The 110,749-nt window shown below is 59.5% G+C and carries 118 protein-coding genes and 1 tRNA gene (1 of these 119 cut by a window edge); 46 read left to right on the forward strand and 73 right to left on the reverse strand.

Features of this window, described 5'->3' with window-relative positions; all coding sequences use genetic code 11:
- Positions 1-281 precede the first annotated feature (281 nt).
- A complete protein-coding gene (msrQ, locus tag ACR0J5_RS19555; RefSeq protein ID WP_480656400.1) occupies positions 282-896 on the reverse strand; it encodes a protein-methionine-sulfoxide reductase heme-binding subunit MsrQ in 615 nt (204 codons plus the stop codon).
- A 3-nt stretch (positions 897-899) separates the two neighbouring features.
- A complete protein-coding gene (gene msrP, locus ACR0J5_RS19560) occupies positions 900-1,802 on the reverse strand; it encodes a protein-methionine-sulfoxide reductase catalytic subunit MsrP (protein ID WP_480656401.1) in 903 nt (300 codons plus the stop codon).
- Positions 1,803-2,174: 372 nt separating this feature from the next.
- Here msrP and ACR0J5_RS19565 point away from each other — a divergent pair, with 372 nt between their 5' ends.
- From ACR0J5_RS19565 to ACR0J5_RS19580, 4 genes are all read left to right on the forward strand, one after another.
- Positions 2,175-2,369 carry a hypothetical protein gene (locus tag ACR0J5_RS19565; RefSeq protein ID WP_480656403.1) on the forward strand — a complete coding sequence of 65 codons (195 nt, stop codon included), beginning with the start codon at positions 2,175-2,177 and terminating at the stop codon, positions 2,367-2,369.
- A gap of 231 nt (positions 2,370-2,600) precedes the next feature.
- Positions 2,601-3,569, forward strand: a complete 969-nt coding sequence (locus ACR0J5_RS19570) for a hypothetical protein (RefSeq protein WP_480656405.1) — start codon at positions 2,601-2,603, stop codon at positions 3,567-3,569.
- A 149-nt stretch (positions 3,570-3,718) separates the two neighbouring features.
- A complete protein-coding gene (locus ACR0J5_RS19575; RefSeq protein ID WP_480656407.1) occupies positions 3,719-4,243 on the forward strand; it encodes a DUF4142 domain-containing protein in 525 nt (174 codons plus the stop codon).
- Positions 4,243-4,578, forward strand: coding sequence for a cupredoxin domain-containing protein (locus tag ACR0J5_RS19580; RefSeq protein ID WP_480656408.1), 336 nt, complete (start codon positions 4,243-4,245; stop codon positions 4,576-4,578). Before ACR0J5_RS19575 ends, ACR0J5_RS19580 begins: the two co-directional genes overlap by 1 nt.
- Positions 4,579-4,632: 54 nt before the next feature.
- Here ACR0J5_RS19580 and clpB read toward each other — a convergent pair whose 3' ends face one another.
- The gene (gene clpB / locus ACR0J5_RS19585; RefSeq protein WP_480656410.1) at positions 4,633-7,251 is read right to left on the reverse strand and encodes an ATP-dependent chaperone ClpB; all 2,619 of its coding nucleotides are present in this window, start codon (positions 7,249-7,251) and stop codon (positions 4,633-4,635) included.
- Positions 7,252-7,378: 127 nt separating this feature from the next.
- Entirely contained in the window at positions 7,379-7,684 is a 306-nt protein-coding gene (locus ACR0J5_RS19590; RefSeq protein ID WP_480656412.1) for a hypothetical protein, read from the reverse strand.
- Positions 7,685-7,795: 111 nt separating this feature from the next.
- Between ACR0J5_RS19590 and pyrF the strand changes: the two genes are divergently transcribed.
- Together pyrF and ACR0J5_RS19600 are read left to right on the forward strand one after the other, a co-directional pair.
- Complete coding sequence (pyrF, locus tag ACR0J5_RS19595) at positions 7,796-8,500, forward strand: orotidine-5'-phosphate decarboxylase (protein WP_480656414.1); 705 nt, start codon at positions 7,796-7,798, stop codon at positions 8,498-8,500.
- A 351-nt stretch (positions 8,501-8,851) separates the two neighbouring features.
- Entirely contained in the window at positions 8,852-10,105 is a 1,254-nt protein-coding gene (locus ACR0J5_RS19600; RefSeq protein WP_480656415.1) for a DNA polymerase IV, read from the forward strand.
- A 2-nt stretch (positions 10,106-10,107) separates the two neighbouring features.
- Here ACR0J5_RS19600 and ACR0J5_RS19605 read toward each other — a convergent pair whose 3' ends face one another.
- Complete coding sequence (locus tag ACR0J5_RS19605) at positions 10,108-10,968, reverse strand: N-formylglutamate amidohydrolase (protein ID WP_480656417.1); 861 nt, start codon at positions 10,966-10,968, stop codon at positions 10,108-10,110.
- 149 nt (positions 10,969-11,117) lie between these two features.
- Here ACR0J5_RS19605 and ACR0J5_RS19610 point away from each other — a divergent pair.
- Together ACR0J5_RS19610 and ykgO are read left to right on the forward strand one after the other, a co-directional pair.
- Positions 11,118-11,192, forward strand: a tRNA-Val gene (locus ACR0J5_RS19610).
- A gap of 91 nt (positions 11,193-11,283) precedes the next feature.
- Positions 11,284-11,409, forward strand: a complete 126-nt coding sequence (gene ykgO, locus ACR0J5_RS19615) for a type B 50S ribosomal protein L36 (RefSeq protein WP_008755722.1) — start codon at positions 11,284-11,286, stop codon at positions 11,407-11,409.
- A 48-nt stretch (positions 11,410-11,457) separates the two neighbouring features.
- On the opposite strand, the gene ACR0J5_RS19620 is transcribed toward ykgO, so the two are convergent.
- Entirely contained in the window at positions 11,458-11,901 is a 444-nt protein-coding gene (locus ACR0J5_RS19620) for a hypothetical protein (RefSeq protein WP_480656419.1), read from the reverse strand.
- A gap of 158 nt (positions 11,902-12,059) precedes the next feature.
- Complete coding sequence (locus ACR0J5_RS19625) at positions 12,060-12,383, reverse strand: SemiSWEET transporter (protein WP_480656421.1); 324 nt, start codon at positions 12,381-12,383, stop codon at positions 12,060-12,062.
- Between the two features lie 243 nt (positions 12,384-12,626).
- Here ACR0J5_RS19625 and ACR0J5_RS19630 point away from each other — a divergent pair, with 243 nt between their 5' ends.
- The 3 genes from ACR0J5_RS19630 (at position 12,627) to ACR0J5_RS19640 (ending at position 14,826) form a co-directional block, all read left to right on the forward strand.
- Positions 12,627-13,643, forward strand: a complete 1,017-nt coding sequence (locus ACR0J5_RS19630) for a Fe(3+) ABC transporter substrate-binding protein (protein WP_480656423.1) — start codon at positions 12,627-12,629, stop codon at positions 13,641-13,643.
- A 119-nt stretch (positions 13,644-13,762) separates the two neighbouring features.
- A complete protein-coding gene (locus tag ACR0J5_RS19635; RefSeq protein ID WP_480656425.1) occupies positions 13,763-14,317 on the forward strand; it encodes a helix-turn-helix domain-containing protein in 555 nt (184 codons plus the stop codon).
- Positions 14,314-14,826 carry an N-acetyltransferase family protein gene (locus ACR0J5_RS19640; RefSeq protein WP_480656427.1) on the forward strand — a complete coding sequence of 171 codons (513 nt, stop codon included), beginning with the start codon at positions 14,314-14,316 and terminating at the stop codon, positions 14,824-14,826. The genes ACR0J5_RS19635 and ACR0J5_RS19640 overlap by 4 nt, the downstream gene beginning before the upstream one ends.
- Here ACR0J5_RS19640 and ACR0J5_RS19645 read toward each other — a convergent pair.
- From ACR0J5_RS19645 to ACR0J5_RS19685, 9 genes are all read right to left on the reverse strand, one after another.
- Positions 14,823-15,545: a response regulator gene (locus ACR0J5_RS19645; protein WP_480656429.1), complete on the reverse strand. Its 723-nt coding sequence runs from the start codon at positions 15,543-15,545 to the stop codon at positions 14,823-14,825. The genes ACR0J5_RS19640 and ACR0J5_RS19645 overlap by 4 nt on opposite strands.
- 89 nt (positions 15,546-15,634) lie before the next feature.
- Positions 15,635-16,879, reverse strand: a complete 1,245-nt coding sequence (locus ACR0J5_RS19650) for a molybdopterin molybdotransferase MoeA (RefSeq protein WP_480656431.1) — start codon at positions 16,877-16,879, stop codon at positions 15,635-15,637.
- Entirely contained in the window at positions 16,872-17,357 is a 486-nt protein-coding gene (locus ACR0J5_RS19655) for a plastocyanin/azurin family copper-binding protein (protein WP_480656433.1), read from the reverse strand. The genes ACR0J5_RS19650 and ACR0J5_RS19655 overlap by 8 nt, the downstream gene beginning before the upstream one ends.
- Before the next feature lie 15 nt (positions 17,358-17,372).
- Positions 17,373-19,571 carry a HEAT repeat domain-containing protein gene (locus ACR0J5_RS19660; protein WP_480656435.1) on the reverse strand — a complete coding sequence of 733 codons (2,199 nt, stop codon included), beginning with the start codon at positions 19,569-19,571 and terminating at the stop codon, positions 17,373-17,375.
- Positions 19,572-19,740: 169 nt separating this feature from the next.
- Complete coding sequence (locus tag ACR0J5_RS19665; RefSeq protein WP_480656437.1) at positions 19,741-22,422, reverse strand: arsenate reductase (azurin) large subunit; 2,682 nt, start codon at positions 22,420-22,422, stop codon at positions 19,741-19,743.
- A 13-nt stretch (positions 22,423-22,435) separates the two neighbouring features.
- A complete protein-coding gene (locus ACR0J5_RS19670; RefSeq protein ID WP_480532654.1) occupies positions 22,436-23,005 on the reverse strand; it encodes an arsenate reductase (azurin) small subunit in 570 nt (189 codons plus the stop codon).
- A gap of 5 nt (positions 23,006-23,010) precedes the next feature.
- The gene (locus ACR0J5_RS19675; RefSeq protein WP_480656439.1) at positions 23,011-24,198 is read right to left on the reverse strand and encodes a cytochrome-c peroxidase; all 1,188 of its coding nucleotides are present in this window, start codon (positions 24,196-24,198) and stop codon (positions 23,011-23,013) included.
- Between the two features lie 11 nt (positions 24,199-24,209).
- Positions 24,210-25,313 (reverse strand): cytochrome-c peroxidase, encoded by a 1,104-nt coding sequence (locus tag ACR0J5_RS19680; RefSeq protein WP_480656441.1) that lies wholly within the window; start codon positions 25,311-25,313, stop codon positions 24,210-24,212.
- 138 nt (positions 25,314-25,451) lie between these two features.
- Entirely contained in the window at positions 25,452-27,665 is a 2,214-nt protein-coding gene (locus ACR0J5_RS19685) for a two-component system sensor histidine kinase NtrB (protein ID WP_480656443.1), read from the reverse strand.
- Positions 27,666-27,852: 187 nt separating this feature from the next.
- On the opposite strand from ACR0J5_RS19685, the gene ACR0J5_RS19690 reads away from it, so the two are divergent.
- A complete protein-coding gene (locus tag ACR0J5_RS19690) occupies positions 27,853-28,839 on the forward strand; it encodes a DMT family transporter (RefSeq protein WP_480656445.1) in 987 nt (328 codons plus the stop codon).
- Between the two features lie 130 nt (positions 28,840-28,969).
- On the opposite strand, the gene gyrB is transcribed toward ACR0J5_RS19690, so the two are convergent.
- Both gyrB and ACR0J5_RS19700 read right to left on the reverse strand, forming a co-directional pair.
- Positions 28,970-31,387: a DNA topoisomerase (ATP-hydrolyzing) subunit B gene (gene gyrB / locus ACR0J5_RS19695; protein ID WP_480656447.1), complete on the reverse strand. Its 2,418-nt coding sequence runs from the start codon at positions 31,385-31,387 to the stop codon at positions 28,970-28,972.
- Between the two features lie 102 nt (positions 31,388-31,489).
- The gene (locus tag ACR0J5_RS19700; protein WP_480656449.1) at positions 31,490-32,062 is read right to left on the reverse strand and encodes a TetR/AcrR family transcriptional regulator; all 573 of its coding nucleotides are present in this window, start codon (positions 32,060-32,062) and stop codon (positions 31,490-31,492) included.
- A 99-nt stretch (positions 32,063-32,161) separates the two neighbouring features.
- Here ACR0J5_RS19700 and ACR0J5_RS19705 point away from each other — a divergent pair, with 99 nt between their 5' ends.
- Positions 32,162-32,728 carry a carboxymuconolactone decarboxylase family protein gene (locus ACR0J5_RS19705; RefSeq protein WP_480656451.1) on the forward strand — a complete coding sequence of 189 codons (567 nt, stop codon included), beginning with the start codon at positions 32,162-32,164 and terminating at the stop codon, positions 32,726-32,728.
- Here ACR0J5_RS19705 and recF read toward each other — a convergent pair.
- The 7 genes from recF to ACR0J5_RS19740 all read right to left on the reverse strand — a co-directional run bounded on the left by recF (position 32,725) and on the right by ACR0J5_RS19740 (position 39,967).
- Complete coding sequence (gene recF / locus ACR0J5_RS19710) at positions 32,725-33,819, reverse strand: DNA replication/repair protein RecF (RefSeq protein WP_480656453.1); 1,095 nt, start codon at positions 33,817-33,819, stop codon at positions 32,725-32,727. The genes ACR0J5_RS19705 and recF overlap by 4 nt on opposite strands.
- A 59-nt stretch (positions 33,820-33,878) precedes the next feature.
- Positions 33,879-35,000: a DNA polymerase III subunit beta gene (gene dnaN, locus ACR0J5_RS19715; protein WP_170491164.1), complete on the reverse strand. Its 1,122-nt coding sequence runs from the start codon at positions 34,998-35,000 to the stop codon at positions 33,879-33,881.
- A gap of 224 nt (positions 35,001-35,224) precedes the next feature.
- Positions 35,225-36,619, reverse strand: a complete 1,395-nt coding sequence (gene dnaA, locus ACR0J5_RS19720) for a chromosomal replication initiator protein DnaA (RefSeq protein ID WP_480656455.1) — start codon at positions 36,617-36,619, stop codon at positions 35,225-35,227.
- A 554-nt stretch (positions 36,620-37,173) separates the two neighbouring features.
- Entirely contained in the window at positions 37,174-37,437 is a 264-nt protein-coding gene (rpsT, locus tag ACR0J5_RS19725; RefSeq protein ID WP_480656457.1) for a 30S ribosomal protein S20, read from the reverse strand.
- 221 nt (positions 37,438-37,658) lie between these two features.
- Entirely contained in the window at positions 37,659-38,435 is a 777-nt protein-coding gene (locus ACR0J5_RS19730) for an enoyl-CoA hydratase (RefSeq protein ID WP_480656459.1), read from the reverse strand.
- A 66-nt stretch (positions 38,436-38,501) separates the two neighbouring features.
- Positions 38,502-39,353 carry a bifunctional DNA-formamidopyrimidine glycosylase/DNA-(apurinic or apyrimidinic site) lyase gene (mutM, locus tag ACR0J5_RS19735; RefSeq protein WP_480656461.1) on the reverse strand — a complete coding sequence of 284 codons (852 nt, stop codon included), beginning with the start codon at positions 39,351-39,353 and terminating at the stop codon, positions 38,502-38,504.
- Positions 39,311-39,967, reverse strand: coding sequence for a hypothetical protein (locus tag ACR0J5_RS19740; RefSeq protein WP_480656462.1), 657 nt, complete (start codon positions 39,965-39,967; stop codon positions 39,311-39,313). Before ACR0J5_RS19740 ends, mutM begins: the two co-directional genes overlap by 43 nt.
- A gap of 191 nt (positions 39,968-40,158) precedes the next feature.
- Between ACR0J5_RS19740 and ubiE the strand changes: the two genes are divergently transcribed.
- On the forward strand, positions 40,159-40,911 hold the full coding sequence (gene ubiE / locus ACR0J5_RS19745) for a bifunctional demethylmenaquinone methyltransferase/2-methoxy-6-polyprenyl-1,4-benzoquinol methylase UbiE (protein WP_480656464.1): 753 nt from the start codon (positions 40,159-40,161) through the stop codon (positions 40,909-40,911).
- Positions 40,912-42,441 (forward strand): 2-polyprenylphenol 6-hydroxylase, encoded by a 1,530-nt coding sequence (gene ubiB, locus ACR0J5_RS19750; protein WP_480656466.1) that lies wholly within the window; start codon positions 40,912-40,914, stop codon positions 42,439-42,441.
- 97 nt (positions 42,442-42,538) lie between these two features.
- Here ubiB and ACR0J5_RS19755 read toward each other — a convergent pair whose 3' ends face one another.
- On the reverse strand, positions 42,539-43,714 hold the full coding sequence (locus ACR0J5_RS19755; protein ID WP_480656467.1) for an acetyl-CoA C-acyltransferase family protein: 1,176 nt from the start codon (positions 43,712-43,714) through the stop codon (positions 42,539-42,541).
- A gap of 115 nt (positions 43,715-43,829) precedes the next feature.
- Between ACR0J5_RS19755 and ACR0J5_RS19760 the strand changes: the two genes are divergently transcribed.
- From ACR0J5_RS19760 to ACR0J5_RS19785, 6 genes are all read left to right on the forward strand, one after another.
- A complete protein-coding gene (locus tag ACR0J5_RS19760) occupies positions 43,830-44,393 on the forward strand; it encodes a helix-turn-helix domain-containing protein (RefSeq protein ID WP_480656469.1) in 564 nt (187 codons plus the stop codon).
- A 111-nt stretch (positions 44,394-44,504) separates the two neighbouring features.
- Entirely contained in the window at positions 44,505-45,689 is a 1,185-nt protein-coding gene (locus ACR0J5_RS19765; protein ID WP_480656471.1) for a glycine C-acetyltransferase, read from the forward strand.
- A gap of 14 nt (positions 45,690-45,703) precedes the next feature.
- A complete protein-coding gene (tdh, locus tag ACR0J5_RS19770) occupies positions 45,704-46,732 on the forward strand; it encodes an L-threonine 3-dehydrogenase (protein WP_480656674.1) in 1,029 nt (342 codons plus the stop codon).
- Positions 46,733-46,795: 63 nt separating this feature from the next.
- Entirely contained in the window at positions 46,796-47,674 is an 879-nt protein-coding gene (locus ACR0J5_RS19775) for a tryptophan 2,3-dioxygenase (RefSeq protein ID WP_480656473.1), read from the forward strand.
- 3 nt (positions 47,675-47,677) lie between these two features.
- Positions 47,678-48,505: an alpha/beta hydrolase gene (locus ACR0J5_RS19780; RefSeq protein WP_480656475.1), complete on the forward strand. Its 828-nt coding sequence runs from the start codon at positions 47,678-47,680 to the stop codon at positions 48,503-48,505.
- 75 nt (positions 48,506-48,580) lie between these two features.
- Positions 48,581-49,210 carry a hypothetical protein gene (locus ACR0J5_RS19785; protein WP_480656477.1) on the forward strand — a complete coding sequence of 210 codons (630 nt, stop codon included), beginning with the start codon at positions 48,581-48,583 and terminating at the stop codon, positions 49,208-49,210.
- A gap of 209 nt (positions 49,211-49,419) precedes the next feature.
- Here ACR0J5_RS19785 and infB read toward each other — a convergent pair whose 3' ends face one another.
- From infB to pip, 6 genes are all read right to left on the reverse strand, one after another.
- A complete protein-coding gene (infB, locus tag ACR0J5_RS19790; protein WP_480656479.1) occupies positions 49,420-51,894 on the reverse strand; it encodes a translation initiation factor IF-2 in 2,475 nt (824 codons plus the stop codon).
- A gap of 8 nt (positions 51,895-51,902) precedes the next feature.
- Entirely contained in the window at positions 51,903-52,526 is a 624-nt protein-coding gene (locus tag ACR0J5_RS19795) for an RNA-binding protein (RefSeq protein WP_480656481.1), read from the reverse strand.
- 23 nt (positions 52,527-52,549) lie between these two features.
- Entirely contained in the window at positions 52,550-54,163 is a 1,614-nt protein-coding gene (nusA, locus tag ACR0J5_RS19800) for a transcription termination factor NusA (RefSeq protein WP_480656483.1), read from the reverse strand.
- Positions 54,163-54,753: a ribosome maturation factor RimP gene (gene rimP, locus ACR0J5_RS19805; RefSeq protein WP_480656485.1), complete on the reverse strand. Its 591-nt coding sequence runs from the start codon at positions 54,751-54,753 to the stop codon at positions 54,163-54,165. Before rimP ends, nusA begins: the two co-directional genes overlap by 1 nt.
- A 158-nt stretch (positions 54,754-54,911) precedes the next feature.
- The gene (locus ACR0J5_RS19810) at positions 54,912-55,733 is read right to left on the reverse strand and encodes an ABC transporter substrate-binding protein (protein ID WP_480656487.1); all 822 of its coding nucleotides are present in this window, start codon (positions 55,731-55,733) and stop codon (positions 54,912-54,914) included.
- Positions 55,730-56,707 (reverse strand): prolyl aminopeptidase, encoded by a 978-nt coding sequence (pip, locus tag ACR0J5_RS19815; protein WP_480656488.1) that lies wholly within the window; start codon positions 56,705-56,707, stop codon positions 55,730-55,732. The genes ACR0J5_RS19810 and pip overlap by 4 nt, the downstream gene beginning before the upstream one ends.
- Before the next feature lie 48 nt (positions 56,708-56,755).
- Between pip and ubiG the strand changes: the two genes are divergently transcribed.
- On the forward strand, positions 56,756-57,502 hold the full coding sequence (gene ubiG / locus ACR0J5_RS19820) for a bifunctional 2-polyprenyl-6-hydroxyphenol methylase/3-demethylubiquinol 3-O-methyltransferase UbiG (protein ID WP_480656490.1): 747 nt from the start codon (positions 56,756-56,758) through the stop codon (positions 57,500-57,502).
- Between the two features lie 87 nt (positions 57,503-57,589).
- Here ubiG and ACR0J5_RS19825 read toward each other — a convergent pair whose 3' ends face one another.
- The 5 genes from ACR0J5_RS19825 to ACR0J5_RS19845 all read right to left on the reverse strand — a co-directional run bounded on the left by ACR0J5_RS19825 (position 57,590) and on the right by ACR0J5_RS19845 (position 60,572).
- Positions 57,590-58,186: an imm11 family protein gene (locus ACR0J5_RS19825; RefSeq protein WP_480656492.1), complete on the reverse strand. Its 597-nt coding sequence runs from the start codon at positions 58,184-58,186 to the stop codon at positions 57,590-57,592.
- A gap of 109 nt (positions 58,187-58,295) precedes the next feature.
- A complete protein-coding gene (locus ACR0J5_RS19830) occupies positions 58,296-58,736 on the reverse strand; it encodes a MarR family winged helix-turn-helix transcriptional regulator (RefSeq protein WP_170334681.1) in 441 nt (146 codons plus the stop codon).
- Between the two features lie 15 nt (positions 58,737-58,751).
- Positions 58,752-59,582 carry a carbon-nitrogen hydrolase family protein gene (locus ACR0J5_RS19835; RefSeq protein ID WP_480656494.1) on the reverse strand — a complete coding sequence of 277 codons (831 nt, stop codon included), beginning with the start codon at positions 59,580-59,582 and terminating at the stop codon, positions 58,752-58,754.
- Positions 59,579-59,836 (reverse strand): glutaredoxin 3, encoded by a 258-nt coding sequence (gene grxC, locus ACR0J5_RS19840; protein ID WP_480656496.1) that lies wholly within the window; start codon positions 59,834-59,836, stop codon positions 59,579-59,581. Before grxC ends, ACR0J5_RS19835 begins: the two co-directional genes overlap by 4 nt.
- A 37-nt stretch (positions 59,837-59,873) precedes the next feature.
- Positions 59,874-60,572 carry a double zinc ribbon domain-containing protein gene (locus ACR0J5_RS19845; RefSeq protein WP_480656498.1) on the reverse strand — a complete coding sequence of 233 codons (699 nt, stop codon included), beginning with the start codon at positions 60,570-60,572 and terminating at the stop codon, positions 59,874-59,876.
- 46 nt (positions 60,573-60,618) lie between these two features.
- On the opposite strand from ACR0J5_RS19845, the gene ACR0J5_RS19850 reads away from it, so the two are divergent.
- Complete coding sequence (locus ACR0J5_RS19850; RefSeq protein WP_480656500.1) at positions 60,619-61,449, forward strand: methyltransferase domain-containing protein; 831 nt, start codon at positions 60,619-60,621, stop codon at positions 61,447-61,449.
- 56 nt (positions 61,450-61,505) lie between these two features.
- A complete protein-coding gene (gene hemH / locus ACR0J5_RS19855; RefSeq protein WP_480656502.1) occupies positions 61,506-62,555 on the forward strand; it encodes a ferrochelatase in 1,050 nt (349 codons plus the stop codon).
- An 83-nt stretch (positions 62,556-62,638) separates the two neighbouring features.
- Here the strand turns inward: hemH and ACR0J5_RS19860 are convergent, their stop codons facing one another.
- Both ACR0J5_RS19860 and ACR0J5_RS19865 read right to left on the reverse strand, forming a co-directional pair.
- On the reverse strand, positions 62,639-62,821 hold the full coding sequence (locus ACR0J5_RS19860) for a hypothetical protein (RefSeq protein WP_480656504.1): 183 nt from the start codon (positions 62,819-62,821) through the stop codon (positions 62,639-62,641).
- Between the two features lie 140 nt (positions 62,822-62,961).
- Positions 62,962-63,561 (reverse strand): L,D-transpeptidase, encoded by a 600-nt coding sequence (locus tag ACR0J5_RS19865; protein ID WP_480656506.1) that lies wholly within the window; start codon positions 63,559-63,561, stop codon positions 62,962-62,964.
- Positions 63,562-63,729: 168 nt separating this feature from the next.
- On the opposite strand from ACR0J5_RS19865, the gene dalA reads away from it, so the two are divergent.
- Complete coding sequence (dalA, locus tag ACR0J5_RS19870; RefSeq protein ID WP_480656507.1) at positions 63,730-64,245, forward strand: divisome-associated lipoprotein DalA; 516 nt, start codon at positions 63,730-63,732, stop codon at positions 64,243-64,245.
- Between the two features lie 49 nt (positions 64,246-64,294).
- Here the strand turns inward: dalA and ACR0J5_RS19875 are convergent, their stop codons facing one another.
- The 7 genes from ACR0J5_RS19875 to ACR0J5_RS19905 form a co-directional block, all read right to left on the reverse strand.
- Positions 64,295-64,759, reverse strand: coding sequence for a PTS sugar transporter subunit IIA (locus tag ACR0J5_RS19875; protein WP_480656509.1), 465 nt, complete (start codon positions 64,757-64,759; stop codon positions 64,295-64,297).
- Between the two features lie 58 nt (positions 64,760-64,817).
- Positions 64,818-65,381: a ribosome hibernation-promoting factor, HPF/YfiA family gene (hpf, locus tag ACR0J5_RS19880; protein WP_480656511.1), complete on the reverse strand. Its 564-nt coding sequence runs from the start codon at positions 65,379-65,381 to the stop codon at positions 64,818-64,820.
- Positions 65,382-65,633: 252 nt separating this feature from the next.
- On the reverse strand, positions 65,634-66,392 hold the full coding sequence (gene lptB, locus ACR0J5_RS19885; protein WP_480656513.1) for an LPS export ABC transporter ATP-binding protein: 759 nt from the start codon (positions 66,390-66,392) through the stop codon (positions 65,634-65,636).
- Positions 66,392-66,844, reverse strand: a complete 453-nt coding sequence (locus tag ACR0J5_RS19890; RefSeq protein ID WP_480656515.1) for an LptA/OstA family protein — start codon at positions 66,842-66,844, stop codon at positions 66,392-66,394. The genes lptB and ACR0J5_RS19890 overlap by 1 nt, the downstream gene beginning before the upstream one ends.
- A gap of 42 nt (positions 66,845-66,886) precedes the next feature.
- Complete coding sequence (lptC, locus tag ACR0J5_RS19895) at positions 66,887-67,468, reverse strand: LPS export ABC transporter periplasmic protein LptC (RefSeq protein ID WP_480656517.1); 582 nt, start codon at positions 67,466-67,468, stop codon at positions 66,887-66,889.
- A 33-nt stretch (positions 67,469-67,501) separates the two neighbouring features.
- Positions 67,502-68,464, reverse strand: a complete 963-nt coding sequence (locus tag ACR0J5_RS19900; RefSeq protein ID WP_480656518.1) for a KpsF/GutQ family sugar-phosphate isomerase — start codon at positions 68,462-68,464, stop codon at positions 67,502-67,504.
- Positions 68,461-69,075, reverse strand: a complete 615-nt coding sequence (locus tag ACR0J5_RS19905; RefSeq protein WP_480656520.1) for a ribonuclease D — start codon at positions 69,073-69,075, stop codon at positions 68,461-68,463. Before ACR0J5_RS19905 ends, ACR0J5_RS19900 begins: the two co-directional genes overlap by 4 nt.
- A 164-nt stretch (positions 69,076-69,239) precedes the next feature.
- Between ACR0J5_RS19905 and ACR0J5_RS19910 the strand changes: the two genes are divergently transcribed.
- The 7 genes from ACR0J5_RS19910 (at position 69,240) to ACR0J5_RS19940 (ending at position 76,013) form a co-directional block, all read left to right on the forward strand.
- Positions 69,240-70,454 carry an MFS transporter gene (locus tag ACR0J5_RS19910; protein ID WP_480656522.1) on the forward strand — a complete coding sequence of 405 codons (1,215 nt, stop codon included), beginning with the start codon at positions 69,240-69,242 and terminating at the stop codon, positions 70,452-70,454.
- On the forward strand, positions 70,451-70,918 hold the full coding sequence (locus tag ACR0J5_RS19915) for an Lrp/AsnC family transcriptional regulator (RefSeq protein ID WP_480656524.1): 468 nt from the start codon (positions 70,451-70,453) through the stop codon (positions 70,916-70,918). The genes ACR0J5_RS19910 and ACR0J5_RS19915 overlap by 4 nt, the downstream gene beginning before the upstream one ends.
- Positions 70,919-70,991: 73 nt before the next feature.
- On the forward strand, positions 70,992-71,681 hold the full coding sequence (locus ACR0J5_RS19920; protein WP_480656526.1) for a lytic transglycosylase domain-containing protein: 690 nt from the start codon (positions 70,992-70,994) through the stop codon (positions 71,679-71,681).
- Positions 71,682-71,690: 9 nt separating this feature from the next.
- Positions 71,691-73,778, forward strand: coding sequence for a flagellar biosynthesis protein FlhA (gene flhA / locus ACR0J5_RS19925; protein WP_480656528.1), 2,088 nt, complete (start codon positions 71,691-71,693; stop codon positions 73,776-73,778).
- Entirely contained in the window at positions 73,775-74,548 is a 774-nt protein-coding gene (locus tag ACR0J5_RS19930) for a flagellar biosynthetic protein FliR (RefSeq protein WP_480656530.1), read from the forward strand. The genes flhA and ACR0J5_RS19930 overlap by 4 nt, the downstream gene beginning before the upstream one ends.
- The gene (gene flhB, locus ACR0J5_RS19935) at positions 74,545-75,633 is read left to right on the forward strand and encodes a flagellar type III secretion system protein FlhB (protein WP_480656532.1); all 1,089 of its coding nucleotides are present in this window, start codon (positions 74,545-74,547) and stop codon (positions 75,631-75,633) included. Before ACR0J5_RS19930 ends, flhB begins: the two co-directional genes overlap by 4 nt.
- The gene (locus ACR0J5_RS19940; protein WP_480656534.1) at positions 75,630-76,013 is read left to right on the forward strand and encodes a hypothetical protein; all 384 of its coding nucleotides are present in this window, start codon (positions 75,630-75,632) and stop codon (positions 76,011-76,013) included. Before flhB ends, ACR0J5_RS19940 begins: the two co-directional genes overlap by 4 nt.
- On the opposite strand, the gene ACR0J5_RS19945 is transcribed toward ACR0J5_RS19940, so the two are convergent.
- Genes ACR0J5_RS19945 through ACR0J5_RS19985 form a run of 9 tightly spaced genes read right to left on the reverse strand, consistent with a single transcriptional unit; the run spans position 76,010 to position 80,549 of the window.
- A complete protein-coding gene (locus tag ACR0J5_RS19945) occupies positions 76,010-76,513 on the reverse strand; it encodes a flagellar basal body-associated protein FliL (protein WP_480656536.1) in 504 nt (167 codons plus the stop codon). The genes ACR0J5_RS19940 and ACR0J5_RS19945 overlap by 4 nt on opposite strands.
- 12 nt (positions 76,514-76,525) lie before the next feature.
- Entirely contained in the window at positions 76,526-77,257 is a 732-nt protein-coding gene (gene flgH / locus ACR0J5_RS19950; protein ID WP_480656538.1) for a flagellar basal body L-ring protein FlgH, read from the reverse strand.
- Positions 77,257-77,667: a flagellar basal body P-ring formation chaperone FlgA gene (gene flgA / locus ACR0J5_RS19955; protein WP_480656540.1), complete on the reverse strand. Its 411-nt coding sequence runs from the start codon at positions 77,665-77,667 to the stop codon at positions 77,257-77,259. The genes flgH and flgA overlap by 1 nt, the downstream gene beginning before the upstream one ends.
- Positions 77,667-78,452, reverse strand: coding sequence for a flagellar basal-body rod protein FlgG (gene flgG, locus ACR0J5_RS19960; RefSeq protein ID WP_480656542.1), 786 nt, complete (start codon positions 78,450-78,452; stop codon positions 77,667-77,669). Before flgG ends, flgA begins: the two co-directional genes overlap by 1 nt.
- A gap of 22 nt (positions 78,453-78,474) precedes the next feature.
- A complete protein-coding gene (locus ACR0J5_RS19965) occupies positions 78,475-79,185 on the reverse strand; it encodes a flagellar hook-basal body complex protein (RefSeq protein ID WP_480656544.1) in 711 nt (236 codons plus the stop codon).
- Positions 79,185-79,457 carry a flagellar biosynthetic protein FliQ gene (locus tag ACR0J5_RS19970; RefSeq protein WP_480656546.1) on the reverse strand — a complete coding sequence of 91 codons (273 nt, stop codon included), beginning with the start codon at positions 79,455-79,457 and terminating at the stop codon, positions 79,185-79,187. Before ACR0J5_RS19970 ends, ACR0J5_RS19965 begins: the two co-directional genes overlap by 1 nt.
- Positions 79,458-79,461: 4 nt before the next feature.
- The gene (gene fliE, locus ACR0J5_RS19975) at positions 79,462-79,752 is read right to left on the reverse strand and encodes a flagellar hook-basal body complex protein FliE (RefSeq protein ID WP_366553739.1); all 291 of its coding nucleotides are present in this window, start codon (positions 79,750-79,752) and stop codon (positions 79,462-79,464) included.
- A gap of 11 nt (positions 79,753-79,763) precedes the next feature.
- Positions 79,764-80,150 (reverse strand): flagellar basal body rod protein FlgC, encoded by a 387-nt coding sequence (gene flgC / locus ACR0J5_RS19980; protein ID WP_480656548.1) that lies wholly within the window; start codon positions 80,148-80,150, stop codon positions 79,764-79,766.
- A 12-nt stretch (positions 80,151-80,162) separates the two neighbouring features.
- On the reverse strand, positions 80,163-80,549 hold the full coding sequence (locus ACR0J5_RS19985; protein ID WP_480656676.1) for a FlgB family protein: 387 nt from the start codon (positions 80,547-80,549) through the stop codon (positions 80,163-80,165).
- A gap of 87 nt (positions 80,550-80,636) precedes the next feature.
- Here ACR0J5_RS19985 and ACR0J5_RS19990 point away from each other — a divergent pair, with 87 nt between their 5' ends.
- From ACR0J5_RS19990 to ACR0J5_RS20015, 6 genes are all read left to right on the forward strand, one after another.
- Positions 80,637-81,974, forward strand: a complete 1,338-nt coding sequence (locus tag ACR0J5_RS19990; RefSeq protein ID WP_480656550.1) for a FliI/YscN family ATPase — start codon at positions 80,637-80,639, stop codon at positions 81,972-81,974.
- Between the two features lie 84 nt (positions 81,975-82,058).
- The gene (locus ACR0J5_RS19995; protein WP_480656552.1) at positions 82,059-82,895 is read left to right on the forward strand and encodes a flagellar motor protein MotB; all 837 of its coding nucleotides are present in this window, start codon (positions 82,059-82,061) and stop codon (positions 82,893-82,895) included.
- A 98-nt stretch (positions 82,896-82,993) separates the two neighbouring features.
- Entirely contained in the window at positions 82,994-84,289 is a 1,296-nt protein-coding gene (locus tag ACR0J5_RS20000) for a flagellar hook protein FlgE (RefSeq protein ID WP_480656554.1), read from the forward strand.
- Positions 84,290-84,322: 33 nt separating this feature from the next.
- Entirely contained in the window at positions 84,323-85,774 is a 1,452-nt protein-coding gene (flgK, locus tag ACR0J5_RS20005; RefSeq protein ID WP_480656556.1) for a flagellar hook-associated protein FlgK, read from the forward strand.
- Between the two features lie 2 nt (positions 85,775-85,776).
- Positions 85,777-86,784 carry a flagellin gene (locus tag ACR0J5_RS20010; RefSeq protein ID WP_480656557.1) on the forward strand — a complete coding sequence of 336 codons (1,008 nt, stop codon included), beginning with the start codon at positions 85,777-85,779 and terminating at the stop codon, positions 86,782-86,784.
- Positions 86,781-87,875 carry a flagellar basal body P-ring protein FlgI gene (locus ACR0J5_RS20015; RefSeq protein ID WP_480656559.1) on the forward strand — a complete coding sequence of 365 codons (1,095 nt, stop codon included), beginning with the start codon at positions 86,781-86,783 and terminating at the stop codon, positions 87,873-87,875. The genes ACR0J5_RS20010 and ACR0J5_RS20015 overlap by 4 nt, the downstream gene beginning before the upstream one ends.
- A gap of 15 nt (positions 87,876-87,890) precedes the next feature.
- Here ACR0J5_RS20015 and ACR0J5_RS20020 read toward each other — a convergent pair whose 3' ends face one another.
- The 10 genes from ACR0J5_RS20020 to ACR0J5_RS20065 form a co-directional block, all read right to left on the reverse strand.
- Positions 87,891-88,538 carry a DUF1523 family protein gene (locus tag ACR0J5_RS20020; protein WP_480656561.1) on the reverse strand — a complete coding sequence of 216 codons (648 nt, stop codon included), beginning with the start codon at positions 88,536-88,538 and terminating at the stop codon, positions 87,891-87,893.
- A gap of 11 nt (positions 88,539-88,549) precedes the next feature.
- Complete coding sequence (locus tag ACR0J5_RS20025; RefSeq protein ID WP_480656562.1) at positions 88,550-88,816, reverse strand: hypothetical protein; 267 nt, start codon at positions 88,814-88,816, stop codon at positions 88,550-88,552.
- Positions 88,817-90,154: a DUF6638 family protein gene (locus tag ACR0J5_RS20030; protein ID WP_480656564.1), complete on the reverse strand. Its 1,338-nt coding sequence runs from the start codon at positions 90,152-90,154 to the stop codon at positions 88,817-88,819.
- 64 nt (positions 90,155-90,218) lie between these two features.
- Entirely contained in the window at positions 90,219-90,518 is a 300-nt protein-coding gene (locus ACR0J5_RS20035) for a hypothetical protein (RefSeq protein ID WP_480656566.1), read from the reverse strand.
- Positions 90,519-90,659: 141 nt separating this feature from the next.
- On the reverse strand, positions 90,660-90,953 hold the full coding sequence (locus ACR0J5_RS20040; protein WP_480656567.1) for a hypothetical protein: 294 nt from the start codon (positions 90,951-90,953) through the stop codon (positions 90,660-90,662).
- The gene (locus tag ACR0J5_RS20045) at positions 90,950-91,285 is read right to left on the reverse strand and encodes a hypothetical protein (protein WP_480656569.1); all 336 of its coding nucleotides are present in this window, start codon (positions 91,283-91,285) and stop codon (positions 90,950-90,952) included. Before ACR0J5_RS20045 ends, ACR0J5_RS20040 begins: the two co-directional genes overlap by 4 nt.
- Positions 91,282-93,213 carry an AAA family ATPase gene (locus tag ACR0J5_RS20050; protein ID WP_480656571.1) on the reverse strand — a complete coding sequence of 644 codons (1,932 nt, stop codon included), beginning with the start codon at positions 93,211-93,213 and terminating at the stop codon, positions 91,282-91,284. The genes ACR0J5_RS20045 and ACR0J5_RS20050 overlap by 4 nt, the downstream gene beginning before the upstream one ends.
- Positions 93,214-93,300: 87 nt before the next feature.
- Positions 93,301-94,419 carry a hypothetical protein gene (locus ACR0J5_RS20055; RefSeq protein ID WP_480656573.1) on the reverse strand — a complete coding sequence of 373 codons (1,119 nt, stop codon included), beginning with the start codon at positions 94,417-94,419 and terminating at the stop codon, positions 93,301-93,303.
- Position 94,420: 1 nt separating this feature from the next.
- Positions 94,421-94,756, reverse strand: coding sequence for a hypothetical protein (locus ACR0J5_RS20060; RefSeq protein ID WP_480656575.1), 336 nt, complete (start codon positions 94,754-94,756; stop codon positions 94,421-94,423).
- A complete protein-coding gene (locus ACR0J5_RS20065) occupies positions 94,756-95,835 on the reverse strand; it encodes a hypothetical protein (RefSeq protein WP_480656577.1) in 1,080 nt (359 codons plus the stop codon). Before ACR0J5_RS20065 ends, ACR0J5_RS20060 begins: the two co-directional genes overlap by 1 nt.
- Positions 95,836-96,083: 248 nt before the next feature.
- Between ACR0J5_RS20065 and ACR0J5_RS20070 the strand changes: the two genes are divergently transcribed.
- The 3 genes from ACR0J5_RS20070 (at position 96,084) to ACR0J5_RS20080 (ending at position 101,152) form a co-directional block, all read left to right on the forward strand.
- Positions 96,084-97,559 (forward strand): NAD-dependent succinate-semialdehyde dehydrogenase, encoded by a 1,476-nt coding sequence (locus ACR0J5_RS20070; RefSeq protein ID WP_480656579.1) that lies wholly within the window; start codon positions 96,084-96,086, stop codon positions 97,557-97,559.
- A 123-nt stretch (positions 97,560-97,682) separates the two neighbouring features.
- Entirely contained in the window at positions 97,683-99,866 is a 2,184-nt protein-coding gene (locus ACR0J5_RS20075) for an esterase-like activity of phytase family protein (RefSeq protein ID WP_480656581.1), read from the forward strand.
- A 287-nt stretch (positions 99,867-100,153) separates the two neighbouring features.
- The gene (locus tag ACR0J5_RS20080) at positions 100,154-101,152 is read left to right on the forward strand and encodes an isopenicillin N synthase family dioxygenase (RefSeq protein WP_480656583.1); all 999 of its coding nucleotides are present in this window, start codon (positions 100,154-100,156) and stop codon (positions 101,150-101,152) included.
- A gap of 94 nt (positions 101,153-101,246) precedes the next feature.
- On the opposite strand, the gene ACR0J5_RS20085 is transcribed toward ACR0J5_RS20080, so the two are convergent.
- A complete protein-coding gene (locus ACR0J5_RS20085; protein WP_480656585.1) occupies positions 101,247-101,459 on the reverse strand; it encodes a hypothetical protein in 213 nt (70 codons plus the stop codon).
- A 546-nt stretch (positions 101,460-102,005) separates the two neighbouring features.
- Here ACR0J5_RS20085 and ACR0J5_RS20090 point away from each other — a divergent pair.
- Positions 102,006-102,764 carry a hypothetical protein gene (locus ACR0J5_RS20090; protein WP_480656586.1) on the forward strand — a complete coding sequence of 253 codons (759 nt, stop codon included), beginning with the start codon at positions 102,006-102,008 and terminating at the stop codon, positions 102,762-102,764.
- 100 nt (positions 102,765-102,864) lie between these two features.
- On the opposite strand, the gene ACR0J5_RS20095 is transcribed toward ACR0J5_RS20090, so the two are convergent.
- The 3 genes from ACR0J5_RS20095 to ACR0J5_RS20105 all read right to left on the reverse strand — a co-directional run bounded on the left by ACR0J5_RS20095 (position 102,865) and on the right by ACR0J5_RS20105 (position 105,056).
- A complete protein-coding gene (locus ACR0J5_RS20095) occupies positions 102,865-103,332 on the reverse strand; it encodes an Hsp20 family protein (protein ID WP_480656588.1) in 468 nt (155 codons plus the stop codon).
- Positions 103,333-103,452: 120 nt separating this feature from the next.
- Positions 103,453-104,268 carry a trypsin-like serine peptidase gene (locus tag ACR0J5_RS20100; protein ID WP_480656590.1) on the reverse strand — a complete coding sequence of 272 codons (816 nt, stop codon included), beginning with the start codon at positions 104,266-104,268 and terminating at the stop codon, positions 103,453-103,455.
- On the reverse strand, positions 104,265-105,056 hold the full coding sequence (locus ACR0J5_RS20105) for a trypsin-like serine peptidase (protein WP_480656592.1): 792 nt from the start codon (positions 105,054-105,056) through the stop codon (positions 104,265-104,267). The genes ACR0J5_RS20100 and ACR0J5_RS20105 overlap by 4 nt, the downstream gene beginning before the upstream one ends.
- Before the next feature lie 154 nt (positions 105,057-105,210).
- Between ACR0J5_RS20105 and ACR0J5_RS20110 the strand changes: the two genes are divergently transcribed.
- Positions 105,211-105,921: a DUF599 domain-containing protein gene (locus ACR0J5_RS20110; protein WP_480656594.1), complete on the forward strand. Its 711-nt coding sequence runs from the start codon at positions 105,211-105,213 to the stop codon at positions 105,919-105,921.
- 35 nt (positions 105,922-105,956) lie between these two features.
- Entirely contained in the window at positions 105,957-106,304 is a 348-nt protein-coding gene (locus tag ACR0J5_RS20115) for a hypothetical protein (RefSeq protein ID WP_480656595.1), read from the forward strand.
- Positions 106,305-106,307: 3 nt separating this feature from the next.
- Here the strand turns inward: ACR0J5_RS20115 and ACR0J5_RS20120 are convergent, their stop codons facing one another.
- The 4 genes from ACR0J5_RS20120 to ACR0J5_RS20135 form a co-directional block, all read right to left on the reverse strand.
- Positions 106,308-106,793 (reverse strand): flavodoxin family protein, encoded by a 486-nt coding sequence (locus tag ACR0J5_RS20120; RefSeq protein WP_480656597.1) that lies wholly within the window; start codon positions 106,791-106,793, stop codon positions 106,308-106,310.
- A gap of 1 nt (position 106,794) precedes the next feature.
- Positions 106,795-107,265, reverse strand: coding sequence for a 23S rRNA (pseudouridine(1915)-N(3))-methyltransferase RlmH (gene rlmH / locus ACR0J5_RS20125; protein WP_480656599.1), 471 nt, complete (start codon positions 107,263-107,265; stop codon positions 106,795-106,797).
- 44 nt (positions 107,266-107,309) lie between these two features.
- Positions 107,310-107,669: a ribosome silencing factor gene (rsfS, locus tag ACR0J5_RS20130; protein WP_170327847.1), complete on the reverse strand. Its 360-nt coding sequence runs from the start codon at positions 107,667-107,669 to the stop codon at positions 107,310-107,312.
- Positions 107,670-107,824: 155 nt separating this feature from the next.
- The gene (locus ACR0J5_RS20135) at positions 107,825-109,174 is read right to left on the reverse strand and encodes a mechanosensitive ion channel family protein (protein WP_480656601.1); all 1,350 of its coding nucleotides are present in this window, start codon (positions 109,172-109,174) and stop codon (positions 107,825-107,827) included.
- Positions 109,175-109,276: 102 nt separating this feature from the next.
- Between ACR0J5_RS20135 and ACR0J5_RS20140 the strand changes: the two genes are divergently transcribed.
- Together ACR0J5_RS20140 and leuC are read left to right on the forward strand one after the other, a co-directional pair.
- The gene (locus ACR0J5_RS20140; protein ID WP_480656603.1) at positions 109,277-109,384 is read left to right on the forward strand and encodes an isopropylmalate isomerase; all 108 of its coding nucleotides are present in this window, start codon (positions 109,277-109,279) and stop codon (positions 109,382-109,384) included.
- A gap of 43 nt (positions 109,385-109,427) precedes the next feature.
- Positions 109,428-110,749: the 5' portion of a 3-isopropylmalate dehydratase large subunit gene (leuC, locus tag ACR0J5_RS20145; protein WP_480656604.1), read on the forward strand. Its footprint extends 82 nt past the window's final position; only the first 1,322 of its 1,404 coding nucleotides appear in the window; the start codon lies at positions 109,428-109,430; its stop codon lies off the right edge, out of view.

Genomic DNA, 110,749 nt, shown 5'->3' on the forward strand with positions numbered 1-110,749 from the left:
CCAGTCTCTCCCGAGTGTCCCGCCGTCTCTCCAGCACGTCCGACCGTCTCTCCGATCCGTCAGCACCGCCTCAGCAGCGCCGGTGAAGGGGGTTCTAAGGTTTACCCCCAAAAGCCGCAAGCAGAAAATTCGAGAAACTTACAAAAAACCGCAAAAATTCATTTTTTAAATTAAAAACAAATACTTAATTAAGCTTCTGTGATCCCTAAAAGGCCCTGAACCAGCAAGGCCAAGCCGAATCCCACCTTTTGCACAGGGTTACCCACAGACTCGCCTACGGGTCAGGCGGAATCGGCCTGACGAAACCGAGTCAGCACCGCGGGGACCGGAATACGGAGCAGCAGAAGCCCGATGATGAGGGCCAGATACACCAGCGGTTCAATCTGAAATCCCTTGGCCAGCATGACATAGTGCAAACCACCCAGAATCGCGGCGGGAAAGACAAGCCGCTGCAGGCTGCGCCAACGCGGGCCCATCTTCCGGACGGACAGATTGTTTGAGGTGATTACCAAAGGCAGCATCAGGATAAATGCGCCCATGCCCACAGTTATATAGGGGCGCTTTACGATATCGGCCCAGATCTGGCTGGGGATCTGAACGTCCAGCACCAGCCAGACCAGAAGATGCAGGCTGACATAGGCAAAGGTCAGAACACCAAGCGCGCGGCGAAACTTGAGCAGGTTCAGACCAAAAAACCGTCTGAGAGGTGAAATCGCAAGCACCGCAATCAAGAGCTGCAGCGCCAGCTCTCCGTAGCGATGTTCAAGCGCCTCGATCGGGTCCACGCCCAATCCACCCGTCAGCCCCTGATAGAACAGCCAGGGGGCGGGAAGCGCCCCCAACAGATAGACCGCCCAGACAGGTATACGGCGTATTATCTGATTCACTTGCTGCATCGTTTAATAATACTGAGTCAGGTCCATACCTTCATACAGGCTTGCGACCTCACTCTCATAGCCATTGAACATCTGCGTGGGGATGCGTTTGGCAAACAGCCCACCACCGATGGTCCGCTCGGACGCCTGCGACCAGCGCGGGTGATCCACATTCGGATTCACGTTACTATAGAAACCATATTCACGCGGGTTGGCCATGTTCCAGCTGGTGGGTGGCTCAACATCGGTCAGGGTAATCCGCACAATCGACTTGATCGACTTGAAGCCATATTTCCAAGGCACAACCAAACGGAGCGGCGCGCCGTTCTGGTTCGGGATCGGGCGATCATAGATACCCGTCGCCATGATGGTCAGCGGGTGCATCGCCTCGTCCAGACGCAGCCCTTCACGATAGGGCCATTCGAGCACTGGAAACTGCACGCCCGGCATCTCATCCGGGATCAGGGCGGTTTCAAAGGCCACGTATTTCGCGCCCTCTTGCACACCGGCCATGTTCAGCAGATCGGCCAGCTCGAACCCGTTCCATGGAATCACCATCGACCAGGCTTCGACACAGCGGAACCGATAGATGCGCTCTTCAACCGTCATCTCGGACATGATGTCCTTGAAGTCATACTCACCCGGATTGTCGACCATCCCATCGATCTTGATGCTCCAGGGTTCAGTCGTCAGCGCGCCTGCATATTTCGCAGGGTCATCCTTGCGGGTCCCAAATTCGTAGAAGTTGTTGTACGAGGTGATCTCTTCCCACGTGTTGGGCTCCAACACCTCTTCAGCTTGTGCGCCCTGCGCCATCCCCGCCAGCCCGACACCTGCCAGCCCGGCCATAACCTGCCGTCTGTTCAAAAACGCCGCCCGTGGGGTGACGTCGGCATGTGTCAGTGTATTGGTCCAGCGATGCGCCATGTAGGTCTCCGTAATGCTTACCCTCTGAACTGAGGTAGTCCGCTCTTAGCACAGGACCAAGGCAACATGCGTCACGATTGGGAGAAGTGGTTGTAACGTATTCCACAGCCCCGGCGCTGCCCCCTGGCACGCGGATGCGCGGGGCAACTCGGTCGAAAATGGAAAAAGTGCATAGAAAATGCATAAATTGCCTGAGTTTCCGCCACTTTTCCCGGTATAACCTCGCGTCATTTCTACCATTCAAACTGGCCAACACCCCACCTGCAGGCGTAGACTTTGGCAGGCGCACAGGGACAGAGCCCAGATAGATTCAGGCTGATCATGCACACAGCGCCACCATTCCAACCAATCCATGATCAAAGAGGAACAGATATGAAAACGAAACTGGTTTCAGGCCTTGCACTGGTGCTTTTCATTGCAGCATGCAGTGAAAAAGACACGTACCCCATTTCAGGCTGCGACTCGAATGAGACATTCCCGGTCACCTGCGAAGAGATCGGTGAAGACGAGACCGGGCTGAACAACAGCAAGGCGCAGGACCTGAACGCGCTGCCGACCGGGACCTGAGCCCGTCAAACAGACCGGCATCCGACGTCGTTCACGCATGAGCCCGCCCGCAAGGCGGGCTCTTCGTTTTTTGGCAGCAGGCGTCTGCAGGACGCCCCTAAAGTCATCGACGCGATTCCAAAATGACACATCGCGACATGGCGTTTTCCGGAAAGACGCAAAACAACTGGTGCCAGTCATAGGGCTTGAGTAACCGGACTATTAAACGTGTTTTAGTCCGAGATTGCACCCGTGCTGTTTGTCCAAGCCTTTCCACTGTCCCTGTCCATCACCTGGCGGCTGGCCGTCGTCTTGCCGGTCATGTTCCTTGTGCTGACGCTGTATTCCATTTTCGGGACCCTGATCGGCTTTTTGCTCGGGCTGATCTTTCCCCCTTTTGCGTTCATCATCACCTTTTTGATGATGGCGGCCTCCAGTGTTGTGCCGACCCTGATCGGGACACGGATGGGGCTGCAGGTCAAAGGCCTCCAACCCAGCATGAAGATATGGAGCCTGTTCGCCCCGGCAGTGATCTATGGCGCCGTTGAGGGGGTAAGCATCACGCTGATCCTGGGTCTGGTCATCGTGCTGTCGCTGGTCGTGATTTCGCCTGACATCCTGCAGCGCAGTCAGATCGCCGATCTGGCGCTTCAATATGCGGATACGCCCCTGCTCATCCCGGGGTTGATCTGTGGGTTTGCCGTGTTTCTGTCCATCTGCTCGATCCGGGCCAGTCTGCTTGTGCCCATCGCCTCGGCAGCGATCGGACGGGACCCGGATGGGCTGCACTATACGCCGTTCCGGCATTTTCGCGCCTCGTTCGTGCCTTTGTTTTCGCTGACCATCTTCAGCTATGTGGGCATGATCGCGCTACATGCGCTGTTGATCACCGTCATGATCTTTATGGATTTCATCCCAACGCTGCAGGCCGACCTGCAGGAAGTCGATAACATGGTGAATGGCTTTGCTCGGGTCCGTCCGATCTGGTCGCTGATCGGCCTGTTCGTGGTCTATATGCTAATCGGTACATGGGCTTTCGGTCTGCAATGTGCCGGTGGCGCGCTGGCCTATTTGCGACTGCGCGAAAACACCCCTTCGCTGCCGGAAATGATCGAAGCCAACCAAAGACCCATAGAAGAACCCGAAGAGGACGCGTCCCCAAGGATGAGCGCCGAAGACCTGCGCGCCCTGCGCAAGAGCCGTCAATCAGGCAACCGCTAGGCACGGGCGCAGTCACTTTCTTCACACCGCTCGCTCTGCGCGTTCCGTTTTTTGAACGATCTGAATCCTTTTGCGGACGCTGCGGACTGTGCGCCAATCGCAGGTGCTGAATACTGAACTTCCCGAGATGACCTCCAAGGAGTATGAAGATGTTCAGACTTGCCTCCGCAGTTGCTTTTGCCCTCAGCCTGATTGGCGCACAGGCTTCGGCCCAGGAAATCTCTGATATGAGTGACCTGGAATTTGCCCATATTGCCTATACGGCTGACAATATCGACATTCGATACGCCCATCTGGCATTGGCGCTGTCGGAAAACCCCGACATTCATGAATTTGCACGCACCATGATCCGCGACCACACGGCGGTGAACGAAGCCGCGCTGGGCTTGTTGGACAAGCTGGGCGCCAAGGCACAGGATAACGCGTTCAGCCAGACCCTGAACGCCAATGCCGAAGAGATCATCAACACCTTGTCCCAGCTGCGCGGGGCCGAGTTTGATTCCGCCTATGCCGCCAACGAACTGGCCTATCATCAGGCGGTGAACGATTTGGTGGAAACCACGATGATCCCCAATATCGACAATGCCGAGGTCAAAGCCCTGTTCGAACAGGGGCTGGAGATCTTCAAGGCGCATGAAACCCATGCCGAAGTGATGGTCGAGTCGCTGAACTGATGGCGCGCAGCCTGTCACGGCGACGGGTTCTTGCCGGGGCGGCAGCCGCCGCTCTGGCCGGGCGCAGCACGGCGCAGGTCGCGCCCACAACCCATGAGATCGTGATCAAACGCTTTTCCTATGACCCTGCAATGATCCGGGTTCGGGTCGGTGATGTGATCCGCTGGACCAACAAGGACATCGCGCCCCACACGGCCTCGGCCGATGACCTGAGCTGGGATACAGGGGAGTTACAGCGAAACGACAGCGCCGAGATCACCGTGACCGGAACGATGGGGTCGACCTATTTCTGCGTCTTTCATCCGCACATGAAGGGCGCAATTGAGATACTTTGATCCGTCAAACGTAAAAAGACCCGCCGAAAGGGCGGGTCTTTCAGGTCTTTTGGCTTAGTGCACGACCGCATCATCCGGGCGGGGCCGGTCTGACGTGCCCAGCCGGTCCCCGATGATCAGCCCATCGGACCCGGCGGTCACGGGAACGGTCTCACCATCCTTGATCTCACCGGCCAGCAACGCCTCGGCCAGCGGGTTCTGCAAGGCGCGCTGGATCACACGTTTCAGCGGGCGCGCGCCAAAGACCGGATCATAGCCTTCATCGGCCAGCCATTCTTTAGCTCCCTCATCCAGCGACAGCTCGATCTTGCGGGCGGCCAGACGTTTTTGCAGACGCGCCATCTGGATATCGACGATGCCATCCATATCCGCCCGTTTGAGGCGGTCAAAGATGATCGTCTCGTCCAGACGGTTGAGGAATTCGGGCCGGAAATGCGCCCGAACCGCATCCATCACATCGCGCCGCGCCTGCGCGCTGTCGGCCCCTTCGGGCAGTTGGCTCAGCGCCTGAGACCCAAGGTTCGACGTGAGGATAATCAGCGTCTGCTTGAAGTCCACGGTTCGACCCTGACCATCGGTCAGCACGCCATCGTCCAGAACCTGCAACAGCACGTTGAACACATCTGGGTGCGCTTTTTCGACCTCATCAAACAGAACAACCTGATAGGGTCTGCGCCGCACGGCCTCAGTGAGCACACCGCCTTCGTCATAGCCGACATAGCCCGGAGGGGCACCGATCAGACGGGCAACCGCGTGTTTCTCCATGAACTCGGACATATCGATGCGCACCATCGCGTTGTCGTCATCGAACAGGAAGTTCGCCACGGCCTTGGTTAGTTCGGTCTTACCCACGCCGGTGGGCCCGAGGAACAGGAACGAGCCCAGCGGACGGTTCTCATCATTCAGGCCCGCACGCGCACGACGTACGGCGTTGGCAACGGCCGTCACTGCAGCATCCTGACCGATGACCCGCGAATGCAGCTCATCTTCCATCCGCAACAGCTTCTCGCGCTCACCTTCCAGCATTTTCGAGGTCGGGATACCGGTCCAGCGTTCGACAACGCTGGCGATCTGTTCCGGGCGCACCGTTTCCTCGGCCATCATGGCGTTGCTTTCGGCGTTTTCGGCCTCAGTCAGCTTTTTCTCAAGCTCGGGGATGACGCCATAGGACAGCTCACCGGCCTTGGCCAGATTGCCCTCGCGCTTGGCGATTTCCAGATCAGCACGCGCTTTGTCGAGCTGTTCTTTCAGATCACGCGCGCCTGCGAGTTTATCGCGCTCGGCCTGCCATTGGGCGGTCATCTCGGCAGATTGCTCTTGCAGATCGGCCAGATCCTTTTGCAAGGTTTCCAGACGGTCCTTCGAGGCCGCATCGTCCTCAAGCTTCAGCGCCTCTTCCTCGATCTGCATCTGCAGGATCTGACGGTCGAGTTGGTCCAATTCTTCTGGCTTGGAATCGACCTCCATCCGCAGACGTGACGCCGCCTCATCGACAAGGTCGATGGCTTTGTCGGGCAGGAAGCGGTCCGTGATATAGCGATGCGAGAGCGTCGCCGCCGAAACCAGCGCCGAGTCGGAAATCCGCACGCCGTGGTGCAGCTCGTACTTCTCTTTGATGCCGCGCAGAATGCTGATCGTGTCCTCAACGGTCGGCTCAGCCACAACAACGGGCTGGAACCGGCGCGCAAGGGCCGCGTCTTTTTCGACATATTTGCGATACTCATCCAACGTGGTCGCGCCGATACAATGCAGCTCACCCCGCGCCAAAGCAGGCTTGATCAGGTTGGCCGCATCCATCGCGCCGTCGGACTTCCCGGCACCGACCAGCGTGTGCATCTCATCGATGAACAGGATGATTTCACCGGCCGCCTCAGTTACCTCGGTCAGAACGGCCTTGAGGCGTTCTTCGAACTCACCCCGGTACTTCGCGCCAGCGATCAGCGCGCCCATGTCGAGCGCAAGCAGTTTCTTGTCTTTCAGCGATTCCGGCACGTCACCGTTGACGATGCGCAGGGCCATGCCCTCGGCAATCGCGGTTTTACCAACGCCGGGCTCCCCGATCAGAACCGGGTTGTTCTTGGTCCGGCGCGACAGAACCTGCATCGAGCGGCGGATTTCCTCGTCCCGCCCGATGATCGGATCGATCTTGCCTTCAGCCGCCGCCTCGGTCAGATCGCGCGCGTATTTCTTGAGGGCGTCATAGCCCTCTTCCGCCGACGCGCTGTCAGCGGTACGACCCTTGCGGATGTCGTTGATCGCCTCATTCAGTTTCTGGGCAGAGACGGCGCCGGCCTCCAAGGCGTCCTTGGCCTTGGACTTCACCATGCACAGCGCCATCAGCACACGTTCGACCGGGACAAAGCTGTCACCCGCCTTGGTGGCAATCTTTGCAGCCTCGTCCAGAACCTTGGCGGTCTGGCCGTCCATGTAAATCTGGCTGTTATCGCCGCTGACCTTGGGGATTTTCCCCATCGCGGCGTCCAACGCCTCAACCACGCGGTTCGGCGCGCCGCCCGCGCGGGTGATCAGGTTGCTGGCCAGCCCCTGATCGTCATCCATCAATGCCTTGAGTATATGTGTGGGCTCCAGGCGCTGGTGCCCTTCGCGCAGTGCAATGGTCTGCGCCGCCTGCACGAAACCCCGTGCCCGCTCGGTGAACTTGTTCAAGTCCATGCTATTCTCCTTTTCCAAGCGCCCTGAATGTGATGCGCCCGCCTGGCGGCACGCATCGGTCTGGGCCTCACATTCAATCTGGGAAATATCTCTGCCCGTTCAAGGGGCTGAGACGCAGAATCCGGCCCTATCTGCGCGGCACAGTATAGACAGTGTACCCACCGGTTTCGGCAACCACGCGCGCGCTATACATATCGACCAGAGATTGCGCGGCATCGCTGCCCGTCGGGCAGGAAACAAGGTCGGCGGCATCGTCCAGAAATTCGATGGTAAAGGCGGTTTCTCCGGTCAGTTGGCAATCGTCATCCGTGGACCGATAGCCGCCCACAAACCTCAGGTCGTCATTTGGCGCGGCAGCAGGCGGCACTGGCGTCTCTGACGGCGTTTCCTGACAGGCAGCCAAGGCGAAGCAGCACAATAATATCTTTCTCATCACAGTCCCTTTCAAAGAATGCCGCAATAGTAACACAGGAATCGCGCCCCGCATGGACAGACGCGCCACAACCCGCTAGGACGCAGACGTTTGCCAAACAGGAGCGCCCAAATGTCCGATGACCGCCTGATCGTTGCCCTTGATGTCCCCAACGCTCTGCAAGGACTGGCCATGGCCGAGCGTCTGGGCGATGCCGTGTCCTTTTACAAGATCGGGCTGGGCATGCTGACCGGCGGCGGGCTGGCGCTGGCCAATGAGCTGAAACAGGATCATGGCAAGCGCATCTTTCTGGACATGAAACTGTTCGACATCGGTAACACGGTGGAAAACGCTGTGCGCGGGCTGGCGCAGTTCGATCTGGACTTTCTGACCGTCCATGGTGACCCCCACGTGGTGCGCGCCGCGAAAGAAGGGGCCTCGGGGAAAGACCTGAAAATCCTCGCTGTGACGATCCTGACCTCGCTGAACCGCGACGATCTGGATGCCAGCCTGCTGAAGCAGGGCGACGTGCAGGATCTGGTGGTCGAACGCGCGGCAAAGGCGTTGGAGGCCGGGGCGGATGGTGTCATTGCCAGCCCGCAAGAAGCCGCCCTGATCCGCGCCCTGCCCCAGGCCGAAGGCCGCCTGATCGTCACCCCCGGCGTGCGTCCGGCGGGTGCCGCATTGGGTGATCAGAAACGCGTGGCCACCCCGGCCAGCGCCATCGGTGACGGCGCGGACCACATCGTTGTTGGCCGTCCGATCTATCAGGCGGACGACCCAAAAGCGGCCGCGCAAGCGGTTCTTGCTGAGTTAAACTCCTTGACACGCCACTAAGCGGCCCCTCGAAACCGGGGTGTTTTTGCACCCCAAACTTCACCAAGTGATTGACCCGGCGTCACTTTCCTGCCGGACCGCGCCAAATCGCCCCTGTGCCCCAAAACACACATGAAAAACACCAGTTTTGCATGTGTGATCTAGGTCCTATCGAAAACGAGGATTTTAGGCGATTCTAGGGATGTGATACTCCCCGCGGACCGTTTCTTCCTGAGGTCCGTCACCTCCCCCCGCCACATGCGGGGGGTCTTCTTTCAAAACTGATGACCGTGGCGGCTGACCCTTTTCCGGGGCATCATGGCTGCTATAAACCTGTCTCTGACTGGATTCTAAGGATAACGGAACAACGGAATGCCCGGTCTTTGCCGAGACTGCCTGACCACATTGACCGACGAACGGCGCTGTCCATCCTGCGGCAGCCCGCGGATCAAGACGCATCCCGAACTGTTCGATCTGTCCATCGCGCATATGGATTGCGACGCTTTTTACGCCTCGGTCGAAAAACGCGACAATCCCGACCTGGCCGACAAGCCGGTGATCATCGGCGGCGGTAAGCGCGGTGTGGTCTCGACCGCCTGCTATGTGGCCCGCATTCGGGGGGTGCGGTCTGCAATGCCGATGTTCAAGGCATTGCAACTCTGCCCCGATGCAGTGGTGATCAAACCGCGCATGTCTGTCTATGCCGAGGTGTCGCGCGAGATTCGCAAGATGATGAATGAACTGACCCCGGTGGTAGAGCCGCTGTCGCTGGACGAGGCCTTTATGGACTTGTCCGGGACTGAACGCCTGCACGGCGCACCCCCTGCGGTGATGCTGGCGCGACTGGTGAAACGCATGAAGGCTGAATTGGGCGTGACCGGCTCAATCGGGCTGTCCCACAACAAGTTTCTGGCCAAGGTCGCGTCAGACCTCGACAAACCACGCGGGTTTTCGGTGATCGGGCAGGCCGAGACGGCCGCGTTTCTGCACGACAAGCCTGTGCGTTTGATCTGGGGCATCGGCCCCGCCGCGCAGGAATCGCTGGATCGTGCCGGTATCCGCACCTTTTCGGACCTGTTGCGCTGGGACCAAGAGGCGCTGACGGCCCGGTTCGGATCGATGGGCTATCGTCTGTGGCATCTGGCGCGCGGGCAGGACAAGCGGCGCGTGTCGGCCCATGAGCCGATGAAATCCATCAGCAATGAAACAACCTTTTTCGAAGACACCGCCAGCCTGGACATTCTGGACGGCCACCTGTGGCGCATGTCCGAAAAAGTGGCAGACCGTGCCAAAGCCAAAGCGCTGGCAGGGCGGGTGGTGACGCTGAAGCTCAAACGCGCCAATCACAAGATCATCACCCGCCGCGTGTCACTGCGGGACGCAACGCAGATCGCCGATCGCATCTATCGCACGGCCCGGGGGTTGTTCGATCAAGTCGGAGATCAGGGCCCCTATCGCCTGCTGGGTGTCGGCCTGTCCGATCTGTGCCCCGAGACGCAGGCGGATATCTCCGGCGACTTGTTAGACCCGGGTGCCACCCAAAGATCACAAGCCGAACGCGCCACCGATGAAATCAGGCAGCGTTTCGGCACCGATGCGATTGTAAAGGGCCGTGCTTTGCGCTGACCTCACTCGGCTGCGAGCCGCAAAGGTCCATCGCAGATGCGGGTGATCTCGTGGATAATGTCGCGCAGAACCGATTGGAACGCGGCGAAATTCCCGTTCGGCTCGATTCTGTCTTCGTCCATATACAGCGCCCGGTCGATTTCTATCTGCACAGCATGCTGATCGCGCGCCGGGCGGCCATAGGTCTGGGTCACGTAGGCCCCGGCAAAGGGCGTATTACGCGCGACGTTCAGACCCGCAGCAGCAAAGGCCGCCTCAATCTGGTCCACGATATCGATCGAGGCCGACGCCCCGAACCGATCCCCCAACACCACATCGGGGCGCTTGGACTGGGTATTGCTGACCATCGCAACCGCCTCATGCGGCATAGAGTGGCAATCGATCAAAATCGCCTGCCCGAACACCTCATGCGACTCGGCCAGCAACGACTTGATGCGCGCATGGTAGGGCCGCCAGCAGGTATCGATGCGCAGGCGGGCCTCATCCATCGTAAGCTTGCCACGATAAATCGCGCGGCCATTCGCCACCACGCGGGGAATCACTCCCAGCCCCGAGGCCACGCGCGGGTTATGTCCGTGGCGGCGCGCGCCTTGAATCAGCGCCGGGTCCAGTTCCTCGGCACTGCGGTTGAGATCCAGATAGGCCCGCGGCATCACCGCCGATATCATCGGTGCCCCATAATCCGGCGCCGCCGCAAACAGCTGGTCGACAAACGCGTCCTCCGAGGACCGAATCGTGTTCTCGCTCAGAATCGTGCGGCTGAGCATCGTTTCGGGATAGTTCCGTCCACTATGAGGCGAGGAAAACACCACGCAGGACGTGCGGTCGGCGGGCATATCCAGTACATAGGGGGCGTTGTTCATGGCGACTCCTTGTTCGGTTTCAACATAGACCGGAAAATAGTTCTGCCAAACCCCTTGAACCCCTGTGCGACTCCTTTTATAGACCCCGCTACCGGCGCGGGGATCCGCGCCCCATTTCGTTATGGGGCAGGGCAACGCAAAGGTTACGTGGGCGGTTAGCTCAGCGGTAGAGCACTTCGTTGACATCGAAGGGGTCACAAGTTCGATCCTTGTACCGCCCACCATGATTTCACTGTTCCGGTTTTCCGGGACACCCGAGTAACCCAGGCGCTGGCCACGTCTTTGATGAAGGCGCCGCAGATTGGAGACAGACCCATGAAGGTCAAGAACTCGCTCCGCTCGCTCAAGAACCGGCACCGCGACTGCCGGATTGTGCGTCGCAAAGGCCGCGTCTACGTGATCAACAAGACGCAGCGCAAGTTCAAAGCTCGCCAGGGCTAAGAACTACGCAAATAGTTTAAAGAAACCGCGCCTTCGGGTGCGGTTTTTTTATTGATGATTTCCGTTCCGCGCGCGTTCGACCACCTTGCTGAGAACCTGCTTCAGAACCCAAACGACGACGCAGACAATCCCCGCATAGGGAAGGGTCAGGAACAGAGAAAACCCTGCCTTTATCGGCCAACCAACACCCAGCCTTTCCGGTGCAAACACCCGCGCTTCGGCATAATCCCAAAGTTCAGGATCAACATTGCGCATCCTGTCTTCGGTTGTGAGCCCCTGCAGGTCGACCCCCAAAGCGATCAACTCAAGATCAAACGATACATCCCGCCACCATGCGTAAAAGACGGTTATCACAGCGGCGAACAAGATGCTGAACGTGAAGCTCTTATAGAAACTGACAAATCGAACTGAGAAGAAGAACGGCATCACCAAAGTCACCACCGTCAGCAGGATCGTAAACGCCTCGATCAAAAACCAGATAACATCTGACACAGCTGAGCTCCGACCTCACGCCCTTCGCAATAGAGACCGACAATCAATGAAAGTGAGTTAAAGAACCATTAAGCACCAAAACAACGCTTCACATCGGAAGGGCCGGTTGCCCCACGCACCAGCACCGCGTATTTGGGTGCCGTTTCCTAGATTGCGCCTTAGAACGTAAAGCCTGCGTGTATCAGGATACCCAACACCATCAAAAGGTTCAGGATCAATGAAAGCCCGTTGCCCACATAGATGGGAAGCTTTCCAACAATCAAACCATAGATGAACCAAAGCATCGACAAGGCCGCATACAAAGACCATGACAGCAAGGACTGGCCGGATGCGTGTTGGGAATGGGTGAAATAAAGCTTCACAAGCTGCGGCAGGGTGGCAAACGGACCGACCACGCCCACGATCACCATGAAGCTCTCGAACTTGGCCATCCAATGTCCAAAGTTTGATTTTTCAAGTTTTTCGGCAAACGTCTCGGGCATTGGTTTCCTCGTTCAGGCCGCAATAGTCTTGTCGTCTCTGTTGCCGCAGAGCTGTTTTTTAAGGTTATGCCTTTCTGCAGCGGCAACCAAGGTTTTCGGGACAATACGCTAAACTGATAAAGGGTTGAGCGACAATTTGGCCAACTAAATCACTCGGATTTCCTTGCATCCCCCGGCGAATCCCTTAATTGACAATATCAGTCGGGTTTACACCCATCACCACTTTCAAAGTTGGGAGATACGATGCTGAAATCCTCTACCTGCGTTGCCGCCGCGCTGACGGCCCTGATCGCAACCTCTGCCGCCGCCGAGGGAGAGCTGAACCTCTATTCCTCGCGCCATTATGATACCGACGAAAACCTCTATAGCGATTTCGAAGAGGCCACCGGCATCACCATCAACCGCATCGAGGGCAAAGCCGATGAGCTGATCGCGCGGATGGAGGCCGAGGGCGCGAACTCTCCGGCGGATATCCTGCTGACAGTCGACACCTCGCGTCTGGCCCGCGCGAAGAACGCCGGTATCCTTCAGCCGGTGGAAAGCGCAATTCTGGAAGAGCGTATCCCCGCCAACCTGCAGGACGCCGACAATGAATGGTTCGGCTTTTCCCAGCGTGGCCGCATCATCTTTTACGACAAGGAAAACCTGGCCAACCCGCCGGCCACCTATGCCGATCTGGCCAAACCGGAATACAAGGGGCTGATCTGTATCCGGTCTTCGAGCAACACCTATAACCAGACCTTGCTGGCGTCGATCGTCACCCATGACGGGTCCGAGGCCGCCAAAACCTGGGCCGAAGGCATCGTTGCCAACATGGCGCGCGAACCGCAGGGCGGTGACACGGACCAGCTGCGCGGCCTCGTGTCGGGCGAATGCGATATCGCGGTGTCGAACACCTATTACTTTGCCCGCGCCATCCGCAAAGATGTCAAAGGCGTGTCGGATCATCTTGAGTCGATCGGCTGGGTCTTTCCCAATCAGGACAGCACGGGCGCACATATGAACCTGTCGGGCGCAGGTGTTGCCGCAAACGCCCCGAACAAGGAAAACGCGATCCTGTTCCTTGAGTATCTGGCAAGCGAGTCAGCGCAGGAGTATTTCTCGGCGGGTAATGACGAATTCCCGGCTGTCGAAGGCGTGGCACTGGTCGACTCGGTCAAATCACTGGGCGAGTTCAAGGCAGATGAGGTGAACCTGTCCAAGGTCGCCAAGAACCTGCCCGAGGCGCAGAAAATCTTTAACGAGGTCGGCTGGAAGTAATCCAGGTTAAAACTCGAGCAGTTGAAGGGGCGCAGAGGTTTCTGCGTCCCTTTTTTGTTGAAATACTATTTCTTTATGCCAATACTCCCATATATGCTCTTTCTTCTCATATTTGGACGATGCCCGATACTCTCACAAACCGCCTTGCCACCCGCCTGACTGAACTGCGCCGCGCGCGCAGGTGGTCTTTGGACCAGCTGGCCGAACAGAGCGGCATTAGCCGCGCCACCCTGTCGCGCATGGAGAAAGGTGACGTCAGTCCGACCGCTGACTCTCTGGGCCGACTCTGTGCAGCCTACGGCCTGCCGATGTCGCGCCTTTTGATGATGATCGAAGACAGTTTCGACCCCCGTGTGCCGTTTGAACGTCAACCTGAATGGCGTGACCCCGAGACCGGATTTACCCGCAGGTCTGTGTCTCCGCCTGCGGCCGACCTGAGTGCCGAAGTGCTTGAGGGGCATCTGCCCCCCGATACAGTCATCAGCTACGACTCACCCCCCAAACCCGGCCAAGAGCATCATCTGATCATGCTGGATGGTGCGCTGACGCTGACGGTCGACGGGGTTGCACATGACCTGAATGGCGGGGATTGCCTGCGCTACCATTTGTCCGGTCCGACACGATTTGAAACCGCGCCCGCACGCGGCGCACGGTATCTGCTGGTGCTGATATGATCCTACGTCTGAATGCGAATGGCTTTGATGATGCGCTGGCTGATCTGACAGACATCCTGCATGCTTGCGTACAGGATGGGGCAAGCATCGGGTTCATCCTGCCCTTTTCTCAAGATCAGGCCTGTGCTTATTGGCAAGACCGTGTGCGTCCCGATCTGGAGCAGTTGGACCTTTTCGTCGCGAAGGATCAGGGCCGCATTCTGGGCACGGTACAATTGATCCCGGCCAACATGCCCAATCAACCGCATCGCGCAGATGTGGCCAAGCTGCTGGTTCATCCAAAAGCACGGCGCAAGGGATTGGGACGCGCTTTGATGGCGGCGCTTGAACAGCGTGCAGCGCAGTTGGGACGAAGTGTGCTGGTACTGGATACGCGCAGTTCGGACCCATCGCGCATCCTGTATCAAAGCCTTGGCTTTCAGATTGCCGGAGATATCCCGAACTATTGCCGCAACCCATTTGAAGATCGTCTGGAACCGACAACCATAATGTACAAACAACTCAGCTAGGCTGAGCTTTTGCGCACATTGGCGGCAAAGCAATATCCGATACCATGTACGGTTTTGATAAAGACCGGAGCAGCGGGGTCAGGCTCGATCTTCTTCCTGAGACGGGCCACATGCACGTCTATGGTGCGATCGCCCACGATGGTTTCCCGCCCGCGCGCCTGATCCAGCAACTGATCGCGGGAAAACACCATATGAGGGTTGGTAACAAAGGCCAGCAGCACGTCGAATTCGGTTGTTGTCAACGGCGTGGGTTCAGCGGCCCCTGTGGCGGTCAGGCTACGCTCATTCACGTTCAGAACCCAATCGCCAAACGAGATTGAGGGCGCAGCTCCGTTCGCGGTCTTTTCCTCGGGGCGGACCCGTCGCAGAACCGTGCGGATGCGGGCCAGAACCTCGCGGGCCTCAAAGGGTTTGGTGATGTAGTCATCGGCCCCAAACTCCAACCCAACAACCCGGTCAAAGATTTCATCCCGACCCGACAGGACAATTATGGGAATGTCAGACTGCGTCCGCAGCTCACGCGTGATGTCAAAACCGTTGCGGCCGGGCAGGCCAATATCCAGCAAGATCAGATCGATCTGTGCCGTTTGCAGAACCGCGTCCATTGCGTCCCCATCCGCAGCGCAGGTGACCTGGCACCCCTGCTTTTCAAGGTAGCGCTGCAAAAACGACGTAATCTGTGGGTCGTCATCGACGACAAGGATATGTTCTTTAGACATTTTTGGGTCCGCGCGGGCATGTTGGGCTGGCTCGGGACAGTTGTAGCCGCTGCCGTGCGGCCCTTGCAAGAACACGGGTTGTACTGACATCAGAACCGCAGGAACGGCAGCGGATGATCTTTTGGCAGTGTTTCGGTGTCGGCTGAGATAACTGCCAGACCATCGGCCTGAGCAAGCAAAGCAACCTTACCGCTATAAGACGAGTCCATTAGGTGTAGACGCGGGGTGCCGTTGGGCGTCACGCCTTCGATCACAACGGGACGGTATTCCTGACGACCAGCGCGACGGGCCAGAGGTTCGGCCAGCACCGCCTGTTCCGTTCTGGATGGCTCTTGATGCAACCCGGCACGGCGCGCCATCATCTGCGATCCGATGATCTGCCACGTGACATAGGCCGAAACCGGATTCCCTGGCAGCCCAACGTAAAGCGCATTGCCCCGGCGACCGAACATAATCGGTTTGCCCGGCTTCATCGCCACTTTCATGACATCGGTCTGCCCGCCGATTTCGGCAAAAAGGCGTGGCATGTGATCTTCGTCTCCCACCGAGACACCACCAGTGGTGATGATCAGGTCTGAGCTGTCACAGGCATCACGCAGCACCTGTTCCAACAGCGCGGGGTCGTCCTGAACCGGGCCACGGTCGGTCAACTCGATCCATGGCTTGTCCAGCAGCGCCAGCAGCATATAGCGGTTGGAGTTGTAGATCTGACCGGGGCCAAGATCTTCGCCGGGCTGGCGCAATTCACTGCCTGTCGAGAAAATCGTAACCTGCAGCTTGCGATAGACAGTGACCTCTCCAAACCCCGAAGAGGCCAGCGCCGCCGCTTCGCGCGCGGTGATCTCGCACCCCCGGCGCAGGATGGGGGCTCCGGCCTTCAGATCCTCGCCCGCGCGGCGGATGTGCTGGCCGGGTTTGGGTCGGCGGCTGAACCGGATCGAGTCGATCAGCGCATCGCAGTCTTCCTGCATCAGAACCGCGTCGAATTCAGGCGGCACAGGCGCGCCGGTAAAGATGCGCAGCGCGCTGCCTTGCGGGGCATCATGCGCGCCGCTGTCGCCTGCGGCCACACGACCTGCGACGGGGAGCTCGAACACAGGCCCCTCGCCCAGATCACAGGTACGGATCGCATAGCCATCCATGGCCGAGTTATCAAAGGCGGGCATATCGACCTTGCTGGTGCAATCCTGCGCCAGAACCCGGCCGATTGCCTGTGCCAGCGGCAGCGTTTCGGTATCCTTCAACGGATCCGCCACGGACAATCCCCTCCGCAGCGCATCGTCAACGGTCAGGTACATATGAGCGTGGCGGTCGCAGGCGCATCCATCAGCCATTTTGTGCCTCCATATATGCAAAAAGCTCTTTGAAACCGGCCCGCTCGGCCTCACCGAGTTTCGGTAAATAGGCTTTGGCCTCTTCCAGATTTGAACTGGGATCACCCACCACCAGCAGCATGACCATCCCGTGGCGGCCATGCACGCGGCAGCGGATGCCATAGACGCCTTCTGTGTCAAAGGTCAGGTCCAGCTCGGGCTTGCCGCGAATCTCAAACGCGCGCGCGCCAACCGGAATCATGCGGAGGATCGACGTCACCGTATGCCGGCCGGTCGATCCCTTGAACCGGACCGTGGCCCCGGCGGGAACCTGCAGGAACTTAGGCTCGAACCGAAAGGCGTGGGCCGGGATGTCCGCGTTCAGGTCGATGATCTGATGCACTACCGCTATCTCGGGGATGTCCTCGGCCTGTGCGGCGGGGCCAAAGATCATGGCCGCCGCCAATATCGCTTCGCTCAGTTTCAGCGAAATGCTCATCCGTCCCTCCGGGTGTCAGACCGCCCGCGATGGTTCCCCCAGCAAGTCAGCCAATGCGCCTATCATCACCGGCCATTGCGCGCGGCGATCTTCGTCGCGCAACTCGGTCAGCAACTGGCGGCCAATGGACACCACTGCGGGCGTGCTGTCCTTGACATAGGTCACGATCCGCTGCTCGGGGTTGGCCAGAAGGAAGGGCACGATGGCGGCCCCGGCCTGATCAGGCGCGGTTTCCGACAACAGGCGCATCGCTGCCTGCCGCACGGGGGCAGAAACATCGTCCAGCAGGCTGCGCGCCACATCGGGGGTGCCGTCCCATCTGGTCAGGATGTGCATGGCGTCGATGCGAAATGCGGTATCGCCGGTTTTCAGCATCGCGCGCAGCTTGCCGCGCAGCGCGTCCTGCGGCGGCAAATCGGCCTGTTGCAGCAGTTTCAGTGCTTGCAGGGAAAGGGCGGAATCCGTGTGCGAGAGGCCCTTGGTGATGAGATCAACCAATTGCTCCTGTTCCAGCTCCGCGCGGTTGCGGGTGACCGCTGCGGCCAGTGCCGAGAAGCCCTGCTGCGCAATCTCGGTCTCGGGGTCCTGTGCGATCTGGGCGAGCATGATCTGCATGCCCTTCACCTCGCCCAGCAAGCGGATGGCGGACATGCGGGTTTCGCGCTGCAGCGCATCAGCATCGTCGTCCAGTGCCACGCGACGGCGTTTGGGGTGGCGGGTCGCCTTGGCCAGCAGTGCCTGTTCGCGCGGGGTCAGGGGCAGAACCTCATCCTCTTGCGCTTCCTGCGTCATCTCGGCGGCGATGGCGTCATGGCCAAGGATCGCGCCAAGGCTGGAGGTCGGTCCGTTCTCGCCCCCGTCCGAGACATCCAGCCCGGCCTCTTCCAGCGCGGCGATGTCGGTTTGTGGGGTGTCTGCGGGTTCCTCGTCGGTCGCCAAGGGCATCGGGGCCAGTGCGAAGGACAGCAGCAATTCGCGGCCCTGTTGCTGGTTCACATGCAGGCGGTCCGTATCGGTGACGATCATCGCCAGCGACGCGATGGCCTTCAGCCGCACCGACCGGAAGGGCGATCGGCAGGCGCGTTGCAGCCACTCCGCCGCTTCGCGCAGGGGCGAGGTCGCCAGCGCATCGACGATGGCCCATTGGATACGCTCGGCCTTGAGGTCATCCGCATCGACCGAGAACAGCGCGTTCAGGCGGTCGGCCACCAGTTCCGGGGCCAGCGCCGCCAGCAGGCCCAGCGCCTGAGCAGACACTTCGGGTTGTTGGCCGGTGGCCAGGAAATCCAGCACCTGCCAGCGCAGGTCTTCTTGGTCCGTTATCGGCGTGGCGCGATCCAGCCGGTCAAGCAATGCCAACTGAACCTTGGCACCGGGGTCGCGCATCATGCGGTCCAGCAGTTCGGGTTCCGAGAAACCGGCCTGTTCCAGCGCCGCAATGCGAATGCCCTCGACCCCGTCGGTCAGCGCCTGTTCGACCAGGGCTGCATCACCCGGCATCAGCGCCTCATAAGCGATCAGGCGTACCGCGCCGTCCTTGTCGGTGGTGGCTTTGCGCAGGATGGCTTCGGCCTCCGCTCCACCAATTGAAGCCAAGGTACGTAACGCGCGGTGGCGCAGGCGGCGGTTCGAGGATTGGGTGAACACACCCAGCGTCGGCACGGCGGGCTGGCCGATCCGGCCCAGCGCCTCACAGGCGACATCGCCCAGCTCCTGCCCGTCTTCGTCCATCAGGGCCATGACGATGGGTTCAATCGCGGCCGCGTCGCCCATGCGACCCAGCGCCTTGATTGCGGCGATCTGCGTGTCCAGCCAGTCGTCCCATTCGTCTTGATGCAGCTCATCCTCATCCCACGTGATGTCCTCGCCGCGTCCTGTGACAAGGGTGCGCAGGTAAGGCGCGGCATCTTCAACTTTCAACTCGGCCAGCGCGGTGACACAGGCCAGCTTCACCTCGCCACAGGGATCGTGGATCAGGTTTTCCAGCAGTTGCGGTGCAGCGCCCTGAACGCCCAGCGCGCCCAGCGCCTGCGCCGCGTCCTGACGGACATCTTCGTCGTCATCCAGCAACGCCTCGACCAGTGCGGGGCTGTTGGCCGCGCCAATGGCGGTCAGGGCCTGAATGGCGCGCAGGCGGATCACATCATAGTCGGATTTTGCGTAGTCCGAGAACAGGCTGGTGGCCTCATCTCGCAGGGCGGTATCGGAATGCATGTTCATATCGGGTCTGCCATGTTTTGCGTTGGGAAAGGTTGGGTGAAAGTGGAAGGCAGGTTTCCCAACCGAAGCCTGCCTTCCAATGAACCGGGGGACCGGCTCGTGACCCCTTCTGCAGTGGGGCCAGACCCGAGGGGCAGCATGGCGATCGCCCCCCGGAAACGCGTCAGGCAATGTCACGCGGCGCGAAGGACATCGTGCGGAACGAGGTCTTGTAGGGGCTCGGCCCCAGTTTGCGCAGCTTGGCAACGCCCATCTTGTAGTTGTAGTTGCCGCTGATCCAGTCGACGATCCGGCCCTCAAGCGCGTTCGCGGGCTGCTGCATGTGCAGGAAGTCCATGTAGACCACGCTTTTCTTGATGGCGGGCGTGACCATGGCCACAGCGGTGATCGCCGCTTTGGTCAATTCGATATGCCCGTTCTCCATCAGTTTCGAGAACTGGAAGTCATCGCCTTCCACACCCAGCAGCGTGGTCTTGTTGCCCGGAACACGTTCCGAATAGACCATCACATAGTCGCCGCTTTCGATGCCACGTTCGGCCGCATCATCGGGGTGGATTTCAACCCAGTTCTCCGGCCAGCGCTGCACGATATACGGGCGGCGGCGGTCGTCGAAGCCGGACTGCCAGCGTTCGTTGATCCGACCAGAGGTCGCCCACAACTCGCCTTCGTCCTTGTTGGGTTTCAACCATTCCCAATAGTCCGAGAACAGGTTCCACGGCGATTTCTGGATGTTGCATTTGCCGGTCTGGCTGTTGAAATGCGTCAGCTTCTTGTTGAACACATCCGCTCCGGCTGCACCGGTATCGGGCAGTTCGCGGGTTGTGTCGTGCAGACGCTTGGTTTCAATCAGCGTGACCCCATCGGCATCCAGCATGACCGGGCATTGCACCCCATCCGTTCCGAATTCACGGACCTTCTGATGCAGGCCCTTGCCTTCGGCCTTGGCCAGACGGAACACCGCGTGGAAGTCCTTGCGCGACCCGCGGGTAAAGCGCACGGCCTCTTCCGCGACTTCGTTCGAGTTCTGCCAGTCGAACCCGTCAAAGCCCATCCGCTGTGCCAGCTGCGCGATGATCCACCAGTCGGGCTTGGCCGCACCGGGGGCATCATAGAACTTCTGGTACAGACGCAGACGACGTTCGCCGTTGGCGCGTAGGAAGTCCTCTTCACCCCAGGTGGCTGCGGGGAACACGATGTCGGCGTAGCGGTTGCCGATCGGGTCCTGCAGATAGATATCCTGGTTGATCACCACCATACCGCCGCTGTCGGCGCGGGCCTTCAGCGTGTCGATCATCTCTTGCTTGTCGAAAGAGGCGATCTGGTGCGGGTTGCGGACGGTCAGTTCCTCGAACTTGTCGGCCAGTTGCTGGCTGCCGCACATGGACTGGATCCAAGTGGTGCCGATCACGTGGGCCATACGGGTATGACCTGCGATCAGATACCGGTCGGTATCCATGGCGCGGCGACGGCGACCGGGCAGTTTCTCGGGCGATTTGTTGCGCGGATATTTCCCGCCTTTCACGCCGCCCCGCTGGTGACCACCGGCCCGGCCAATGACCTGACCCGGACGACCGCCACAGCCACAGATGATGCCCAGAGCCGAGATCGCCTGTGTGTTGCCGGTGTTGTTGGACCAGTAGAACCCTTTCTCGATCATGACCGAGGTTTTGGGCCGGGTGCCATCCGCCTTGGGTTTGGCCAGCCATTCGGCGGCAGTATAGATTTTCTGCACGTCGATTTCGGCCATGGCGGCTGCGTTCTCGGGCGAGAACTCGTCTTGCGACAGCAGCCACTCTTTCCAGTCTTCAAAGCCTTTGGTCTGGAACTTGCCCCAGGTCGTGCGCCACTGCCATGGCGTGTTCCGGGTACCCTGACCGAAGCCCGAGGAGCTTTCCCACTTGTTGTTGACCCATTTCTTGATCCAGTCGCTGTCTTCCCAGCCATTTTCCACGATAACGCGGGCGATGGCGTTGACGACCAGCAGGTCAGTGCCGGGCAGAACGTCGATATGCAGACCGCCCATCTTTTCAGCATGGGCCACACCGGCAGACCGGCGCGGGATCAGGTAGATTTCCTTCTGACCGTTCTGCATCCCCTTCATCATCCACTGGGTATAGAGGATGGTCTTGGTCTCATACGGGTCGGTACCGCAAACCAGAAGGGTTTCCGCATCCCGCCAGTCTTCGTAGGACGGGCCAAAGTTGTCGAAACCCGCATCCCGGAAACCGGGGGTCGAGGTCACGTCAGACGGCGTGTCGTGGAAGGTGAAGTTCGCGGTGTTGATATGGCGCAGCGCGTATTTCGAGATCGCATAGGTGTTCTCGATATACTGATAGCTGAAGGTTTTCACGCCATAGGCATTGGTGCCGTGCTTGGCGATGACGTGGTTGCCCACCTCAGCCGCCACATCCAGCGCCAGATCCCACGGAACAGGCATCAGCGTGCCATAGATCCGCATCAACGGCGTCTTCAGACGGTCACGCGTCGGTGTCTGCGGGTTATAGCATTTCTGCGCGATACACCCGCCCCGCAAGGAACTGTCGCCGTCGGTGTTAACGTATTGCGTGTCCTTGTCAGGAATGATGACGACGTGGTGCGGCTGACCTTTGTGCAGAACGATATTGTGCTGGTTCGGCGCGACCCATGCACCCAAGGGTGCAACGGGGAAATCCTCGCCAAAGGCGTTTTCGTCCGCGGTGGGGCCACCGGGCTTGGCCGTCACGGGCCAGCGGTAGACTTTGTAACCACAGGCCACGATGCAGTAGTCGCAGGCGGTCGAGATGACCTCGGCCCCTTTGGGCGGCAGCGGGACGTTGGTTTCGGGTACGTAATACGGGGTTGCCATGATTCCGTTTCCCTTATGCAATGAGGTTGTCGTAGCGGCCGTAGATCAGGCCGAACATGCCAACGGCATAGATGTCATCGCCGTCCAGTTCCAAAAGGACCTGCGGCAGTGACTGATAGGCTTGCCCCGAAACGAGGATGCCGTGCCGTGTCACGTCATAGGTGGACAGGTGCAGCGGGCACGGGCCCAGCACCTTATGTTCCGGCTTGTAGCTGTCATACATCGACCCGCCCTGGTGGGTGCAGGTGAGGTTGAAGGCCACAACATCCTTTTGCGGACCAATGCCGCCGCCGCTTTCCACGCCGGTTTTCACAAGGATCGAGTCCGAATAGTCGCCTTCATCCGGGTAGTAGAACTCGACCGGGACATCCTGTTCCAGTTCGGACAGTTTGCCGATCAGCTTGCGCGGATAGGTCGATACCAATGCGGGCACCTGTTCGGCCTGACCGTGGCGGGTGGGCATGGCCACCATCACGGCAAAGGTCGTGGCACCCGAGGCAAACAGGAACTGGCGGCGGTTCACGGTGCAGGCCTTCTTGGCCTCACCCGTACAACTGCATCCGGTTGCGTTATGATCTTTCATGACGCTTACTCCTCTGCTGCAACCGCAGAAAGCGGCTGGTAATCCGGCAGATCAGGTTCTTCGACCAGAATCTCGTCACCGGACAGGGATTTCAGGAAGGCCACCAGATCCGCCTTTTCCTGATCGTTCAGGCCAAGCGGCTGGATCAGATCGGATTTGGTTGCTGCGAATTCATTCTCGCCGCCGCCCTGGTTGTAGAACTCGACCACATCCTCAAGCGTCTCCAACATGCCGTTATGCATGTAGGGTTCGGTATAGAGGGTGTAGCGCAGGCTCGGCGTGCGGAACTTGCCCAGATCGGCCTTTTCCTTGGTGCGGAAATAGAAGCCGGGGTCGTCCTTGGTGTGGCGATAGAAATCCTCGGTCGAGCCTTTGGAATACAGCTCATACCGGAAGGTGATCTGCGCCAGACCGTCATCTTCCCAGCCGCTATAGGGCGGAACGCCGGTGTTGTAGTACTTCTCATCCGACAGCAGCGCGCCGTTGTGGCATTCGGAACATTGCGCCTTGCCGGTAAACAGCTCCAACCCGCGTTTCTGTTCGTCGGTCAGCGCCGCATCATCCCCGCGCAGATAGTTGTCGAAGGGCGTGTCGGTCTGAACGATGGTGCGTTCAAACGCAGCGATGGCCCGCCACGCGTTGCTGATGCGCGGCCACTGATCACCGAAGACATCGTTGAACCGTTCGACATATTCGGGGACAAAGGCCAGACGCGCCTCCATCATGTCGGCCTCGCCGTTGCCGGCGACTGCGCCGCCTGCAGCGGATTTGGCCTGGCTTTCAAGGCTTTTGCTGGAACCCGCCCAGAACAGTTTTCCGTAATAGGCCGAGTTCACGATGGTTTGGCTATTGCGCCAGTGGGTCGTGCCCGGATAGCCGAACGAGATCGGCGCTTCGACGTCCCAGCCCACATCGGGCAGGTGACAGGCCGAACAGGGTGTCGTCTCATTCCCACCCAGACGCGGATCGAAGAACAGCATCTTGCCCAGTTCGATCTTGGCCTCGGTCTGCGGGTTGTCCAGCGGGATGGGCGGTTCACCCAACGCCACCAGCGGCGCATCAGGGTCGGGGTCTGCCCCGCCGATACCGGCCTCAATCTCCATGCTGGTTTCTGCAAAGGCATGCGAACCAAGGGCGGCAACCAGAGCAGCGGTGGCGATTGTGCCTGAAAGGTAAGACTTAAGGTCTTTCATGGGTCCACTCCTCAGTTTGTCGTTTCGCGCCAGTTTTCGATCGGCGCATAGTCCGTATCGATCTCTTCGGCGACGAATTCGGGCCCGGTCAGCGGCTCGCCGGACAGCGCCTTAAGGAAGGCCACCAGCTGTGCTTGCTCGGTCTCGGAAAGGTTCAGTGGCTTGATGCGCGGATCCTTGTTCTCATCATCGCCGCCACCGGCGTTGTAGAAAGCCACCACGTCTTCGAGCGTTTCCAGCGTGCCGTTGTGCATATACGGCGCGGTATAGGTCAGCTCGCGCAGGGTGGGGGTCATGAAGGTGCCGAACGTGTCATCCGTATGGGTGCGGATGTAAGCCCCCGGATCGGCGCGCAGGTTCATGTAATTCTCGACGCCCAGGAACTTCATCATGGTCACGAAGGTGATGTGCCGTGTCGGGTCCGCCCAGATGTCGGGGTTGTCGCCCACGCCGATATTGTGCGGCAGGTCATCGGTGAACCGTTCGCCCGAATGGCACGAGTTGCAGCCGCTGGCATTGAACAGCTCATAGCCGGCTTTGGCCTCTTCCGACATTTCGCCGGTGTCAAACGGAGCACCGCGCGAGATCAGCGTTTTCAGATATTCCGGGATCGCGTTGCGGACACCGCCATTCGACGGCTCGCCAAATCCGGCGGCCTCGAACATCTCGACATAGACCGGATCCTGCTTGATGCGTTCCTGCATCAGGCGCATGTCCATGTTCATGGAATAGGTCTCGGTGATGCTTTCGCGGGTCACGTCATTCAGGTTGGTGCCTATGCGCCCGTCATGGAACCATGCCTCGCGCTTGGCGCTGTTGATCAGCGTCGGCACGTTGCGGAAATGCAGGTTGCCGGTATAGGCATCCGACAGGGCCTGCCCGTCGGTGAACCCGTTTTCCGGCTGGTGGCAACTGGCACAGGACAGCGCAGCGTCTCCCGACAGTCGCGGATCAAAGAAAAGTCGTTTGCCAAGGGCCGCCTTGGCTGGATCGAACTCTATGGCTTCTACCGGGCCCGGCTCGTCCGCCTGGGCCTGGTGAACCGGTAACGCAGCGCACATCGTCAGCAATGAAACTGTCGACAGCGCCGAGAACCATGTTCTGGCTTTGGTCATCATCTAAAAGCCCCTTTTTCGCTATTCCGATCTCTCGGTTGGCCGAGGACCGGCTAAGCGAACCGTAAGGGGCAGTTGTTTCGTGATGATTTGATCCAGGTTAAAGAGCGTGAAGAGATGTTAAGAAATGTTACGATCCTACAGGATTGATCTGCGGATAAACCTTGCAAGCTGCTGTATTTCCAAAGGCTTTTGCGCGATGACTAAATTGCTGGCGTTTGACATCTTTTCCATGTCATCGAAATAGCTGCTGATCAGAATCACCGGAACGTCCCCTCGGACGGCCCGGGCCGACTCGATCAATTCGGTGCCCATGAGGCCCGGCATCTTGAGGTCGGTCACGATGACATCATAGCTGTCAGGCGCATCTTGGAATGCCGCCCGCGCCTTGAGAGGGTCGGAATAGGCCTCGACCCGATAGCCATAGCGCGTCAGCAATTTGCGCGTGACGAAAAGGACGTTTTCGTCATCATCCACCAACAAAACATGCTCGGTCCCCGCGACCGAGGCGATCTCGGCCTGTTCCTGCTGGCTCAGTTCGGGCATCAACGGATAGAACAGGCTGAACCGGGTGCCTTTGCCCGGTTCCGAAAACAGTTCGACCCGGCCATGGGATTCCTCGACGCTGTTATGCACGATGGCCAGGCCAAGCCCGGTGCCCTTGCCCACCGGCTTTGTCGAAAAGAACGGCTCGAACACTTTTTGCTGTACTTCTTCGCTCATGCCCGGCCCAGTATCGGTGACATCCAGACGGACCACGCCGATGGCCTCATCCGGCAGATCATCCAGCGCGTCATCCCCGGCCCGGCTGATGCGCAGAACCACCTCGCCCTGAGTATCGCCCATCGCCTCAAACGCGTTGTGGCAAAGGTTCAGCAAAGTCTGAAAATAAAGCGTTCCGTCGAATTCCGAAAAGGCGGCATCTATGTCCACGTCAAACCGCGTTTCTATGCTGGGCGGGGCGGAAACCTTGATCAGGTCCAGCGCCTCTTGCGTGGCTTTCACCAGATCGCTGCGCTGCGGGTTGCGGGGGCGTTGCCGCGCAAAGGTCAGCATTTTGCGCACCAGCGCCTGCGCCCGACGCGCAGCGATGCGGATATGACTGACCGAGGTCTGAATATCCGCGTTGCCCTCGGCATCCAGTTCGATCAGGTCCGCGTTGCCGATAACGCTCATCAGAACGTTGTTGAAATCATGCGCGACCGAACCGGCCAGGATGCTGACCGCCTCCATCTTTTGCACCTGTGCAAATTGTTCGCGGGTGCGGCGGGTTTCAGTGATGTCCTCTCCGATCCCGATGTAATGAGTGACCGACCCATTCTGATCGACCAGCGGAAAAATCGCGGTCGAAACCCAATAATGCGTGCCATCCTTGCGCAGGTTGCGAAACACGCCATACCAGCTTTGACCGCGCTTGAGCCTGTCTTTCAGGTCAGAATACAGCCCCTGCCCCGAATGCCCGGATTGCAGCATCTTCGGTGAGTGTCCATAAACCTCATCTGCACTGTATCCGCTGAGATCAAAGAACTTGCGGTTGGCATATTCGATTTTCAGGTCTGTATCCGTAATCAGGATCGACGCGGGGCTTTGCTCGACCGCGCGGGCCAGCTTGCGCTCAGCCAGTTCGACCTGTTCGCGCAGGGCCAGTTCAGTCTTGAGACTCCGGTTCGTACGCAGAATATTGGAAATCAGCAGCGTGGTCAGAACGGCAATCACACCAACCAGAATGATGAGCCCAACCAACACAACCGAAAAATTCCGCACCAGCCTTCCGCCATCGGAAAACGCCCGGACCATTCCCGATAGGCTGCGATCACGCTCTTCGACCCACAGGCTTTCCAACGTGGCCAAGGCAGCCAGCGCCGCACGATCATCGACACGCACACGGGCATCTATCTGTTCCGCGCTTTGCCCTTCGGCAATCCCGGCCTCAATCAAGGCGATGTTGTTGGTATACTCCAACGCGACGGCTTCGATCTGGTCCAGCGCTTCCAATTCACGCTGAGACGGCGAAGAGTTCCGATAGGCCTGGATGGTCGCCAGCAAGCGGCTGGATTGCTGGCGCAGGATCGGGCTGAAGCCTGTATCCTGCCGCAGCACGTAGTTCTTGAAATTGTGGATCAGGCCACCATAACCGAAATCCGCACGGATATCGGAAATCCAGTATCCTCGGGGCGTGGTGTCTGCGGAATAGCTTTGCCAGGATTGCCGCATGTCACCGATACGGTCGCTGGTTTCGCGCGACAGATACAAAAACACCGAAAGGATGATCATCAAGGCGATTCCGATGGCGAACGCTACGGCAAGCGACCGCCTCGGATAGCCCTCTGCCACGTCAGAGACATCGTTCATGTCTGCACCCCAACCCGAACCATATCTGCCCCAAGGGTGTGTCACGTTTTACAAACGCGCGCCAGACCCAAGGCGAACCGTAAGGAAAGACGGGCGAAATCGGACGCGGGCCAGATTGCCAAGGGTGGAAAAAAAGACATAGGCGCGCTCAATCCTCCGTGTTAGTGGCGATTTGAAAGGGTACGTCATGACCGCGCAACCAAAGCTGCAAAATCCAACTGTCGGCATTGCGTTCGTGCTGATCGCAATGCTGGCGATTTCGATCAACGACATGCTGATCAAATTCCTGTCTGGCGGCTACCCCCTACACCAGATGGTTTTCACAAGATCGCTGATCGGAATTGGGTTCAGCTTAGCCCTGGTACAGGTGGAGGGTGGCTGGCGCATCCTGAAAACGGACCAGCCGGGCCTTCACCTGTTGCGCGGTTTGCTGATTGTTGTGGCAAACCTGACATTTTTCACGGCGCTGGCCGTCTTGCCGCTGGCAGAGGCCACGGCGGTGTTCTTCGTCGCCCCTTTGATGATCACCTTGCTCAGCATCCCTGTACTTGGAGAAAAAGTTGGGCCCATGCGGATAGGTGCCGTGCTGGTCGGGTTTCTGGGCGTCGTGATCATGACCCGACCTTGGGAGGCCGGCGATGCGCGTCAGGTCGGCCTGCTGGTATATGCCTTGCCGGTTCTCGCGGCGTTTACCTATGCGCTCAACAACGTGCTCACACGTTTCCTTGGCGCAAAATCCAAAGCGTCGGCAATGGCCGTTTACATTCAGGCGTGTTTTATCGTGGTCAGTTTGCTGTTCTGGGCAATCGCAGGGGACGGGCGCTTTGCGGTCGACGTGGAAAACGAAAGCCTGATCTTTTTGCTGCGGGCCTGGGTCTGGCCCGAAGGGGCGGATCGCTGGCTGTTTGTGGGCCTCGGTTTCAATTCTGCAGTCATCGGGTACTGCCTTGGTCAGGCCTACCGCATGGCAGATGCCGCCACGGTGGCACCCTTTGAATATGTCGGCCTTCCGCTGGCAATTTTCTGGGGATGGGCGATCTGGGGAGAGTTACCAAACCTGCCGGTCGCAATTGGTATCGCACTGATCCTCGGGGCAGGATTGTTTGTCTTCTTGCGCGAGCGTCGGAAGAAGAGAACCGCAACCATCGGAAAGAGCGTGCACCGCCGGTACTAATCGCGGCCCAAAGGCTTGTGCGAAGCATATGACTGTTAAGCGCACCGCGTGACTATCGAGATCAACTCTCAACCGTCATCGCGGTCCACTTCGCGCCCGCTGCGCTGCGGTGTGAAGACGCAAACGAGCCTTAGAAATCCAGATTCTCAACACTCAACGCATTTTGCTGGATGAATTCACGGCGGGGTTCCACAACGTCGCCCATCAGCTTGGTGAACAAGTCATCCGCTTCAACCATATCGTCCACGCGCACCTGCAACAGCGTACGTGCATCCGGGTCCAGCGTGGTTTCCCAAAGCTGATCGGGGTTCATCTCACCCAGACCTTTGTAGCGTTGCAGCGACAGGCCCTTTTCGCCCTCTTCCAGAATGGCGCGCAACAGGTCCAGCGGGCCGTGGATGGCTTGCATCCGGTCACGGCGAACCAGCGTGGCCGGAGTGTTGTAGACCTCTTGCAGGCTTTGGGTGAAGCTGCCGGTCTTGCGCGCCTCGCCCGAGCGCAGCATGGGGCCATCCAGTGTACGGACCTCTTCGACGCCGCGCAGGATTCGCGCCAGACGGATACCGTGATCCTGAGTGATCCGGCCTTGCCAGCCGCGTTCATATTCCAATGCGATCAGGTCCAGACGGGCGGCGACCTTGTCGGCCACGCCTTGCAGGTCGGCATCCACGGCACCGGGCACGAAGGCCCCGGCGACGGCGGCCTGTTCCAGAATGTGACGCGGGTAATGGGTCGGGAAGGCGTCCAGAACGCGTTTCAACTGACGCGCTTCATCCACCACGCGGGTCAGGTCCTGCCCGATGATTTCCTCGCCCGAACCCAGTTTCAGCACGGCCCCTTCAACCCCCTGATTGATCAGATAGTCATCCAGCGCCGCCTGATCCTTCAGATAAACCTCTGACTTTCCTCGTGAAACCTTATAAAGCGGCGGTTGCGCGATATAGAGGTATCCGCCCTCGATCAGCTCCGGCATCTGGCGGTAGAAGAAGGTCAGCAGCAGGGTCCGGATATGCGCACCGTCCACATCGGCATCGGTCATGATGACGATCTTGTGGTAACGCAGCTTTTCGATATTGAACTCATCCCGGCCAATACCGGTGCCCAGCGCCATCACCAGATTGCCGATTTCCTGGCTCGACAGCATCCGGTCAAACCGCGCGCGCTCAACGTTCAGGATTTTCCCACGCAGAGGCAGAACAGCCTGAGTCAGCCGGTCCCGGCCCGTCTGGGCGGAACCACCTGCCGAGTCCCCCTCGACCAGGAAAACTTCGGTCTTGGACGGGTCCTTCTCAGAACAGTCTTTCAGCTTACCGGCCAGATAGTTCACATCCATCGCCGTCTTGCGGCGGGTCAACTCGCGCGCCTTGCGGGCAGCCTCACGCGCCAGTGCGGCTTCGATGATCTTGCCGACGATCCCCTTGGCCTCGTTCGGGTTCTCCTCGAACCACTCGGCCAGCTTTTCGTTCATCAGACCCTCGACCGCAGGGCGAACTTCGGACGACACCAGCTTGTCCTTGGTCTGCGATGAGAATTTTGGGTCGGGCACTTTGACCGACAGAACACAGGTCAGACCTTCACGCGCGTCATCGCCGGTAAAGCTGACCTTTTCCTTTTTCGCGATCCCACTGGATTGCGCATAGTTGTTGATCGTCCGGGTCAGAGCACCCCGGAAGCCCGCCACATGCGTACCGCCATCCCGCTGCGGGATGTTGTTGGTAAAGGGCAGCACCGTTTCGTGATAGCTGTCATTCCACCACATCGCGATTTCGACACCGATGTCGTCGCGCTCACCCTTGATATAGATCGGCTCGGGCATCGCCGGAGTTTTCGACCGATCAAGGTATTTGACGAATTCCTTGACGCCGCCGTCATAGAACAGCTCGGTTTCCAACCGTTCCGCAGGGCGTTCGTCGATCAGGATGATCCGCACGCCCGAGTTCAGGAAGGCCAACTCGCGCAGGCGTTTCTCCAGCGTCTCAAACGAGTATTCCAGATTCGAGAACGTATCGGTCGAGGCCAGAAAGCGCACCTCGGTTCCCGTACGGTCGCCGCAGTCCTGGACCACCTTCAGGTGTTCCGCCGTCTCACCGCCCTCAAAGCGCGCCACATGCTCCTTGCCGTTGCGCCAGACGCGCAACTCCAGCCAGTCGGACAGGGCGTTCACCACGGAAACACCCACACCGTGCAGACCACCCGATACCTTGTACGAGTTGCTGTCGAACTTACCGCCCGCGTGCAGCTGGGTCATGATGACCTCGGCGGCCGAGACGCCCTCTTCCGGGTGAATATCCACCGGAATCCCGCGTCCATTGTCGCTGACCGAGACACTGGAATCGGCGTGAATTTTCACGGTGACATGGTCGGCGTGACCGGCCAGAGCCTCATCAATTCCGTTGTCCACGACCTCATACACCATGTGGTGCAGACCCGAGCCATCGTCCGTATCCCCGATATACATGCCGGGGCGCTTGCGAACCGCCTCTAAGCCTTTGAGAACTTTGATGGAATCAGCGCCGTATTCCTGGGGTGCCTGTGCGTCTTCGGACATGCCGTTAGTACCTATATTATTTTGGTAACTTATACGTTTTCTGGTGGGGAATGTCACGTGCTCCCCCAACATTTTGTGTCATTCTCCGCCGATTTTGGCCGATCAGAGCCGATCCAGATCAGCCGCGATGTCTTCGGCGATTTGCGCCGCATCCACGTCGTCACGTTCGGCAGACAGACGCAAGCCCAACAGGTCAGACTGATACCGCGCGGCAAGCCGGTCCGCGTCGTGATCCGGGCCGATTTCCCCGGCTGCTTGCGCGCGGCGAAACAGGTCTGCAAAGCATTCCTTCATCTCAACCATATGCGTGCGCGCCTGACCGGCCAGATCGTGATCGCGGGCTTGCAACTCGGCATAGGTCTTGGACAGCATGCAGGCTTTGGTCGGCAATTCCGACGCCTCAATCACCCGAAGCGGCTGCGCCTTGAGCGCCCCAAGGGACCCCAATTCCTGCGCCATTGCCATCATATTGGCCACGCCGTCCTGCGCGTAGCGCTCTAACGCCAGCGCATAAAGTGCGTCCTTGGACCCAAAGGCTGCATAGAAACTGCCCGGCTTCAGCTTCAACTCCCGCTCCAGATCCTTCAGCGACGTCCCGGCCCAGCCATGACGCCAGAAAATGTCGCGGGCCTGCGCGATCAACGCATCACGGTCATACGAGGGTTTGCGGGGCATCATTTCACCAATTCTTGAACGTTCACTCAAATATATACTTGAGTGATCGCTCAAAAAACCCTAAATACGACTCATCGCGCCAGAAACAGGAGTTTTGACATGGCAAACTTCCCGTCCCACGACCTCGAATCCGCCCCGGAAGGATCCAAACCGCTGCTGGAAAAGTCGCAAGCCGCCTTTGGCCGCCTGCCCGGTCTGCACAAAGTGATGTCTGAAAGCCCCCAGCATCTGGAAGCCTACCAGGTTCTGCACGGCCTGTTCCTGCAGACCGATTTCGACAATGATGAGAAAACCGTTGTCTGGCAGACCATCAACGTGGAAAACGAATGCCACTATTGCGTGCCCGCCCATACCGGCATCGCCAAGATGATGAAGGTCTCGGACGAGATCACCGAGGCGCTGCGCAACGAAACCCCGCTGCCGTCCCCCAAGCTTGAGGCGCTGCGCACCTTCACCCTGCAAGTGATGCAAAGCCGCGGAAACCCGACCGAGGAGCAGCTGCAAGCCTTCTTTGACGCCGGTTATTCGCACCGTGCCGTTCTGGACGTGGTGCTGGGTCTGGCGCAGAAAACCATGTCGAACTACGTAAACCACATGGCGCAAACCCCGGTCGACGAGGTGATGCGCGGCTTTCTTTGGGAACGTAAAGTGGGCGAGCCCGCCTAAACGACGACCGAGCCCTCACCGCTGTCATTCACAATCAGCGTCTGGGCCCGGTCCCCAAGCTCTGAAAACAGCTCAGGCCCGGTGCCCGTCATCCAGGCCTGCGCGCCCAGCGCACAAATCTCATCATAGAGCGCTGCCCGCCGTCCGGCATCCAGATGGGCGGCCACCTCATCCAGCAACACGATCGGTGGCGCACCCACCATCCCGGCCAGTGCCCGAGCGTTCGACAGGATTAACGATACCAAAAGGGCTTTCTGCTCACCGGTCGAACAATCCTTGGCCGGAACACCCTTGGCCGCGAAAACACCGTACAGGTCCGACCGGTGCGGCCCGACCAAAGTCCGCCCCGCAGCCAGATCGCGAAACCGGCTTTCGTTCAGCGCCTCGCGCAGATCATCCGCCGTGTCCGGCATGGCCCCTTCAGTCTGTACCAGTTCCAGATCGGCCGATGGGAAAGCCGTTTCAGCCTGGTCCTGCGCAGCTCGCAAATGATCCAGTGCCGCCAAACGCGCCGCGTGGATGCGATAGCCAGTCTCAGCCATCTGCCCTTCTAACGCGGCATACCAATGCGCATCGCGCACCTGCTCTTTCAGCAGACGGTTCCGCTCGCGCATCGCCTTTTCATAGGTCAGCGAGGCCTCAGCGTGAGTGGGGTCAAAACTCAGCGCGATACGATCCAGAAACCGTCGTCGCCCTTCCGCCCCTTCGATCCACAGCCGGTCCATCGAGGGCACCAACCACACAACACGCGCCAGTTTACCCAGATCGATCTGGCTCGAGGCTTTCTCATCAATCCGAACCTGCCGCGCCGCGCCGCCTTCAGACCATGTCTCGATCTCAAAATTTTGCCCCTGCGTAGCCAGCAACCCGGTCAGTTTCCAGCCCAGCGCCTCGGGCCGCCGCGTCATCTCAGCCGCACTGGCCCGCCGCATCCCGCGACCGGGCGAAAACAGCGAGACCGCCTCAAGAATATTGGTCTTCCCCGCCCCATTCGGCCCGTGAATCGCCACCGGCCGCCCGTCCAAAGACAATCGTGCCAGCTTATGAGACCGAAAATGCGAGACCGTAAGCGCAGTCAGGGCCAATCCCATGACCCCACCCTTCTTCTTGTCAAAAATACGGTCGCCGAAGGCATCGCGCGCCAGCGCGATCAGACGCGCATCGGCATAACGACGTAAACCGCGCTGAGATCATTGCCCTCGCGCATCAGGGTCGGATCACCGGCTGAATTGAACAGGAACACCGCGTTTTCACGATCCACCTGCGACGCAATCTCCAGCAGGTATTTCGCGTTGAACCCGATCTCCAACCGCTCATCGCCATAGGCCACAGCCAGCTCTTCCTCAGCCGCGCCGCTATCGGGTGCGTTGACCGACAGAACCAGCTTATCCGCATCCAGCTGCAGTTTCACCGCGCGCGAGCGTTCGGACGAAACCGTCGCCACCCGGTCCACGGCCTGAGCGAATTCGGCGGCGTCCACTTCCAACTGACGTGTGTTGCCCTGCGGAATCACACGGGTGTAATCAGGGAAGGTGCCATCGATCACCTTCGAAGTCAGCGTGATATCCGGCGTGGCAAAGCGCACTTTGGTTTCGCTGACCGAAACTGCGATGTCCATCTCGTCATCATCCAGCAGCTTGCGCAGCTCACCCACCGTCTTGCGGGGCACAATCACGCCCGGCATATCCGCCGCGCCATCGGGCAGGTCCGCATCGATGCGCGCCAGACGGTGCCCGTCGGTGGCCACACAGCGCAGCACTTTACCGCCTTCGGACCCATCGGCCACATGCATGTAGACGCCGTTCAGGTAATACCGCGTCTCTTCGGTCGAGATCGCAAATTTCGACTTGTCGAACAAACGGCGCAGCAAGGCAGCCGAGGCGGTAAAGTTCGACTGATATTCCGAGGACGCCATCACCGGGAAATCCTCTTTCGGCAGGGTCGCGAGTGAGAAGTTCGACCGCCCCGCCTCAACCGTCAGACGCCCCGCGGCACTGTCGGCGGTCAGCGTCACCAGCGCCCCATCCGGCAACTTGCGCACGATCTCATGCAGGGTTGTGGCGGCCACAGTGGTTGCGCCCGCTTTTTCGACCTGCGCCGGGGCCTTGTCGACCACCTCGATATCCAGATCGGTGGCGCGGAACATGGCCTGATCGCCTTCGGCCTCGATCAGCACATTGGCCAGTATCGGAATGGTGTTGCGACGTTCCACAACGGATTGGGCCTGTGAAACGGCCTTGAGAAGGGTGCCGCGTTCGATGCTGATCTTCATACCCTCAATTCCTCTGACTTGCGTGCCGAAATGGGCGGGACTGGCACGTTAGCGGTTCCACCCTGAGGCACAAGGATTTTTTATGATTTTCTGGGTCGGAAAGGCCGTTGCGTCAAGGGGCGCGTGGCCGCGCAACCACAGTTGACGCGCAACCGTGGGGGAAAGCGCACAAAAACGCCCCGGCGTGAGGCACCGGGGCGTTTCTGATCGGCTTGAGGTAAGTCTTAAGCCTCCAGCGCGCGTCTCAGCATTTCCACATCTTCCGCGATCTGACCATCGGTGGTCTTCAGCTCTTCGATACGCTTGACGCCATGCATGACCGTGGTGTGGTCACGCCCGCCAAAACGACGACCGATTTCGGGCAGAGACCGGCTGGTCAATTGCTTGCACAGATACATCGCAACCTGGCGCGGACGCGCATAGGAACGCAGGCGTTTCGGGCCAATGATATCCGACAGGCGGATATTGTAATACTCGGACACCTTACGCTGAATCTCTTCGACGCTGATCTTGCGTTCCGACGCACGCAGCACATCCGCCAGACAATCCTGCGTCAGCTCCATATCGATCTCACGACCGACCAGAGATGCAAAGGCGAACAGACGGGTCAGCGCCCCTTCCAGAACGCGCACATTGGTCGAGATCCGATGGGCCAGAAACTCGAGCACGCCGTCAGCGATGGTCAGGTCGGGATAGGTGCTGCTGTAATGCTGTACCTTGTTTTGCAGAATGCCCAAGCGTAGCTCATAGTCGGTGGGGTGCAGGTCGACAACCAGACCGCATTGCAGGCGCGACTTTACGCGGTCTTCCAGATCCTTGATCTCACCGGGTGCACGGTCGGCCGAGATGATGATCTGTTTGTTCTGATCCACCAGCGCATTGAAGGTGTGAAAGAACTCTTCCTGCGTGGAATCCTTGCCGGCGATGAATTGCACGTCATCCACCATCAACACGTCGACCGAACGGAACAGATGTTTGAAATCCATCATCCGACGTTCACGCAGGGCTTGCACGAAACGGTACATGAACTGTTCTGCGGACAGGTAGAGCACGTTCAGATCAGGGCGTTTGGTCTTCAACTCCCATGCGATGGCGTGCATCAGGTGTGTCTTACCCAGGCCAACGCCACCATACAGAACCAGCGGGTTGAAGGTGACGGGACCACCTTCCGAGACGCGGCGCGCAGCGGCATGGGCCAGTTCGTTGGGCTTACCGACTACGAAACTGTCAAAAGTAAAGCGCGCATCCAGCGGGGCCGCCTGCAGCGAATCCAGCTCATTGCTTGAGGATTCTGCTGACTCGACCAGTTTCGGCTGTGTCGTGCTTGGTGCCGCTGTAGGAGCAGCTTCGGCATCGCCGGTCGGACGCACGGGCGAATTGGCCGCAACGCGAAAGGCCAGACGTTGTACCGATTCCCCGGCGGTGTTCATTTCGTACAGAATCAGATCGGCAAAGTTCTGACTCACATAATTGCCCATGAAATTGGTCGGCACCGAAAAGGTCGCAACACCATCCTGCAGATCCTGGAATTCAAGCGGTTCAATCCAGGTGGTGTAGTTGTTCTTTCCGATCGCCTTGAGCAGCTTGTTACGCAGTAGTCCCCATTTCTCTTGTGTCATTAAGCGCCTCACGCATCCCATTCTTTATTGGCTTTTCAGCCTTATTACCCAATTCCGGTTTCCCGGTTATTCGCGTTCACTCGGCAAAGGGTAGCCATTCGCCAAACCGCAGAGGTCTGGCGGGACTGTCCCAAAAAGGTCAGCACTGCCCGGTCAAAAACGCCTTGTTTCAGGCGCGGTATCGGCCGGGTTGCGCATCGCAAACATATTTTCGACAGGGCTAAGATCTTTGGTCCCCCAAAGACCTGCAGCAGACCGGCAAACAAGCAGTGACTGTTCGCCGACATTCGCTCCATGACCGTCCTGATGCCCGTCAGTCAGATCGTGAAACAGCCTGTCCCCCCAAGCGAGTGAATCGCTGAATTAGTGGTAACAAGAGGCTGCCGTGCACGGCAACGAAACTCTGATGTTGACTCGGGTCTTTGGCAGAAAGAATCTCTCGGCTTCGTGAAGACGCGGCTTTCCGGCAACATCCACAAAAAAAGGCGCCACCGAACGCGACGCCCTCTTTCAGCTTGCAGTCATGTCGGCTGACCAAGGGTCAACCTGCAGGATCAGCCCAGCGCTTTGACGCGGGCCGACAGGCGCGACATTTTCCGCGACGCTGTGTTCTTGTGGAAGACACCTTTGGTGACGCCGCGCATCAGTTCGGGCTGCGCAGCGCGCAGAGCTGCGGTTGCCGCCTCTTTATCGCCGGATGCGATCGCTTCTTCTACCTTGCGCAGGTAGGTGCGGATGCGCGAGCGGCGGGCTTTGTTAACTGCAAAGCGCTTGTCGTTCTGACGGGCGCGTTTTTTTGCCTGGGGCGAATTTGCCATGTGAGTCTGACCTTCGTTCGGTACGTTGAGTTAAGCGCGTCACGGATAAACCGCACCGGATCAGCATCACGAGTGTGAGTCGGGCCAAGCGGGCCGCACGCGCATGTATAGCGGCGCTAGTTATCCAAGTTTGCAGGGTTTGCCAAGCCGATTCTTTTGCGCCGGGCCGCAGACATAAAAAAGGCGGGCCGCGCCCGCCTGTATCGAAAGCCCGGGCTTTCTTATTTGTCGCGGAACTGCGCCGCGCGTTTTTCAAGGAAGGCCGCCATGCCTTCTTTCTGGTCCTCGGTCGCAAACATCGCGTGGAAGACCCGGCGCTCGAACAACAGCCCCTCGCTCAGCGTGACTTCGTAGCTGCGGTTGACAGCTTCTTTCGCGGCCTTTGTGCTGAGTTGTGATTTCTCGGCGATCTTCTGGGCCGCGCCCATCGTCTCTTCCATCAGCTTTTTGGCCGGGACCACGCGGCTGACAAGCCCGGCGCGCTCGGCCTCTTCGGCATCCATGAAGCGGCCGGTCAGGTTCATATCCATCGATTTGGACTTACCGACAAAACGGGTCAGGCGCTGACTGCCGCCAAGGCCCGCGATGACGCCAAGATTGATCTCGGGCTGGCCGAACTTGGCGGTGTCGGCGGCGATGATAAAATCGCACATCATCGCCAGCTCACACCCGCCGCCCAGCGCATATCCGGCGACAGCAGCGATGATCGGCTTGCGGATGGCGTTGAACCGGTCGTTCACATCCCCAAAGAAATTGCCGTCGAACACGTCGACAAAGCTGAGCTCGGACATCTCTTTGATATCGGCGCCTGCGGCAAATGCCTTTTCCGATCCGGTGATGACGATGCAGCGCACCTTGTCATTCGCGTCGGCCTCTTCCAGCGCCGTGCACAATTCCTGGATCAGTTGCGAGTTCAGCGCATTCAGCGCGTCCGGTCTGTCGAGCCTGATCAGCCCAACGTGGTCTTCGATTTCGACGACGATCGTCTCAAAAGCCATGAGGTATAAGCTTCCGGTTGTTCCGTTCAGGTACGATTCATTATCACGCGGGAAAGCTGGATCAAGCTATCTTTGGCATTGCGCACAATAGAAGGATGAGCGACCGGACTGGGTGATTCTCTTGATGGTCGCGCCGCATCCTTCGGTTCTGCAGGGCTGATTTTCGCGCCCGTAAACATCGAAACTGTGCTGAAAATATCCAAGTTCTCCATCGGCTTGGCGGAAATCGCGCAAGGACGAGCCACCCGCCTCAATTGCGTCCTGCAACACCTGCCGGATGATCGGAACCAATGCGGCCACACGCGCCGCAGAAATCTGTCCGGCTTTGCGACGTGGCGACACGCCCGCGCGATAAAGCGCCTCGCAGACGTAGATATTGCCCAATCCGGCAACGATTCCCTGATCCAGAAGCGCCGATTTTACGGGTGTGTTCTTGCCTTTGAACGCATCGATCAGATGCTGTTCGTGAAAATCATTGCCCAAAGGTTCGGGCCCCAGAACCGACAGCAGCTTATGCTGCTCGGCGGTGGCGGTGGGCAGCAGGTCCATCGCCCCGAACCGGCGCGGATCGTTGAACGTGACCCGCGCGCCATTGGCCATATGGAACACCACATGATCATGCTTTTGCGCCGCCGGGTGATCATGCACAAACTGTCCCAGCGGATCGCCCGAGACTGTCATCCGCCCGGACATACCCAGATGGATCAGCAAGGTCTCACCACTGCTGAGATCGGCCAGAATGTACTTCGACCGCCGCCGCAGCCGGTCCACCCGCTGCCCGGTCAGCCGTTCGGCCATGCGGTCGGGGAACGGCCAGCGCAGATCAGGGCGGTTCACATCGGCGCAGTCGATCACCACGCCCTCCATCGCGGGGGTCAGCCCACGGCGGACCGTTTCAACCTCGGGGAGTTCCGGCATGTACCCTCCTGATTGGTGACCAGCCTGCTTTCCAGTACCTGCACCAGTTCGTCATGTCCGGTTACATATTTCAGAATCCGCGCTGTCTTCCCATCGGAAAAACGCAGCACATAGGTCCCGTGATGTCTGAGGCTGATTTTTGTCAGCTTGGTCAAATCATAATAGCGCCGCTGAAACCGCCAACCGGTTGTGACCAATTCGGCGCCATCGATCGTCACCGTGTTCACCAGATGAAAAATCAGGGTGTAGATGACAAGCCCGACCAGCGACAGCTTGATCCAAAGTATCGTCTCGGGCTCCAAACCCGGGAAGACCTGGTCATCGGGCATAAGCTCGGGCTGGAAAAAGCAGACGTTGAATACATTGAACAGCGCAATAGCGATCAGGACAAGCAGACCCGGTGTCGTGCGAAAGGTCAGCCGCGTCAGCGATTGCTGCGCAGGTCGTTCGCTGCCCGCGCGCGAGATCGCCTCATCCACAGGATCATTGGGAAAATGTCGGGCGACGGCGTCCCATTTGTCACCCGCCCCTTCGGCACGATACACGCGCCGGATCGTCCGAAAGACCGCCCTGATGCGCCACCCCATGAAAACAAGCACCAGAAGAATGGACAACAAGACTGCCAAAATGCTTGCCAACGGAAAATCCCCGGTCATCTGAAATACCTGTCTGCCGTCTTACGCGGCGACTAAGGAAAATCTGTGGCGGGCCTGTCAATTCGCCGCCCCCTGCTACCATTTCGCGCGATTGTCTTCCCGGCTGCGCAGCCTATAAGGATGATCAACACAGACAAAGGCGTCCTTTCATGTCCGACACCAATGACAACACCACCCATTTCGGGTTCGAAACCGTGCCCGAGGCGGAAAAAGCGGGCCGTGTTCAAGGCGTGTTCAACTCGGTCGCCTCGAAATACGACGTGATGAACGATGTCATGTCGATGGGCATCCACCGGGTCTGGAAAGACGCGATGATGGATTGGCTGGCCCCGCGCCCCGGTCAGCGCCTGCTGGACGTGGCGGGCGGAACCGGGGACATCTCTTTCCGCTTCCTCAAACGTGCCGGGTACGGCCACGCCACCGTTCTGGACCTGACCGAGCCGATGCTGGTCGAAGGTCGCCAACGCGCCGAGGCTGACCAGATGTCTGACAGCCTGAACTGGGTGGTGGGCGACGCCATGTCCCTGCCGTTCGAAGACAACACCTTTGACGTCTACACCATCTCTTTCGGCATCCGGAACGTGACCCGCCCGCAGGAGGCGCTGAACGAGGCTTACCGTGTGCTGAAACCCGGTGGCCGCCTGATGGTGCTGGAGTTCAGCCAACTGCCCAATGACGGGCTGCAAAAGCTCTATGATCTCTACAGCTTCAACGTCATCCCACGCATGGGCAAGCTGATCGCCAATGATTACGACAGCTACCAGTACCTTGTGGAATCGATCCGCAAATTCCCTGATCAAGAGACCTTCCTGACCATGGTCCGCACTGCCGGATTCGAAAACGCCAAGTATCGCAACCTGAGCATGGGTATCGCCGCGCTGCATTCCGGCTGGAAAATCTAAATGCGCGGTCCTCACAACATCATCCGCCTGATCCGCACAGGCGCGACTCTGGAACGCACGGGCGCCATGAACGTGGTGCTGGACGCGTTCGAGGCCCCGCGTGCCCTGCGGTTCGTGGCTCATGCATTGGGCAAACCGTTTCAATGGCTGGGCTACAAGGGCGACCCCGACATGCCGCCCGCGACCCGCGCGCTGACGGCGCTGGGACCGGCTTACATCAAATTCGGTCAGGTGCTCTCGACCCGCCCGGACGTAGTCGGCGACGAGCTGGCCGCGCAATTGAGGGTGCTGCAGGACAAGCTGCCGCCCTTTCCGCGCGATGAGGCCATGGCCGAGGTTGCCAAGGAACTGGGCCAACCCGTGGATGAGATTTTTTCGGAGTTCAGCGAGCCCATCGCTGCCGCCTCCATCGCCCAGGTCCACAAGGCCAAGCTGACCAGCACAGGCGAAGACGTCGCCGTCAAGGTCCTGCGCCCCGGCATCGAGCGCGCCTTTCGCAAGGATGTAGACGCCTTCTATTTCGCCGCCCGCATCGTGCAGCTCTGCGCCCCCGGTGCGCGCCGCCTGCGCCCGATGGAAGTGATCGAGCATTTCGATGGCGTCGTCCGCGGCGAGCTGGATCTGCGTCTGGAAAGCGCTGCAGCTTCGGAATACGCCGCCAACACCAAGGATGACTCAGGCTTTTGGCTGCCCCCGGTGGTCTGGTCCCTGTCTGCCCGCCGGGTGATGACCCTCAGCTGGGCCGATGGTATCCCGCTGGGCGACAACGACGCGCTGGACGCCGCAGGCCATAACCGCCGCGATCTGGCCGAGCGGGTCCTGCGCCTGTTTCTGCTGCATGCCCTGCGCGATGGCTATTTCCACGCCGACATGCATCAGGGCAACCTCAAGGTCGCCGCCAACGGGGACATCATCGCCTATGACTACGGCATCATGGGCCATATCGATGAATACACCCGCCGGGTCTATGCCGAGATCCTCTTCGGCTTCATTCGCCGCGACTACAAACGCGTGGCCGAGGTGCATTTCGAAGCGGGCTATGTACCCGCAAATCAAGATGTCGACGAATTCGCCCGCGCCCTGCGCGCCGTGGGTGAGCCGATCTTCGGCATGGACGCCACCCATATCTCGATGGGCCGCCTGCTGAATTACCTGTTCGAAGTGACCGAACGTTTCGGCATGGAAACCCGGACCGAGCTGATCCTGCTGCAACGTACAATGGTGGTGGTCGAAGGCGTCGCCCGGTCACTGGACCCGCATATGAACATCTGGGAAGTCGCCCGCCCCGTGGTCGAGGATTATATCAAACAATCCATCGGCCCCCGCGCAGCGCTGCGCGATTTCGGTAAAACCGCGATGGTCCTGGCCCGGTTCGGCCCGCGCCTGCCCGCTTTGGTCGAAAACGCGCTGATCGCCCAAACGCAAAAAGACGAACCACAAGGATCACGCCTCTGGTCCGTTGCCCTGCCCGCCACCATCGGCGCAGCGGCAGGCGCAGCACTGGTCCTGCTGCTCAACGCATTCAGTTAAGCGCAACCCGCCTGCTTCATCTGTCTATAAATATCCTCGGGGGGAATCGCGCCCAAGGCGCGATGGGGGGCAGACAGCCCCCCTGCCCGATCCCGGATCAGAGCCGCTCAATGGCAAGGGCAATGCCCTGTCCGCCGCCAATACACATGGTGATCAACGCTTTGGAGCCACCTGTGCGCTCCAGCTCATACAGCGCCTTCAGGGTGATAATCGCCCCTGTTGCTCCAACCGGGTGACCCAGCGCGATGGCACCACCGTTCGGGTTCACTTTAGACGCGTCCAGCCCAAGCTCTTTGTTCACAGCCAAAGCCTGCGCTGCAAAGGCTTCGTTGCTTTCGATCACGTCAAAATCGCTGATGGACAACCCTGTTTTGGCCATCAGGCTCTGAACCGCAGGGATCGGGCCGATCCCCATCACCTCGGGGCGCACCCCAGCATGAGCATAGCCGATCACACGGGCCTTCGGTTTCAGACCGGCTTTCTCAGCCGCATCAGCCCGCGCCAGAACCATCGCTGCCGCGCCATCATTGATGCCTGAGGCGTTGCCCGCCGTCACACGACCTTCTTTCTTAAAGACCGGTCGCAGACCTGCCAGAACCTCTGCCGTGGTGGCCTTTGGGTGTTCATCAACCATGAAGTCGACCATGTCTCGCTTGACCTTCACCTGAACCGGTGTGATCTGGCTTTGGAAATACCCGGCCTCAATCGCAGCGGCTGCGCGAGTCTGGCTGGTGACAGCAAACTCATCCATCTGCTCACGGGTGATCTGGTGTTCATCCGCCACGTTTTCCGCCGTTACACCCATGTGCCCTGTGCCAAACGGGCAGTTAAGCGCGCCAACCATCATGTCCAGCGACTTGATATCGCCCATCTTGGCGCCCCAACGGGCTTGCTGCATTATGTAGGGCCCACGCGACATGCTTTCCGCACCGCCCGCCAGCGCGAAATCGGCATCACCCAGCATCAGGGACTGCGTTGCCGAAACGATGGCCTGCGCACCCGATCCGCACAGGCGGTTCACGTTCATCGCCGGTGTCTCATCGGGGATACCCGCCTGTTTCGCCGCTGCGCGCGACAGGTACATGTCCCGGGGTTCGGTATTGATGACATGACCAAAAACAACGTGACCGATCTGTGCGCCTTCAACGCCCGACCGCTCCAACGCGGCCTCGGTGGCGACGGTCGCCAGATCAATTGGTGCGGTTGAGGCCAAAGCCCCGCCAAATGTCCCGATGGCCGTGCGCGCACCGTCCAGAATCACTACGTCAGTCATATCTTTCTCCTCCAGAATCCGCGGGCATTATGCACGTGCAGCATAATTTGCAAATCGGACTCTCTGTCACGTGCAGAATTGACATTTCCCCCCGCAATCCCCACTAGATTCCGTCATGACGGAAAACACAGACGATATCCTGACGCGCCTGCCCGCCCGCCTGAAAGAGGCGCGCCGCGCCAAGGGCCTGTCGCTTGAGGCCGTGGCCAATCTCAGCGGCGTGTCCCGATCCATGGTCAGCCAGATCGAGCGGGGCGAAAGCAGCCCCACCATCTCGACCTTGTGGAACCTGACCCGCGCCCTGCAAGTGGATTTCGCGGGCCTGCTGGAAGAGGCCAACGCCACCGACCATATCGAAGTGCTGCGCCGCGCCGAGGTGCCCAGCATCGACAATATGGGCCAGAACTGCCGCATCCGTATCCTGTCCCCACCCGAAGAGGCCGGAGGGCATGAGGTCTATGACATCCAGTTCGACACCGAAGGCGCCCTGACCAGCAAACCCCATGCACGCGGCGCGCGTGAGCAGCTGACAGTGCTTGAAGGCGCCGTCCACGTCACCTCGGGCACCGCCACCCACAGCCTGCACGAGGGCGACACCGCCCGTTACGCCGCAGATGTGGCGCATTCGATTGTGTCAGACGGCCCGGCCCGTGTGTTTCTGATCGTGAAAAACGCCTGATACAGACTCAAATTCCGACTTCACGGATTTTTTTCTCAAATATTGTAATTCCCCCATTTGGGAATTACGTCCGTTATGTTAGATATGCGACTCAGATAACCGGAGGCCGCCATGGCAGATGCATTCTTGTCCCACATCTCGGACACCCTTTCGCAGATCGAATCTGAGGGCCTGTATAAACGCGAACGCATGATCACCTCGCCGCAGGGCGGTGAGATTACGGTGGGCGACAAACAGGTCATCAACCTGTGCGCCAACAATTATCTGGGTCTGGCCGATCACCCCGCGCTGATTGATGCTGCCATTGGCTCGATGGAGCCCAAAGGGTTTGGTATGGCTTCGGTCCGGTTCATCTGCGGCACGCAGGACATTCACCGCGAGCTGGAACAAAAGCTGGCCAAGTTCCTGAACAAGGACGACGCGATCCTGTTTGCCGCCTGTTTCGACGCCAATGGCGGGCTGTTTGAGCCCTTGTTAGGGCCTGAAGACGCCATTATCTCGGACAGTCTGAACCACGCCTCGATCATCGACGGGGTGCGGTTGTGTAAGGCCAAGCGCTATCGCTATCTGAACAACGACATGAACGATCTTGAGGCGTGGCTGAAACAGGCACGCGAAGATGGGGCGCGGCACATCATGATCGCAACCGATGGCGTGTTTTCGATGGATGGTTATCTGGCAAACCTGCCTAAAATTCGCGAGCTGGCCGACAAATATGATGCCATCGTCATGGTTGATGACTGTCACGCCACCGGTTTCATGGGGCCGAACGGGGCCGGAACGCCGGATCATTTCGGCGTCGATGTGGACATTCTGACGGGAACTTTGGGCAAGGCACTTGGGGGGGCAATCGGCGGTTACATCGCCGGGCCGCAGCCAGTGATCGACCTGCTGCGGCAGCGGGCGCGGCCTTATCTGTTCTCAAACTCGCTGCCGCCCTCGATCGTTGCTGCCGGGCTTGAGGCGATCCGTCTGGTGGAAGAGGGCGACATGCTGCGCGCGCAACTGTTCGGCAACGCCAAATACTGGCGCGCGGGGCTGGAAAAGCTGGGGTTCGACCTGCTGCCCGGTGAACACCCGATCATTCCGGTCATGCTGGGCGAGGCGACATTGGCACAGGATATGGCGTCGCGGCTGTTTGACGAAGGCGTCTATGTCTCGGGCTTTTTCTTCCCGGTCGTCCCGCGCGGTCAGGCGCGGATAAGGACGCAGATGAACGCGGCCCTAACACGCGACGAGTTGGACCGCGCCTTGGCGGCCTTTGGGAAAGTTGGCAAAGAACTGGGGGTGATCTGATGCGACCCAACACCATGAAAGCCCTTGAGAAATCAAAACCCCAAGAGGGTCTTTGGATGGTGCAGGCCCCGGTGCCCGAGATCGGCCCGGATGAGGTTCTGGTCCGTGTCAACAAGACCGGCATCTGCGGCACTGACATTCACATATGGAACTGGGATGACTGGGCCTCGGCTACGGTGCCTGTTCCCATGATCACCGGTCACGAATTCGCCGGCGAGATTGTTGAGATGGGGCGCAATGTGACGGGTCTTGAGATCGGCCAGCGCTGTTCAGGCGAGGGTCATCTGATCACCAATGACAGCCGCCAAAGCCGCGCGGGTAAGTTCCACCTCGACCCCGGTACGCGCGGCATCGGCGTGAACGAGCAGGGCGCGTTCGCGCAGTACCTGAAGCTGCCCGCCTTCAACGTGGTTCCCCTGCCCGACGATGTACCCGATGAAATCGGCGCGATCCTCGATCCGCTCGGCAATGCCGTCCACACCGCGCTCAGCTTTGATCTGCTGGGCGAAGATGTTCTGATCACCGGCGCGGGCCCCATTGGTATCATGGCCGCCGCCGTTGCCCGCCATGCAGGCGCGCGGCATGTGGTGATCACCGACATCAACCCTGATCGTCTGAAACTGGCCGAGCACGTTGTGCCAACTGTGCGCACCGTTGATGTGTCGAATGAGGACCTGCAGGACGTCATCACCGAGTTGGGCATGAAGGAAGGGTTCGATGTGGGCCTTGAAATGTCGGGCTCACAAATTGCGCTGGATCAGATGGTCGAGGCACTGGTGATGGGCGGCAAAATCGCTCTGCTGGGAATCCCACCCGGAAAATCCCCCGTTGACTGGTCACGTATCGTGTTCAAGGCCATCACCATCAAGGGCGTTTATGGGCGTGAAATGTTTGAAACCTGGTACAAGATGATCGCCATGCTGCAGAACGGTTTGGACGTCAGCCGGGTGATCACGCATAAAATGAAAGTCGACGACTTTGCCCAAGGGTTTGCCGCGATGAAATCCGGCCAGTCCGGCAAGGTGGTTCTGGACTGGACCTAACGCTCTGGCACCGCGCGGGTTTTGACCCTAAACAGAGGAAAACCCGCGCGTTTGGAGGAGCACATGGGCGATAACGACAGGTATCTGGAACGGGGAATCGAAGAGTCCCTGGTCACCGATTTCACGGAAACCCACCGCAAAAGCTATGGCGACTTTCTGCAGCTCAAGACCCTGCTGAACCTGCAAAATACATTTCAGGACCCCGCCCAACCCGATGAGATGCTGTTCATCATCATCCATCAGGTCAGCGAGCTGTGGCTTAAACTGATGCACCACCAACTGGTCGAGGTGCGCCGGTTCCTGCAACAGGACGGTTTTGGCCCGGCGATGAAGAATCTGGACAGGGTCAAAGCGATCCAACGACAGCTGATCGCTGCGTGGGAGACGCTGTTGACCATGACGCCCGCCGATTACATGACATTCAGGCAGGCGCTGGGCAGCTCATCAGGGTTTCAAAGCTACGGCTACCGCCAGATCGAGTTCATTCTGGGCAACAAGGATGCCGCCACCCTCAAGGTGCACGCGCATGATCCGGAAGTGATAGAGATGTTGACCGCCGCGCTGACGAAACCTTCGCTCTATGACGAGGTGTTGCAGATGATGGCCCGGCAGGGGTTCGATGTGCCTGACGAGCTGCTGAACCGCGACTTCGCCCAGCCCTATTCCGGCGACCCGCGCGTGGTGAAGCTGTGGGTGCAGGTCTTCCGCAACACGGACCGTCATTGGAATCTGTACGCGCTGGCCGAAAAGCTGATGGACGTGGAATCGCTGTTCCAGCGCTGGCGGTTCGATCATGTCACCGCGGTGGAGCGCGTGATCGGCAACCAGCCCGGCACCGGAGGGTCCAGCGGCGTGTCCTTCCTGCGCAAAGCCTTGGATTTGCGGTTCTTTCATGATCTCTACGATGTGCGCACCGAATTGATGTATGCGGATCAGGAGTAGGCTATGCTGTACCGAGGATTCACTCAGGCCGAGTTGGATCAGGAATATTCCCCCCGATCCATGATCGGTGGCGACCTGACCCCCTATGTCGATGCCTATGCCGCGCTCAGCGCCCAACACCGGGCGCAGATGGATTGTCACCAGAACCTCTCTTATGGCGACAGCCCCGAACAGGTCTTGGATTTCTTCCCGGCGAAAGGGGCCGGGGCGCCGCTGCACGTGTTCATCCATGGCGGATATTGGCAGGCGCTCAGCCAGCGTGAGTCGGCCATGATGGCCCCCGCGCTGGTCGAGGCTGAACAGTCCTTTGCCACCCTGAACTACACTCTGGCCCCGGATGCGCGCATCGGGGACATGATCGGGGAATGCCGCGACGCGCTGCTTTGGCTTGCGGCCAATGCAGGCGATCTGGGGTTTGATCCGTCCCGCGTCACCCTGTCTGGCCACAGCGCCGGGGCGCATCTGGCGGCGATGGTCATGGCCACCTCAGCCGACGCGCTGGCCCGCGCCGGGCTGCGCGTGCGCGACGTGATCCTGATCAGCGGGGTTTATGATCTGGAGCCGATCAGCCTGACGCCCGTAAACGACCCGTTGCAACTGACCCCGGTCGAGGTCCACGATCTGTCGCCCATCCTGCACCTCCCCGCCCCCGGCCCGCGCTATCGCGTGACCGTGGCCGAGCGCGACACGCCCGAATTCATCCGCCAAAGCCGGGATTATGCGGAACTGCTGCGCAAGGGCGGGCATTCGGTGAGTTTCGATCTGCAGAAGGGGATGCAGCATTTCGACATCATCATGCATCCGGGGGCGTTTTTGGCGGGGTCGCGGTAGTTAGACAGACGCATTGAGTGACGAACTGACCTAGGACGTACGCCACAAGGACATATAAGTTTTCGATTGTGCTATATGGCTCAGCATGAATCATTTTCCAACCACGAGGCGAGTTTGAGTAATAGCGGCGATAAGCTCTGGCGCAGTATCTTGGCAACGGTTTTGCCTTTTCTAGCTGGCTTGCTCTTCGCGCCATCTGTAGCAGTTTCAGCGACACCTGAGTTGGAAGCGAAGGCGAAGCAATTTCCGATTGTTTCTGGAACTGTTGTTGGAGTCAGATCCGATAGTGCCTTGCTGTTGAACCCGTTTGGCGAAGGCAATCAAACGATCATAGCAGTTCGTCAATGGGGCTACGAAATTGATCCCAAGCTTCTCAGCTTATCTGTTCTTGGTCGCAAGGTTACATGTTCGATATTGTACGATGACGGTGATATACGTAGCGGAAGCTGTTCACTTCAGTTTTTCTCCAGCTTCGAGGCCAGCATGAAATGGCGTGGCGCTGATAGCCTCGACAGCATTTCGATGTACTATGGCGTTCCACTTAGACAATTTCTGAAAACCTTAGGAATAGGCCGATACTGGTGCAGCGATCAGGATTGGCACTTCTTTTCAGAGCTGCCGCAGGAGCCGCCTTTCCGACGTGATCATTATCTAGAGCGCTGCGAGTACTTTATCCAAATTGAAACCGAAGAAGATGATCCGTAAGAATCATCAAAAAAGAGAGATATGCTGAATTTCCGGTAAGCAAATGGTGGTTACATTTCTTTTTTCGGAACAATCCCAACAAGACTTGTCCAATCGACGTTCGCACAAAGTCGTGCAACGCGCGGTCTTCCTTGAAATCAAAAAGCACTAAACAAGACAAAAACGGCGACCCAAAGGGCCGCCGTTTTCTGTTTCATCGCAACACCAGATCAATCCAGCGTACGCGTAACTTCTTCGCGCTCGAAGATTTCGATCACGTCGCCTTGGCGGATATCGTCGTAGTTTTCGAACGCCATACCGCATTCCTGACCCGACTGAACCTCGGCCACTTCGTCTTTGAAGCGCTTCAGCGTCTTCAGCGTGCCTTCGTGGATCACCACGTTGTCGCGCAGCAGGCGGACACCTGCGGAACGCCGCGCCACGCCTTCGGTGACCAGACAGCCGGCAACCTTGCCGACGCCGGTGACCTTGAAGACTTCGCGAATTTCGGCGTAGCCGATGAACTTCTCGCGGATTTCGGCGCTCAACAGGCCGGATGCGGCGGCTTTCACGTCATCCACAAGGTCATAGATCACCGAGTAGTAGCGGATCTCGACGCCCTTCTGGTTCGCCGTGTTCCGCGCCGAGGCATTGGCACGGACGTTGAACCCGAATATCGGTGCGCCCGAGGCTTCGGCCAGACCCACATCGGTCTCGGTGATGGCACCGACGCCCGAGTGCAGCACGCGCACGCGCACCTCGTCGTTGCCGATCTTTTCCATCGCCTGAACGATCGCTTCGGCAGACCCCTGCACATCCGCTTTCATCAGAATGGGCAGTTCGGTGACGTTTTCGTCTTCCTTGGCCTTCTGCATCAGCTGCTCAAGGGTGGTCGCGGCACCAGCGGCGGCGCGTTTGTCCTTGGCAGCTTGCTCACGATAGGCGGCGATCTCACGCGCTTGCGCTTCGGTCTCGGTCACGTTCAGAACGTCGCCCGCTTCGGGCGTTCCATTCAGGCCCAGAACCTCGACCGGAACCGAGGGTCCGGCCTCTTTGACGCGGTCGCCTTTGTCATTGATCAGCGCACGGACCTTACCGTATTGCTCACCCACAACGAAGATATCGCCCTGACGCAGCGTGCCGGTCTGAACCAGAACGGTGGCGACAGGGCCGCGGCCCACATCCAGCTGTGCCTCGATCACGGCACCTTGCGCGGCGCGGTCGGGGTTGGCTTTCAGTTCCAGAATCTCGGCCTGCAGCGCGATGGCTTCCAGCAATTCGTCCAGACCCTGACCGGTGATGGCGGACACTTCGACGTCCTGAACCTCACCCGACATTTTCTCAACGATCACTTCGTGTTGCAGCAGGTCGGTGCGCACCTTGTCCGGGTTTGCATCCGGCTTGTCGACTTTGTTGATCGCCACGATCATCGGCACTTGGGCCGCTTTGGCGTGGTTGATCGCCTCAATGGTCTGCGGCATCACCGCGTCGTCGGCAGCAACCACCAGAACAACGATATCCGTGACCTGAGCACCGCGCGAGCGCATCGATGTAAAGGCCGCGTGGCCCGGTGTATCCAGGAAGGTCAGCGTGGTGCCGCCATCGGTTTTCACCTGATAGGCACCGATATGCTGGGTGATACCACCGGCCTCACCGGCCACAACGCGCGCATCGCGGATCGCGTCCAGCAACGAGGTCTTACCGTGGTCAACGTGACCCATGATGGTGATGACCGGCGGACGCGGTTGCAGATCGTCATCGCTGTCTTCGACCTCTTTGATGACGTCTTCCACATCCGAATCGGAAACGCGGGTGACCTTGTGGCCAAATTCTTCGATAATCAGCTCGGCGGTGTCGGCGTCGATGGTCTGGTTCTGCGTGACCATCATGCCCATGTTCATCAGCGATTTGACAACGTCAGCCACACGCTCGGCCATGCGGTTGGCCAGTTCCGAGACCACAATCGCCTCGGGCAATTGCACGTCGCGGATTACCTTTTCCCGCTCGACCGCGCCACCCATGGCTTTCTGACGCGCACGTTCCTGTTTGCGCTTCATGGCGGCCATCGACCGTTGACGGTTGCCTTCGCCACCTGTGGCCTGACCCAGTGTCAGCTTGCCCGAACGGCGGTTGTCGTCACGGCCCTTGCCACGGCCACGCTGTTCACGCTCACGATCCTGTTTGCGCGGAGCAGCCGCAGGCGCGGGTTTGCTGGCAGGGGCGCGGGCGGCCTTGGGTTCTTCGGGCGCGGGGGTTGCAGCAACGCGCTTGGCGGCTTCTTCTGCCTCTTTGCGCTTGCGCTCTTCGTCTTCTGCCTTCTGGCGTGCACGTTCTTCGGCCTCGCGCTGTTCGCGCTCTTTGGCCTCTTGTTCCGCACGGCGGCGCGCGCGCTCTTCTTCGCGCGCCTTCTCGGCAGCCTCGCGGGCGGCGGCCTCTTCGACCTCACGCGCCTTGGCGGCCTGCAGCGCCTTCATCCGGCGCGCCATTTCCGCATCGGAAATCCCGGCTGGGCGACGCGACGGATCACCCGAGGGCGTTGCACCGCCACCCGGTTTTCCGGCACCCGGCTTGGGGACCACCACGCGTTTGCGTTTGGTTTCCACCACGACATTCTTGGTGCGTCCGTGGCTGAAACTCTGTTTCACATTTCCGGGGCGTGCCCCGCCACGAAGACCCAATGTCTTTTTGCCGTCACTATCGCTCATAAAGCTTCTTACCCTTCCGCGCGGCCCTTGCCGCCGTCATCCGTTTCGCGCAAGCCACGCAGGCGCTGCGCTTCCTCTACAACACGTTTGGCGAGTCCGCCAGAGGCCAGCGCCGCATGAATCACGGTTTGGCGCCCAAATGCCGCTCCTAACTCGTCCGCGGTCAGCCAGCCTATGTATTTTCCGAAGTGCGGCGTGCTGAGTTTCGACTTGCCGCGCCCCGATCCATCGCTGGCCTGAATCAGTACCTGGGCCTCTTCCCGGTCCAGCCACGTCTTGACCTTTTCATATCCGGCAACCGCGTCACCGGATTTGCGCGCCAGGCTGATCAGCTCGATCACCCGCCGCGCGACTTGCTTTTCGACCTCATCGACCAGGTCCGCTTGGGCAGAAACCTGCGCCTTGAACCCGCGCGAGAACAGCTTTTTGCCCACAGCCTTGTCCAGCGCGGCGCGATCCGCCGCCACATAGACCCCGCGCCCCGGCAATTTCGCCGCAACATCGGGAAAGACCTGACCGTCCGGACCCATCACAAAGCGGATCAGCCCGTATTTGGGCTGAACCTCGCCCGTGGCGATGCACTTGCGTTCGGGTCCGTCCGACCGATCCTTATGGACGCCACCGCGACCCATGTCAGCACCCCGAGGCCCTGAGATCAGGCCTCGGCCTCCTCTTCGGTCTCGACTTCTTCGTCTGACGCCTGTTCCAGCTCGGCCGGATCAACCCAGCCCAACATAATACGGGCGGTCATGACCAGATCCTGCGCCTCTTCCAGAGTGACGCCAAAGGGCTCAAGCACACCGTCATCCTTGATGCGCTCGCCGTCGACCGTGGTCCAGCCACCGGCCAGTTCCCAGTCGGCGCAGGTGGCGAAGTCTTCCAAATTCTTCACGTCATCCTTGGCCAGCGCCTCTACCATCTGGGGTGTGAGGCCTTCGAATTCAATAAGGCTGTCCTCGGCACCCAAAGCACGGGCCGCATCCAGCGCCGCTTTGGCTTGTGCTTCCAGGAATTCACGGGCACGGGTTTGCAGTTCCTGCGCCGTGCCTTCGTCCACACCGTCGATAACCAGCAGTTCATCCAGCTCGACATAGGCAACCTCTTCGAGGTTGGTGAAGCCCTCGGACACCAGCAGCTGGGCAAAGAATTCGTCCAGATCCAGGCTTTCCATGAACAGCTGAGTGCGGGCTTCGAACTCTTTCTGACGACGCGCCGATTCTTCGGCTTCGGTCATGATGTCGATGTCCAAATTGGTCAGCTGGCTGGCCAGACGCACGTTCTGACCACGACGACCGATGGCGAGGGAAAGTTGCTCCTCAGGCACCACAACTTCGATCTTGCCGGCTTCTTCGTCCAGAACAACCTTGGAAACCTCGGCGGGCTGCAGAGCGTTCACCAGGAAGGTCGGCTGATCTTCGTTCCACGGGATGATGTCGATCTTTTCGCCCTGCAGCTCGTTCACAACGGCCTGCACGCGGCTGCCGCGCATACCAACGCAGGCACCGACGGGGTCAATCGAGCCGTCATACGAAATCACGGCAATCTTGGCGCGCGAGCCGGGGTCACGGGCCACGGCCTTGACCTCGATGATGCCGTCATAGATTTCCGGCACTTCCATCTTGAACAGCTCGGCCATGAATTCCGGCGCGGTGCGCGACAGGAATATCTGGTGGCCACGAACCTCGCGGCGAACCTCTTTGATATAAGCGCGCACGCGGTCGTTAGGGCGATAGCTTTCGCGGCCGATCTTGTCATTGCGGCGCAGAACGGCCTCGGCACCGCCCAGATCGACGATGACATTACCGAATTCCTCGCGCTTGACGGCACCGTTGATGATGGTGCCTGCGCGATCCTTGAATTCTTCGTACTGACGATCACGTTCCGCTTCACGGACCTTCTGCAGGATCACCTGCTTGGCGGATTGCGCCGCGATCCGGCCCATTTCAACCGGCGGGACTTCCTCGACAAAGACGTCACCAACCTCGGGTGCTTCCATGTACTGCTTCGCCTGCTCGACGGTCATCTCGGCCTGATAGTTCTCAAGCTCTTCATCCTCGACCACGGTGCGGACGCGGGTGAATGTCGCCTTGCCGGTCTTGCGGTCGATCGAGACACGAATGTCCATCTCGGCCCCGTAACGGCTCTTGGCCGCACGGGCGAGCGATTCCTCCATCGCTTCGACAACCAGACCGGGGTCGATCATCTTTTCGCGGGCCACGGCCTCGGCGGTCTGCAGCAGCTCCAGCTGGTTGGCTGAGGTGATTGCCATCAGTTCGTCTCCTCTTCGGACCCTTCGGTCTCAATCTCGTCGAAAGCGTTTTCGTTTAAGGATCCAGCGTCTTTGCGCTGGCGCAGCATTTCCTTGATCAGGTCATCGGTCAGGACCAGCTTGGCGTCGCTCAGCCAGTCGAATTGCAGACCGATGGTGATCGTCTCATCCCCCTCGGGGATGTTGATCAGAACCTCATCCCCTTCGATCCCGGCCAGCTCGCCCTTGAAACGGCGGCGGCCGTCGATCAGCTCTGCGGTCTCGATCTTGGCCTCATACCCTTCGAACATCTCAAAATCCTTGAGACGGGTCAGCGGGCGATCGATGCCGGGGCTGGACACCTCAAGCGTATAAGCGTCAAGGATCGGGTCCTCGACATCCAGCGTGGCGCTGATGGCGTTGGAAATCTCGGCGCAGTCATCCACTTCGATGCCGCCATCGGGCTTGTCGGCCATGATCTGCATCGTGGTGGTCTTGCCGCTCATCAGGCGAATACGGACGAGTTCGTACCCCAGATCTTCGATCACGGGGGTGATGATCTCGGCCAGTCGCCGGTCGATGGCAGCTTTGGCTATCAGGTCGTTTGTCATCAGGTACTTCACCCTTCATCCGGGCACAAAAAAACGGGCGCGCGGCCCGTCGAATTTTCCGGTGGAGCCTTGAACCAGAAGTCCAACGCGCCGCTGTTGCAGATGCATATACGCAGGAGTTGCCGAGTCTGCAACCCCCAGCGTGAAACGTGATCAGGTCAGGCCAGCCACCACCGTTCCGCGATGCGCCCGTCATCCAGTGCGCGGGCGCTGCCGATCTGGCGCGGCATTCCCACATGACCGGCCACGGCCAGCGCCATGTCATCCTGACTGGGGTGATAGCGCAGACCGCGTTGATCCGTCAGTTCATCCCCATCTGGCAGCGCCGCGATATCCACATAAGCATCTCGCAACGCCTCAGCCCGAACTTTGGCGTCAGGGATCACGATGATCTCAAGCGCATCGGCCCATCCGGCCTGCCCGTCCTTGTAGTGACCCGCCACCCGGCGGCCAAGAAAATGCCGATCATCCTCGGCCCGTTCCACCCGGTAGCACCCGGTGCCATTGGCTGTGCGCAAGGGCGTCACGCCTTGTCCGTCGCGTGTGATGACGAACCGGCTGTCTGCCAGCAAAAATGGCAGGCCAGGGTTGGAGTCGGCCAGTTCCAGCCGCACCGAATCCGCCGTCAGCGCCTCGGCCCGTCCAACCTGTTGCAGCACCGAGACCACATCTTTCACATCCAAAGCTGCACCATCATGGAACGCCACATCGCCGCGCAGATCAAAACGCCACACCCGGGCATCTGCTTCTGTGTGCCACCCACGCGCCAACTCTCCGCGCAGGGTGCCATCGGGCGCGATCTCGGTGAGCGTATCGAACACAGCCCCGCGCGCCACCTGCTCCAAACTGTCATCGCGTGGCACGGCCAGACGCAGCGTCCCGCCCTTTTTGGGCGTGTCCGCAAGCGACGCACCCGTCGCCGCCAACAGAGCAGCGGCAGCACCTGAGGCGAATAAGGCACGGCGGTCAATCCGGGTCATGCCACCCCCTCGGCCACGCGGTCCATGATACGGACCAATTCGGCGCTGATGCCGGGTTCGGACAGCGCATGACCCGCTTGACGCACCATCTTGAGCTCGGCGTTTGGCCAGCGTTCGGCCAAAGACCACGCTGCCTGCGGTGGGCAGATCATGTCGTACCGCCCCTGAACTATGTGCCCGGGGATGTGCGCGATCCGGTCGACCTGATCCAGAATCTGGCCGTCTTTCTCAAGGAAAGCCCCATGGGTGAAATAGTGATTCTCAAGTCGGGCAAAGGCACGCGCGTATTCTCCGGGGCTTTCGCCGGTTGCGCCGTGCGAATGAATCGAGGCCAGCGCGTTCTCCCACGCCGACCAAGCCCGCCCATACAGGATTTCCGTCGCCCGGTCGCCCGAGAACAGGCGCTTGTGATAGGCGTTGATCGTATCCGATAGCTCGTCCTTTGAAAGCAGCGCGGTGAATTTCGCCCATTGCTCGGGCCAGAACTTGCCAGCACCGCCGCCATAGAACCAATCCAACTCGGCTTGCGTCGCCAGAAACACGCCGCGCAGCACCAGCCGGTTCACCCGGTCCGGATGCGCCTGCGCATAGACCAGCGCCAGAGTTGCGCCCCAACTGCCGCCAAACACCGTCCAATCGTCAATGTCCAGCAAGGTGCGCAGCCGCTCAATATCATCCACCAGATGCCAGGTCGTGTTATCCACCACCGACGCATGAGGCCGTGACCGACCGCATCCGCGCTGATCAAACAGAATCACCCGGTAAACATTCGGATCGAAATACCGCCGCATCGCCGGGCTGCACCCGCCCCCGGGACCGCCATGCAACACCACGACCGGCAGGCCATTCGGATTGCCGCATTGCTCCATATAAATGCGGTGCCCGTCGCCCACATCGACCATCCGCTGATCGAACGGGTCAATCGGCGGGTACAGATATTGAACTGCGCGCTTTTGGTCCGGGTACTTATCCATTAGGGCCCTATATAGTCTTTAAACGTAAAAGAGCACACGGAGACAGGAATGCAAGCGCATCCGAACACGGTGGACCCGTCCGAGATCGCAAAATTCGAGGCGATGGCCGCCGAATGGTGGGACCCGCATGGGAAATTCAAACCTCTGCACATGCTCAATCCGTGCCGTCTGGACTATATCACACAGCAGATTGCGGGTGAATTTGACCGTGATCTGAAGGCCGAAAAACCGTTTGAGGGCCTGCGCCTGCTGGATATCGGCTGTGGCGGCGGACTGCTGAGCGAACCAATGGCGCGTTTGGGGGCCGAGGTCGTCGGTGCCGACGCCGCCGAGGGCAACCTACCCGTCGCCCGCATCCATGCCGAGCAATCGGGACTTGAGATCGACTACCGCCACACCACAGCCGAGGACATGGCCGCCGCAGGGGAACAGTTCGACGTGGTGCTAAACATGGAGGTGGTCGAGCATGTGGCCGATCCTCTGGGTTTCCTGACCGCCTCGCAGCAGCTGTTGAAACCGGGCGGGTTGCTGATCTGTTCGACCATCAATCGCAACCCGAAATCCTATGCCATGGCCATCTTCGGGGCCGAGGTCGTCATGCGCTGGCTACCCCGCGGCACGCATGAGTGGAACAAGTTCATCACGCCCGACGAACTGTTCGACCTGCTGCGACAGTCCGGGCTGGACCCGGTGGACCGCAAGGGCTTCGTCTTCAACCCGATCCTGTGGAGCTGGTCGATCTCGGACCGGGATTTGAGCGTGAATTATGTGACGGCGAGTGTGAAGACCGGGTAGGGTGGGTTTTCAACCCATCTTGCCTGTGGTTTCCGAGAATTGATGATGGGTTGTAAACCCATCCTACGCTTGTTGGCCTACACGCGGTCAGGAAGCATAACGGATGAAGGCCTCGATTTTTTGGAAACCTTTGAAGCCTTTGTCTTCGGCCGCCTCAAGGAACGCATCAGAAACACAAAAGCGGTCGCGCAAAAAGCTATCCGCAAATACGTGGCGATCCTTGAGTTTATCGCTGCGCCAAACCAGCCTGGGCCAAGCCGAACTGCTGTAAAATCTAATCTTTCCTTTACGCACGACTGGCTGGACATCGGACTCGTCGACTATGACACCGCCGTCGACAAAGTCTGAGAACTTATGAAGAAAATACTCGTCCTTGATAATGCGCCCATCATCGCAATGCAGAACAACTGGATAGTAAAGGCTGTGTCCCGGATCCATTTCTTCGATCAAATCCCGGAACGCTTGACTGACGAGAACAACACCCAAACCTCCGCCCCGCATGAAATCCGTTAGCTCTGTATGCGATGAGGTTTGTTGAAAATCCAAAGGGTATTGATCTTCAGAAATTTCAAATGTCGGCATGTGAATTTTAGGGGTCGTTCTGTCAGCGCCGGTCGTTAGATCCCGCAACGCCCACGTCACGTCTTCTTGGTCTGAAATACTCTCATGCATAATCCATGGCATTCATGCTCATCCCTAAATTGTCAAAAGACAGAATGATTTAACCCGTTCTTTGATCGAACATTTCCAATTGATCGAGTTTTGTTGTCTTGCACTGCACCGCAGCCAAACCCTACTCCCCCTCCAACTGCAACCGCAAATCCCTCAGCACGGGCAACGTACTGCGGACGCGTTCCAGTCCCAGCTCTCCGACCACGCGGTTGATCAGCGGCGCAATCGAGGAAATCGCCTGATCTCTCGCCCTCCGACCGGCGGGACTGATGGCGACCATTTTGCGGCGGGCGTCGTCCCAGTCGGGGCGTATGTGGATGTATCCGGCCCATTCCAGCTTGGCCAAAGTGTTGGTCATCGCCCCGCGCGTCACGTGAAAGGTGCTGGCCAGTTGCGCCGGGGTGCGTTCATCCCCCACGAACACCAAATGGTTCAGCACCGAGAAATGCGAGATTTCCATGCCCTTGGGCAGCACCCGGCTCAGCCGGTTGCGCAATAGCTGGTCGGCGGTCAGGATCTCGCTGAACAGCGTGACCGCGAGGGCATTTTTCTCGTCCGTCATATCTTCGGTTCTGGATCAGGGGCCGGTGAAAGGCCGCACATGGGTCAATGAAGGCACGCGGCGGCGCGCCTCTGTCACAGAACTATCATCCAAATCGAAAATGTGAATGCCTGGATCGGTACCTGCGTCGATGACGACCTCTCCCCACGGGGCAACGACCATGCTGTGACCATGCGTGTACCGCGTTTTGCCACGCGTTTTCCGGTGTTCGCCGGTTTGCGCCGGGGCCAGCACCCAAGCGCCGTTTTCAATCGCCCGCGCCCGCAGCAGCGATTCCCAATGCGCCGCCCCCGTGACCGGCGAAAACGCAGCTGGCACCGTCAGAATCCGCGCCCCGGCCTGTGCCAGAGCGGCAAACAGATGCGGAAACCGGATGTCATAGCAGATGGCCATACCGACCTTGCCAAACGCGGTCTCGGCCACCACGGCGCGGTCGCCGGGGCGGTAATTCTTCGATTCGCGGAAGGTCTCAAAGTCCGAGACCTGCACGTCGAACATGTGGATTTTGTCATAGCGCGCCACGATCTGCCCCTGCGGGTCGATCATGAACGACCGGTTCGCAAAGCGGCCATCGGCATCGTGGGTTTTGATCCCCAACGAGCCGATCAGCAGCCACACGCCCAGCGCGCTGGCCTGTTCGCGCAGGCCAGCCAGCGTTATGTCATCTTCTTCGAACTGAAGAACCTCTTGCTGCCGCGTCGTGCTGTTGGACACGCAATTGGTCACCTCGGGCGTCAGGATGAACCGCGCGCCCTGCCCGGCGGCCTCGGCCATCATGGCGCGCACCGTGGTCAGGTTGTCAGACGGATCATCCGACGAGGTGAGTTGCAGCAGCGCGGTCTTCATGCCGCCAGCAGGCGGTCCAGCTTGCCCTGACGGTCCAGCTCATAAAGCTCATCGCAGCCGCCCACATGCTGCGAACCGATGAAAATCTGCGGAACGGTCCGTTTGCCGCCGGCGCGCTTGATCATCTCGGGCTTGCGCTTGGGGTGCATGAACACATCGACTTCCTTGAACTCGACGCCTTTCTGTTTCAGCAGGCGTTTGGCCGCGTGGCAAAAGCCGCAGAGCGGCGAGGTGTAGATTTCAACCGGTTTCATAAATCGTCCCTTCGGGTTTCGCGTAATCTTCCGCGAATTAGGCATCCTTGGCAACGCGCGCTAGGGTCAACACGAAAATATGATTTGCGCCTGCATCTTTGCAGACACGCGTACAGGCGGCCAGCGTCGCCCCCGAGGTCATGACATCATCCACCAACAGCACATCGCGGCCCTGCATCCTGTTGACCCGTTTGGGATGGGCCGCGATGGCGTTTTCCAGCGTGTCCGCGCGTTCATCGGCGGTTTTCCCATCCAGAACAGGGGTTTTGACGCGGCGGATCAGCAGGTCGGGGCAGGTTTCCAACCCGGTTTGCCGCCCAAGATGCTGCGCCAGCAGGGCCGACTGATTATAGCGCCGTTTGAGCAGCCGCGACCAATGCAAAGGCACCGGGGCGATCAGCATATCCTTGTGAAACAAGTCGCGGCCAGCCTGCGCCATCCACCCGGCGGCGGGCCGTGCCAGTTCCGGCCTGTCGCCATGTTTCAACGCCAGAATCATCGACCGTGCCTTGCCGTCATAAAGCAGCGCGGCGCGCCCGGCCTGCCAGGGGCGCGGCGTTTTCATGCAGTCATCGCATTCGATCCGGTGGCCATCTGCCTCACCGGGCAGGGGAACACCGCAGCTTTCGCACACCGTGCCGCCGATAAAAGGCGTCTCGCGCCAACAGGCACCGCAAAGGCCGAAATCCGTCTCGGTCAACTCACCGCAGCCCATGCAGCGCGGTGGATAGATCATCTGAACGGCGGTTTGAATCCGCGGCCAGATGCGATAATTGCGCCCTATGAAACTGCCTGAGTCCAACGCACCCTCTCTGTTCGATCGCAGGGCTTTGACCCGGCACCGTGCCCGCGCGCGGGAAGACGCCATGTTTTTGCATCACGCCGCGGTGGACGAGGTGCAGGATCGACTCTCCATGGTTAACAAAACCTTTACGGCCCCGGCGATCGTGACCCCGTTTGCGCAAGTCTGGCGGGATGTGTTGCCGGGCGCACATGTCGTTGGTGATGACGAGGTGCTGGACCTGACCCCAGGCGCGCATGATCTGGTGATCCACGCGATGGCGCTGCATTGGGCCAATGATCCGGTGGGGCAACTGATCCAATGCCACCGCGCCCTGCGGCCCGACGGGCTGTTGCTGGTGGTCTGTTTGGGCGGCGAAACCCTGCATGAACTGCGCGCGGCCCTCGGGCAGGCCGAGATTGAGGTGACCGGCGGACTCAGCCCTCGCATTGCGCCCATGGCCGAGCTGCGCGATTTGGGCGGGTTGCTGCAGCGGGCCGGCCTCGCCCTGCCCGTCGCTGACACCGCGCGCCTGACGGCGGAATATCGCGACCTGCCCCACCTGATGCGTGATCTGCGCGCGATGGGCGAAACCAACAGCCTGTCTGATCGGGTGAAACGCCCCACCAGGCGGCAGGTCTTTGCCCGCGCCCAGCAGATCTATGCCGAAAACTTCACAACTCCACAGGGACGTCTGGCCGCCACGTATGAGCTGATCTGCCTGACCGGATGGTCCCCCGATGACAGCCAGCAAAAACCGCTGCGTCCCGGATCGGCCCAAACCCGCCTTGCCGACGCGCTTGGGGCAAAAGAAGGCAAACTGTCCGATTGACGCCCGGGTTTTTCCGGTTATCTCAGCCCGGTACGCAGAAATTCAGGAAGCGACCCATGTTTGACGCCACTCGCCCATCCCACGCCCCCGCCGACCATCCCAAGGTCAAAATGGGCCGTGTCGGCATCCTGCTGGCCAATCTGGGCACCCCGGATGACTATAGCTATTGGCCCATGCGCCGTTACCTGAACGAGTTTCTGTCGGATCAGCGCGTCATCGACTACCCGAAATGGAAGTGGCAGCCGATCCTACAAGGAATCATCCTGACCAAACGGCCCTTCAGCTCGGGCGAGGCGTATAAATCGATCTGGAATCACGACAAGGGCGAAAGCCCGCTGATGACGATCACCAAGGACCAAACCACCAAGATGCGCGATGCGATGCAGGCGCGCTATGGCGATCGGGTGATGGTCGATTTCTGCATGCGTTACGGCAACCCGTCGACCAAATCAAAAGTCCGCGAGATGGTCGCGGCAGGCTGCGACCGCATCCTGTTCTTCCCGCTTTATCCGCAATACGCAGGGGCGACGACCGCCACCGCAAATGACCAGTTCTTCCGCGCATTGATGGAGGAAGCCTGGCAACCCGCCAGCCGCACCGTGCCTGCCTATTTTGATGAGCCCGCCTATATCGACGCTTTGGCCGGGTCGGTGGAACAAGCCTATGCGGCGATGAAGACCAAGCCCGATATTCTGGTCTGTTCCTATCATGGCATGCCGGACCGCTATTTGCAGCAGGGCGATCCCTATCACTGCCAATGCGCCAAAACCTCACGCCTGCTGAAAGAGCGGCTGGGCTGGGCAGATGATCAGCTGGTCTCGACCTTCCAGTCGCGATTCGGGCCCGAGGAATGGCTGAAACCCTATACGGTCGAGCATGTGGCCGAATTGGCGCGGCAAGGTAAGAAGAATATCGCCGTGATTGCGCCCGCGTTTTCCGCCGATTGCATCGAAACGCTGGAAGAGATCAACGAAGAGATCAAGGAAAGCTTTGAAGAGGCCGGCGGCGAGACCTTTACCTACATCCCATGCCTGAACGATGACGACGCGCATATTGCGGCGCTTGGCAAGGTGATCGAAGACAATCTCAAGGGTTGGCTGGACTGACCGGCCATTCAAACCCGATAATCAAGCATGAAAAAAGGCGGTGGAGAACTCCACCGCCTTTTCTCTAGATGGTGCTCGTCAAATTAGCTTGCGGCAACAGCAGCAGCAACAACGACCAGCAGGATCAGCGGCAGGATGATGCCCTGCGACGAACCTTGAGTTTCCTCAACAACAACCGGCGCTTCAACAATCGGCTCTTCCAGGTTGCCCGCGTAGGCGGTCGAAGCAGCAGCAGTCAGTGCAGCGGCGAGAACGAGTTTCTTCATATTAACCTCCAGAATTTGCACGGCTCCAAATAGCGAAACCGCACACCCAAGACTTACCTCGTATGTTTTTACTAATCAGCTATCCGACTGGAATGCAATTACAACTTGAGCGGCAAGCGGGTTCGTGCGCGAAAATGTCGTCAAATAAGCAACACTTGCGTGCCAACATTCGCCATTGAAAACAGTTCCGCAATATCCTCGTTGAACAGACCGATACAGCCGTTCGAAGATCTGCGCCCGATTTTGCGTGTATCGTGGGTGCCGTGGATGCGGTAATATTTCCAGCTCAGGTATAAAGCGTGTGTCCCCAATGGGTTATCAGGACCCGGAGGAATATAGCCCGGCCATTCCGGGTTGCGCTTTTTCATCGACGGAGTCGGCGCCCAGCTTGGCCCTTCGACCTTGCGGATCACACTGGTGCGGCCCCGGCGGGTCAATTCCTCGGTCAAAGGCACCGAGGAGGGGTACAGCTTGTACACGGTCTGATCCTCTGACCAATAATGCAGCGCGCGCGAAACGGTATCGACCAAAATTGCGCCGTTATCGGTATTCGAGAAGTAAGGCTGCCAGTCCAGCGCCCGGAATCCCGAGATGTTGCGGCGAACCTCCGGTTCCGGCTCGGGCGCGGGGCGCAGCGGGTCGCCGGGGATGTACTGGGCAATCGCAGGCGTCGCCAGCAGGGTCGACGCACCGGCCAGGAATCCGCGGCGGGTGGGGGTGTGAAAGTGTTTTTTGACCATGTGTCGCGGTCCTTTGCTAAGGCCAGGCTGAAATTAGATGTATTTTATGGCCAGAATGCTTCAGTCGCAAATCAAACCGGCAGAATCACGCATAAGCGCGGCATTGTGCGTTTGCCCCAGACGGTCTGTCGCGCTATGCCCTAGGTTAAATCAATCACCAGGTCGATCATGACGCGTATATTTTCCTTACTATTTGCCTGTTTTGTTGCACTGGCAGCATGTTCCCCCAGCAGCACCCCAACCTACGGGGCGGACGGACGGCCTCTGCCGACGGTTTACAAGATTCGCGGCAATCCCGAAAAACTGCAATTCCGCATGCTTGATTCGGTCAACGCATTGCGCCAGGCGCAGGGGCTGCAGCCGGTACAGCTGAACGCACAATTGAACGCCGCAGCCGCGACCCATTCCAAGGATATGGCCCGCCAAAACCGGCCGTGGCACTTTGGTTCCGACGGCTCGTCACCGATCGATCGCGCCCAGCGCGTTGGGTATTTCGGGACGTTCCTGGGCGAGGCGATCTCTGAGACCTATGAGACCGAAACAGAAACCCTGGCCGCGTGGATGCAGCAACCCGGCCCACGATCTGTGATCATGGACCCCAAAGCCAGCCAGATGGGCTTTGCCTGGCATCAGGAAGGTGGCGGCAAAATCTGGTGGACGCTGGAAATGGGAACCGGCGGCTAAAACAAAATGCCCCCGGAAAACCGGGGGCTTTTTTGTAACTGACAGCGTCTTAAGCAGCCTGCATCGATTGGGCTTCGGTCAAAATCGCATAGAGTTTGACCGGATCCGGATTGGCCCGCAATTTCGCACAAACAGATGTATCGCGCAGTGTACGCGACACCAAAGCCAGTGCTTTCAGGTGATCAACACCTGCCTCTTCGGGTGCGAACAGGGCAAAGGCCAAATCGACCGGCTGACGATCAACCGAGCCGAAATCAATCGGCTTTTCCAGCATGACAAAGACACCAGAGACAGATTCGAGCTCGGCCACGCGCGCATGCGGCAACGCCACGCCGTGGCCTACACCCGTAGGTCCCAGGCTTTCACGTTCCAACAGGCCGTCAACGACCGTCTGCGCGTCAAGACCCAGCGTCGTGTCAGCCACATCGGCAATTTCCTGAAACAGCCGCTTTTTGCTGGATGCTGCAGATAATACACGTACTGCTTCGGGCTTGAGTATGCTCGAAAGCTCCATTGTCACGCTCCATGGCGGGCCCCCGCTTGCGCAGGGGCGAGCCTAAATCTCTTGCCTGTTACGGATCGATCCAGCCGATATTGCCATCTTCCCGGCGGTAAACGACGTTCAACCCGTCCTTGTTTTCATTCCGGAACACCAGCACCGGGGCACCAGCCAGTTCCATCTGCATAACGGCTTCACCAACACTCAGCGACGGGATCTTGGTTTCCATCTCTGCCACGATCATCGGCTGCAGCGTTTCGGGCTCATCAGCCGATTCAGATTCGTCAGAGGCGAGGATATAAGAGGAAGCCCCAAAGAGTTCAACCGGCTCGGCGCGATCTTTGTGGTGGTCCTTGAGCCGCCGTTTATACCGGCGCAACTGGGTTTCCATCTTGTCGCAGCAGCCCTCAAACGCCGCGTAAATCTCGGTCGCGTGGGCCTTGGCCTGCGCTGTCAGGCCGGTGGACAAATGCACGGTGGTTTCGCAAACATATTCATGCGCAGAACGGGAAAAGACGACATTGGCGTCGGTCGGTCGCTGAGCATATTTGCCAACAACCTCGCCAAGTTCGGTCTGCACATGAGTTTGCAGTGCTTCGCCGATGTCGATCTGTTTTCCGCTGATTTGGTAACGCATGTGATCTCCTTCACAATTCACACCCATTCTGACGTCACGTAACGCGACGCACTTGTTTTTATCGGGTGGGGGATAACGGCAATTCCCCGGGTAGTCCTACCTTTCGCCCTTCCAGGAAGGGGCACCATGATCCAGTCGGGAACCGAAGAAATGCCATACCCCAATTGAGGCAAGAGACGACGGAAGAGTCAATCAAAACAGACGTGTATATACGTGATTTCCGCCATGCGTTCGGCGCATTCCTGCACAAGCTTATGAAATACGGAAATTTTCGCCCAAGTAGACGCGGCGGACGTTTTCGTTCTCGACCACCTCATCCGGACTGCCGGACATCAGAACCTGTCCGTCATGCAGGATATAGGCGCGGTCCACGATTTCCAGCGTTTCCCGCACGTTGTGATCGGTGATCAGAACCCCGATGCCGCGTTTCTTCAGATCGGCCACCAGATGGCGAATATCGCCTACGCTGATCGGATCGACCCCCGCAAAGGGCTCATCCAGCAAAAGATATTTCGGATCGGCGGCCAGACAGCGCGCGATCTCGACCCGGCGGCGCTCACCGCCTGACAGGGCCAGCGCTGGCGCACGGCGCAGATGTTCGATCGAGAAATCCGACAGCAGCTCTTCCAGCCGCTCCTTGCGGCGATGAGCGTGCTGAACTGTGATGTCGAGCACGGCGGCGATATTGTCTTCGACACTCATCCCGCGGAAAATCGACATTTCCTGCGGCAGGTAGCCGATACCCAAACGCGCGCGGCGGTACATCGGAAGGGTCGTCACAACCTGTCCGTCAATGGTGACCGTGCCCGCCTCGGGGAACACCAGTCCGGCGACCGAATAGAACGTTGTGGTCTTACCCGACCCGTTCGGTCCCAGCAGCGCCACAACCTCGGACCGGTCCAGCGTCATCGACACGTCGCGGATCACCGTTTTTTTGCGGTAGGATTTGCGTAGCTTTTCAATCTTGAGACCGGATTTGCCCTGGGCCACGGTCAGTTCGGGACGCGCCATCAGTTGGCGCCCTGCTGCAGAATGGTTTTGACATTGCCGGTCATCGTCGCGGTGCCTGCGGTCAGGTCGGCATTCATCTGATCGCCGCTGATTGTGCTGGGGCCTTGCGTCAGCAGCACATTGCCCTTCATCACGATCTCGCCCGAGTCGATGGTGTATTCGGCCCAATCGCCCTCGGCGGCGTCGGGTGGGCTGACCAGAACCACATCCTCGGTCGCTTCCATCCGTTCGATGCCCGACCGGTCTTCGTTATAGATGACCAGAACCCGTTCGGCCGTCAGACGCATTTCGCCCTGAATGACGATCACGTTGCCCAAGAATTCGGCTGACCCGTCCTCTTGATTGACGTTCAACCGCTCTGACGTCACCTCGACCGGCAGGGTTGGATCAGCTTTGGTCGCGCCAAACGCCACCTGAGTTTCCTGCGCCACAGCAGAACCAGTGCCAAACATCAGAGCAACACATAAGGGGACAAATCGAAAATCGAACACAGGTTATCTTTCTGCTTTTTCAGGCTCGTATATCAGTTTCACGCCATCTGTAAAAATAATATGCACAGGTCCATCGGTTTTTTCGGTACCAAAGCGCATGCGGCCTGCGGTGAAGTTCCCGATAATCCCGGTACCATTGACCTGCCCGGGCGCGTCGCCGCGGATTTCGTCCAGCGCGGTATTCAGCAAATCGGTCGTGATTTCAATGCCATCGGTCGAGGTAATGACAACATCCCCCACGAATGTGGCGGTGTTCTTGTCGGGGCGGATCATGCCCGAATTGGAATCCAGCGTGATCACCCCGCCATCGGACAGGCCCATCCGCCCCCGGAACTCGGCGGCGGTAGGAACCGAGTTCTCGGTGCCCTGCGTGGCCCGGATCGCCTGGATCTGAACCTCTTCACCCTTGCGGGTCGTGCCGCGATAATCGGGCTGCGTGACCACCTGATCTGCCAGCCGTTCCTCGATATCTTTCTGGGTGAACGGCACCTTCACATCGGTTTCAATACTGCGCGACAGAAGGAACACGGTAGACAGCATCAGGATGGCCACCAATGGCAGCACCACCTTGAAGAACTGAACCATGCGTGAATGTCCGTCCACCGCAATACCCTCCGCCTAGCCCAGCCCGACGCGCAGGCAGTCGTGGATATGCAACAGCCCCTGCGCCGGACCGGGAGCGTCGGGGTCTACGACAAAAAGCGAGGTGATCTTGCGGTCATTCATGATCGACACAGCCTCTTCCGCCATGGCGTTTGGCGCGATGGTCAGGGGGTTTTCAGTCATCACCTCGGCGGTGGTCTTGTCCAGCAAACCGTCCATGTTCCGGCGCAAGTCGCCATCGGTGACGATGCCCAGCAGGTTCCCCGCAGCATCGGTCACACCCACCACGCCAAAGCTTTTCTGGCTCATGACCAGCAGCGCCTCGCTCATTGGGGTCTCGATAGAGACCAGGGGCAGATCCTTGTGCATCAGGTCTTGCACAGTCGACAGTTGCGCGCCCAGCTTGCCGCCGGGGTGGAAGGCGCGGAAGTCTTCGGGTTTGAAATCGCGGTGTTTCATCAGCGCAATCGCCAGCGCGTCGCCCATCGCCAGCGTCAGCGTGGTCGAGATCGAGGGCACCATGCCAAACCCGCATGCCTCACCCAGCGACGGGATCAACAGGTGCACATCGGCCTGTTTCATCAGGGTGCTTTCCGGCTTGCTGGACAGGCCGATCAGCGGAATGCCAAAGCGGCGGGTAAAGGCCAGAAGGTTCACCAGTTCCGGCGCCTCGCCCGAGTTCGAGATGGCCAGAACCACATCGCCCTTGGACACCATACCCAGATCACCATGGCTTGCTTCGGCCGGATGCACGAAATAAGCGGGTGTGCCGGTGCTGGCCAGCGTGGCGGCGATCTTGTGACCGATATGGCCTGACTTACCGATACCGCTGATGATGATGCGGCCCGGAGCCTGCAGGATCAGCTGCACCGCTTCGGCAAAGCGGTCATCCAGCCCGTCGGCCAGAACGTCCAGTGCACGGGCTTCATCCGTGACGACCTGTCGGGCGGTTTTCAGAAATGCTTCGGAATCGGTCATGAGTGCGCAAAAATATCCGTTTCGGGCCAACCGGCGAGGTCAAGCTTCGCACGCATCGGCAAGAAGTCAAAACACGCCTGTGCCATCTCGGTCCGACCTTCACGGGCAAGGCGACCATCCAACGCATCACGCAACTGGTGCAGATACAATACGTCCGAGGCTGCATAGTCCAGCTGGGCATCTGTCAGCGTCTCGGCGCCCCAATCGCTCATCTGTTGCTGTTTTGAGATGTCGACACCGATCAGTTCCTGACACAGGTTTTTCAGCCCATGCCGGTCGGTATAGGTGCGCACCAGACGGCTGGCGATCTTGGTGCAATAGACCGGCGCGGCCAGCGCCCCGAACGCGTGGTACATCGCCGCAATATCGAAGCGGCCAAAATGGAACAGCTTCAGGACGTTGGGGTTCTCCAGCATCGCACACAGGTTCGGGGCCTCGGTCTGGCCTATTTCGACCTGCACGATGTGGCTGTTGCCATCGCCGCCCGACATCTGGATCACACACAGGCGGTCGCGATGCGGGTTCAGCCCCATGGTTTCGCAATCAATGGCCACAACAGGGCCCAAATCCAACCCGTCCGGCAGGTCGTTCTTATAAAGGTGGTTCGCCACGCGGGTCTTCCTTTGTCAGGTATCGCCCCCGAGATAGGAGGTTTGGGCCGCAAACTCAACGCTATCAATAGAATGCGACCAAGTTGCGCGGGTTTCTTGACCTTGGCGGTTTTGGGCTGACAATTAGGGCAGGTGCGAATTGCCACAACAGGTCCGACCCCAACATGCTGGATGTACTGCGAAACCGCGTTTACCGCCACTTGCTGGCGGCGCAGATTGTGGCCTTGATGGGCACCGGTCTGGCGACGGTTGCGCTGGGATTGCTGGCTTTCGATCTGGCCGGAGAAGCCGCCGGGCTGGTTCTGGGGACAGCTCTGACGATCAAGATGGTGGCCTATGTCACGGTCGCCCCCATCGCAGCCGCCTTTGCCGACCGTTTTGACCGTCGCCGGATGCTGGTGACTTTGGATCTTGTGCGCGCGGGCGTCGCGATCTGCCTGCCCTTCGTGACCGAGATCTGGCAGATCTATGTGCTGATCTTCTTTCTGCAATCAGCCTCGGCCGGATTCACACCGGCATTTCAGGCCACCATACCGGATGTCCTGACGGACGAGCAGGATTATACCAAGGCTCTGTCGCTGTCGCGTCTTGCCTATGATCTGGAAAGCCTGCTCAGCCCGTCGCTTGCCGCTGCGTTGCTGTTGGCGGTCAGCTTTGACAGCCTGTTCTGGGGCACGGGCCTTGGGTTCGCCGCCTCGGCACTGCTGGTGATTTCGGTGGCGCTGCCCTCACCCAAACCAACTGCGCGGCGCGGGATTTATGACCGAACCACCCGCGGTATCCGCCTGTACCTGCGCACGCCGCGTCTGCGCGGGCTTCTGGCGCTGACCTGGACAGCAGCAGCGCTAAGCGCGATGGTCATCGTCAACACCGTCGTCATCGTGCGCAGCGATCTCGGCCTGGCTGACAGCGCCGTGGCCATCGCGCTTGCCGGGTACGGAGGCGGGTCGATGCTGGCCGCCTTTGCCCTGCCCGGACTGCTGAACAGATACACAGATCGCAGCACTATGTTGACCGGGGCCGTCATCGCATTGGGAACCATGATTGCGGCTGCGGCTGCGTTTGCCCTCGGTCCGGTCTCGCTGTTCGGGCTAGCCTTGCTTTGGGCTTGCGCGGGTTTCGGCTATTCAGCCACGCTGACGCCTTCGGGCCGCCTGTTGACCCGCTCGACCCGCCCCGAGGATCGCCCGGCGATTTTTGCGGCGCAATTCACCCTCTCGCATGTGTGCTGGTTGTTTTTGTATCCGTTTGCAGGGTGGATGATGACGCGCTTTGGGGCCGCCCCCACGCTTGCTGCAATCGCATTGATCGCAGCGCCCGGCATTGTGGCGGCATCCCTGATCTGGCCGCACGCAACCGCGCGCACTGACACGTCTTGAGCCCGGCGCCCTCTCTGGACTACACCTTGCGCACCATGGACCAGTTAGACCGTCGTATCATCACCGCGTTACAACACAACGCCCGCGAATCAACCTCGAAAATCGCGGCAAAGCTGGGCGTGGCCCGGACCACCGTGCACGAACGCATCCGCCGGATGGAGGAAAGCGGTCTGATCGCCGGGTATTCGGTGATTTTGAACAGCTCCGAAGACGCCCCGCGCGTGCAGGTCGTTGTGCTGCTGGAAGTGCAGCAAAAGGAAACCACCCGCATCATCAAACGGATTGAGGCCTACCCCGAGGTAAAACTCTGCCTGTCCATCAATGGTGAGTTCGACCTGCTGCTGTCGGCCGAAGCCCCACGCCTTGAGGATCTGGATATTCTGGTCGACGATCTGGCCAAAATCCCCGGCGTGCTGCGCACCAATACCAGCGTCGTATTCGGGCGGCGGATTGATCGAATCTGATTGGCTGATAACCCTCTGTAAACCCAAGCGGGACTAGCTTGGCCGGGATGGATCAGAATCCCGGACCGGCAGAATGCCCTATCGATTTATCTTTGGACTGAGTTTCCTTGCGCTTGGCTGGGCGCAACAGGGCTTTGCCATGTCCGATGCCCGCGTGGCCGGGATATGCGACGCTGCCGCCCGGCGCGCGGCTTTGGCTGAGGGCGTACCGCTTGATGTGATGCGCGCCATTGCACGGGTTGAAACCGGACGCCTGCGGGATGGGCGGTTAGAGCCCTGGCCCTGGACCATCAATGTTGAAGGACAAGGGTTTTGGTTCACCTCGGAATATGAGGCGAAGACCTATGTCTTCAACATCTTCAAAGCGGGCAAACGCAGCTTTGACATCGGCTGCTTCCAGATCAATTATCGCTGGCACGGCAAAGCGTTCCGGTCCATCGACGCCATGTTCGACCCCGATGAAAACGCCACCTACGCAGCGCGCTTTCTGAACGACCTCTATGCCGAGCTTGGTTCGTGGCAGGCCGCTGTCGGGGCCTATCACTCACGCACGCCGTCGCTGGCCAACGCCTATTCCGGCCGGTTTCAAACCGTTCTTGCGCAGCTGGATCAAACGGTGCCGGTGGCACCGGAACCGCACGATCCCTTCACCGCTGCGGCGACACCCCTGATCCCCGTGACCCTGCCACAATCGGGCGGGGGCGCGTTGGGGTCACTTGTTCCGCCATCCGGCTCCGCCAGCGCCTTCATCTCGTTCAACTAGGAGGCACGCGTGCCCAAGATCGACACTCGTTCCCTGTTCTCACCGACCGTGCTGCTGGCGTTGGCGCTGATGACGGTCATCGTGATGATGATCCTGCCGATGCCCGCCTGGGTGCTGGATGTCGGGTTGGCGGCCTCCTTCGCGCTGGCGATCCTGATCTTTACGCTGACCCTGTTCATTGAGCGGCCACTGGATTTTTCATCCTTCCCGACGATCCTGCTGGCCTCGCTGATGTTGCGGCTGTCGCTGAACGTGTCCTCGACCAAGCTGATCATTGGTGAAGGGCATACCGGCCCCAACGCTGCTGGAGACGTGATCGAAGGGTTCGCCGATTTCGTCATGGGCGGCAGTGTATTCCTGGGTCTGGTGGTGTTCGGTGTGCTGTTGATCGTGAACTTCATGGTCATCACCAAAGGCGCGGCCCGCATGGCCGAGGTTGGCGCGCGATTCGCACTGGATGGCATGCCGGGTAAGCAGCTGGCCATCGACAGCGACATGTCCGCAGGTGCCATCGACCACCAACAGGCCAAAGAGCGGCGCGAGCGGGAACAGCAGGAAACAACCTTTTTCGGCTCGCTCGACGGCGCATCGAAATTCGTCAAAGGCGATGCGGTTGCCGGTTTGCTGATCACACTGCTGAATCTGGTGATGGGCCTGATCATGGGCGTGATCGTGCATGGCATGCCGATTTCCTCGGCGTTTGAGACCTATGCCATCCTGACCGTGGGCGACGGGCTGGTGTCGCAAATCCCGGCGGTGATCATCTCGATCGCGTCTGCGCTGCTGCTGGCGCGGGGCGGCACGCAGGGGGCGACGGATAACGCGATCTTCTCGCAACTAGGCAAACATCCGGCGGCGCTTGGCACCGTTGCGATGTTGATGGTGCTGTTTGCGCTGGTCCCCGGCCTGCCATTTCTGCCCTTCATTCTGGGGGCCAGCGTGCTGGGATATGCCGCCTTCAACGTGCACCGCAAACAAAAGGCCGAGGAAGAGGCCGCGCTGGAACCTGCCCCTCAGGACGAAACGCCGGTATCGCAGGCCATTGGCGACATTCTGGATCTGGACGACGTGCATCTGGAATTTGCCCCCGATCTGGTCAGCATGGTGCTGAACCCCGGCACCGGTCTGGACGCGCGGATCGCCAATATGCGCACCTATGTTGCGTCCAGCTTTGGTCTGATCCTGCCTGACATTCGTCTGACCGACCGCGCCGATCTGCCCATGGGCACCTATGTGGTCAAGGTGCAAGGCGTCGAACAGGCGCGTGGCGTGTTGAACCCCGATCTGGTGCTGGCGCTGGTGCAGGATGACCGTGACATGCTGCCCGAAGGCAATGACGTGACCGAGCCCGTCTATGGCGCCCCCGCCCGCTGGATTCTGCCCAAGGATCAAGAGGCCGCGGCGATGAGCGGGGCCACCATCGTCTCACCGCCCGAGATTCTGGCCACCCATCTGCTTGAGATCATCAAACAGAATTTCTCGCGTCTGCTGACGCTGAAATCCCTGCGCCGCCTGTTGTCCGAGATGACGCGGCTCAGCGATCCGGTCCGGGCCGAGGCAAACCGCAAGCTGCTGGATGAACTGATCCCCGACAAGGTGCCGATCGACACGCTTCATGCGGTGCTGCGGCTTTTGCTGGACGAACGTGTCTCGATCCGCAACATGGCGCTGATCCTCGAAAGCGTGGCCGAAGCGCGGCTGACCACAACACAACCCGAAGGCATCTGCGAACTGGTCCGGCAGCGGCTGGGCTTCCAACTGGTGGCCGAGATGAAGCGCGACGATGGCTCGATCCCGCTGATCCAGCTGGCCCCGGAATGGGAGGATACATTCTCGACCTACCAGATCGACGCGCCCAATGCAGGTCTGGACGTGGCGCTGCCGCCGAATCTGTTCAACAAGCTGGCGGATGGCGTGGTCGACAGCGTGGCGCAATCGGCCGATCACGGGGTGTTTCCCGCCGTCGTCACCTCGACCCGGCGGCGGCGGTTGCTGCGCACGATCATGCACGCGCGCGGCGTCGCCAATCCGGTTCTGTCCTTTGAGGAAATCGGGCTTGAGGCGCGCCCGGCCCTGGTCGGAACGGTGCCCGCGTGATCGCCCTGCCGCCCGAGCTGCTGCCTCAGCTGGGCGAGGGCCTGTGGCACCTGTTTGCCGTGTTTCTGCGCGTATCCGCCATGGTCTCATTGCTGCCTGCCTTTGGCGAACGCAGCATCCCGACCCGTGTCAAACTGGCCATCTCAGCGGCTTTTACACTGATCGTCACGCCCGCCATACAGGCTCAGATCGCGGAGCCCGGCCTGTTCCCGATGGCGCGCCTGATCGTGGTCGAGGTGCTGATCGGCATGGTTCTGGGCCTTGGCCTGCGCCTGTTTGTTCTGGCTCTGCAAACCGCCGGGTCCATCGCGGCGCAGGCAACGTCGCTGTCCCAAATTCTTGGCGGTGCGGCGGCCGATCCGGTTCCCGCAATGGGGTATCTGCTGACACTCGCCGGGCTGACGCTGGCGGTGATCCTCGGGTTGCACATCCGCGTCGCGCAGTTTCTGATCCACAGCTACACCTTGTTTCCCATGGGCACGGCCCCACTGGCGCAAGATCTGTCGCATTGGGGCGTGCAGCACATCGCGCGCAGCTTTGGGCTGGCTTTTGCGCTGGCGATGCCCTTTGTCATCGCCTCGCTGATCTATAACCTTGCCCTTGGCGTCATCAATCGCGCGATGCCACAGCTGATGGTGGCCTTTGTCGGCGCCCCCGCCATCACCTTTGCGGGCCTGTTTCTGCTGTTCGCTGGCACGCCTCTGATCCTGTCGGTGTGGTCCGATGCCCTGTTCGCCTTCATGGTCAACCCGCTTGAGGATTCCAGATGAGCGGCTCGGATGACGACAGCGACAAGTCCTATGAGCCGACGCCACAGAAACTGCAGAAAGCGCGCGAAAAGGGTGAGGTGGCCAAATCCAACGACCTGTCGGTCGTGGCTGCCTATACCGGGTTTGCCATCGCGCTTTTTGCGGCCGGGCAATTCGGCGTTCAGCAGTTGGGCAGCCTGTTTGTGGTCCTGATCGACCAGCCCCACTCGTTCGCGCCTTTGCTGACCGAAGGCCCCGCCGCCAGCCCTGTTGGTGGAATGCTGAAAACCGCTCTGCTGTCAGTGCTGATCCTGTTTGCCTTGCCGGCCAGCGCCGTGCTGCTAAGCCTCATCGCCCAGCGCGCGCTGGTCTTTGCCCCCAGCAAGCTGAAGCCCAAACTCTCACGCATTTCGCTGATATCGAACGCCAAGAACAAATTCGGACGCGGGGGCCTGTTCGAATTTGCCAAAAGCTTTGTGAAACTGGTGATCTACGGCACCTGCCTGGCTCTGTTCCTGCGTGCGAACCTTAGCGATATCCTGTCGGCCAGTGCCGCGCCCGCGCGCTCGTCGGTCATGCTGATGATGAACCTTCTGTTTCGTTTTCTGTTCATCGTCATCGCCGTGGCGCTGGCGATCGGTGTGGTGGACTACCTGTGGCAATATGCCGAGCACATGCGCAAGAACCGCATGTCGCGCAAAGAGATTCAGGACGAAACCAAGGATGCCGAGGGCGATCCGCATGTCAAACAACAACGCCGCCAGCGCGCGCAGGACATTGCCACCAATCAGATGATGTCGGACGTGCCCAAAGCGGATGTGGTGATCGTCAACCCGACCCACTATGCGGTGGCGTTGAAATGGACCCGGACGGCAGGATCGGCCCCGATCTGTGTGGCCAAGGGCGTCGATGAGGTCGCCGCCGCGATCCGCGCCCGCGCCATCGAATCCGGTGTGCCCATCCACTCTGATCCACCTACCGCACGCGCGTTGCATGCGGCGGTCGAGGTCGGCCAGGAAATCGCTGAGGAACATTACCGCCCGGTCGCCGCCGCGATCCGGTTTGCAGAAGCGATGCGCAAACGGGCGAAAGGACAGATCAGATGAAACGAAATGCGTTGTCAGATCTTGGGCATGTAACCGATGCGGCCTTTCAAAAGGAATACAACGCGCTGCGTCCGGTACTAGAGGCCGAAGCCCGCGTGCAGCAACAGCTGGCCCGGCTGGACGCGCAGGTCCGGCAAACGCGTCAGGACAGTGCCGCAACCGACGGGTATCGCGTCACTGGCACGGATGTTTTGTGGAACGGATGGGAATCCGCCACGCGCCGTGAACTGAATATGGAACTGGCCCGGCTGCGGGCCCAAAAGCTGGCGGCAATGGACAAGTTGCGGATGGCATTTAGCCGCCAACAGGCTGTTGCAAACCTGTCGGCGGCCCAAATGCTTGCGCTGAAGCAGGCGCAGGCCAAGAAACAGCTCGGTTAGACGTCCTGGCGGCTGACGCTCATGATCAGCACCTGCGAGACGTCATCCCCCAGATCCTTGCGCGCCATTTCCAGCAGCGCCTTGCGCAGAACCATCATATTGTCGGACTCGGTAAAGGCTCCGTCGAATCCGCCCGTGTTGGCGTGATCGAACATCACCTGTAGGAAGCCGTCACGCAGCTTGGGTTCAACCGCGTAAAAGGCCTCGGTTTTGCCGGGGGTGATCTCAAGGCTCAGCGACATGGTGACCAAAGCCTCAATGCGTTCGGCATCCACGACCGGCACCACGAATTGCTTGGTCAGTTTGAGGTATTCAAACGCGCCCGCATCATCCTTTTTGTCTTTGGTTTTGGCGGATTTCTCTTTGGGTTTGTCGGCTTTGGCCTCCACCTTGTCCTGCTTTTCCATGTCTTTGGCACCGGAGGGCGCCAGAAAAACCCCGGCACCGATCCCGGCACCCAGACCAACCAGAAGCATCAGTACGGGCAAAAGTTTCTTCATCGTATCAACCTCTTAATAGGGCAGAACAGCATCAAGAATCTGCTGGCCATATCGGGGCTGCTGCACATCCGTGATCTGCCCGCGCCCGCCATAGGACACGCGGGCCGATGCGATCTTGTCATAGGTGATCTCATTCCTGCGCGAGATATCCTGCGGGCGCACATAGCCCTGGACCAGCAATTCACGTAGTTCGAAATTCACCCGCAATTCCTGCGAACCCGAGATCGACAGAACCCCGTTTGGCAGCACGTCAACCACGGTCGCAGCGACGCGCAATGTCAGCTTTTCCTTGCGTTTGACCGAACCGTCACCGGTGCTTTCCGACGAGGATTCGATCTCGACCGCTTCGGCCAGGGATGCACCATCAGGCAAATGCTCTGCCGCCCTCTGCGGCAGTCCGAACAGGCCTACAATTCCCAGACTTTCCGATGCCGAACGCGAGCGTTCCGTATCGTTCGAAAATTCAGCCTTTTCATCCAGCTCGATCACGACCGTCAGGATGTCACCCTTCTTGATCGCCCGCTGATCCCCCAGCAATGAGCTCTGCCCCCCGCTCCATAACGAGGATCGGTCGACCGTGCGCTGCGGTTGCGTGTGCAGGGGTAGGCCCGGCCACAGCATGGCGACGTGCTCGGGCGAATCCTCATTGGGGGTAAAGCTTGGCGGCTTGCCCAGATGATCCGCCCGCCCGCAGGCCGATACGGCAAGAACGGCGAACAGCAGTGATTTCGTAAGTCCTGACATCATTTTACCTCGATTTGTCCGTCGGGCCGGATCAGGCCGGTTACGGTGGTGCGGGAAGACAGGTTCATGACCCGGATGCGGTCCCCGGCAGCCCCGCGCCCCAGCGCACGGCCTTCGGCGGTGATCGACAGCGGTTTGCGGTCAAAGATCAGCACCACCAGGTCATTGCGATCCACCAGGGCCGGCGCGCCGACATCCTGTTGGCGGATCGGGCGGCCGGGATAAAGGGCAACACGGGCCTCTTTCCCGATCAGAAACTCGGGGTTGGTCACCGCGCCGGGCACGTTCTGCGCCTTGAATTCCAGATCGGTGGCCGAGATGATTTCCTTGGCGCGAATAGTGCGGGTTGGCACCACGATGTCAGCCAGGGCTGAGATCGGCAGGATCAGCAATAGGATCAGAAACCGCATCACCGCACCTGCGTCGTTGCGCCCATCATCTGATCGACAGCGGAAATGACCTTGGCGTTCATCTCATATCCGCGCTGCGCCTCGATCAGTTCGGTTACTTCGCGCACCGCGTCGACCGAGCTGTCCTCAAGATAACCCTGCCGCAGGGTGCCCAGCCCGTCCTCGCCCGGGGTTCCCACAACCGGCGCGCCCGAGGCTTCGGTTTCCTTGAACAGGTTGCTGCCGATCGCCTCAAGCCCCTTGGCGTTCGAGAAACTGGCCAGCGTCAGTTCCCCCAGCAGCTGGCCGTCGGCGGTGTCATCGAAATAGGCATAAACCTCACCCGCGCTGTTGATCGAGATCGAGCGCGCATCGTCGGGAATTGTGATCTCGGGCGTGACGGCGTATCCGTCGGACGTTACGATCAGCCCCTCGGCCGAACGTTTCAGGCTGCCGTCGCGGGTAAAGCCCGACTGGCCGTTGGGCAGTGTCACCTCAAGATAGCCGCGCCCTTCGATGGCCACGTCCAGATCGTTGCCGGTGGCCGAAATGGCACCTTGCGCCAGCTGCACGGTCACAGCTGCGGGGCGCACACCCAGACCCAGTTGGATACCTGTCGGCAGAACCGTTCCGTCATTGGCATTCACCGTGCCTGCGCGCGCCATCTGTTGATAATGCAGATCCGCAAACTCGGCCCGGCGTGCGTTGTAGCCGGTGGTATTGGTGTTGGCGAGGTTGTTCGAGATCGTCTCAACCCGCATCTGCTGCGCCGTCATGCCCGTTGCTGCGATTTTCAATGCCCGCATGTTCAAATCCTCCGTTCTAAAGTCACCGCATCAGCGCCTTCAGCGCCCCGCGTACACGTTCGTCTTCGGTTTCCAGAAAGCTCTGGCCCAGCTCATAGGCTCGCTGAATCTCGACCAGCCGGGTGACCTGATGCACCGCGTTCACGTTCGAGCCTTCGAGGAACCGGTGCAAAACCACCGGATTGTCCACCGGGTCGATCTGCGCCTCGGCGCGGAACTGGGTGCTGCCCTCACGCACCAGTGTCTTGGGGTCTTCGACCCGGTAGATCCCGATCTGCCCCAAAAGCTGCCCCTCAATGCTGAGCGTGCCATCGCTGCCCACGTCGATTGAGGACGCGTCCGGCGGGATGAATACGGGCGCACCGTTGACGTCCAGCACCCGGTGGCCGTCCATGGTCACCAGATCGCCCTCGGCACTGGGGGAAAACGCCCCCGCCCGGGTCAGCCGATTGCCGCCGGGTGTTTCGACCATAAAGAAACCGTCGCCTTCGATGGCGAAATCGAAATCCCCTCCGGTCTCGGTCAGCAGACCCTGTTGCAGCGATGTATTGCGCACCTCGGCCCGCGCCATCGACAGGGACGGATTGCCCGGCATGTCGCGGACGAACTCGGAAAACACCAGCCCCTGCGCGCGGTAGCCGGTGGTGTTGGCATTGGCGATATTGTTCGCCACCAACCGCATTTCATTCATCAGCCCCGACTGGCGGGACAAGGTGGTATAGGCGGTATCCATCAGCGACCTCCGGCGATCAGCGGGATGAGGGTTGTGGTGAAAAAGGTCACCAGCGTCTGGGTCATGAAGCCCATGGAAATCCAGAACACGATGACGATGGCGATCAGTTTGGGCACGAAGGTCAGCGTCATTTCCTGCACCGAGGTCAGCGCCTGGAACAGGCCCACGACCAGGCCCGAGACCAGCGCCACCGCCAGGATCGGGACCGAGGTGATGACCGCGACCCAAAGCGCCTGACGCACGATGTCATAGAAGAGACCTTCGCTCAGCATCAGGTCAGACCGGCATCCGCAGAATTTCCTGATACGCCTCAACCACCTTGTTGCGGACGATCACGGCGGTTTCCACGGCCAGTTCGGTCTGAGCCAGCGCCTGTACCAGCGCATGCGGATCGGCCTGCCCGGTCATAGCGGCCTGCGACATCTGCTCAGAGTGTTTCAACGTCGCGGTGAAATCCTGAAAGGTGTTGCGCAGACCTTGCGCCATTCCGGCGTGATCGGGATCGGCCTGCGTGGCCGGGCGTGCAACGGCGTAATTCTGCGCCGCGGTCAGGGATCGGATATCCATTCTGGTGTCCTTTATTTTCTGAGAAGTTCCATAAGGCTCGACGACATCTGCCGTGTCTGGTCGAACATCTTGAGATTGGCCTCATAGCTGCGCTGCGCCTCACGGGCGTCGGCGATCTCGATCATCAGATCGACATTCGAGCCGCGATAATGCCCGGTCTCATCCGCCATAGGATGGCCGGGGTCGTAGATGCGCGAACCGTCGCGGCGGTCCAGCTTGACCCGCCCGGTCTGCACCACCTCACGCCCGTCTTTCTGCACGGTTTCGAACGGCACGGTCTTGCGGCGATAACCCGGCGTATCCGCGTTCGAGATATTCTCGGACACATGCCGCAGCCGCGCCGATTGCGCCCGCAGGGCACTGGTCGAGGCGGCAAGGGAATGGGAAAAATCACTCATCTCTCTGCCCCCTTACGCCCGGCCCAAACTGCTGCGCAGGATGTTCATCGAGGATTTGTAGATGGTCAGCGCGCGGTCATGCTGACGTTTGACCTCAACCGCTTTGAACATTTCTTCCTCAACAGAAACGCCGTTGCCATTGGGATCGCCCGAGGGCGCGGCCTCGTACTCGGCCCATGTCTGCGGGGCGCTTGCACCGTTCAGATGTGCAGCGCGGGTGGCGGTCATCGCGACCTCACCCCCCGATTTTTCGAATGCTTTTTGAAAGCCCTCAAGATCGCGGGGCTGGTAGCCCGGCGTATCCGCATTGGCCATGTTGCGCGCGATGACGGCCTGCCGTTGCCCGGCATGGGTTGCCATTGCGTACGCTGTTTTAAAGACGTTCAGGTCATAGAACATCGGGGCTTCTCCCTCGATCAATTTCAATCAAGGCTTAACCCCGATTCCTTTAGAAACCGTTTTCAGAAACCCGTTGGAGAACCCACGATGCCCGATCTCGACCCAAGCTTTCTGAAATGCAAATTCGACCGCCTGTCCGCAGTGCGCCATATGGGTCTTGTGTCCGGTGTGGCGCGCGGAGTCATTGAAATTCAATGGCTTGAGGGGCAGGCACGGATCGGCGACCACCTGACTTTGCGGCGACGCAGCGGCCCGGATCTGGCCGGAGAGGTGCTGCATGTCGAATCGGATCTGATTCACATGATGCCCACGGCGGCACCCGATGGCGTCTGTCTGGGGGATCGGGTGATTCTGGATCAGACCCCGGCTTTTGCGCCCGGGATGCACTGGCTGGGGCGGGTGGTTGATCCGTTCGGCAAACCGCTGGACGGCAAACCGCTGCTGCCCGGCACGCAGGAGCGCGACATCATGCAGGCCCCGCCCCCCGCCGTCGCCCGCAAACCGCTGGGCACCCGGATGGAGACCGGGCTGGCCATGCTCAACACCATGCTGCCGGTGGTTCAGGGCCAGCGAATCGGTCTGTTTGCCGGATCGGGCGTGGGTAAATCGACCCTGCTGGCCACATTGGCCAAGTCGATGCAGGCGGATGCCGTTGTTGTCGCGCTGGTCGGGGAACGCGGGCGCGAGGTGAATGAGTTTGTCGAACACGCGCTGGGGGCCGAGGGGATGAAGCGGTCGATTGTGGTGGCCGCCACGTCAGATCAATCGGCACTGGCGCGCCGGCGCTGCGCGTGGTCGGCGATGTCGGTGGCCGAATATCTGCGCGATCAGGGGCTGAATGTTCTGTTTCTGGCCGATTCGGTGACCCGCTTTGCCGAAGCCCATCGCGAAATCGCCGTCGCCATGGGAGAGGCCCCGTCGCTGCGCGGCTTCCCCCCATCCGTGACGCCGCTGATTGCCAGCCTGTGCGAACGCGCCGGACCCGGCACGTCAGGTCAGGGCGACATCACGGCCGTGTTCAGCGTTCTGGTGGCCGGATCGGATATGGATGAGCCTGTGGCCGACATCCTGCGCGGCGTGCTGGACGGGCATATCGTGCTGAACCGCGACATTGCCGAGCGTGGGCGATTCCCGGCCATTGACCTCAGCCGTTCGGTCTCGCGCAGCCTGCCCGGCGCGGCGTCCGAGGAGGAAAACCGCATGATCGCGGAAACCCGCAAACTGGTCGGCAGCTATGAACAATCCGAGGTGATGATCAAAGCGGGGCTGTATTCCGAAGGCGCCGACCCGCTGCTGGATCAGGCCGTGCGCGTGCATGAGGAACTGGATGCCTTCTTTGGCAAGGCCGAGCCGGATGGGATCAAAAACAGCTTCAACCATCTGCAACTGATTCTGCGGCGGGCCGGGCCCATGGCGCCGCGGTGAAATCTGAACAGTTTTAAGTGTTAAGCCCACCTTAAGACCTGCACGGCTACGCCTGTAGTCGGGTGATAGAAAAAGGTGGTGGAGATGGGTGCGCAAACCAATGCGGCGCCAATCATCATCAAGAAGAAACGTGTGTCCGGTGGCGATGGCCACCATGGTGGCGCGTGGAAAGTCGCATATGCCGACTTTGTCACGGCCATGATGGCGTTCTTCATGTTGATGTGGCTGCTGAATGCAACGACCGAAACGCAACGCAAAGGGCTGGCGGATTACTTCTCGCCGACGATTCCGGTCAATCCGGTGTCGGGGGGCGGCGATGGGGCCTTTGGCGGCAACAACATGTTCTCGGAAGACACGATGGTGATGGACGGATCCGGCGCGGCCAAGCGTCATCCCACGATCGCTCGGCAGGCGCGCGGGTCAATCGGCGTCAATCCCGATGGCGGCAAAGAGGCGTCAGACGATTTCTCGACGCTTGAGGCGCAGCTTTTGGGGCATACCGGCGAAAGCATGGTGTCGGACAAGGTGTTGAAACACATCGTCACGCGCGTCACCGACGAAGGGCTGGTGGTCGAACTGTTCGATACTGACGACCAACCCCTGTTCGAATCGGGCACAGATACGCCCACACCGATGATGCGGGCGCTGGCGCTTTTGGTGGCACGGTCCTCGGACCTGGTAACAAACGATGTGGCGGTCGAAGGTCATGTCCGCGCCTCACCGGTGGTTCTGGCGCGCGATCCGTCCTGGGATGTGTCGACCTCACGCGCGCAGATGGTGCGGCAATTGCTTGAAGATAAGGGGTTTTCGACGCCCCGGCTGGACCGTGTTACCGGCCATGCCGACCGGGAACTGTCCGACGAAAACCCCATGGCAGTGCGCAACAATCGGATCGAGATCATCTTTCTGCGCGACACCTGACAGCGAAAGGATAGGACGCATTTTACCTGTTAGCGCGCTGTTAAGGGGCAGTGCGCTAGCTGTTGCTTCAACGATTGACGCAACAGAAGGGCGTGCCAATGACGATTTCCTCCTCGCTGAATGCCGGTGTGGCCTCATTGAAGGCCAACGCCAACCGGCTGGCCACGATTTCCGACAACATCGCGAACTCTTCGACCTTCGGCTATAAACGGGTCGAGACGGATTTTCATTCGATGGTCACGTCCGGGCAGGGCGGCAGCTATTCGGCGGGCGGTGTCCGCACCACAAGTCAGCGTCTGATTGATCAGCGCGGGTCGCTGGTGACCACGAACAACTCAACCGATCTGGCGGTGCGCGGGCGGGGCATGCTGCCGGTGCGCCCAAGCTCGCAAATCGCGGGCGGCTCGAATGAGATGTTGCTGACCTCGACCGGCTCATTCCGCACCAATGAAGAAGGGTATCTGGTCACCGAATCTGGCCTCGTCCTGCTAGGATGGCGCGCAAACCCGGATGGCTCGATCCCGTCGGTTCCCCGCGATACCCCGGCCGCGCTGGAGCCTGTGCAGCTGAGCGTCAATCAGCTGTCGGGCGCGCCGACCACGCAGATGAACCTGCGCATGAACCTGCCTGCGACAGCAACGGATGCGGGTGCTCCCGGCGATTCTCAGCCCCTGTCGGTTGAGTATTTCGACAACCTCGGCAAATCCGAAAGCGTCGACATTGAACTGGTGCCAACCGTCCCCGCCACCGGGACCAGTAATGAATGGACGATGATCCTGCGCGATTCCGCCTCGGGCGGGGCGGTGATCGGGGAATATACGCTAACCTTCACCGACAGCCGCACTGCCGGGGGGACATTGGCCAGCGTCGCGACCGTTTCGGGCGGGGCCTATGACCCGGCCACCGGCAGCGTCATTGTCAACGTCGCGGGCGGCCCGATGGAGATCAATATTGGCGAGATTAATGACCCGGACGGAATCACGCAATTGTCCGACACATTCGCCCCGGTCTCGATCACACGCGACGGGTCTGCCGTTGGGACAATGACCAGCGTGCAGGTGGATGAAAACGGCTATGTCTACGCCTTCTATGACACTGGTGTCAGCCGTCGCATGTTCCAGATTCCGCTGGCGGATGTGCCCAATCCCAACGGCCTGACGGCACTGGACAGCCAGACCTATGCGCCATCACGCGAAAGCGGCACCTTCTTCCTGTGGAACGCAGGTGAGGGGCCGACCGGCGATCTTGTTTCCTTTGCGCGCGAGGAATCGACCACCGACATCGCAACCGAGCTGACCTCGCTGATCCAGACCCAGCGCGCCTATTCCTCAAGCGCGACGGTGATCCAGACCGTGGATGAGATGTTGCAGGAAACCACCAATATCAAACGCTGATTTGGGCTTTGAGCCGGAAAAGGGGGCTGTCAGATGAATATGACGACCGCATTCAACAACGCCGTCAGCGGTCTGACCGCCGCCAGCCGGGGCACATCGGTGGTTTCGGACAATATCGCCAATGCGCTGACCCCCGGCTTTGCACGCAGGTCGCTGGAATTGACGACGAATGTGATCTCGGGTCAGGGGGTGCGCACGGTTGGCGTGGTGCGCAACCACGACCCGGTCCTGACCGCAAACCGCCGCGCCACCGATGCCGAGCTTGGATATCAGACCGCCCTGTCACAGTTTCACACCGGTGTTGAGCGGGTCGTCGGGTCCGCGGATGACCAGACCTCGCTGGCTGCAAGGCTGGCGGATTTCGACAGCAGCCTGATCACGGCGGCCAGCTTGCCAGATTCCTCGGAACGGCTGGATCAGGTCGCGCGCGCAGGGCGCGATCTGGCGGATCGGATCAATTCCGCCTCGGAGGGCGTCCGACAGATGCGGTCAGACGCGGACCGTACCATCGGAAAACAGGTGGATCGCCTGAATCAGACCCTCAAAGACATTGAGAAACTGAATGCCCGAATCCCCTCGGTCAAACATACGGGCGGGGACGTAGGGGCATTGCTGGATCAACGGCAGGTTCTGATTGATCAGGTCAACGAATTGGTGCCCGTGAATGCGGTGCCACGTGCGAATGATCAGGTCTCGCTTTATTCCGATGGCGGTCTGATCCTGCTGGAGGGAACGGCGGCGCAGTTCTCCTTTACGACCACCGGCGACACCAAACCCCACATGACGGTGGGCAATGGCCTGCTGTCGGGTTTGGAAATGAACGGCAACCCGGTGCGCACCAGCGGCGACGGTGCGCAAATCCGGGGCGGCGCGCTGATGGCGCAGTTCCAGATCCGTGACGAGCTGGCGGTTGAGGTGCAGGCCAATCTGGACTCGGTCGCCCGCGATCTGATCGAACGGTTCGAAACACCGGGCCTGGACCCAACCGCACTGCCGACCGATGCGGGCCTGTTCACCGATGCAGGCAACCGGTTCGACGCGACGGCCCCGGCCGGGCTGGCCTCTCGCATCAGTCTGAATACGGTTGTTGACCCCGACAATGGGGGCGAAAGCTGGCGGTTGCGGGATGGTCTTGGCGCGGCAGCACCCGGAGATCCGGGCAATGCCACACAGTTGCAGGCGCTTGGTGCGGTGCTCAGCGACGCGCGCGCTGTGGCGGGGGCGCCATTTGGAACCGGGGCCATGCGGGCCTCGGACCTGACCGAGGCGCTGATGTCCCGAACCGGGGCCGACGCCCATGCGGCAAGCCAGCGCCTGACCTTTGCCAACAGCGCGCAGCTGGAAATGGCCCGGATCGAGGCCGAAGACGGCGTCGATACGGATCAGGAACTGCAGAACCTGATTGAGATTGAACAAGCCTATGCGGCGAACGCCCGGGTCATCTCGGTCGTGGATGAATTGATGGATACTTTGCTGAGGTTGTGATGATGAATTTGACTTCTATCGGTGATCTGGCGCGCGGCATGACGTTGAAGGCCCGATCGACCGAATTGAAAACCCAGATCGAAACCCTGTCTTACGAAATGTCCACCGGCAAGGTTCAGGATGTCTCGGGGCATCTGGATGGGGACTATTCCTACCTTTTGGATCTGGACCGCAGCCTGTCGCGACTGGACGCCTATCAGGTCTCAACCTCGGAGGCTGGCTTGTTCACCGATGCCATGCAGCTGAGCCTGACGACCATTGACGATGCGGTCAGTGAATTCACCGCCTCGATGCTGTCTTTCGGGACATCGAACCAGGCCGTCAGCCATGAGAACGCATCCGTTCAGGCCCGCAATGAGCTTGATACGATCATCTCGGCGCTGAACACGCGGGCGGGCGGGCGCAGCCTGTATTCCGGTGCGGCCACGGATGTTTCGCCGCTGCCGTCAACCGACACATTGCTGGCCGCGCTGGAGGTTGAGCTGACCGGCCTTGCCACTATCGCGGATATGCGGCAGGCGGCCGAGGATTGGTTCAACGACCCCGCCGGGTTCGATGCTGTGATCTATCAGGGCTCGGGCACGGCCTTGTCGCCCATGCAAATCTCCGAGAATGAAAGCGTGCGTATTCCGATCACTGCGACAGACCCAGCGCTCAAGGACGCGCTGCGCGATATTGCCGTGGCGGCGCTGGTGTCGGATGACAGGCTCAACCTGCCGCGCGATCAGCGCACGGCCTTGTTCACCCAGCTGGGGGTTGATCTGGCCAATACGCAGAATGAGGTGGTCAACCTGCGCGCGCAGGTCGGATCGGCCGAGGCGCGGATCGAACAAGCCGCCACGCGCAACAGCGCGGCCCAAACCAGCCTGGAATACAGCCGTAACAAACTGGTCGCTGCGGACCCTTATCAAACCGCGGCGCAGCTGCAGACCGTTCAGTTCCAGTTAGAGAGCCTCTATTCCGTCACCGTTCGCAATTCAAACCTGTCATTGGTGAATTTCCTCAGATGAGACTTCTTGTTTTCCTTTTGATGCTGCTGCCCGGCATCGCCCAGGCCGGTGCGATCCGCCTCAAGGACCTGGTGGATTTCGACGGGGTGCGCGGCAACGATCTGGTGGGCTATGGCCTTGTGGTCGGGCTGAATGGCACCGGCGACGGGCTGCGCAATTCTCCGTTCACCGAAGAGATCATGTCGAACATCCTCGAACGGCTGGGCGTCAACGTGAATGGCGAGGATTTTCGCCCCAAGAACGTGGCTGCGGTGTTGGTGACGGCCAGCCTGCCGCCATTTGCGCGGGTGGGTGGCCAGATCGACGTAACGGTGTCGGCCATTGGCGATTCCAACAGCCTTTTGGGCGGGACGTTGATCATGACCCCTTTGAACGCCGCGGACGGGCAGATTTACGCCGTGGCGCAAGGCACCGTTCTGGCCGGTGGCGCCTCGGTCGAGGGTGAGGCCGCCTCGGTCGTGCAGGGCGTTCCGACCTCGGGCGTGATCCCGTCTGGCGCGCGGGTCGAGCGTGAGATTGACTTTGACCTCTCGACCCTCACGCAGATGCGCCTTGCTCTGCGTGAGCCGGATTTCACCACCGCCAGCCGCATTGAGATTGCGATCAACACCGAATTCAACCGGGCGGTCGCGATCATGCGCGACTCGGGCACGGTCGAGCTGAACATCGCGGCGACCCAATCGGTTTCAACGGCGCATGCGCTGGGCCGGATTGAGAACATTCTGGTCGAACCCGAAACCAAGGCCCGCGTGGTGGTGGATCAGCGGTCGGGCACCATCGTCATGGGGCAAGAGGTGCGGATCTCGCGCGTGGCAGTGTCACAGGGCAATCTGACCCTGACGGTCGAAGAGGCCCCCATCGCCGTCCAACCCAACCCCTTTGCGCGCGGCGAAACAGTCGTTGTCCCGCGCACCATCGCCGGTATCGAGGAAGAGGAAGGCACCGGACTGGCCGAAATCCCCGAGGCCACCACCCTGTCCGAGGTCGTGGCGGGCCTGAACGCGTTGGGCGTGTCGCCCCGCGACATGATCGACATCCTCAAGACGATCAAGGCCGCCGGGGCGCTGCATGCAGAGTTCATAGTAAGGTAGGGGCGGGCTGCGCCCCTATTTCGATTTCCAGCTGTCCAGCCAGCGCCTGAACCGGTTGCTGCGATCCTCAATCGCGTCTCCGGCCGCGTACAGGCCATCTTCGACATTTTCAAGCATCGGGTCGATGCGCCGCTGGCGGAACCTGCGCCAGCGCACCCAAATCGCCCAGAGGATTGCGAAAAACACGGTCAGGAAGATGATATTGAACCACGGGATCAGCCGCACATCGGGGCTGTCCACCGGGCGTACCGAGACGACGTTGGGGAAGATCGACATCAGCTGATTGCGCCAGCCATAATGGCGCAGCACCACCCATTGCGGATTGTCTGCGGTGGAGACAAGGTTGGTCAGCTCTGCCTGCAGGTTCGAACTGTCGAGCTTGAAATAGGGCGGCCAGCCCCAGCCGGTATCTTCGTTGCGGTACACGCGCGGCTTGCCGTTCGGGCGGAAGGTCTCAACAAACCGCACATCACGGTTCACGGTCTGCGCGCCCTCTTGCCCGGTATCCTGCTGCGCCCAGAAGATCGAGTTTTCACCGAAATCGACCCGGCGCACCTCGGTCTTGACGATCCGGACCACATCCTGCTGCGGCAGCGTGTATTCCAGAACCGAGGCGACCAGACCCCAGAACACAATGATGAACACCCATTTTACATAGACCATCTATTTGGCCCTCACATGAAATTAGTAATATAGATCAGCAGGGCAATTGCCCCCAGCGGAATGACATAGACACCCAGAAGCAGTTTCTTGCGGAACGAGTTATCATACTGCCGCATCCCCCGCTCAAGAAATGCGTCACGATCGCCGTGCAACCCTTTCTTTTCCCAATGCGCAATCAGCTTGCGGCGGCGCACAAGCCGGGAATAGATCGACAACCCGACATAGATCACCGTCAGTATGATCAGCAGCGGGATCAGAAAACGGATTGCGACGAACATTCAGCCTCTCCCTACAGCGCCCCACGGGCCGACGCGCGCGATGATGTCATCGCTGACCCGATCTGCACCGCTCATATCCGGCTCATGCCCGAACAGCGCGGCGCGGGCGCCTGCCTTGTCCACCTGATACTCGCGCGCGAGGAAGTCGGCAACATAGGCTTTCTTGGTATCCGGCCACGTGGAATAGGTGCTGTAGAACAGTTCTTTGTGGCAGATGAACAACTGGCGCGGGTCCAGCGGGGCCAGTTCTGCCAGCAGCATATTCACCAGATCGCGGTTTGGCGTATCCGTCGCGCGTAATGTGTAGAAATAGGCCGGATGGTCCGAGGTGATACGCGGCCACGGCCCGCCATCGCTGGCCCAGCGCAGCAATTGGGCAAGGCCGTGAAACGCCTCGGGCAGGTGATCGGCGTGGTTGCGGGCCAGTCGGCGCATATCGCTGCGGTCCAGCCCCGCCAGATCAACGCCGGCATCTGCTGCGGCGTGAACGGTCAGAAAATCCATCTTTTGCTGCAAAACGGCGGCCGCGTTCACGCCCCGTGCCTCAATGATCGTTTCCACCAGATTATTATCGTTCAGAAAGGCTGCAATCCGATGCCGTTGCGTTGGTTCAAACACATGATCCAGCGGCAGGTCATCGGGCTTTTCGCCCATGCAAATCGCCGCCGGATAGTCCAGATCGGGAAACAGATAGAGCCCGCCGAAATGCGCCGTCCAGAAATTGCGCTGCTCAAACGCGGTGTGGCGCAGGTGGACCGGGTTGCGGGTGACATCGCCGGTTTCTTTGGCCGTCTCGATCATCCGGGCGATCAGCACATCGTCAAACCAGGCGTCCTCGGCGGTTTTGAACTGTTCGACCATGCCCGCCAGTTGTTCGGCCTTGCGCAGGGTGCCGCCGACCGTGTCGGCCTCAATCTCGATCTTGCGCAGGTTCAGCAGATCGGCAGGTGTGGTGAGTTTGAAGACCGAGTTCACCAGCTCTCCGGCCACGGCATCTGTGGCGGTCAGGGCAAACAGCTGCGCCTCGTTCATCTCGATAAATTCGCGCAGAATATCGCGCGAGGTCGAGAATTTGACGTTCAGCAAAGGTGCGCGTTTCTGTTCGGTCGTCAGCAGGATGAACTGCCGGTTCACCCCATTGGGGTTGAGGTAGAACGAGTCGTCCAATTCCTGCCCGATCTCAGGGGAATAGCCCGAGATATCCACGTGGAAATCCAAAAGCTGAGTGGTCCTGCCCGCCAGGTGCTGCAACGCGCGGTTATACCGCTCGATTAAGGCCGGGCTGGAGATGTGGACGAGATTGCCGAACATCAGACCTTTTTCGATTAGGCGGATCATTGCATTTGACCTCTCGCGCATCGCGGCTGCGCTGCATGCTTCGCTAACTTCATTATCGCGCTTGTCATTTTGACATCCATCGCCTGAAACCAAAAAGCGATATTGTAGCTACACTCAAAATACACCCCATCATCAGAAAACTGATAAATACGTCGCTTGGGGGATCTGTCGCCGCGCACAGTCCGTATTTGCCGAAATTCCCGGGCAATAGCGCTTTCCAATTGCAAAATGAAACAGTCGCTAAGATCCCTAAAGAAAATGAAAAAATGGCGACAGCACCAAGAAGTCCCCAAACGCCCCAACGCAACGGCAGGAAATGGCCCAAAAGAATTGCGAGACCAATGATTGCTAGCAACAATATCATGTGTTCGCCTTCCCTAACCGACGGCGCGCAACCGCATGAGCGACTCCGGCCAAAATCATCGCAGGTACGCGCTGTTCAAAGACGCAAAGATGAGGCTCAACCCTGCTGTCACCCCTTCCGCCCTGGATATAGCCACTTGTTCTATCCCATCCTCCTGAACCGCCAAACAACCACAACCGCCAACACCAACAACGGCAAGGCAAACGCCCGCGCCGTGATTTGCAGGTTGAACCCGATGTAGGACACCACGCTGCCCTCAAACAGGATCAGCGACTCTTCCCAAGTGGTGCCCTCGAACCCGCTGCCTGCGTTCACGCCGAATTGGGTCAGAAACAGCACCGCTACGGCGGCCAAAAAGCCGAACACGCCCCAACGCAGGGGCAGGATCAGACCCAAAACAAGGGCCAAACCGGTGATTGCGAGTGTCAATGTCATGTCGTTGCCTCCTTTGACCGACGGCGCGTAAACGCATACGCGCCTCCGGCCAAGATCAGTGCGGGCACGAACCAGAAAAACGCCATCCCAAGGAAATGTGATGGCATTTCAGCGGGACCAAAGGCGTGGAGCAATGAGGCCGGGCGCAGGACAGACGCGCCGTTCATCCAGATCTCGAACAGGGCGCTCCAGATATAGGTGACCGCGAAGATGATCAGCGCCAACAGGGCAAAGGCCCGTCGGGAGGGTGGTCTGCGACGGGCCACCGCGGCGCCAAAATACAAGCACGCGCCGATCAGCGACCCGAAGATCAGGATCAGGCCACCGGTCACCCCTTGCCCTCCAGATACCGCCGCTTGGCCTCTTCCATCCGGCCCATCTCACGCACCGCCTTGTCGATGGCGACCTCGTCGCTTTTGTCGGCATAGCGGAACTCGCTGTCGGCGTAGCGGTTGATCTCCTGCATCACCATGTCCACCGTGATCGGCTGGCGCAGGTCCTCGATCATGGCCTTCTTGGTGTCGTAGTCGCGGAACAGGAACAGGTCGGGGTTCTCCATCCACTCATCAGGCAGTTCGAAGTCCATCGCGCGGACCTTGACCGCGTCGGTGATGTTCTTGATTGCACGGCCCGTAAAGCGCTCATCCGCCTGTTGGATCGCCTTGAGGTAGGTGCCCAGCTTGGCGATTGTGTCCATTTGGCCAATCTCGCCCGAGACCCGATCATAGACCTGTAGCAGAGCATTCTCATGCGGGCGGGAATGGCTTTCGAAACTGGCAGCGACGGCCTTCTTGATCTCCTGCGCGGCATAGGCCTCGTGTTCGCCCAGCGGGATGTCGTGATTGCGGCCCATCAGCAGGTGCAGGATGTCGATGTAGTCTTCGCGCGTCTGCGGCCCGTCCACCAGAAACCGCGCGCCCGCCCGCTGGCGCAGGGCGTCGTCCACGTTCTCGGGGTAGTTCGAGAACATGCCAAAGGTGCAATTGCCGCGCACAACAGTGTTGGCACCCGCAAAGCTCTCCATCAGCACGGCGGTGATTTCCAGTTGGCCCGCGCTGGACTGCCGGTCGCCGCGCTTGCCCGCCAGCTGGTCGATATCGTCGATGGTGCCAAAGCCGATGACCGAGGGGTCGATGATCGTGTTGATAAACGCCTTGGCGTTCTGGCCAGATTTACCCTGATAGCTGTCGATATTGTCGGTGCTCAGGTTCTGATATCGGAACGGATAGCCCGCATTCTGGCAAAAATCGTTGATCAGCCCGGCCATCATCTGGATCAGGGTGGTCTTGCCGGTGCCCGGTTTACCGTCGCCCATGAAGGTAAAGATGAACCCGCCGAGTTCCGCAAACGGGTTCAGGCGTCGATCAAAATCATAGGCCATCAGCATCTTGGCCAGCTTCATCGCTTGGTATTTGGCGATATGGTTGCCCACCACCTCATTCGGTTCCTTGAACGTCATCGTGAGGGTGGTGGATTTCGCCTTTGAGGCCGGTTCAAACCCCCGGATCGTCAGATCGTCGGCCTCGATATGCCAGGCGGCGTTCTGGAACGGGGCCAGATGGCCTGCGGACCCCGCGCGCAAGGCGGCTTTGTCCATCAGCTGTTCGGCATAGGCGCTGGCGGCCGCGATCAGATGCGTGTCATCGGGGGCGTGCTTGGCCAAGGTCTGATCCAGTTCCCACAGCGCACCATGCAGGGCCAACTGGCCGTTATCGGTCAGAACCTCTTCGATCTCGCCAATATCGGCCGTGACCTCGCCCAAATGTGACGACATCAAATAGGCCAACGCATTGCCAAACGTGTGCAGCGTGACCAAAGCCTCAGCCGTCAGCAATTCCGAAAACTCGCCCTTGCGCGCGGCGGGCAAATCCCCGGACAGGTTCGCGCGCTTCAGATCGGCCAAAGGGGTCTGTTCTGCATAGGCTTCGGCCACCGCCAAAGCGATGGCGGCGGCACGGCGAATGGCTTGCTGAACAACCGCCTGCGACGGTGAAACCAGCGTATCGCCCTCGTCCGAGGCTTCAATCCGCTCAACCAGGTGCACCCCATCGGCCCGAACCGTGCGCCGGGTTACCAACCCCGGCGTCGTTGACCGAAATCGCCGCCCCGAGGAAACCCCCGGCGACCGTTCGACTGCCGCTTCAACCGCCTTGGCAACCCGGGGCGCGTGTTCAAAGCCGCTCAGCAAAGCGGTCGCTGCCGGATAGTGCTTACGAATATCGTCTTCGCGCAATTCCATTTGGTCTGACGTCAAACTCATCTGCTCAACCCTGCATCTTCTTCTCGTTCAAAATACGGTCGTCCCGCTGCCCGGCAGGACCCTTGCAGGGTCCGAAAGGGGGCGAAACTAATAGCGCAACACCTGCCCCGTCTTGCTGACCACGAATTTGCGCACATCACCAAAGCCCGGCGGGTTACGCTCGGCCAATACCTGAAACGGACGCTGAGGCAGAATGATCGACCGCTGCGTGCGCGTAGCCCCGGTCTCGGCCCCCTGCCCGCCAAACGGGTCCAGCGCAAAGACCTCGCGCTCGACTGTGGAAAACCAGCCAGCGCGCTCCTCGATCACCTCTTCGCTTTCCAGCTCTTCGGTGGTCCAGGCCAACGCCCAGTCCTGACCTTCGGGCGCCTGCGCGTCCTCCAGCACCTTCCGCAGAGGACCGGACTGCTCGGTAAAGGCCGAGGAATACATGGGCCCCACATGAATGCGGCGCATGTGTTTGGGGTGCAGGTCGTCGAAATCCTGATCGAAGCCTTTGGCGATGGTCACCAGTTTCAACCCACCTAAGGATTGCGCCATCAGATGCGCCTGCACCTCGGGCCAGCGGCGTTGGTCTTTGGGCAGGGCCGTTTTACCGCTGTCCTCCAACTGCATCAGGTAGATGACCGGCAGGTTGATCTGGCTGTCATAGACCGCCCAGTGGATCAGAAACTTCCGCCGATCCCCCTCATTCCCGATCCAGTGGCACTCAGGATCGTTGCGCGCCCAGAACAGCTCTCCCTTCAGCAATTCCTCGTAATAGAGCCTTTGTGACAGCGCAAATTGCAGCTTGGTGGGGATTTCCCGGTCGCCAATGATCGTCCGCACCATGTCGGTTTTCAGATCATCGGCCGAGGGCATATTCGCCAGATGCACCTGCGCCTGCTGCGCGTCATTGGCCATGGTCAGCAACTCGGCCGCCACCGGAAACCCGCTGTCGCGCTTGTCCATGGCAAGACTGCCAAAGAACCGACCCGTATCGCGCCCGACCAGCAGGTATTTCATGGACAGCGCGCGGAAGGTGTAGAGCAGCCCCGAGAGGTAACGCGACACGATCCGCACCTCTTGCTTGCTGATCGCACCTTCCGCCTCCATCGTCGCGGCCACGCGCAGGAGGTGGACGGTGATCACCTCGAATTTGCGGAAATAGCGGCGCGAGGCGAAGGTGTCGGTCAGCCCGACATGGTCTTGGGTGGGGTTATTCATCTCATTTTCTCAAATCCAAATCGTTCTGCAACCATTTATCAAGCTGAGCAGTTTTTAGACCTAGCCAGGGCCACCAATAACTAAGAACGCGAAGGAAAAGCGGTACAAAACGCACGACAAATGGTGTTGCGAAGGCAACGAAAAACCCCAATGCGCCAACCAGTTGTAGCAGCTTCACATTGACGACGTTACCTATCCACACCACGACTAAAAATGGGAAACATGAAAACACTGCCCAAAAACAGATTTTGAACCATCTTGGCTTTGCCTTAGGTTCAAGGTCTTTAAGGCTAATAATTCTAGTAGGCTGATTTGAGTTCTTGAATTCGAACAGCATCACCCACCATACAAATTCTTATCATGCTTCTCGACAATCGACGCAAACCGGCGGGCAAAGCGTTCATCCGCCTTGGCCTTTTTCTCCAGCACGTCGCGGGCAAAGACCATGTGGTCCTCATGCGCCTCAAGCATGTCGGCCATTTTCTGGTTGGTCGCGGTGCCGATTGCGGCCATTGCCGTCTGTGCCTCTTGGTCCGTCTGCACGCCGATCTCGTTGATACGGTGAGCCACGTCCTGCTGCTGCGCGGTTTTCAACGATTTGGTCAGGGCGTCATACAGCACCACGCGCTGTTGCGTGTCTGTCTGCAACTTGTTGATGAGTACCATCTGCGTCGCCGCCTGGTTCTGTAGTGAATCGACCCAGGTCTTGCCCTTTTCGATATACCGCTCCAGCGTTTGGGACTTGGCCAGCTTGACCTGCTCTTCCTGAACCTTGGCGTTGTATTGCTTGTTCAACTCGGCCAATTCAGTCTCTAACTGGGTGCGTGCGGCGGCGTCCTGTTCGACGCTGATCTTGTTTTCCAGCGTAATGATGGTCGGGTCCATGCCCTGAATCTCAGTGCGCAACGCTTCCAGTTCGGCCACCGTCGCCTCGCGATCATCCAGCGTGCCGGTCAGGTTGCTTTCAACCTTCACGCGCTGTTCTTCCAGCACCGACAGCTGACCTTCCAGCAGTTTGACGATCACGTCGGATTTGGCGATCAGATCCTGCAGCTTGTCGTCAATGTTGGCGGTGCGCATGCGCTCTTGCCGCATCGACTCGGACTTGCCCTTGGCGAAGATGCCAACAAAGCTCTCCCATCCGGTTTTCGAGCGCATCTCGTCGAAATCCTTGGAAAACGCGTTGGTGACATCGTCCAGCCCCATGATCAGTTCGGCGATATTGGCGTTCATTACCTCGGTATGGGCGTGTACGTCCTCCAAAGTGGCGTTTTCGATGTCGATATCCGCCTCGGCCGTGCCGATCTTGGCCCGCGCCGCGTCAATCCGCGACGTCAGGCTTTCAATCTGCGACTGGCTTTCACGCACTTTGGTCTGCGTTTCTTCGATCAAGGCGTCAAATTGGTGGTTCGACATCAACACTATCCCTTTTTTGTTCTATTACCCAATAAGATAGGGAATGTTACGATGATTTACATCCCCTGGACTGCTAATTTTCACCAAACTTTGGCAAACTCCGCCCCAAAAAGATAGGCGCGAAGCGCAGGGCAACGGGCAGAGTTTTTGATCAAATCTGGATTGATCCGCGCCGAACAGTGGACATAGACATTCCCGACCCCACCTGATTGGGTGCGCGAGACACTATTCCTGCCGGAGGCTGACCTATGCTGGACGCAACGACCGACCTGAAATCCATTCTCAAGAACCCGGACCTGCTGGTGACCCAAGCCTATATCGGCGGCCAGTGGGTGGATGGCGACAATGGCACCTTTGCCGTGACGAACCCGGCGCGCGGGGATGTCATCGCCGAAGTGGCCGACCTGAGCCGCGCGCAGGTGGCGGGCGCAATTGCACAGGCAGAGGCGGCGCAAAAGGAATGGGCCAAGCTGACCGGCAAGGAGCGCGCAGTCATCCTGCGCCGCTGGTTCGATCTGATGATGGAAAACGCCGAAGATCTTGGCAAGATCCTGACCGCCGAACAGGGTAAACCGCTGGCCGAAGCAATTGGCGAGATCGGCTATGGTGCGTCTTTCATCGAGTTCTTCGGTGAAGAGGCCAAACGGGTCTATGGCGAGACGATTCCGGGCCATCAGCGCGACAAGCGCATCATGGTGATGAAGCAGCCCATCGGTGTGGCGGCCTCGATCACTCCGTGGAACTTTCCTAACGCGATGATCACCCGCAAGGCAGCGCCAGCGTTGGCTGCCGGATGCGCCTTTGTTGCACGTCCTGCCAAGGAAACGCCACTGTCTGCACTGGTCATGGGCGTTCTGGCCGAACAGGCGGGCATTCCGGCGGGCGTGTTCAACGTTCTGCCGTCCTCCAGCGCCAGCGAGATCGGAAAGGAGTTCTGCGAAAACCCCGGTGTGCGCAAACTGACCTTCACCGGCTCGACCGAAGTGGGCCGCATCCTGCTGAAGCAGGCTGCCGATCAGGTCATGAAATGCTCGATGGAGTTGGGCGGCAATGCGCCCTTCATCGTGTTCGACGATGCTGATCTGGATGCCGCGGTCGAAGGCGCAATGCTGTGCAAGTTCCGTAACAATGGTCAGACTTGTGTCTGCGCAAACCGCATCTACGTGCAAGCCGGTGTCTATGACGCGTTCGCGGCCAAACTGAAAGCCGCCGTTGAGGCGCTAAAGATCGGCGACGGTCTGGCCGAGGGCACAACCACGGGACCGCTGATCAACGCAGAGGCGGTCACCAAGGTCGAAGAGCATATCAAAGATGTCACCGACAAGGGCGGCGCGGTTCTGACCGGCGGTCTTCCACATGATCTGGGCGGCACCTTCTTTCAGCCCACCATCGTGACGGGTGTGACGCAGGATATGATGGTTGCGCAGGATGAAACCTTTGGCCCGCTCGCCCCGCTGTTCAAGTTCGAGGACGAAGATGACGTGATCGCCATGGCCAATGACACGATCTTTGGTCTGGCCTCGTATTTCTATGCCAAGGACCTCAGCCGCGTCTACAAAGTGGCCGAGGCGCTGGAATATGGCATTGTCGGTGTGAACACCGGTATCATCTCGACCGAGGTCGGGCCCTTTGGCGGCGTCAAACAATCCGGTCTGGGTCGCGAAGGCAGCCATCACGGCATGGAAGATTACCTTGAGATGAAATACGTCTGTCTGTCGGTCTGATCCTTTGCGGCCACTGCCCCGGCGGTGGCCGCGTTTGTCACAAAACTGAAGCCAAACTGTCACAACGCCGCAACGATCCCGGTTCATTTCCCCTCTGATCCAACTGAGAGAGGAAATCCACCGATGTCGTTGCGCGCTGTCTGCCTGACATCTGCCCTTGCCCTGACCGCCGGTCAGGCCATGGCAGAGATGAATTTCAACCGAATTGCGTCTTTCCCCGTGGTGAAAAACATGGCCGAAGGCGCGGATACCACCCGCGAAACCTCGCCCGAGATCATCGCGGCCACCGCCGATGGCATGACGCTGGTGTACACCGACAGCCCGTTGGGCGTGATCGGCATAGTGGACATCACCGATCCGGCGAACCCTGCGCCTTTGGGAGCCATGGACGTAGGCGGTGAGCCGACCTCGGTCGGGATCGTTGGCGCGACGGCTTTTGTGGGTGTGAACACCTCGGAGAGCTATACCGCCCCGTCGGGCAAGCTGATCTCAATCGACATCGCGGGCAAGACCGAAACCGGTGCCTGTGATCTGGGTGGTCAGCCCGACAGCGTCGCCATCGCCCCCGATGGCAGCTTTGTCGCCGTAGCGATTGAAAACGAGCGGGACGAAGACCTGAATGACGGCATCATCCCGCAGCTGCCTGCAGGTGAGCTGGCGCTGGTGCCGCTGAAAGATGGCGCGCTGAACTGCGCGGGTATGAAAATGGCCTCGCTGACCGGTCTGGCCGAGGTTGCGCCGACCGATCCTGAACCCGAGTTTGTAGACATCAACGGCCTCGGTGAAACCGTCGTCACCCTGCAGGAAAACAACCACATCGCGGTTGTTGCCAAAGACGGCACCGTGATCAGCCATTTCTCGGCGGGCGCGGTTGATCTGGAAGGCATCGACGCCACAGATGAGCGCGGCGCGCTGATCTTTACCGAAAGCCAGCCGGGTCGCCTGCGCGAGCCGGACGCGGTGAAATGGATCGATGACAACCACTTTGCCACCGCCAACGAAGGCGACTACGAAGGAGGTTCGCGTGGCTGGACGATCTTCCACAAGGACGGCACCGTTGTTTACGAGAACGGCACCGAGTTCGAGAAAGCGATCATCCAGATCGGCCACTATCCCGACAAACGCTCGGACAGCAAAGGGGTTGAGCCCGAAAGCGTAACCGCAGCCACCTTCGACGGTACTCCGATGATTTTCGTAGGGGCTGAGCGCGCCTCGGTCGTGGGTGTCTACGACGCCGCTAACCCGGCGAGCCCGGTTCTGAAACAGCTGCTGCCGTCGGGTGTTGGCCCGGAAGGGTATGTGGCGATCCCCGAGCGGAACCTGCTGATCTCGGCCAATGAAAAAGACCTGATCGAAGATGGCGGCCCACGTGCGCATGTCAGCATTTTTGAATATCAGGACGCCCCCGCCGCCTACCCGCATCTGACGTCGAAAGGCGCGGATGAGCTGATCGGATGGGGCGCGCTGTCTGGTCTGGTCGCGGATGAGGACGGCATGATCTATGCGGTCAATGACAGCTTCTACGGTTTCCAACCCTCGATCTTCAAGATCGACCCCAGCCAGAAACCCGCCCGCATCGTGGACGTGATCCGCATCCACCGTCAGGACGGCAATCCTGCACAAAAGCTGGACCTTGAAGGCATCACACTGGACGGCGAGGGTGGGTTCTACGTCGCCTCGGAAGGTCGCACCGACCGCGTTATCCCGCACGCGATCTACCACGTCAGCGCGGATGGTCTGATCAAGGACCGCAAGGGCGAGATCGGCCTGCCCGCCGAGTTGATGGCGGTCGAGAAACGCTTTGGGTTCGAAGGTATCACCAGGGTTGGCGGCACCCTGTGGATGGCCGTACAGCGTGAATGGAAGGACGACCCGGACAACCATGTGAAACTGGTGGCCTACAACCTTGAGACACAGGAATGGGGCGCGGTCCACTATCCCAAAGCAGACCCGGATACAGGCTGGGTTGGCTTGTCGGAAATCGTGGCCTTCGGGGACCATGTCTATGTGATCGAGCGCGACAACCAGCACGACCACCGCGCCTTGACCAAAAAGGTCTACCGCATCCCGCTGTCCGAGATGACCCCGGCCCCGCTGGGCGGCCCTCTGCCCGTAGTCAGCAAAGAAGAGGTCCGCGACCTGCTGCCCGACCTGACCTCGACCGGAGGGTACGTTCTGGACAAAATCGAAGGTCTGGCCATCCTGCCCTCGGGCGAAGCATTTGTAATGACCGACAATGACGGCGTCGATGACGCGTCGGGAGAAACGATGTTCTGGTCGATTGGGCAAGTCACCGCTGGCAACTAGTTCGCCCCAACAGCATAAAGTGGCCCCGTGACGGAAACTCGCGGGGTTACTTGCATCGGACAGCCCATTTGCGACGCGTTTTCCGACCCGGCGTTCGTTATGTGTACTAAAGTGTATCTTTGTGTACCGAAATTTGAGATTATGTTTTCTTCATCTTTCAGGCCCGCACACCAAATTTAAGTGAAATCAATTCACCTTAGCGCGAAAAATTTGACTGTTGAACGCGCGCCCATTTTGCTTGTTCTTGCGCAGGAATTTCGGTTCCTCAGAATTCAGGCGAACACATCATGGCACAAGATCCCGTAACGCAACTCGACGACAAGCTGCGCGCAAAACGTGAATCATTCGACAAGATCCCGGTGATTGATATCGCGCCGCTGCTTGATGGCAGCGACAAGCATAAGGTCGCCAAGGAAATCCGTTGGGCCCTGTCCAACGCAGGTTTCATGTATGTCAAAAACCACAGCATCCCTCAGGATTACGTGGATCAGGTTTTCGACGTAACGCGCCGCTTTTTCGATCTGCCCTCGGACGAAAAGATGAAACTGCATGTCAGCAATTCCGATGTTGCCTTGCGCGGCTATATCGAGCCTTTCGGCGAGAACACCGATCCAACCAAGACCAAGGACCTGAAAGAGTGTTTTGACATCGGCCCGGAGCGCCCCGCGCTGGAAGGCCCGTTTTTTGGGCCCAACCAATGGCCTGTCACCCTGCCCGACTTTCAGGAATTGGTTTATGGATACCACGAAAAGATGGTTACGCTGTCCCGGCAATTGCTGAAGGGGATCGCGATCAGTCTGGACCTGAGCGAAGATCATTTTGACGGCCTGATGCAAAACCCGATCAGCATTCAGCGCCTGCTGCATTACCCTCCGCAGAATGGTCAGATCGACGAAAAAATCATCGGCATCGGCGCGCATACCGACTATGGCAACCTGACGATCCTGGCGCAGGATGATGTTGGTGGTCTTCAGGTCATGAACCGCGACGGCGCATGGGTTGAAGGAACCCCCATTCCTGGCACGTTCGTCATCAATATCGGAGATCTGATCCAGCGCCTCACCAATGATGTGTATCTGGCGAATTTGCATCGGGTCGTGAATACGTCGGGCCGCGAGAGGTACTCAATTCCGTTTTTCATTGATGCAGATTTTGGAGCAGAGTTTTCTCCTCTGGCATCATGTATCAGCCCTGAAAGCACCAGCCGCTATGCACCTGTGACGTGCGGCACCCATAAATTCTCGCGCTTTTCTGCCAGCTACGCGCATCTGAAGAAAGCAAGCTAAGGCACCCCCGCATTCGTCTGAGCGACAGGCAACGTCGATTGCGTTCCCAAAAGACAACAGCCCCATGCGCGTGCTGCAGGGGCTGTTTTCAAACTCAGTAGCTTGAGTACCGGAAATTTACCACGGCGTCGTTTTGAATGGCGCAGTGGGCTTTGATATAACTGCGCACATCATTGCTGTCCTTGGACCGGGCCACTTCCAAATCAATCAGATCGATCCCGTCCGCATTTGTGGTGTAAGACAAGGTGCGCTCGAAATCGACGGCGTAGTACCCTTGGTTGCTCATCGCGGTTTTGGTGCGATGCATGCACAAGCCGATGGCGTTTTCCTCAGGCGAGACGCTGGGGTGTTTTTGGTACTGGGATCCGTGCTTGTGGTGATGCTCGGCAATTGATGCCCCCAGCACGCCCGCCCAAGGCGACCCCGGCGATCACTTTGCCCGCATCATCGGCCTGGGCCTGAGACGTCGCCAGCGTTGTCACAAAGATGGCAGTGCAGATAGTACCAGCAATAGTGTGATTTCGGCGCATGATCCTGGGTTCCTTGTTAAAATTAATTCGGCAAAAGCCCCTCAAAACAAAGCCTAGCCCGAGGGCGCATATCATTGCCAGAGGTTTGGCAATTGGCCTCCAGCTTCCCTTATGTGTCAGAAAATATATAGTGATCCGGGTCGTGTATTGAAAAAGTAGTGTGTTTATTGAGTTCTAAGACGGGTTTATTTCGCATTTCGTCAGAGTTGGGATTGGTTTTCCTGTGCTCGTTACTGGCCGGGACACTGCTCGGTGCATTGGTGCTGAGCCTGTTTTTATCAGCGGAGCAGGTTGAAAGTGTTCGGCCCGCAACCCTCTTTGAATTGTTCACACGTATTGCCCTGATCGTAATCCTTGGAGGGATGGGGGGTTATGTGGCGCTTCGGTTCCGGGGCCGTTTGCGATCCGGGCCTTACGGGCTGCGGATTGACATACTGCTTGGTGTCTATTTGATCGGAGTTACCGCTGCTTTGTTGGACCCGTTTTCTACCATCAGATCCGAGTTCAACCTGATACGCTATCCCACTGCAATTGTCCTGACCGTGGCGGGTGCGGTGCTGATACATACTGTCGTGACCAAACCCCGTCACATGGTGTATCGGGTTTTGGGCGGCATGTTGGGCGTGGTTCTTATGATCGCGGCTGCGGATGAAATCCTGCAATTCCACGAAAGTATGAATACTCTTGGCGAAAATCTTGCTGCTGAAGAAACGGATATTGCCGGTCAGGATCTAGTGACGCTAGTCGTCGCGGTGGCAGGTATCGTCGCGGCGTTTCTGGTGGTCAGTGCCGTGTCATTTCTGGACAGACGCAGCATTTTTGGCACCAGCGGCCGGGAGGTGCTGGCGGCACAGCTTCTGTTTGCCGGGGGTGTCGCCTTTTTGACGGCCATGCTTCTCGATACGTTCGATACCGGGCTGAGCGGAGTGTTTTCCGCTGTCTTCAGCAGCCCGGCAATTCTGGCCGGCCAACCGCTGAGTGGTTATGTCGAAACGCTCGCCAATTCGCTGGAAGAGTTTCTGGAATACGCAACGGCAGTTCTGTTGTTGTCAGCCGCCTTTGTTTTCCATTTTGAACGGTAATGACCCGACATAACGACAACGCCCCGCGCCTGGAGGTACGCGGGGCGTGCAGTCTGCGATAGCCCCGAGAGGCAGGGCTATCGCTGTGCGGTCAGACGCCTCAGTTCACGGCCTTGGCGTCAACCACGTCCTTTTCGATCGACTTGGCCGACGAAATCTCGATCCGGCGCGGTTTCAGGGCTTCGGGCACTTCGCGCTTCAGCTCGATATTCAGCATGCCGTTTTCATGGCTGGCACCGGTGACACGCACGTGATCGGCCAGCGCAAAGCGGCGCTCGAACGCGCGGGTGGCGATGCCACGGTGCAGATAGCTGCGCTCTGAGTCCGCTGCGGCTTTCTTGCCGGCGACGATCAGTGCGTTTTCCTTGACCTCAACCGACAGGTCCTCTTCCGAGAAACCGGCCACAGCGACCGAGATGCGATAGGCATCGCCATCGGTCTTTTCAATGTTGTAGGGCGGATAGCTGGGCTGAGCCACGTCATTGGTCAGGACGCGGTCCATCATGTCGGCGATCTGGTCAAAGCCGATGGTGGCGCGGTGCAGCGGTGCAAAATCAAAGGTTCGCATGTATCATATCCTCATCTGAGCGATCTATGGTTTGCCCTCCGGTTCGGACGGGCGTTCAGTCAGTCAGGCCCCGTTTGCGGCGGCCCGATACAGATCACATGGGTAGAGGTTTGGCCGAGTTCAACCCCCGCCGGGGCTGATGAATTTGGCACCGGAATTCGACTTGCCGGACCCCACCTGCAACCGGCGGATCGACGCCTTGGGTTGGGGTGCATCGCGGCGCAAAATGGTCTTTAGCTCTGCCACGATTTCGGGCAATTCCATGCCATGTCCCACTTTGAACCCACCGCCATAGCTGACGGCGGATACGACGGACAGAATCTGCCAGCGCGAGCCTTTCTTGGCCAAAATAGCCGACCCGGAAGAACCGAAAGTGACGTCGCAATCAAAGCTGATCAGCCCATCCTGACGCCGCAGGATACGGCAGGAACGCTGGCGCGTGATCGCCTCGGCCCGCCCGCGCCCGTATGAGGCGACGCTGATCTCATTGCCGCTGACGCGTCCGCTGAACATGGCAAACGGGTCCGCCACAGAATGCGGAATCGGCTCATCCAAACGCATAAGCGCGACATCGACCCGAACCCGCGGCGCTGACACAGGCCCATTGGCGACAAAGTCGGGATGCGCGGCAATCTGGATGACCTTGCGTTCGGCCAGTGCCTCACCGTTGCTGAGCCCGGCGCGAAACGTCACCTCGCCCGGTTTGTAGGGTTGACCGGTGGCTTTATCCAACGCGCAATGCGCGGCCGTCAAAACAATATCCTTGGCGATCAGCGTGCCGGTGCAAAAACCGCTATCGCCGATATCCAGACGCCCGACGGCCTCCCACCCATACAGATCGTCGCGATCGGTCAATTTGCGTTTGACGCTTTGCGCGTGGGACATGGTCGATAGAACAAACAGGCACATAAAGGCGCTCAGGAAGTAACGCGTCATGGTTTTATGAACCTCGCTCCGATATTTCTATTGGTCCCGCCCTGGGCGGACTCGGCCTGAAATCCGCGACCCGCCGACAATTCCGACTGCAACACAGGCAGCGATGCATCGACCGCTGTCCCGACCGCGACGCGCTGGCCGTTATATTCCGCCTTGGCGGCGACGACGGACACGATGCGCGGACGATCGCCGTCAAAGGTGAACACCGGTGCGCCGGATGCGCCAAGCTCGACATCGCAGGACAAGACCAGCACCTCGGACTGACGCGTCATGACCGAGCAGACCTCTTGCAGGGACGGGGCCTCGGCACGGTCCTGTGCGTAAGAGACGACGCCCACCTCGGCCCCGCGACGGGGGCGGCTGCCGGTTTCAAAGGGGATCACCGTGGTGTTGCGGATCGGCTGCCACAGCTCGATCAACGCGATGTCATTGGCCAGCCGCGCGGTCGGTGTCTTCTGGCTATAGCGGTACTTGGGGTGGATCACAGCCTGCCGTGCAGCCCGATAGGCCGAGGCCCGGCCCAAACGCCAGGCCGCCAGAAACTCAACCTTCGCCAGATCGATCCGCCGACCGGTTTCCTTGTCGAACAGACAATGGGCTGCGGTCAGCACCAATGTCGGAGAGATCAGCGTTCCGGTGCAAAACCCTGTGCCGCCGATATCCAGACGGCCCACAGCCATCCACGCCCGCCCTGCATCGGTGGTATCGAGGCTTTTCAGCCCAGTATCCTGCGCCATCGCAGCCATCGGCATCAATGCCAGCGCAAATGCCCTGATCCAGTGTCGCAAGCGGTTCTCCGGCCTTTCCATTGGTTTCAGTGCTACGGGCTCGGTGGGGCGAAAATAGGGCGACCGCGCTGGATAGGGTTTCGGCGTGCACCTGATGCAGCGCTGCATCATTCCCGTCTGGCAAGTTCGCATCACTGGTCCTACTGTTCCGCCCATGACCTGGATCGACCGCGCCCTCATGTTCTCGACACTGGATTACGCCGCTGTGCTGCTGTTGCTTGGCGCGTGGCAATGGATTGGCTGGCGGATCGAACATCCCGCGCCAAACCGGCAATCGGTTGCGATGATGATGGATGATTTCCGCCGCAGCTGGATGCATGAAATGGTCACCCGCCAACCGCGCATGTTTGACGCGCAGGTGGTGGCCACGATGCGGCAGGGCAGCACGTTTTTCGCCTCGACCACCATGATTGCCATCGGGGGTGGGCTGGCCCTGCTGGGAAATACAGAGCGTTTGGCCGGTGTTGCCAGTGATCTGGCCATCGGCAGCGCACCTGCTTTGGTATGGGAGGTCAAGATCCTTGTCGTGATCCTGTTTCTGGCCAATGCGTTCCTGAAATACGTCTGGGCGCATCGGTTGTTTGGCTATTGCGCCGTTCTGATGGCTGCTGTCCCGAACGACCCCGACGACCCCCAGGCCTATCCGCGTGCGGGGCAGGCAGCGGAAATCTGTGTCACTGCCGCGCGCAGTTTCAATCGCGGGCTGCGCGCCACCTATTTCGCGCTGGCTTCCCTGGCCTGGATTCTGGGACCTGTCGCCCTGATCGCGGGCACCGCCATCACACTGGGCGTTCTTTACCGGCGTGAGTTCGCGTCCCAATCCCGATCCATCTTGCAGACACTGCCACCCCACACAGAGTCGTGATCCCCACGCCCCCTATCCGCTTCTATATTCACGATATGCGATATCTGATTCTCAGCGCCTTACTGGCCACGCCCGCCTTTGCCGATCCTGCCGTGATCGAAAACGTCTCAGCCCGCCAAAGCGGCGACACTTGGCGATTTGACGTGACGATCCGCCATCCCGACACAGGCTGGGACCACTACGCCGATGGCTGGCGTGTGCTGGATATGGACGGAAATGAGCTGGGAATGCGCGTGCTGCATCACCCGCATGAGAATGAGCAGCCCTTTACCCGGTCTCTCAGTGGTGTGGTGATTCCCGACGGCACCACGCAGGTGCAGATTCAGGCCCGCGACAATGTCGATGGCTGGAATGACGGCACCACGGTTGTTGACCTGAACTGAGCCTCAGAAAATCCCGAGGCTCAGCCCCGCGGCCAAGGCGGCGCCGATCTCACGGCATTTCTCCAGCTGATCCTCTGGGATGGTCTTTTCGGCCAGAATTGCCTCGGGCGTTTGCGCGTGGGTGCAGATAATCAAAGGCGGCTGTACCTCTTTCAGCCGCCAGCCTGTTGCGATGCGGGCCATCTGGCGGGCGGCGTTTTCACCGTCGGACCCTGCGCAGACCATCTGCGCATAGGGACGGCCTTCGATCCTGCCCAGCACCGGATAGTAGCTGCGGTCGAAAAACTCCTTCATTAGACCCGAAATTGCCGCCAGATTCTCGGGTGCGCAGAAGATATAACCGTCTGCAGTCAGCAGATCATCCGGCTCGGCCTGATCGGCGGTTTTCAGAACAACATCCGATTCTTCCCGCGCGGCCTCTGCCGCGGCTTCGGCCATCTGTCGGGCCCCGCCAGTGCGCGAATGGTAAACGATCAAAAGCTGCGCCATGTCAGACCCGGTGATAAGGACCGCCCGACAGGATGGTTGCGGCCCGGTAAAGTTGCTCGGCCAGCATCACACGGACGAGCATATGGGGCCAGACCATCGACCCGAATGAGATGGAAAAATCGGCCTTCGACCGCAGATTAGGGTCTATTCCGTCCGCTCCGCCAATGATCAGCGCCAGATCCTGCCGCCCGGCATCGCGCCAGCCACCCAGCTTTTTGGCAAAATCCGGCGAGGACATCACCCTCCCACGTTCGTCCAGCGTGCAGATCACAGCACCCTTGGGCAGCGCCTTGCGCAGCAAAGCACCCTCGGCCCCCATACCTGCATTTTTCTTGTCTTCAACCTCGATCACCCGCGCGGGACCAAGGCCCAGCGCACGGCCAGTCCGGTCAAATCGGGTCAGGTAATCGTCAAGCAGGGTCTTCTCGGGTCCGGCGCGCAATCGCCCGACCGCAACTATGCTGATCCGCATATCTCTCTCGCCTCCGGCCCTTCAATAATGGCCGGGATGGCGCCTCAGTTGGCTGAGGCGCTGCCGCCCTGAGGCAGCCACATCTTTTCCAGCTGATAGAATTCACGCACTTCGGGGCGGAAGATATGGACGATCACGTCGCCCGTATCGATCAGCACCCAGTCGCCGGCATCCTTGCCTTCGACCTTCGAGGTGAAACCGAATTCCTGCTTGATGCGATCCGTCAGCTTTTCCGCCATGGCCGCCACCTGACGGGTCGACCGACCCGAGGCAATCACCATGTGATCCGCGACAGAAGACTTACCTTGCAGGTTAATCTGCACGACGTCTTCGGCCTTGTCATCGGAAAGTGAGGAAAGGATACGCTCAAGCAGCTTGTCGCTGATTGACTGAGAGTGGGCCATCACGCTGGCCCCGTCATCGGCGGGCAAACCCGCCTGGGTATGTAGAGACAGGACATAGTCCTCCTTTGCTGCGCGCCATCAAATCCCGGCGCCGGGGTACTAATAAGGTAACAAGGGGAATGCAACATTTCAATGAACGCGCCATCAACGCCGCGTCAATCCTCTGCGATCTGTTGCGGGTCTGCGTCGGGCAGCAGGCGCACCTCGCGCTGCGGGAAGGGCAGTGAGATACCCTCGGACTTGAACGCATCCCACAGGGCCAGATAGACATTGCCGCGGATATTGGTCAGCCCCTTGGTAGGATCGCTGATCCAGAATCGCAGCACATAATCCACGCTGCTGTCGCCAAACCCGATGATGTGACACACGGGTTCATGTGACCCACCGCTGAGGACACGGGTCACAGACTTGACCGCGCGAATGGCCGTCGCCCGCACCTTGTGCGGATCGTCGCCATAGCTGGTGCCGAAATTCAGATCCAGCCGCACGAATTTATCGGAATGCGACCAGTTCACCACCTGATTGGTGATCAGGTCCTCATTCGGGATCAGGTATTCCCGCCCGTCCCGTGTCACCACCGAGACATAGCGCGCGCCCAGCGCGTTGATCCACCCGAAGGTGTCGCCCAGCGAGATCACATCGCCCGGTTTGATCGACCGATCCATCAGAATGATGATGCCAGAGATCAGGTTCGACACGACTTTTTGCAGACCAAAGCCGATCCCCACGCCGATGGCGCCGGACAACAGCGCAATCCCGGTCAGGTCAAATCCCAGCGTGCGAATGGCCGCCATAAAAACAGCCCCGTACAGCAGCACCTGAATGCCCTTGGCCAAAAGCACCTGCATAGACGGTGTGATGTCATCATTGCTGCGCAGCCCGCGCTCGGCGGCACGGGTGCCGATGCGGGCCAGCGTCAGAAGAATGCCGATCAGCAGCGTGGCCTTGAGTATTCCCAACGCCGAGATATGAAGATCACCGATGGAAATCGCCACCCCGTCCAGAAATCCGGCCACGTCATCGGTCAGATTCAGGGCAATAAGCGTTGCATAGACCCACATTGCCCATTTGAAGATGCGGCGCAGGGTGCGGTTGCGCACCAACCGTGCCACTAGCGCAATCGCCAACCATGCAGCAGCCAGAGTGGCAATGACCCCGATGATATAGCTGCGCGAGGGCCAGGTGACATTCTGCATGAACAGATAAAGCCCCCAGGACAGCAGTACGAAATAGACCAGTGTCAGGCGCTGCATCAGCTGCACCAGAATGCGCAGCCGCCATTTCGGCCAACCCGTGCGCGCCCGCGCCCATGTATCCCACCGGCCCTGCGTGGACAGCTTCAGCATATAGGCCAGCGCCCAGAGCAGCAGGATGATCACCAGCTGGTACTGACGCCATCCCGGCGTGACGACCAACTCATAGAAATTCTGAAACTGCGAAGAAAATGCCCCGACCATATTCTCGTAAAGGTCTGACAGGGTCCCGGGGATAAGGTCTTGATTCATTCATGTCTCCTGCCGGTCAGCTTGAACAGCAAAACCCGGCGATGCAAGCCTGACGCGGTTTTGAACCTTGATTGACAGCAAACCCCGATATATCTGGTCGGCATGAGACTCACTGTAGCCCAACTTCAGAATCTGGAAGACCGCGCGCGTTTGCGCGAACGGTTCTTTGGGGCTGCCCGCACGGTTCTGGCCCGCCTATCCGCGGCCTAAGCCACCTCGCCAGCTATTTCTCATTACATACGGGAGAGGACCGATGTCCCCCAAAACACTCTATGACAAGATCTGGGATGCCCATGTCGCCCACGAAGCCGATGATGGCACCTGCCTGCTCTATATCGACCGCCACCTTGTGCACGAAGTGACCAGCCCGCAGGCGTTCGAAGGGCTGCGCATGGCGGGCCGCAAAGTGCGCGCACCGGAAAAGACCATCGCCGTGCCGGATCATAACGTCCCCACCACACCCGACCGCGTGAACGGCATCGAAAACCCGGAATCGCGCATTCAGGTCGAAGCGCTGGACAAGAATGCCAAGGATTTCGGCATTCACTATTACCCGGTGCATGACGTCCGTCAGGGTATCGTCCATATCGTCGGCCCCGAACAGGGCTGGACCCTGCCCGGCATGACCGTTGTCTGCGGCGACAGCCACACCGCAACCCACGGCGCGTTCGGCGCGCTGGCCCATGGTATCGGCACGTCCGAGGTCGAACACGTTCTGGCCACGCAGACCCTGATCCAGAAGAAATCCAAGAACATGAAGGTGGAAATCACCGGCAAATTGCAGCCGGGCGTGACCGCCAAGGACATCACTCTGGCCGTGATCGGCGAGACCGGCACCGCTGGCGGCACCGGCTATGTCATCGAATATTGCGGCGAAGCGATCCGCGACCTGTCGATGGAAGGTCGCATGACCGTCTGCAACATGGCCATCGAAGGCGGCGCCCGCGCCGGCCTGATTGCGCCGGATGAGACCACGTTCGAATATGTCAAAGGCCGCCCCCACGCCCCGAAAGGCGCTCAGTGGGAAGCTGCGATGGACTGGTGGAAGACGCTCTTTACGGACGAAGACGCGCATTTCGACAAGGTCATTACCCTGCGTGGTGAAGACATCGCACCGGTCGTCACGTGGGGCACCAGCCCCGAGGATGTGTTGCCGATCACCGCAACCGTTCCGCATCCCGACGACTTTGAGGGCGGCAAGGTCGACGCGGCCCGCCGTTCGATCGAGTATATGGGTCTGGAAGCCGGTCAGAAGCTGAGCGACGTGGAAATCGACACCGTCTTTATCGGTTCTTGCACCAATGGCCGCATCGAAGACCTGCGCGCCGCAGCGGAAATCCTGAAGGGCAAAAAGATCAAGGATGGAATGCGCGCCATGGTCGTTCCGGGCTCGGGTCTGGTGCGTGCGCAGGCCGAAGAAGAAGGTCTGGCCGATATCTTCAAAGAGGCCGGGTTTGAATGGCGTCTGGCGGGATGTTCCATGTGTCTGGCGATGAACCCCGACCAGTTGCAACCGGGCGAGCGCTGTGCCGCCACCTCGAACCGCAACTTCGAAGGGCGTCAGGGCCGGGGCGG

The sequence above is a fragment of the Ruegeria sp. BE1 genome, assembly GCF_056538885.1.

Bases quoted from the DNA above. Each gene is read 5' to 3' on its own strand.
- ACR0J5_RS19875 (WP_480656509.1), bottom strand. From the start codon at position 64,759: ATGGAGCTTTCGAGCATACTCAAGCCCGAAGCAGTACGTGTATTATCT.
- ACR0J5_RS19775 (WP_480656473.1), top strand. From the start codon at position 46,796: ATGGGCGATAACGACAGGTATCTGGAACGGGGAATCGAAGAGTCCCTG.
- ACR0J5_RS19755 (WP_480656467.1), bottom strand. From the start codon at position 43,714: ATGACTGACGTAGTGATTCTGGACGGTGCGCGCACGGCCATCGGGACA.
- ACR0J5_RS20085 (WP_480656585.1), bottom strand. From the start codon at position 101,459: ATGCATCGCACCAAAACCGCGATGAGCAACCAAGGGTACTACGCCGTC.
- ACR0J5_RS19990 (WP_480656550.1), top strand. From the start codon at position 80,637: ATGCCCGATCTCGACCCAAGCTTTCTGAAATGCAAATTCGACCGCCTG.
- ACR0J5_RS19690 (WP_480656445.1), top strand. From the start codon at position 27,853: ATGACCGCGCAACCAAAGCTGCAAAATCCAACTGTCGGCATTGCGTTC.
- ACR0J5_RS20035 (WP_480656566.1), bottom strand. From the start codon at position 90,518: ATGATATTGTTGCTAGCAATCATTGGTCTCGCAATTCTTTTGGGCCAT.
- rimP (WP_480656485.1), bottom strand. From the start codon at position 54,753: ATGACAAACGACCTGATAGCCAAAGCTGCCATCGACCGGCGACTGGCC.
- ACR0J5_RS19965 (WP_480656544.1), bottom strand. From the start codon at position 79,185: ATGGATACCGCCTATACCACCTTGTCCCGCCAGTCGGGGCTGATGAAT.
- ACR0J5_RS19705 (WP_480656451.1), top strand. From the start codon at position 32,162: ATGGCAAACTTCCCGTCCCACGACCTCGAATCCGCCCCGGAAGGATCC.
- ACR0J5_RS19995 (WP_480656552.1), top strand. From the start codon at position 82,059: ATGGGTGCGCAAACCAATGCGGCGCCAATCATCATCAAGAAGAAACGT.
- ACR0J5_RS19700 (WP_480656449.1), bottom strand. From the start codon at position 32,062: ATGCCCCGCAAACCCTCGTATGACCGTGATGCGTTGATCGCGCAGGCC.
- ACR0J5_RS19730 (WP_480656459.1), bottom strand. From the start codon at position 38,435: ATGGCTTTTGAGACGATCGTCGTCGAAATCGAAGACCACGTTGGGCTG.
- ACR0J5_RS19665 (WP_480656437.1), bottom strand. From the start codon at position 22,422: ATGGCAACCCCGTATTACGTACCCGAAACCAACGTCCCGCTGCCGCCC.
- ACR0J5_RS19940 (WP_480656534.1), top strand. From the start codon at position 75,630: ATGAAACGAAATGCGTTGTCAGATCTTGGGCATGTAACCGATGCGGCC.
- mutM (WP_480656461.1), bottom strand. From the start codon at position 39,353: ATGCCGGAACTCCCCGAGGTTGAAACGGTCCGCCGTGGGCTGACCCCC.
- ACR0J5_RS19580 (WP_480656408.1), top strand. From the start codon at position 4,243: ATGGCGCGCAGCCTGTCACGGCGACGGGTTCTTGCCGGGGCGGCAGCC.
- ACR0J5_RS20065 (WP_480656577.1), bottom strand. From the start codon at position 95,835: ATGTCGAACCACCAATTTGACGCCTTGATCGAAGAAACGCAGACCAAA.
- ACR0J5_RS19675 (WP_480656439.1), bottom strand. From the start codon at position 24,198: ATGAAAGACCTTAAGTCTTACCTTTCAGGCACAATCGCCACCGCTGCT.
- ACR0J5_RS19760 (WP_480656469.1), top strand. From the start codon at position 43,830: ATGACGGAAAACACAGACGATATCCTGACGCGCCTGCCCGCCCGCCTG.
- hemH (WP_480656502.1), top strand. From the start codon at position 61,506: ATGTTTGACGCCACTCGCCCATCCCACGCCCCCGCCGACCATCCCAAG.
- flgH (WP_480656538.1), bottom strand. From the start codon at position 77,257: ATGTCAGGACTTACGAAATCACTGCTGTTCGCCGTTCTTGCCGTATCG.
- ACR0J5_RS19835 (WP_480656494.1), bottom strand. From the start codon at position 59,582: ATGAAGACCGCGCTGCTGCAACTCACCTCGTCGGATGATCCGTCTGAC.
- ACR0J5_RS19660 (WP_480656435.1), bottom strand. From the start codon at position 19,571: ATGCATTCCGATACCGCCCTGCGAGATGAGGCCACCAGCCTGTTCTCG.
- ubiE (WP_480656464.1), top strand. From the start codon at position 40,159: ATGTCCGACACCAATGACAACACCACCCATTTCGGGTTCGAAACCGTG.
- dalA (WP_480656507.1), top strand. From the start codon at position 63,730: ATGACGCGTATATTTTCCTTACTATTTGCCTGTTTTGTTGCACTGGCA.
- ACR0J5_RS20140 (WP_480656603.1), top strand. From the start codon at position 109,277: ATGAGACTCACTGTAGCCCAACTTCAGAATCTGGAAGACCGCGCGCGT.
- ACR0J5_RS19645 (WP_480656429.1), bottom strand. From the start codon at position 15,545: ATGTCTAAAGAACATATCCTTGTCGTCGATGACGACCCACAGATTACG.
- fliE (WP_366553739.1), bottom strand. From the start codon at position 79,752: ATGGATATCCGATCCCTGACCGCGGCGCAGAATTACGCCGTTGCACGC.
- ACR0J5_RS20000 (WP_480656554.1), top strand. From the start codon at position 82,994: ATGACGATTTCCTCCTCGCTGAATGCCGGTGTGGCCTCATTGAAGGCC.
- flgK (WP_480656556.1), top strand. From the start codon at position 84,323: ATGAATATGACGACCGCATTCAACAACGCCGTCAGCGGTCTGACCGCC.
- ACR0J5_RS19680 (WP_480656441.1), bottom strand. From the start codon at position 25,313: ATGACCAAAGCCAGAACATGGTTCTCGGCGCTGTCGACAGTTTCATTG.
- rsfS (WP_170327847.1), bottom strand. From the start codon at position 107,669: ATGGCCCACTCTCAGTCAATCAGCGACAAGCTGCTTGAGCGTATCCTT.
- nusA (WP_480656483.1), bottom strand. From the start codon at position 54,163: ATGGCAATCACCTCAGCCAACCAGCTGGAGCTGCTGCAGACCGCCGAG.
- ACR0J5_RS19890 (WP_480656515.1), bottom strand. From the start codon at position 66,844: ATGTTTGGCACTGGTTCTGCTGTGGCGCAGGAAACTCAGGTGGCGTTT.
- ACR0J5_RS19575 (WP_480656407.1), top strand. From the start codon at position 3,719: ATGTTCAGACTTGCCTCCGCAGTTGCTTTTGCCCTCAGCCTGATTGGC.
- ACR0J5_RS19640 (WP_480656427.1), top strand. From the start codon at position 14,314: ATGATCCTACGTCTGAATGCGAATGGCTTTGATGATGCGCTGGCTGAT.
- rpsT (WP_480656457.1), bottom strand. From the start codon at position 37,437: ATGGCAAATTCGCCCCAGGCAAAAAAACGCGCCCGTCAGAACGACAAG.
- ACR0J5_RS19605 (WP_480656417.1), bottom strand. From the start codon at position 10,968: ATGAACAACGCCCCCTATGTACTGGATATGCCCGCCGACCGCACGTCC.
- gyrB (WP_480656447.1), bottom strand. From the start codon at position 31,387: ATGTCCGAAGACGCACAGGCACCCCAGGAATACGGCGCTGATTCCATC.
- ACR0J5_RS20010 (WP_480656557.1), top strand. From the start codon at position 85,777: ATGAATTTGACTTCTATCGGTGATCTGGCGCGCGGCATGACGTTGAAG.
- ACR0J5_RS20135 (WP_480656601.1), bottom strand. From the start codon at position 109,174: ATGAATCAAGACCTTATCCCCGGGACCCTGTCAGACCTTTACGAGAAT.
- ACR0J5_RS20115 (WP_480656595.1), top strand. From the start codon at position 105,957: ATGCGATATCTGATTCTCAGCGCCTTACTGGCCACGCCCGCCTTTGCC.
- ACR0J5_RS20095 (WP_480656588.1), bottom strand. From the start codon at position 103,332: ATGCGAACCTTTGATTTTGCACCGCTGCACCGCGCCACCATCGGCTTT.
- dnaN (WP_170491164.1), bottom strand. From the start codon at position 35,000: ATGAAGATCAGCATCGAACGCGGCACCCTTCTCAAGGCCGTTTCACAG.
- ACR0J5_RS20050 (WP_480656571.1), bottom strand. From the start codon at position 93,213: ATGAGTTTGACGTCAGACCAAATGGAATTGCGCGAAGACGATATTCGT.
- ACR0J5_RS19810 (WP_480656487.1), bottom strand. From the start codon at position 55,733: ATGACCCGGATTGACCGCCGTGCCTTATTCGCCTCAGGTGCTGCCGCT.
- ykgO (WP_008755722.1), top strand. From the start codon at position 11,284: ATGAAGGTCAAGAACTCGCTCCGCTCGCTCAAGAACCGGCACCGCGAC.
- ACR0J5_RS20120 (WP_480656597.1), bottom strand. From the start codon at position 106,793: ATGGCGCAGCTTTTGATCGTTTACCATTCGCGCACTGGCGGGGCCCGA.
- ACR0J5_RS19590 (WP_480656412.1), bottom strand. From the start codon at position 7,684: ATGAGAAAGATATTATTGTGCTGCTTCGCCTTGGCTGCCTGTCAGGAA.
- ACR0J5_RS19910 (WP_480656522.1), top strand. From the start codon at position 69,240: ATGCTGGATGTACTGCGAAACCGCGTTTACCGCCACTTGCTGGCGGCG.
- msrP (WP_480656401.1), bottom strand. From the start codon at position 1,802: ATGGCGCATCGCTGGACCAATACACTGACACATGCCGACGTCACCCCA.
- ACR0J5_RS19825 (WP_480656492.1), bottom strand. From the start codon at position 58,186: ATGCCATGGATTATGCATGAGAGTATTTCAGACCAAGAAGACGTGACG.
- clpB (WP_480656410.1), bottom strand. From the start codon at position 7,251: ATGGACTTGAACAAGTTCACCGAGCGGGCACGGGGTTTCGTGCAGGCG.
- ACR0J5_RS19780 (WP_480656475.1), top strand. From the start codon at position 47,678: ATGCTGTACCGAGGATTCACTCAGGCCGAGTTGGATCAGGAATATTCC.
- ACR0J5_RS19600 (WP_480656415.1), top strand. From the start codon at position 8,852: ATGCCCGGTCTTTGCCGAGACTGCCTGACCACATTGACCGACGAACGG.
- ACR0J5_RS20030 (WP_480656564.1), bottom strand. From the start codon at position 90,154: ATGATCCGCCTAATCGAAAAAGGTCTGATGTTCGGCAATCTCGTCCAC.
- ACR0J5_RS20080 (WP_480656583.1), top strand. From the start codon at position 100,154: ATGGCACAAGATCCCGTAACGCAACTCGACGACAAGCTGCGCGCAAAA.
- ACR0J5_RS19565 (WP_480656403.1), top strand. From the start codon at position 2,175: ATGAAAACGAAACTGGTTTCAGGCCTTGCACTGGTGCTTTTCATTGCA.
- ACR0J5_RS19985 (WP_480656676.1), bottom strand. From the start codon at position 80,549: ATGTTCTATGACCTGAACGTCTTTAAAACAGCGTACGCAATGGCAACC.
- ACR0J5_RS20110 (WP_480656594.1), top strand. From the start codon at position 105,211: ATGACCTGGATCGACCGCGCCCTCATGTTCTCGACACTGGATTACGCC.
- ACR0J5_RS19765 (WP_480656471.1), top strand. From the start codon at position 44,505: ATGGCAGATGCATTCTTGTCCCACATCTCGGACACCCTTTCGCAGATC.
- tdh (WP_480656674.1), top strand. From the start codon at position 45,704: ATGAAAGCCCTTGAGAAATCAAAACCCCAAGAGGGTCTTTGGATGGTG.
- recF (WP_480656453.1), bottom strand. From the start codon at position 33,819: ATGGGATTGGCCCTGACTGCGCTTACGGTCTCGCATTTTCGGTCTCAT.
- dnaA (WP_480656455.1), bottom strand. From the start codon at position 36,619: ATGACACAAGAGAAATGGGGACTACTGCGTAACAAGCTGCTCAAGGCG.
- ACR0J5_RS19650 (WP_480656431.1), bottom strand. From the start codon at position 16,879: ATGGCTGATGGATGCGCCTGCGACCGCCACGCTCATATGTACCTGACC.
- ACR0J5_RS20100 (WP_480656590.1), bottom strand. From the start codon at position 104,268: ATGACGCGTTACTTCCTGAGCGCCTTTATGTGCCTGTTTGTTCTATCG.
- ACR0J5_RS19900 (WP_480656518.1), bottom strand. From the start codon at position 68,464: ATGACCGATTCCGAAGCATTTCTGAAAACCGCCCGACAGGTCGTCACG.
- pyrF (WP_480656414.1), top strand. From the start codon at position 7,796: ATGTCCGATGACCGCCTGATCGTTGCCCTTGATGTCCCCAACGCTCTG.
- ACR0J5_RS19845 (WP_480656498.1), bottom strand. From the start codon at position 60,572: ATGATCTATCCACCGCGCTGCATGGGCTGCGGTGAGTTGACCGAGACG.
- msrQ (WP_480656400.1), bottom strand. From the start codon at position 896: ATGCAGCAAGTGAATCAGATAATACGCCGTATACCTGTCTGGGCGGTC.
- ACR0J5_RS19860 (WP_480656504.1), bottom strand. From the start codon at position 62,821: ATGAAGAAACTCGTTCTCGCCGCTGCACTGACTGCTGCTGCTTCGACC.
- ACR0J5_RS19785 (WP_480656477.1), top strand. From the start codon at position 48,581: ATGGCTCAGCATGAATCATTTTCCAACCACGAGGCGAGTTTGAGTAAT.
- ACR0J5_RS19830 (WP_170334681.1), bottom strand. From the start codon at position 58,736: ATGACGGACGAGAAAAATGCCCTCGCGGTCACGCTGTTCAGCGAGATC.
- ACR0J5_RS19970 (WP_480656546.1), bottom strand. From the start codon at position 79,457: ATGCTGAGCGAAGGTCTCTTCTATGACATCGTGCGTCAGGCGCTTTGG.
- flgC (WP_480656548.1), bottom strand. From the start codon at position 80,150: ATGAGTGATTTTTCCCATTCCCTTGCCGCCTCGACCAGTGCCCTGCGG.
- infB (WP_480656479.1), bottom strand. From the start codon at position 51,894: ATGAGCGATAGTGACGGCAAAAAGACATTGGGTCTTCGTGGCGGGGCA.
- ACR0J5_RS20055 (WP_480656573.1), bottom strand. From the start codon at position 94,419: ATGAATAACCCCACCCAAGACCATGTCGGGCTGACCGACACCTTCGCC.
- ACR0J5_RS19670 (WP_480532654.1), bottom strand. From the start codon at position 23,005: ATGAAAGATCATAACGCAACCGGATGCAGTTGTACGGGTGAGGCCAAG.
- flgA (WP_480656540.1), bottom strand. From the start codon at position 77,667: ATGCGGTTTCTGATCCTATTGCTGATCCTGCCGATCTCAGCCCTGGCT.
- ACR0J5_RS19945 (WP_480656536.1), bottom strand. From the start codon at position 76,513: ATGAAGAAACTTTTGCCCGTACTGATGCTTCTGGTTGGTCTGGGTGCC.
- flgG (WP_480656542.1), bottom strand. From the start codon at position 78,452: ATGCGGGCATTGAAAATCGCAGCAACGGGCATGACGGCGCAGCAGATG.
- grxC (WP_480656496.1), bottom strand. From the start codon at position 59,836: ATGAAACCGGTTGAAATCTACACCTCGCCGCTCTGCGGCTTTTGCCAC.
- ACR0J5_RS19920 (WP_480656526.1), top strand. From the start codon at position 70,992: ATGCCCTATCGATTTATCTTTGGACTGAGTTTCCTTGCGCTTGGCTGG.
- ACR0J5_RS20020 (WP_480656561.1), bottom strand. From the start codon at position 88,538: ATGGTCTATGTAAAATGGGTGTTCATCATTGTGTTCTGGGGTCTGGTC.
- ACR0J5_RS20040 (WP_480656567.1), bottom strand. From the start codon at position 90,953: ATGACATTGACACTCGCAATCACCGGTTTGGCCCTTGTTTTGGGTCTG.
- ACR0J5_RS19795 (WP_480656481.1), bottom strand. From the start codon at position 52,526: ATGGGTCGCGGTGGCGTCCATAAGGATCGGTCGGACGGACCCGAACGC.
- ACR0J5_RS20015 (WP_480656559.1), top strand. From the start codon at position 86,781: ATGAGACTTCTTGTTTTCCTTTTGATGCTGCTGCCCGGCATCGCCCAG.
- pip (WP_480656488.1), bottom strand. From the start codon at position 56,707: ATGGATAAGTACCCGGACCAAAAGCGCGCAGTTCAATATCTGTACCCG.
- ACR0J5_RS20075 (WP_480656581.1), top strand. From the start codon at position 97,683: ATGTCGTTGCGCGCTGTCTGCCTGACATCTGCCCTTGCCCTGACCGCC.
- ubiB (WP_480656466.1), top strand. From the start codon at position 40,912: ATGCGCGGTCCTCACAACATCATCCGCCTGATCCGCACAGGCGCGACT.
- ACR0J5_RS19635 (WP_480656425.1), top strand. From the start codon at position 13,763: ATGCCCGATACTCTCACAAACCGCCTTGCCACCCGCCTGACTGAACTG.
- ACR0J5_RS19865 (WP_480656506.1), bottom strand. From the start codon at position 63,561: ATGGTCAAAAAACACTTTCACACCCCCACCCGCCGCGGATTCCTGGCC.
- ACR0J5_RS19685 (WP_480656443.1), bottom strand. From the start codon at position 27,665: ATGAACGATGTCTCTGACGTGGCAGAGGGCTATCCGAGGCGGTCGCTT.
- flhB (WP_480656532.1), top strand. From the start codon at position 74,545: ATGAGCGGCTCGGATGACGACAGCGACAAGTCCTATGAGCCGACGCCA.
- ACR0J5_RS19850 (WP_480656500.1), top strand. From the start codon at position 60,619: ATGAAACTGCCTGAGTCCAACGCACCCTCTCTGTTCGATCGCAGGGCT.
- ACR0J5_RS19630 (WP_480656423.1), top strand. From the start codon at position 12,627: ATGCTGAAATCCTCTACCTGCGTTGCCGCCGCGCTGACGGCCCTGATC.
- hpf (WP_480656511.1), bottom strand. From the start codon at position 65,381: ATGCGTTACCAAATCAGCGGAAAACAGATCGACATCGGCGAAGCACTG.
- lptC (WP_480656517.1), bottom strand. From the start codon at position 67,468: ATGGTTCAGTTCTTCAAGGTGGTGCTGCCATTGGTGGCCATCCTGATG.
- ACR0J5_RS20060 (WP_480656575.1), bottom strand. From the start codon at position 94,756: ATGCTGTTCGAATTCAAGAACTCAAATCAGCCTACTAGAATTATTAGC.
- lptB (WP_480656513.1), bottom strand. From the start codon at position 66,392: ATGGCGCGTCCCGAACTGACCGTGGCCCAGGGCAAATCCGGTCTCAAG.
- ACR0J5_RS20070 (WP_480656579.1), top strand. From the start codon at position 96,084: ATGCTGGACGCAACGACCGACCTGAAATCCATTCTCAAGAACCCGGAC.
- ubiG (WP_480656490.1), top strand. From the start codon at position 56,756: ATGCAAGCGCATCCGAACACGGTGGACCCGTCCGAGATCGCAAAATTC.
- ACR0J5_RS19625 (WP_480656421.1), bottom strand. From the start codon at position 12,383: ATGCCCGAGACGTTTGCCGAAAAACTTGAAAAATCAAACTTTGGACAT.
- ACR0J5_RS20025 (WP_480656562.1), bottom strand. From the start codon at position 88,816: ATGTTCGTCGCAATCCGTTTTCTGATCCCGCTGCTGATCATACTGACG.
- ACR0J5_RS19655 (WP_480656433.1), bottom strand. From the start codon at position 17,357: ATGAGCATTTCGCTGAAACTGAGCGAAGCGATATTGGCGGCGGCCATG.
- rlmH (WP_480656599.1), bottom strand. From the start codon at position 107,265: ATGCGGATCAGCATAGTTGCGGTCGGGCGATTGCGCGCCGGACCCGAG.